The organism is Virgisporangium ochraceum (assembly GCF_016863655.1).
Classification (GTDB): domain Bacteria; phylum Actinomycetota; class Actinomycetes; order Mycobacteriales; family Micromonosporaceae; genus Virgisporangium; species Virgisporangium ochraceum.
The window spans coordinates 57,672-161,260 of record NZ_BOPH01000108.1; the positions used below are offsets into that span (position 1 = coordinate 57,672).

The 103,589-nt window shown below is 73.6% G+C and carries 108 protein-coding genes and 1 tRNA gene (1 of these 109 only partly in view); 50 read left to right on the plus strand and 59 right to left on the minus strand.

The annotated features are described in order from the left end of the window. The 5 genes from Voc01_RS39525 to Voc01_RS39545 form a co-directional block, all read right to left on the minus strand. Window positions 1-562 carry the 5' portion of an LLM class flavin-dependent oxidoreductase gene (locus Voc01_RS39525; protein ID WP_203932823.1) on the minus strand. The gene continues 419 nt to the left of window position 1, outside the view, so only the first 562 of its 981 coding nucleotides appear in the window; it begins with the start codon at window positions 560-562; its stop codon lies beyond the left edge, outside the window. Beyond that, window positions 563-1,615, minus strand: a complete 1,053-nt coding sequence (locus tag Voc01_RS39530; RefSeq protein ID WP_203932824.1) for an LLM class flavin-dependent oxidoreductase — start codon at window positions 1,613-1,615, stop codon at window positions 563-565. It abuts the gene before it with no gap. A 65-nt stretch (window positions 1,616-1,680) separates the two neighbouring features. Further along, window positions 1,681-2,601, minus strand: a complete 921-nt coding sequence (locus tag Voc01_RS39535) for an acyl-CoA dehydrogenase family protein (RefSeq protein ID WP_203932825.1) — start codon at window positions 2,599-2,601, stop codon at window positions 1,681-1,683. Window positions 2,602-2,611: 10 nt separating this feature from the next. Beyond that, the gene (locus Voc01_RS39540; protein ID WP_203932826.1) at window positions 2,612-3,763 is read right to left on the minus strand and encodes an acyl-CoA dehydrogenase family protein; all 1,152 of its coding nucleotides are present in this window, start codon (window positions 3,761-3,763) and stop codon (window positions 2,612-2,614) included. Beyond that, a complete protein-coding gene (locus tag Voc01_RS39545) occupies window positions 3,750-5,270 on the minus strand; it encodes an AMP-binding protein (RefSeq protein WP_203932827.1) in 1,521 nt (506 codons plus the stop codon). The genes Voc01_RS39540 and Voc01_RS39545 overlap by 14 nt, the downstream gene beginning before the upstream one ends. A gap of 71 nt (window positions 5,271-5,341) precedes the next feature. Between Voc01_RS39545 and Voc01_RS39550 the strand changes: the two genes are divergently transcribed. Both Voc01_RS39550 and Voc01_RS39555 read left to right on the plus strand, forming a co-directional pair. After that, the gene (locus tag Voc01_RS39550) at window positions 5,342-6,325 is read left to right on the plus strand and encodes an MBL fold metallo-hydrolase (protein WP_203932828.1); all 984 of its coding nucleotides are present in this window, start codon (window positions 5,342-5,344) and stop codon (window positions 6,323-6,325) included. 22 nt (window positions 6,326-6,347) lie between these two features. Beyond that, a complete protein-coding gene (locus Voc01_RS39555) occupies window positions 6,348-6,980 on the plus strand; it encodes a hypothetical protein (RefSeq protein WP_203932829.1) in 633 nt (210 codons plus the stop codon). Here the strand turns inward: Voc01_RS39555 and Voc01_RS39560 are convergent. From Voc01_RS39560 to Voc01_RS39610, 11 genes are read right to left on the minus strand one after another with little or no spacing between them, the layout of a single operon-like run. After that, on the minus strand, window positions 6,964-8,514 hold the full coding sequence (locus Voc01_RS39560) for a class I adenylate-forming enzyme family protein (RefSeq protein WP_203932830.1): 1,551 nt from the start codon (window positions 8,512-8,514) through the stop codon (window positions 6,964-6,966). The two genes, Voc01_RS39555 and Voc01_RS39560, sit on opposite strands and share 17 nt — an antisense overlap. After that, complete coding sequence (locus Voc01_RS39565; protein ID WP_203932831.1) at window positions 8,511-10,016, minus strand: class I adenylate-forming enzyme family protein; 1,506 nt, start codon at window positions 10,014-10,016, stop codon at window positions 8,511-8,513. Before Voc01_RS39565 ends, Voc01_RS39560 begins: the two co-directional genes overlap by 4 nt. Then, window positions 10,013-10,504: a VOC family protein gene (locus Voc01_RS39570; protein WP_203932832.1), complete on the minus strand. Its 492-nt coding sequence runs from the start codon at window positions 10,502-10,504 to the stop codon at window positions 10,013-10,015. Before Voc01_RS39570 ends, Voc01_RS39565 begins: the two co-directional genes overlap by 4 nt. Next, window positions 10,505-11,410, minus strand: coding sequence for an SDR family NAD(P)-dependent oxidoreductase (locus Voc01_RS39575; RefSeq protein ID WP_203932833.1), 906 nt, complete (start codon window positions 11,408-11,410; stop codon window positions 10,505-10,507). Next, window positions 11,407-12,579, minus strand: coding sequence for an acetyl-CoA acetyltransferase (locus Voc01_RS39580; RefSeq protein WP_203932834.1), 1,173 nt, complete (start codon window positions 12,577-12,579; stop codon window positions 11,407-11,409). The genes Voc01_RS39575 and Voc01_RS39580 overlap by 4 nt, the downstream gene beginning before the upstream one ends. Before the next feature lie 4 nt (window positions 12,580-12,583). Further along, window positions 12,584-13,957, minus strand: a complete 1,374-nt coding sequence (locus tag Voc01_RS39585; RefSeq protein ID WP_203932835.1) for an OB-fold domain-containing protein — start codon at window positions 13,955-13,957, stop codon at window positions 12,584-12,586. A 10-nt stretch (window positions 13,958-13,967) separates the two neighbouring features. Continuing rightward, window positions 13,968-14,759, minus strand: a complete 792-nt coding sequence (locus Voc01_RS39590) for an ABC transporter ATP-binding protein (RefSeq protein ID WP_203932836.1) — start codon at window positions 14,757-14,759, stop codon at window positions 13,968-13,970. Beyond that, window positions 14,756-15,643, minus strand: coding sequence for an ABC transporter permease (locus tag Voc01_RS39595; RefSeq protein ID WP_203932837.1), 888 nt, complete (start codon window positions 15,641-15,643; stop codon window positions 14,756-14,758). The genes Voc01_RS39590 and Voc01_RS39595 overlap by 4 nt, the downstream gene beginning before the upstream one ends. Window positions 15,644-15,647: 4 nt before the next feature. Next, entirely contained in the window at window positions 15,648-16,616 is a 969-nt protein-coding gene (locus Voc01_RS39600) for an ABC transporter permease (RefSeq protein ID WP_203932838.1), read from the minus strand. Beyond that, a complete protein-coding gene (locus Voc01_RS39605) occupies window positions 16,613-17,449 on the minus strand; it encodes an ABC transporter ATP-binding protein (protein WP_203932839.1) in 837 nt (278 codons plus the stop codon). Before Voc01_RS39605 ends, Voc01_RS39600 begins: the two co-directional genes overlap by 4 nt. Next, window positions 17,450-18,982, minus strand: coding sequence for an ABC transporter substrate-binding protein (locus Voc01_RS39610; protein ID WP_203932840.1), 1,533 nt, complete (start codon window positions 18,980-18,982; stop codon window positions 17,450-17,452). It lies immediately after the preceding gene. Between the two features lie 194 nt (window positions 18,983-19,176). On the opposite strand from Voc01_RS39610, the gene Voc01_RS39615 reads away from it, so the two are divergent. The 4 genes from Voc01_RS39615 to Voc01_RS39630 are packed head-to-tail and all read left to right on the plus strand — an operon-like array spanning window position 19,177 to window position 21,764. Further along, on the plus strand, window positions 19,177-19,884 hold the full coding sequence (locus Voc01_RS39615; protein WP_203932841.1) for an enoyl-CoA hydratase/isomerase family protein: 708 nt from the start codon (window positions 19,177-19,179) through the stop codon (window positions 19,882-19,884). Then, window positions 19,884-20,678, plus strand: a complete 795-nt coding sequence (locus Voc01_RS39620; protein ID WP_203932842.1) for a VOC family protein — start codon at window positions 19,884-19,886, stop codon at window positions 20,676-20,678. The genes Voc01_RS39615 and Voc01_RS39620 overlap by 1 nt, the downstream gene beginning before the upstream one ends. Beyond that, complete coding sequence (locus tag Voc01_RS39625; RefSeq protein WP_239160830.1) at window positions 20,678-21,166, plus strand: flavin reductase family protein; 489 nt, start codon at window positions 20,678-20,680, stop codon at window positions 21,164-21,166. Before Voc01_RS39620 ends, Voc01_RS39625 begins: the two co-directional genes overlap by 1 nt. Window positions 21,167-21,173: 7 nt before the next feature. Beyond that, window positions 21,174-21,764, plus strand: a complete 591-nt coding sequence (locus Voc01_RS39630) for a class I SAM-dependent methyltransferase (RefSeq protein WP_203932844.1) — start codon at window positions 21,174-21,176, stop codon at window positions 21,762-21,764. Here the strand turns inward: Voc01_RS39630 and Voc01_RS39635 are convergent. The 6 genes from Voc01_RS39635 to Voc01_RS39660 form a co-directional block, all read right to left on the minus strand. Then, window positions 21,755-22,213 carry a MaoC family dehydratase gene (locus Voc01_RS39635; protein WP_203932845.1) on the minus strand — a complete coding sequence of 153 codons (459 nt, stop codon included), beginning with the start codon at window positions 22,211-22,213 and terminating at the stop codon, window positions 21,755-21,757. The two genes, Voc01_RS39630 and Voc01_RS39635, sit on opposite strands and share 10 nt — an antisense overlap. Next, window positions 22,206-22,922: an enoyl-CoA hydratase/isomerase family protein gene (locus Voc01_RS39640; protein WP_203932846.1), complete on the minus strand. Its 717-nt coding sequence runs from the start codon at window positions 22,920-22,922 to the stop codon at window positions 22,206-22,208. The genes Voc01_RS39635 and Voc01_RS39640 overlap by 8 nt, the downstream gene beginning before the upstream one ends. After that, window positions 22,919-23,614, minus strand: coding sequence for a nitroreductase family protein (locus Voc01_RS39645; protein ID WP_203932847.1), 696 nt, complete (start codon window positions 23,612-23,614; stop codon window positions 22,919-22,921). Before Voc01_RS39645 ends, Voc01_RS39640 begins: the two co-directional genes overlap by 4 nt. Then, window positions 23,602-24,309: a nitroreductase family protein gene (locus Voc01_RS39650; protein ID WP_203932848.1), complete on the minus strand. Its 708-nt coding sequence runs from the start codon at window positions 24,307-24,309 to the stop codon at window positions 23,602-23,604. Before Voc01_RS39650 ends, Voc01_RS39645 begins: the two co-directional genes overlap by 13 nt. Further along, window positions 24,306-25,241 (minus strand): nuclear transport factor 2 family protein, encoded by a 936-nt coding sequence (locus tag Voc01_RS39655; RefSeq protein ID WP_203932849.1) that lies wholly within the window; start codon window positions 25,239-25,241, stop codon window positions 24,306-24,308. The genes Voc01_RS39650 and Voc01_RS39655 overlap by 4 nt, the downstream gene beginning before the upstream one ends. Before the next feature lie 556 nt (window positions 25,242-25,797). Then, the gene (locus tag Voc01_RS39660; protein ID WP_203932850.1) at window positions 25,798-26,436 is read right to left on the minus strand and encodes a TetR/AcrR family transcriptional regulator; all 639 of its coding nucleotides are present in this window, start codon (window positions 26,434-26,436) and stop codon (window positions 25,798-25,800) included. Window positions 26,437-26,596: 160 nt separating this feature from the next. Between Voc01_RS39660 and Voc01_RS39665 the strand changes: the two genes are divergently transcribed. Together Voc01_RS39665 and Voc01_RS39670 are read left to right on the plus strand one after the other, a co-directional pair. Further along, window positions 26,597-26,956, plus strand: coding sequence for a BlaI/MecI/CopY family transcriptional regulator (locus Voc01_RS39665; protein ID WP_203932851.1), 360 nt, complete (start codon window positions 26,597-26,599; stop codon window positions 26,954-26,956). A gap of 98 nt (window positions 26,957-27,054) precedes the next feature. Continuing rightward, complete coding sequence (locus Voc01_RS39670; RefSeq protein WP_203932852.1) at window positions 27,055-27,996, plus strand: cation diffusion facilitator family transporter; 942 nt, start codon at window positions 27,055-27,057, stop codon at window positions 27,994-27,996. Between the two features lie 3 nt (window positions 27,997-27,999). On the opposite strand, the gene Voc01_RS39675 is transcribed toward Voc01_RS39670, so the two are convergent. Then, on the minus strand, window positions 28,000-29,034 hold the full coding sequence (locus Voc01_RS39675; protein WP_203932853.1) for a class I mannose-6-phosphate isomerase: 1,035 nt from the start codon (window positions 29,032-29,034) through the stop codon (window positions 28,000-28,002). Window positions 29,035-29,090: 56 nt separating this feature from the next. On the opposite strand from Voc01_RS39675, the gene Voc01_RS39680 reads away from it, so the two are divergent. After that, complete coding sequence (locus tag Voc01_RS39680; protein ID WP_239160831.1) at window positions 29,091-30,536, plus strand: sensor domain-containing diguanylate cyclase; 1,446 nt, start codon at window positions 29,091-29,093, stop codon at window positions 30,534-30,536. On the opposite strand, the gene Voc01_RS39685 is transcribed toward Voc01_RS39680, so the two are convergent. The 8 genes from Voc01_RS39685 to Voc01_RS39720 all read right to left on the minus strand — a co-directional run bounded on the left by Voc01_RS39685 (window position 30,520) and on the right by Voc01_RS39720 (window position 39,910). Further along, window positions 30,520-32,496 carry an ATP-binding protein gene (locus Voc01_RS39685; RefSeq protein WP_203932854.1) on the minus strand — a complete coding sequence of 659 codons (1,977 nt, stop codon included), beginning with the start codon at window positions 32,494-32,496 and terminating at the stop codon, window positions 30,520-30,522. The genes Voc01_RS39680 and Voc01_RS39685 overlap by 17 nt on opposite strands. Before the next feature lie 50 nt (window positions 32,497-32,546). Beyond that, window positions 32,547-32,726, minus strand: a complete 180-nt coding sequence (locus Voc01_RS39690; RefSeq protein ID WP_203932855.1) for a hypothetical protein — start codon at window positions 32,724-32,726, stop codon at window positions 32,547-32,549. Between the two features lie 15 nt (window positions 32,727-32,741). Continuing rightward, window positions 32,742-33,866, minus strand: a complete 1,125-nt coding sequence (locus Voc01_RS39695; RefSeq protein WP_203932856.1) for an ABC transporter ATP-binding protein — start codon at window positions 33,864-33,866, stop codon at window positions 32,742-32,744. Next, complete coding sequence (locus Voc01_RS39700) at window positions 33,866-35,611, minus strand: ABC transporter permease (protein ID WP_239160836.1); 1,746 nt, start codon at window positions 35,609-35,611, stop codon at window positions 33,866-33,868. Before Voc01_RS39700 ends, Voc01_RS39695 begins: the two co-directional genes overlap by 1 nt. Window positions 35,612-35,674: 63 nt before the next feature. Beyond that, window positions 35,675-36,745 carry an ABC transporter substrate-binding protein gene (locus tag Voc01_RS39705; protein ID WP_203932858.1) on the minus strand — a complete coding sequence of 357 codons (1,071 nt, stop codon included), beginning with the start codon at window positions 36,743-36,745 and terminating at the stop codon, window positions 35,675-35,677. A gap of 93 nt (window positions 36,746-36,838) precedes the next feature. Then, on the minus strand, window positions 36,839-37,552 hold the full coding sequence (locus Voc01_RS39710) for a response regulator transcription factor (protein WP_203932859.1): 714 nt from the start codon (window positions 37,550-37,552) through the stop codon (window positions 36,839-36,841). Further along, on the minus strand, window positions 37,549-38,493 hold the full coding sequence (locus Voc01_RS39715; RefSeq protein ID WP_203932860.1) for a sensor histidine kinase: 945 nt from the start codon (window positions 38,491-38,493) through the stop codon (window positions 37,549-37,551). Before Voc01_RS39715 ends, Voc01_RS39710 begins: the two co-directional genes overlap by 4 nt. Window positions 38,494-38,569: 76 nt before the next feature. Further along, on the minus strand, window positions 38,570-39,910 hold the full coding sequence (locus Voc01_RS39720) for a GDSL-type esterase/lipase family protein (RefSeq protein WP_203932861.1): 1,341 nt from the start codon (window positions 39,908-39,910) through the stop codon (window positions 38,570-38,572). 244 nt (window positions 39,911-40,154) lie between these two features. Here Voc01_RS39720 and Voc01_RS39725 point away from each other — a divergent pair. Further along, a tRNA-Val gene (locus tag Voc01_RS39725) sits at window positions 40,155-40,229 on the plus strand. Window positions 40,230-40,300: 71 nt separating this feature from the next. On the opposite strand, the gene Voc01_RS39730 is transcribed toward Voc01_RS39725, so the two are convergent. Beyond that, window positions 40,301-42,544, minus strand: a complete 2,244-nt coding sequence (locus tag Voc01_RS39730; RefSeq protein WP_203932862.1) for a putative bifunctional diguanylate cyclase/phosphodiesterase — start codon at window positions 42,542-42,544, stop codon at window positions 40,301-40,303. A gap of 140 nt (window positions 42,545-42,684) precedes the next feature. Here Voc01_RS39730 and Voc01_RS39735 point away from each other — a divergent pair, with 140 nt between their 5' ends. From Voc01_RS39735 to Voc01_RS39750, 4 genes are all read left to right on the plus strand, one after another. Beyond that, a complete protein-coding gene (locus tag Voc01_RS39735) occupies window positions 42,685-43,086 on the plus strand; it encodes an ATP-binding protein (RefSeq protein WP_203932863.1) in 402 nt (133 codons plus the stop codon). A 100-nt stretch (window positions 43,087-43,186) separates the two neighbouring features. Further along, on the plus strand, window positions 43,187-43,651 hold the full coding sequence (locus Voc01_RS39740; RefSeq protein ID WP_203932864.1) for an STAS domain-containing protein: 465 nt from the start codon (window positions 43,187-43,189) through the stop codon (window positions 43,649-43,651). Beyond that, window positions 43,648-43,953 (plus strand): sigma-70 family RNA polymerase sigma factor, encoded by a 306-nt coding sequence (locus Voc01_RS39745; RefSeq protein WP_203932865.1) that lies wholly within the window; start codon window positions 43,648-43,650, stop codon window positions 43,951-43,953. Before Voc01_RS39740 ends, Voc01_RS39745 begins: the two co-directional genes overlap by 4 nt. A gap of 55 nt (window positions 43,954-44,008) precedes the next feature. Continuing rightward, a complete protein-coding gene (locus Voc01_RS39750; protein ID WP_203932866.1) occupies window positions 44,009-44,419 on the plus strand; it encodes a hypothetical protein in 411 nt (136 codons plus the stop codon). Window positions 44,420-44,426: 7 nt separating this feature from the next. Here the strand turns inward: Voc01_RS39750 and Voc01_RS39755 are convergent, their stop codons facing one another. Both Voc01_RS39755 and Voc01_RS39760 read right to left on the minus strand, forming a co-directional pair. Then, window positions 44,427-45,245, minus strand: a complete 819-nt coding sequence (locus Voc01_RS39755) for an alpha/beta fold hydrolase (protein WP_239160832.1) — start codon at window positions 45,243-45,245, stop codon at window positions 44,427-44,429. An 80-nt stretch (window positions 45,246-45,325) separates the two neighbouring features. Then, window positions 45,326-45,868 (minus strand): DUF4142 domain-containing protein, encoded by a 543-nt coding sequence (locus Voc01_RS39760; protein ID WP_203932868.1) that lies wholly within the window; start codon window positions 45,866-45,868, stop codon window positions 45,326-45,328. Between the two features lie 95 nt (window positions 45,869-45,963). Here Voc01_RS39760 and Voc01_RS39765 point away from each other — a divergent pair, with 95 nt between their 5' ends. Both Voc01_RS39765 and Voc01_RS39770 read left to right on the plus strand, forming a co-directional pair. Next, a complete protein-coding gene (locus Voc01_RS39765; RefSeq protein ID WP_203932869.1) occupies window positions 45,964-46,209 on the plus strand; it encodes a hypothetical protein in 246 nt (81 codons plus the stop codon). A 12-nt stretch (window positions 46,210-46,221) separates the two neighbouring features. Beyond that, the gene (locus tag Voc01_RS39770; protein ID WP_203932870.1) at window positions 46,222-46,971 is read left to right on the plus strand and encodes an NRDE family protein; all 750 of its coding nucleotides are present in this window, start codon (window positions 46,222-46,224) and stop codon (window positions 46,969-46,971) included. 73 nt (window positions 46,972-47,044) lie between these two features. On the opposite strand, the gene Voc01_RS39775 is transcribed toward Voc01_RS39770, so the two are convergent. Then, window positions 47,045-47,800: an FHA domain-containing protein gene (locus Voc01_RS39775; protein WP_239160833.1), complete on the minus strand. Its 756-nt coding sequence runs from the start codon at window positions 47,798-47,800 to the stop codon at window positions 47,045-47,047. Between the two features lie 63 nt (window positions 47,801-47,863). On the opposite strand from Voc01_RS39775, the gene Voc01_RS39780 reads away from it, so the two are divergent. From Voc01_RS39780 to Voc01_RS39800, 5 genes are all read left to right on the plus strand, one after another. Beyond that, window positions 47,864-49,783, plus strand: a complete 1,920-nt coding sequence (locus tag Voc01_RS39780; RefSeq protein ID WP_203932871.1) for a protein kinase domain-containing protein — start codon at window positions 47,864-47,866, stop codon at window positions 49,781-49,783. 41 nt (window positions 49,784-49,824) lie between these two features. After that, entirely contained in the window at window positions 49,825-52,617 is a 2,793-nt protein-coding gene (locus tag Voc01_RS39785; protein WP_203932872.1) for a hypothetical protein, read from the plus strand. Further along, entirely contained in the window at window positions 52,604-53,431 is an 828-nt protein-coding gene (locus tag Voc01_RS39790) for an ABC transporter ATP-binding protein (RefSeq protein ID WP_203932873.1), read from the plus strand. The genes Voc01_RS39785 and Voc01_RS39790 overlap by 14 nt, the downstream gene beginning before the upstream one ends. Continuing rightward, on the plus strand, window positions 53,428-54,045 hold the full coding sequence (locus Voc01_RS39795; RefSeq protein WP_203932874.1) for an ATP-binding cassette domain-containing protein: 618 nt from the start codon (window positions 53,428-53,430) through the stop codon (window positions 54,043-54,045). The genes Voc01_RS39790 and Voc01_RS39795 overlap by 4 nt, the downstream gene beginning before the upstream one ends. A gap of 243 nt (window positions 54,046-54,288) precedes the next feature. After that, window positions 54,289-54,465: a hypothetical protein gene (locus Voc01_RS39800; RefSeq protein ID WP_203932875.1), complete on the plus strand. Its 177-nt coding sequence runs from the start codon at window positions 54,289-54,291 to the stop codon at window positions 54,463-54,465. Here Voc01_RS39800 and Voc01_RS39805 read toward each other — a convergent pair. The 3 genes from Voc01_RS39805 to Voc01_RS39815 all read right to left on the minus strand — a co-directional run bounded on the left by Voc01_RS39805 (window position 54,417) and on the right by Voc01_RS39815 (window position 58,617). Next, window positions 54,417-55,118, minus strand: coding sequence for a hypothetical protein (locus Voc01_RS39805; RefSeq protein WP_203932876.1), 702 nt, complete (start codon window positions 55,116-55,118; stop codon window positions 54,417-54,419). The two genes, Voc01_RS39800 and Voc01_RS39805, sit on opposite strands and share 49 nt — an antisense overlap. Before the next feature lie 101 nt (window positions 55,119-55,219). Then, complete coding sequence (locus tag Voc01_RS39810; RefSeq protein ID WP_203932877.1) at window positions 55,220-55,411, minus strand: heavy-metal-associated domain-containing protein; 192 nt, start codon at window positions 55,409-55,411, stop codon at window positions 55,220-55,222. 47 nt (window positions 55,412-55,458) lie between these two features. Continuing rightward, window positions 55,459-58,617: an AfsR/SARP family transcriptional regulator gene (locus Voc01_RS39815; RefSeq protein ID WP_203932878.1), complete on the minus strand. Its 3,159-nt coding sequence runs from the start codon at window positions 58,615-58,617 to the stop codon at window positions 55,459-55,461. Between the two features lie 25 nt (window positions 58,618-58,642). Here Voc01_RS39815 and Voc01_RS39820 point away from each other — a divergent pair, with 25 nt between their 5' ends. Then, the gene (locus tag Voc01_RS39820; RefSeq protein ID WP_203932879.1) at window positions 58,643-59,470 is read left to right on the plus strand and encodes an aldo/keto reductase; all 828 of its coding nucleotides are present in this window, start codon (window positions 58,643-58,645) and stop codon (window positions 59,468-59,470) included. 4 nt (window positions 59,471-59,474) lie between these two features. Here the strand turns inward: Voc01_RS39820 and Voc01_RS39825 are convergent, their stop codons facing one another. Both Voc01_RS39825 and Voc01_RS39830 read right to left on the minus strand, forming a co-directional pair. Continuing rightward, complete coding sequence (locus Voc01_RS39825; protein WP_203932880.1) at window positions 59,475-59,870, minus strand: VOC family protein; 396 nt, start codon at window positions 59,868-59,870, stop codon at window positions 59,475-59,477. Further along, a complete protein-coding gene (locus Voc01_RS39830) occupies window positions 59,867-61,348 on the minus strand; it encodes an FAD-dependent monooxygenase (protein ID WP_203932881.1) in 1,482 nt (493 codons plus the stop codon). The genes Voc01_RS39825 and Voc01_RS39830 overlap by 4 nt, the downstream gene beginning before the upstream one ends. 140 nt (window positions 61,349-61,488) lie before the next feature. On the opposite strand from Voc01_RS39830, the gene Voc01_RS39835 reads away from it, so the two are divergent. Continuing rightward, complete coding sequence (locus tag Voc01_RS39835; protein WP_203932882.1) at window positions 61,489-62,055, plus strand: TetR/AcrR family transcriptional regulator; 567 nt, start codon at window positions 61,489-61,491, stop codon at window positions 62,053-62,055. Here Voc01_RS39835 and Voc01_RS39840 read toward each other — a convergent pair. Then, window positions 62,036-63,370, minus strand: coding sequence for a metallophosphoesterase (locus Voc01_RS39840; RefSeq protein WP_203932883.1), 1,335 nt, complete (start codon window positions 63,368-63,370; stop codon window positions 62,036-62,038). The two genes, Voc01_RS39835 and Voc01_RS39840, sit on opposite strands and share 20 nt — an antisense overlap. A 51-nt stretch (window positions 63,371-63,421) precedes the next feature. Between Voc01_RS39840 and Voc01_RS39845 the strand changes: the two genes are divergently transcribed. Both Voc01_RS39845 and Voc01_RS39850 read left to right on the plus strand, forming a co-directional pair. Beyond that, complete coding sequence (locus tag Voc01_RS39845) at window positions 63,422-64,261, plus strand: DUF2785 domain-containing protein (protein WP_203932884.1); 840 nt, start codon at window positions 63,422-63,424, stop codon at window positions 64,259-64,261. Then, on the plus strand, window positions 64,258-65,487 hold the full coding sequence (locus tag Voc01_RS39850; RefSeq protein ID WP_239160834.1) for a sugar efflux transporter: 1,230 nt from the start codon (window positions 64,258-64,260) through the stop codon (window positions 65,485-65,487). The genes Voc01_RS39845 and Voc01_RS39850 overlap by 4 nt, the downstream gene beginning before the upstream one ends. Here Voc01_RS39850 and Voc01_RS39855 read toward each other — a convergent pair. The 3 genes from Voc01_RS39855 to Voc01_RS39865 all read right to left on the minus strand — a co-directional run bounded on the left by Voc01_RS39855 (window position 65,435) and on the right by Voc01_RS39865 (window position 66,746). Next, entirely contained in the window at window positions 65,435-65,929 is a 495-nt protein-coding gene (locus Voc01_RS39855; RefSeq protein WP_203932885.1) for a DUF1707 SHOCT-like domain-containing protein, read from the minus strand. The two genes, Voc01_RS39850 and Voc01_RS39855, sit on opposite strands and share 53 nt — an antisense overlap. A 9-nt stretch (window positions 65,930-65,938) precedes the next feature. Further along, window positions 65,939-66,127: a hypothetical protein gene (locus Voc01_RS39860; protein WP_203932886.1), complete on the minus strand. Its 189-nt coding sequence runs from the start codon at window positions 66,125-66,127 to the stop codon at window positions 65,939-65,941. A 151-nt stretch (window positions 66,128-66,278) separates the two neighbouring features. Then, the gene (locus Voc01_RS39865; protein WP_203932887.1) at window positions 66,279-66,746 is read right to left on the minus strand and encodes a hypothetical protein; all 468 of its coding nucleotides are present in this window, start codon (window positions 66,744-66,746) and stop codon (window positions 66,279-66,281) included. Window positions 66,747-66,881: 135 nt separating this feature from the next. Between Voc01_RS39865 and Voc01_RS39870 the strand changes: the two genes are divergently transcribed. Further along, window positions 66,882-68,189, plus strand: a complete 1,308-nt coding sequence (locus Voc01_RS39870; protein WP_203932888.1) for a M20/M25/M40 family metallo-hydrolase — start codon at window positions 66,882-66,884, stop codon at window positions 68,187-68,189. A gap of 146 nt (window positions 68,190-68,335) precedes the next feature. On the opposite strand, the gene Voc01_RS39875 is transcribed toward Voc01_RS39870, so the two are convergent. Genes Voc01_RS39875 through Voc01_RS39895 form a run of 5 tightly spaced genes read right to left on the minus strand, consistent with a single transcriptional unit; the run spans window position 68,336 to window position 74,069 of the window. Further along, the gene (locus Voc01_RS39875; protein ID WP_203932889.1) at window positions 68,336-69,367 is read right to left on the minus strand and encodes an ABC transporter ATP-binding protein; all 1,032 of its coding nucleotides are present in this window, start codon (window positions 69,365-69,367) and stop codon (window positions 68,336-68,338) included. Next, window positions 69,348-70,358, minus strand: coding sequence for an ABC transporter ATP-binding protein (locus tag Voc01_RS39880; RefSeq protein ID WP_203932890.1), 1,011 nt, complete (start codon window positions 70,356-70,358; stop codon window positions 69,348-69,350). Before Voc01_RS39880 ends, Voc01_RS39875 begins: the two co-directional genes overlap by 20 nt. Continuing rightward, a complete protein-coding gene (locus tag Voc01_RS39885; RefSeq protein ID WP_203932891.1) occupies window positions 70,355-71,233 on the minus strand; it encodes an ABC transporter permease in 879 nt (292 codons plus the stop codon). The genes Voc01_RS39880 and Voc01_RS39885 overlap by 4 nt, the downstream gene beginning before the upstream one ends. Beyond that, the gene (locus tag Voc01_RS39890; RefSeq protein WP_203932892.1) at window positions 71,230-72,267 is read right to left on the minus strand and encodes an ABC transporter permease; all 1,038 of its coding nucleotides are present in this window, start codon (window positions 72,265-72,267) and stop codon (window positions 71,230-71,232) included. Before Voc01_RS39890 ends, Voc01_RS39885 begins: the two co-directional genes overlap by 4 nt. A gap of 5 nt (window positions 72,268-72,272) precedes the next feature. Continuing rightward, the gene (locus Voc01_RS39895; protein ID WP_203932893.1) at window positions 72,273-74,069 is read right to left on the minus strand and encodes an ABC transporter substrate-binding protein; all 1,797 of its coding nucleotides are present in this window, start codon (window positions 74,067-74,069) and stop codon (window positions 72,273-72,275) included. A gap of 121 nt (window positions 74,070-74,190) precedes the next feature. On the opposite strand from Voc01_RS39895, the gene Voc01_RS39900 reads away from it, so the two are divergent. Then, a complete protein-coding gene (locus Voc01_RS39900; RefSeq protein WP_203932894.1) occupies window positions 74,191-75,021 on the plus strand; it encodes a DeoR/GlpR family DNA-binding transcription regulator in 831 nt (276 codons plus the stop codon). Here Voc01_RS39900 and Voc01_RS39905 read toward each other — a convergent pair whose 3' ends face one another. Together Voc01_RS39905 and Voc01_RS39910 are read right to left on the minus strand one after the other, a co-directional pair. Continuing rightward, window positions 75,022-75,819 (minus strand): SAM-dependent methyltransferase, encoded by a 798-nt coding sequence (locus Voc01_RS39905; RefSeq protein ID WP_203932895.1) that lies wholly within the window; start codon window positions 75,817-75,819, stop codon window positions 75,022-75,024. Window positions 75,820-75,875: 56 nt separating this feature from the next. Then, entirely contained in the window at window positions 75,876-76,568 is a 693-nt protein-coding gene (locus Voc01_RS39910) for a hypothetical protein (protein ID WP_203932896.1), read from the minus strand. Between the two features lie 74 nt (window positions 76,569-76,642). On the opposite strand from Voc01_RS39910, the gene Voc01_RS39915 reads away from it, so the two are divergent. From Voc01_RS39915 to Voc01_RS39925, 3 genes are read left to right on the plus strand one after another with little or no spacing between them, the layout of a single operon-like run. Then, window positions 76,643-77,215: a DM13 domain-containing protein gene (locus Voc01_RS39915; RefSeq protein WP_203932897.1), complete on the plus strand. Its 573-nt coding sequence runs from the start codon at window positions 76,643-76,645 to the stop codon at window positions 77,213-77,215. Continuing rightward, window positions 77,212-77,910: a response regulator transcription factor gene (locus tag Voc01_RS39920; protein ID WP_203932898.1), complete on the plus strand. Its 699-nt coding sequence runs from the start codon at window positions 77,212-77,214 to the stop codon at window positions 77,908-77,910. The genes Voc01_RS39915 and Voc01_RS39920 overlap by 4 nt, the downstream gene beginning before the upstream one ends. Beyond that, a complete protein-coding gene (locus Voc01_RS39925; protein ID WP_203932899.1) occupies window positions 77,903-78,928 on the plus strand; it encodes a sensor histidine kinase in 1,026 nt (341 codons plus the stop codon). Before Voc01_RS39920 ends, Voc01_RS39925 begins: the two co-directional genes overlap by 8 nt. Before the next feature lies 1 nt (window position 78,929). Here Voc01_RS39925 and Voc01_RS39930 read toward each other — a convergent pair whose 3' ends face one another. Beyond that, entirely contained in the window at window positions 78,930-80,255 is a 1,326-nt protein-coding gene (locus tag Voc01_RS39930) for a hypothetical protein (protein ID WP_203932900.1), read from the minus strand. Then, window positions 80,252-81,298, minus strand: coding sequence for an NAD-dependent epimerase/dehydratase family protein (locus tag Voc01_RS39935; RefSeq protein ID WP_203932901.1), 1,047 nt, complete (start codon window positions 81,296-81,298; stop codon window positions 80,252-80,254). Before Voc01_RS39935 ends, Voc01_RS39930 begins: the two co-directional genes overlap by 4 nt. 113 nt (window positions 81,299-81,411) lie before the next feature. Here Voc01_RS39935 and Voc01_RS39940 point away from each other — a divergent pair, with 113 nt between their 5' ends. The 7 genes from Voc01_RS39940 (at window position 81,412) to Voc01_RS39970 (ending at window position 87,458) form a co-directional block, all read left to right on the plus strand. Next, entirely contained in the window at window positions 81,412-82,098 is a 687-nt protein-coding gene (locus Voc01_RS39940) for a glycosyltransferase family 2 protein (RefSeq protein WP_203932902.1), read from the plus strand. A gap of 11 nt (window positions 82,099-82,109) precedes the next feature. Then, window positions 82,110-82,712, plus strand: a complete 603-nt coding sequence (locus Voc01_RS39945) for a TIGR04282 family arsenosugar biosynthesis glycosyltransferase (protein WP_203932931.1) — start codon at window positions 82,110-82,112, stop codon at window positions 82,710-82,712. Window positions 82,713-82,714: 2 nt separating this feature from the next. Continuing rightward, a complete protein-coding gene (locus Voc01_RS39950; protein ID WP_373873926.1) occupies window positions 82,715-83,359 on the plus strand; it encodes a class I SAM-dependent methyltransferase in 645 nt (214 codons plus the stop codon). After that, window positions 83,338-84,477, plus strand: a complete 1,140-nt coding sequence (locus tag Voc01_RS39955; RefSeq protein WP_203932904.1) for a molybdopterin-dependent oxidoreductase — start codon at window positions 83,338-83,340, stop codon at window positions 84,475-84,477. The genes Voc01_RS39950 and Voc01_RS39955 overlap by 22 nt, the downstream gene beginning before the upstream one ends. After that, complete coding sequence (locus tag Voc01_RS39960) at window positions 84,474-84,755, plus strand: hypothetical protein (RefSeq protein WP_203932905.1); 282 nt, start codon at window positions 84,474-84,476, stop codon at window positions 84,753-84,755. Before Voc01_RS39955 ends, Voc01_RS39960 begins: the two co-directional genes overlap by 4 nt. Window positions 84,756-84,831: 76 nt before the next feature. Then, window positions 84,832-86,442: a methyl-accepting chemotaxis protein gene (locus Voc01_RS39965; protein WP_203932906.1), complete on the plus strand. Its 1,611-nt coding sequence runs from the start codon at window positions 84,832-84,834 to the stop codon at window positions 86,440-86,442. 92 nt (window positions 86,443-86,534) lie between these two features. Next, complete coding sequence (locus Voc01_RS39970; protein ID WP_203932907.1) at window positions 86,535-87,458, plus strand: GNAT family N-acetyltransferase; 924 nt, start codon at window positions 86,535-86,537, stop codon at window positions 87,456-87,458. On the opposite strand, the gene Voc01_RS39975 is transcribed toward Voc01_RS39970, so the two are convergent. Next, a complete protein-coding gene (locus Voc01_RS39975; RefSeq protein WP_203932908.1) occupies window positions 87,424-87,864 on the minus strand; it encodes a hypothetical protein in 441 nt (146 codons plus the stop codon). The two genes, Voc01_RS39970 and Voc01_RS39975, sit on opposite strands and share 35 nt — an antisense overlap. 84 nt (window positions 87,865-87,948) lie before the next feature. Here Voc01_RS39975 and Voc01_RS39980 point away from each other — a divergent pair, with 84 nt between their 5' ends. The 4 genes from Voc01_RS39980 to Voc01_RS39995 all read left to right on the plus strand — a co-directional run bounded on the left by Voc01_RS39980 (window position 87,949) and on the right by Voc01_RS39995 (window position 90,679). After that, the gene (locus Voc01_RS39980) at window positions 87,949-89,067 is read left to right on the plus strand and encodes an AI-2E family transporter (RefSeq protein WP_203932909.1); all 1,119 of its coding nucleotides are present in this window, start codon (window positions 87,949-87,951) and stop codon (window positions 89,065-89,067) included. Further along, the gene (locus Voc01_RS39985; RefSeq protein ID WP_203932910.1) at window positions 89,064-89,663 is read left to right on the plus strand and encodes an SGNH/GDSL hydrolase family protein; all 600 of its coding nucleotides are present in this window, start codon (window positions 89,064-89,066) and stop codon (window positions 89,661-89,663) included. The genes Voc01_RS39980 and Voc01_RS39985 overlap by 4 nt, the downstream gene beginning before the upstream one ends. 13 nt (window positions 89,664-89,676) lie before the next feature. Continuing rightward, a complete protein-coding gene (locus Voc01_RS39990) occupies window positions 89,677-90,315 on the plus strand; it encodes an HAD family hydrolase (protein WP_275423805.1) in 639 nt (212 codons plus the stop codon). Between the two features lie 70 nt (window positions 90,316-90,385). Further along, the gene (locus tag Voc01_RS39995; RefSeq protein WP_203932911.1) at window positions 90,386-90,679 is read left to right on the plus strand and encodes a hypothetical protein; all 294 of its coding nucleotides are present in this window, start codon (window positions 90,386-90,388) and stop codon (window positions 90,677-90,679) included. Window positions 90,680-91,112: 433 nt separating this feature from the next. On the opposite strand, the gene Voc01_RS40000 is transcribed toward Voc01_RS39995, so the two are convergent. Both Voc01_RS40000 and Voc01_RS40005 read right to left on the minus strand, forming a co-directional pair. Beyond that, a complete protein-coding gene (locus tag Voc01_RS40000; RefSeq protein WP_203932912.1) occupies window positions 91,113-92,447 on the minus strand; it encodes an FAD-binding oxidoreductase in 1,335 nt (444 codons plus the stop codon). 115 nt (window positions 92,448-92,562) lie between these two features. Further along, a complete protein-coding gene (locus Voc01_RS40005) occupies window positions 92,563-93,957 on the minus strand; it encodes a GGDEF domain-containing protein (protein WP_203932913.1) in 1,395 nt (464 codons plus the stop codon). Window positions 93,958-94,085: 128 nt separating this feature from the next. Between Voc01_RS40005 and Voc01_RS40010 the strand changes: the two genes are divergently transcribed. Continuing rightward, entirely contained in the window at window positions 94,086-94,916 is an 831-nt protein-coding gene (locus tag Voc01_RS40010) for a class I SAM-dependent methyltransferase (RefSeq protein WP_203932914.1), read from the plus strand. After that, window positions 94,909-95,355: a hypothetical protein gene (locus Voc01_RS40015; RefSeq protein WP_203932915.1), complete on the plus strand. Its 447-nt coding sequence runs from the start codon at window positions 94,909-94,911 to the stop codon at window positions 95,353-95,355. Before Voc01_RS40010 ends, Voc01_RS40015 begins: the two co-directional genes overlap by 8 nt. Here the strand turns inward: Voc01_RS40015 and Voc01_RS40020 are convergent. Next, window positions 95,318-95,947 (minus strand): hypothetical protein, encoded by a 630-nt coding sequence (locus Voc01_RS40020; protein WP_203932916.1) that lies wholly within the window; start codon window positions 95,945-95,947, stop codon window positions 95,318-95,320. The genes Voc01_RS40015 and Voc01_RS40020 overlap by 38 nt on opposite strands. A gap of 133 nt (window positions 95,948-96,080) precedes the next feature. On the opposite strand from Voc01_RS40020, the gene Voc01_RS40025 reads away from it, so the two are divergent. Continuing rightward, a complete protein-coding gene (locus Voc01_RS40025; protein WP_203932917.1) occupies window positions 96,081-98,003 on the plus strand; it encodes a sensor histidine kinase in 1,923 nt (640 codons plus the stop codon). Then, window positions 97,991-98,632 carry a LuxR C-terminal-related transcriptional regulator gene (locus tag Voc01_RS40030; protein ID WP_203932918.1) on the plus strand — a complete coding sequence of 214 codons (642 nt, stop codon included), beginning with the start codon at window positions 97,991-97,993 and terminating at the stop codon, window positions 98,630-98,632. Before Voc01_RS40025 ends, Voc01_RS40030 begins: the two co-directional genes overlap by 13 nt. A 166-nt stretch (window positions 98,633-98,798) precedes the next feature. Here Voc01_RS40030 and Voc01_RS40035 read toward each other — a convergent pair whose 3' ends face one another. Together Voc01_RS40035 and Voc01_RS40040 are read right to left on the minus strand one after the other, a co-directional pair. Then, window positions 98,799-99,029 carry a hypothetical protein gene (locus Voc01_RS40035; protein WP_203932919.1) on the minus strand — a complete coding sequence of 77 codons (231 nt, stop codon included), beginning with the start codon at window positions 99,027-99,029 and terminating at the stop codon, window positions 98,799-98,801. Window positions 99,030-99,055: 26 nt separating this feature from the next. Further along, window positions 99,056-99,595: a DUF1360 domain-containing protein gene (locus tag Voc01_RS40040; protein ID WP_203932920.1), complete on the minus strand. Its 540-nt coding sequence runs from the start codon at window positions 99,593-99,595 to the stop codon at window positions 99,056-99,058. A 102-nt stretch (window positions 99,596-99,697) separates the two neighbouring features. Here Voc01_RS40040 and Voc01_RS40045 point away from each other — a divergent pair, with 102 nt between their 5' ends. The 5 genes from Voc01_RS40045 to Voc01_RS40065 all read left to right on the plus strand — a co-directional run bounded on the left by Voc01_RS40045 (window position 99,698) and on the right by Voc01_RS40065 (window position 103,563). Then, window positions 99,698-100,429, plus strand: coding sequence for a septum formation family protein (locus Voc01_RS40045; RefSeq protein WP_275423807.1), 732 nt, complete (start codon window positions 99,698-99,700; stop codon window positions 100,427-100,429). A gap of 48 nt (window positions 100,430-100,477) precedes the next feature. Continuing rightward, window positions 100,478-100,990, plus strand: coding sequence for a SigE family RNA polymerase sigma factor (locus Voc01_RS40050; protein WP_203932921.1), 513 nt, complete (start codon window positions 100,478-100,480; stop codon window positions 100,988-100,990). Continuing rightward, window positions 100,987-102,297, plus strand: coding sequence for a WD40 repeat domain-containing protein (locus Voc01_RS40055; protein WP_203932922.1), 1,311 nt, complete (start codon window positions 100,987-100,989; stop codon window positions 102,295-102,297). The genes Voc01_RS40050 and Voc01_RS40055 overlap by 4 nt, the downstream gene beginning before the upstream one ends. A gap of 92 nt (window positions 102,298-102,389) precedes the next feature. Continuing rightward, a complete protein-coding gene (locus tag Voc01_RS40060; protein ID WP_203932923.1) occupies window positions 102,390-103,235 on the plus strand; it encodes an MEDS domain-containing protein in 846 nt (281 codons plus the stop codon). Window position 103,236: 1 nt separating this feature from the next. Next, entirely contained in the window at window positions 103,237-103,563 is a 327-nt protein-coding gene (locus Voc01_RS40065; protein WP_203932924.1) for a hypothetical protein, read from the plus strand. The last annotated feature ends 26 nt before the right edge of the window (window positions 103,564-103,589 follow it).

Here is a 103,589-nt window from a genome sequence, read left to right on the forward strand (position 1 = left end):
GGCAGTCCAGGCGCGCGGCGCGCCGGACCGCGGGCTCGGCGAACGCGCCGATCCACAGTGGAGGGCCGCCGGGCTGCACCGGCCGCAGCGGCAGCGACGCGCCCGGCACCTCGCCCCACGTGCCCGCGAGGTCGAGCGTCGAGCCGCTCCACAGCGCACGCAGGATCGGCACGTACTCGCGCAGCCGGCGCAGCCGGTCGTCCCATCCGACGCCGAACGCGGCGGTCTCGCGCTTGCGGTAGCCCGCGCCGAGGCCGACCGTGAGCCGGCCCCGCGAGAGCACGTCGAGCGACGCGAGGTCCTCGGCGAGCGCGACCGGGTTCAGCAGCGGCGCCAGCAGCACCCCGAACCCGATACGCACCCGGGAGGTGGCCGAGGCCAGGTAGCCGGCCAGCGGCACCGGTTGCACGAACGCCGACTTCGCCAGGTAGTGGTGGCCGAGGTAGACGGCGTGGAAGCCGGCCGCCTCGGCGGCGGCCGCCTGGGTCACCACGGCGTCGATCCCTTCGACCGCCGAGGCCGAGGGGTCGAACTGCGCGCTCAGGAAACAGCTGATCTTCAACTAAGCAGCCTCGGCCTTGAAGTGTGGGATGACCTTCTCGGCGAACTCCTCCATCGACTTCAGCGCCGCCTTCCGGTCGAGCGACGGTATCCGCAGCCAGCCGATGTAGTGGTTGACGCCGAGCTGGTCGCGCAGCATCTCGATGGTTTCGATGACGCGGTCGGCACTGCCGAAGTTGCCGCCGTGGGTCAGCGTCTGCTCCAGGGTCAGCAGCTCGATGTTCTTGGCCACCGCGGCGTAGTAGGCCTTCTCCTTCTCCAACGCCTCCTCGGAGCCGGGGATGACCTTGCCGACGGACTTGTAGTAGTTCAGCGCCGCCTGCGCCGCCTCCTGCAGCCCGTCCTCGCCGTCGCCGACCCAGACCTGCTGCATGAACGGCACGTCGTAGGTGGAGATGTCGAAGCCGTTCTCCTCCATGGCGTCGCGGTACAGGCGGTAGTTCTTCTGCATGATGCCCAACGGCGTGAAGTTGGGTGAGGTGATGATCGACTCGCCGACCGCACCCCGCTCGCGGAAGCTGTCGGGCGACACGGTGCCCTGCAGGATCGGCGGCCCGCCCGCGGTGAACGGACGCGGGTACGTGGTGATGTTGTCGTACGTGAAGTGCTTGCCGTGGTACGAGAAGTTCTCCTGCGACAGCGCGAGCCGCAGGATCTCCAGCGTCTCCTGGTAGCGCTCCTTCGACTCGGCCAGCGGCACGCCCATGCCGGCGAACTCCTGCGGCTGGTAGCCGCGGCCGACGCCGATCGACACGCGGCCGCCGCTGAGCACGTCGAGCGCGGCGATGTCCTCGGCCAGGCGCAGCGGGTGGTGCAGCGGCAGCACCAGCACGGCGGTGCCGATGGTGATGCGCGTGGTGCGTTCGGCGATGGCCATGCCGAAGTTGATCGGGCTGCCGAGGATGCCGTACTTGGAGAAGTGGTGCTCGGCCAGCCACACCGAGTCGAAGCCGAGCTCGTCTGCGAGCTGGATCTCCTCGAGCGTGTCCCGCAGCACCTGGTGGTCCGACGCGCCGTCGGCCACCGGGAACAGGTTCATGATGCCGAACTTCACGGTCTCTCCTCGTTTATTCCGACCAGCCGGTATGTTACTGGCCGAGGGCCGCACGCCGCAACCGATCAGGCGTTCTGACGTGCGGAAATACGCAGCTCGCCGACGCGCCGGCGGTGGTCGGCGCCGGTGCCCAGCAGCGCGTCGAGCACCAGGGCCCGGCGCAGGTACAGGTGCGGGTCGGCCTCCATCGTGATGCCCATGCCGCCGTGCACCTGGATGCACCGCTCGGCCGCGAACACCGCGGCCTTCCCTGCGGCGGCCTTGGCCGCGTGCACCTGGATCTCCGCCTCGGGCATCGCGTTGTCGACTGCCCAGGCCGCGTACAGGGTGAGGTCCCACGCGGCCTTGCGCTGCGTCGCGGCGTCGGCGAGCTGGAACGCGACCCCCTGGAACGACCCGATGACGCGGCCGAACTGGGTCCGGGTGCGGGCCTGGTCGGCGGCGAGGTCGATCGCGCCCTGCGCCACGCCGCACAGCTGCGCCGCGACGACGAGCGTCGCGCGTCGCTGTCCGTCGACACTCGCGGGGGTCGCGGCCTTGGTGGTGACCGAGGACAGCGGCACCGAGGGGTCGAGCGACCGCCGCGGCACGATCTCCGCCGCCTCCTGGATGGCACCGTCGACGAAGCCGTTGGCCGCGGCGGCGTAGGGCACCGGGTTGCCGGCGGGCGTGAGCACCCGGCGCCCCTCGAGCACGTCGGCCGGGATCGCCGTACCGGTCAGCAGCTGCACCGCCGCCGCGTGCCAGGGGAAGCGGCTGGGCACCAGGGTGGCGCCGATCGCCTCCACCGCCACGAGGAGGTCGATCAGGGCGCTCTCGCCCGGAACGCCGAGGAGGCCGAAGTCGCGCAGCAGGGTGATGTCGCACGCCGGCGCGGTCCACTCGCCGGCTGTCAGGACCGTGCGGGCCGTGACCGCCTCGCCCTCGACGAGCGCCCGGACCGTCTTGGCGATCTCCAGCTGTTCCTGGGTGAAGGTTGCGCGCATGTCCCGGCTCTCAACGTGAGCGGGGCAGGTTCAGCACCCGCTCCGCGAGGATCGACTTCTGGACTTCCTCGGTGCCGCCCTCGATGGTGTGGGCGCGGGCCCGCAGGTACCGCCGCATGCGGGCGGCGGCGCCGGGATGGTCGAGCAGCACTCCCCCGGCCTCGTCGAGCTGCACGGCGAGGCGGTTGGCGTTCTGCACGACGCCGGCCCACAGGCTCTTCAACGCCGACGTCTCCGGACCGGGGACGCCGCCGGCCCGGGTCTCGCCGAGCATGCGCATCGAGCCGATCCGCACCGCCTCGGCGTCGCACTGCAGGGCGCCGACGGCGTCGACGAACGCGCTGTCGTGTGCCATCCCGCGTTCGAGGGCCACGTCGACGACCCGGTCGACCGCCTGCCGGGCCCACACCCACAGGTTCAGCGCCATGCTGCCGCGCTCGAACGCGAGCGTGGTGAGCGCGACCTTCCAGCCGTTGCCGACGCCGCCGAGCACATCCCCGTCGGGCACGAACACGTCGTCGAGGAACATCTCGTTGAACTCGGTGTCACCGTTGATCATCGTCAGCGACCGCACCGTGAACTTCTCCATCGGCGCGAGGAAGTACGTGATGCCCTTGTGCTTCGGGGCATCCGGATCGGTGCGGGCGAGCAGGAGGCACGTCGAGGCGTTGTGGGCGTTGGAGGTCCAGATCTTCTGGCCGTTGATGACCCAGCCGCCGTCGACCTTGCGCGCCGCGGTGCGCAGGCTCGCGAGGTCCGACCCGGAGCCCGGCTCGCTGAAGCCCTGGCACCAGTAGACCTCGCCCTTGAGAATCCCCGGCAGGTGCCGCGCCTGCTGCTCGGCCGTGCCGTGGGCGATGATCGTGGGACCGGCGAGCATCATGCCGACGCCGTTGAGCGGGTACGGCGCCCCGCGCTTCGCCGCCTCCTCGTTGAAGATGGCCTGCGCCAACGAGTCCAGGCCCCGGCCGCCGTGCTCCGTCGGCCACGACAGGCCGGCCCAGTTGCCGGCGCACAGCCGCTCCTGCCATACGCGCGACCAGTGTTCGCGCTCGCTCTCGCTCAGGTCGTCCTGGTCGGGGATGTCGCGCAGCGCATCGTCGATCCAGCCGCCGACCTCGGTCCGGAACGCGAGGTCGGCCGCGGTGTCATCGAAGTCCATGCGCGTCCTCTGTCAACTTCGCCTTGTAGAGCTTGCCGTTCGGGTCGCGCGGCAGCGCCTGGTGCACGACGTAGGTGGCGGGCCGTTTGGGTTTGGCGAGCCGCTCGGCGACGTAGGCCCTGATCTCCCCGATCGCCTCGTCCTCGCGCGGTGCGGCCGAAGACAGCGCGATGTGCGCCAGCGGCACCTCGCCGAACTCCGGGTCCTTCGCGCCGACCACGCCGGCGTCGGCCACGTACTCGTGGCTCACCAGCACGCCCTCGATCTCGGCCGGGTACACGTTGACGCCGCCGACCAGGATCAGCTCCGCGGCCCGTCCGGTGATGTAGAGGAAGCCGTCCGCGTCGACGTGGCCGACGTCCCACACGGTCATCAGCCCGCCGCGGCGGGCGCCGTCGGTCTTGCCGGGGTCGTTGTGGTACTCGACGCGGTCCTCGCCCTGTCGCATGTAGACGATCCCGGTCTCGCCGGTCGGCACCTCGTTGCCCTCGGTGTCGAGGATCTTCAGGGTGGAGATGCTCGCGGGACGCCCGACCGTGCCCGGATGGGCCAGCCACTCGTGCGGCCGGGCGATCGTCGTGCCGACCTCGGTGGAGCCGTAGTACTCGTAGACCACGGGGCCGAACCAGTCGAGAATGCGGGCCTTGATGTCGCGCGGGCAGGGCGCGGCGCCGTGCAGCACGTACTCCAGGCTGCTGATGTCGTAGCTCTTCCGCACGTCGTCGGGCAGCTGCAGGAGCCGGTAGAAGTGCGTGGGGACCATGCTGGTGCCGGTCACCGCGTGCTGCTGCACCCGGGAGAGGAAGCCTTCCGGGGTCCAGCCGTCCATCAGCACCATCGTTCCGCCGGCGTGCAGCGAGCCCATCGCGGGCGTGATGTTGGCCGAGTGGTACATCGGCGCGGAGACCAGCCACGACGCGAACGCGGGCCGCTCCATGCCGAACTCCTTGAACAGCCACACGTACGTCAGCGCGCCGGTGTCGGCGTCGATGCCGCTGAGCGGGCGCTTGACGCCCTTCGACCGGCCGGTGGTGCCCGAGGTGTACATCATCAGCGACCCGGCCGGGGTCCGCTCCGGGTCGGTGGCGGGCATGCCGTCGGTGAGGTCGGTCAGGTCCTTCCCGTCGACGTACATTCGCACGCCGTCGGGAACGGCCCGTCGCACCTCGCCTTCGACGCGCTCCGACGCGACGACCACCTTCGCGCCGCTGTCCGTGACGATGTACTCGATCTCGGGCGCGGTGAGGTGGTAGTTGAGGGTCACCAGGTACAGGCCGGACTGCATGGCGGCCAGGTACATCGCCACCATGCCGGGGCTGTTGGTCATCACGATCGCGACCGTGTCGCCGACCTCCAGGCCGGCCTTGTGGCGCAGACCGTGCGAGAGGCGGTTGACCTCGGCGAACAGCTCTCCGTAGGAGATGCGCCGGTCGTCGGCCGTGATGATCGCGGTGAGCTCGGGCTCAGCGGCCGCCCACAGCCGGAATCCGGTTCTCGGCTCGCTCATCAGGCTCCTCGACTAGCATTCCGACCATCCGGTATGTTGTGTTGCCATCACATTAAGGGAGGGTCACGACGATGTCCATACCCGCCGGTCGCGCCGTGGACCCCGCGCACGCCGCGAGCTACCGGGCCCGCGAGGTGCACGCCCCGGCCCCGGTCGTCGACGGGGTGTGGGCGGTTCCGGTGCCCCTGGCGGGCAGCGCGCTGCGCTCGATCATCGTGTACCTCGTCGCGACCTCCGACGGGCTCGTGCTGATCGACGCCGGGTACGACCATCCCAGCTGCTGGCGGTCGTTCCAGCAGTCGGTGGCCGACCTGGGCCTGCGCGTCGGAGACATCACCGCGGTCCTGGTGACCCACAACCACCCCGACCACGTCGGCTTCGCCGACCGCGTCCGCTCGGAGTCGGGCGCCCGGGTGATGATGGCCCACCTCGACGACTTCGCGGTCATGCACGCGACCCGCGGCCCGTTCCTCACCCAGCTCAGCGCCGCCCTGGCCTGGACCGGCGCCCCCGCAGACGTCGTGGCGTGGATGTACGACGACGCCGTCGGCGTGGCCGAGCACCACGAGAACCTGCGCCTCGACCATGCCTTCACCGAGCCCGTGGAGGACCTCCACTTCGGCGACGTCACGATCCGGGCCGTGCACGCGCCCGGTCACACCTACGGCCACACGGTCTTCCACGACACCCGCGGCCTCGTCTTCACCGGCGACACCATGATGGCCGAGGGCCCCACGCAGCTCGCGATCGCCAGCCGCCCCGACGACGACCCGGCCGGCGACCTCTTCGCCACTCTGGCCCGCATCGGCGACCTCGGGGCCACGATCGCCTGCCCCGCACACCAGTTCCCCTACCGCGACGTGGCCGCCCGGGCGGCCGAGCTGGCCGCGTTCCACCGCGCCGAGGTCGAGGCCGTCCGCGAGGTCGCCACCCTGGGAGACACCGCCTGGACCGTCGCCCGCCGCCTGACGTGGAAGAAGCCCTGGGACGAGCTGGGCCGCGGAACGCGGCGCTTCCACCTGGTCCACACGCTGGCCCTGATGCGCGCGGCGTGACCTACCATCGACGTCAGTCTCCGTGAGGGGGTCCGGCGTGCGGTTCCCGGGCAGCGACAGTTGGCAGGTCAGCGTGAAAGCCGAGGAGAACCACACCGTCTTCCCGCTCTGGCTGCGTGACGTCGAGGCGGTCGACGTGCCACCGTCGCCGCTGGTGCCGGGCCCGCTCGACGTGAACGACCTGCCGCCACCGGCCGGCGAGCCCCACGACCCGCGCCTGGGTGCCGAGTGGCTGGCGTGGTGGGAGTCGATCGTGCTGACGCATCCGACGTCACCGGTGCCGCCCGACGACGACGTGGAGCCGGCCTACGACACGCCCGACCCGCTCGGCCTGGCCCGGCTGCCGGCGCTGCGCCCGCACGTGGCCCGGCGCTGGCCGGAGTTCCTGGAGTGGCAGCTCGCCCACCGCCGCGCGCACGGCACGTACACCGACCGGCGGCCGCCCGGCGACGGGCGGATCGGCGAGGTGGTCCGCGAGGTCGAGGCGGAGCTGGGTCGGCGGGCCGCGCCGTTCCACCTGACGTTCACCCTCCTGCAGGTGCGCGACGACCGCATCCTCACCGTGGAGCCGGGCCGTTTCCTGGTTCCCGAGCGCGTTATCCGGAGCGCCGGATGGCCGGACTGGCTGCGCGCCGAGGTCAGGAAGGTGGCGTAGCGGGCTCGTACGTCCAGTCGGGGGTCAGCGTGGGGCGCAGCGTCCGCAGCTCGCGCTTGAGCACCTTGCCCGACGGGTTCGTGGGGAGCTCCGCCACCAGGTAGAGCTCCTTGGGCACCTTGAACTTCCCGAGCCGCTGCCGGGCGTGCTCGATCAACGACTCCGCCGTCAGGCCGGGACGGCCGATCACGAACGCGGCCGGAACCTCCTGCCACCTCGGGTGCGGGGCGGCCACCACCGACGCGGCCAGCACCAGCGGGTGGTCGGCGAGCACGTTCTCGATCTCCGCGCTCGACATGTTCTCGCCGCCGCTACGGATCATGTCCTTGAGCCGGTCGCGGATGTAGAGGTAGCCGTCGGCGTCGAAGGCGCCGATGTCGCCGGTGTGGAACCAGCCGTCGCGGAACGAGAACGCCGTGGCCTCCGGGTCGTCGAGATAGCCCGGGCTGACCTTCGGGCCGCGGGCCACGACCTCGCCGTTCTCCCCCACCGGCACGTCGTTGCCGTCCGGGTCCACGACCCGCACCCGCACCCAGGGCACCGGGATGCCGACCGAGCCCTGCTTCGACTCCATGTGCGCGCGGTCGAGGTAGGTCAGGCCGCTGCACGTCTCGGTCAGGCCGTAGCCCTCGATCAGGCGGGCCCGCGGGAAGAGCCCGCGCGCGACGGCGAACAGCGCCGACGTCACCTGCGAGTAGATGAGCCACCGCACCGACGTCAGGTCGGCCGCGGTGCGCTCGGACTCGCGGCGCACCATGTCGAGCATCGTCGCGGCCATCACCATGCCGACGATGCGCTCGTCCTCGACGGCCCGCAGCACCGCGGCCGGGTCGAACCGGCGTTGCAGCACCATGCACCCGCCGACGTGCCAGATGCCGTAGCCCGGCAGGTCGGTGCCGCCGACGTGGTACAGCGGCGCGAAGTTGAGGATCCGGTCGCCGGCACGCAGTCCCAGCTCGACGATCTGGGCGTGCATGTTCATGTTCGCGTTGCCGTGGGTCAGCATCACGCCCTTGGGCAGGCTCGTGGTGCCGCTCGTGTAGATGATCCGCTGCAACGCGTCGTCGTCGAGGTCCGCGTCACGTACGCGTTCGCCGCGGTGCTCCTCGACCAGCGCGCGCAGATCGGTCCAGCCGTCCATCGGTTCCAGGGCGAACCGGGTGAGGGTCAGGTCGGCGGTCGCGGCCGTCGTCAGGTCGGCGAACTCGGGGACCGTCGCCACCGCGCGGACCCCGGCGTGGCCGATCAGGTAGCCGAGCTCGCCCGGCGTGAGGCGGTAGTTCAACGGGACGAACACCGCGCCGAGCTTCGACAGCGCCAGCGACAGGATGAGGAACTCGGGGACGTTGTTGGCGACGATCGCCACCCGGTCGTCGCGCCCGATCCCGTACGTCACAAGGCCCGCGGCCAACGCGTTGACTTCCTCGTCGAGCTGCCGGTGGGTCCAGCGGCGCTCCTCGAAGACGAGCGCGTCGTCGTCGGCGAACCGCAGCGCGTTGCCGGCGAGCATCGCCGCGATGTTCGCCGTCGTCATAGCTCGCGCAGTCCTCTCTTCAGCACCTTGCCGGAGTCGTTGCGCGGCAACGAGTCCACCACGTCGACGTACTTCGGCACCTTGAACCTGGCCAGGTTCGCCAGGCAGTGCTCGCGGATGTCCTCGCCCGTCGCCGTGCTGCCGGCCCTGAGGATGACGAACGCCTTCGGCACCTCGTCCCACCGCGGGTCGGGCACGCCGATGACGGCGACCTCGGCCACGTCGGGGTGCTGGGCGATGACCCGCTCGATCTCGGCGCCGGTCACGTTCTCCCCGCCCGACTTGATGAGGTCGACCCGGCGGTCGACGAACCAGAGGTAGCCGTCCTCGTCGACGCGGCACACGTCGCCGGTGAGGAACCAGCCGTCGCGCCGGGTGCGCTTGTTGGTCTCGTCGTCGTTCCAGTAGCCGGGCGAGATCTTCGCGCCGCGGACGATCAGCTCGCCCTCGACGTTCGGTGGGACCGGTGCGAAGCTCTCGTCGACGATGCGGATGCTCACCCCGGGGAACGGCGCACCGAGCGCGCCGATCTTCGACTCCTCGTGCGCGGCGTCCATGTACACGATGCCGTTGCACAGCTCGGTCATCCCGAACGTGTCGATCAGCCGCACGTGCGGCAGCGCCGCCTTCACCTGCCGCCGCACCGTCGGCGCGACGCCGGCGAACAGCAGGTACCGCAGCGTCGACAGGTCCGGTGCCGGGTCGAGCGCGAGCATGCCGAACAGGATCTGCGCGGCCAGCACCATCCCGGTGATGCGCTCCTCCCGGGCGATCCGGGCGATGTCGTCGGCCTTGAACGTCGGCGTCAGCACCATCGTGGCGCCGGCGACGAAGATGGCGAGGCCGGGCGCCTCCAGCCCGCTCACGTGGAACAGCGGCGCGGAGACCAGGATCCGGTCGTCCTGCGTCAGCTCCAGCTCCAGCACCTGCGCGAGGTGGTTCGCGGCCAGGTTCCCGCAGGTGTGCACCACCCCCTTCGGGTGCGCGGTGGTGCCGGAGGTGTAGAGCAGCCGGTGGACGTCGTCGGGCCCCTTCAGCACGTCGTCGACGCGCACGCCCGGCGCCTGCACCTCCAGCAGGTCGCGCAGGCCGCGGGCGCCGTTGATCCGCACGGACCCGTTGGCGACGACGATCCGGAGCCCGGTCCTGGCCACGAGCGCGGTGGCGTCGTCGGCGAAGTCGTCGTCGTAGAGCAGGCACGTGATGCCGGCCTGGTCGATGACGTAGGCCTGCTCGTTCGCGTGCAGCCGCCAGTTCAACGGCACCGAGATCGCACCGATGCGGGCCAGCGCCAGCAGTTCCAGGACGTAGGTGGCGGTGTTGCGGCCGAGCACCCCGACCAGCTGTCCCCCGTGGACACCCGCGGCGAGGAGCGCGGCCGCGTGCCGGTCGACGTCGGTGTCGAGTTCGGCGTAGGTCCAGCGGTGCGCGCCGTCGACGAGCGCCTCGCGGTCGGCCCGCCGCAACGCCTGCCGCCGCAGGTGTTCCGAGAAGTTGCTCACGCGTTCTCCCGCCGGTATTTCAGGATCTCCTCCCGCGTCGGCAGCGCCACGAACTCGAGGAGGTTGCCGTCGAGGTCGCGGCACGCGAACGCGGTGATGTAGCCGTAGTTCTCCAGCAGCACCCGGTTGGGCCGGGTCAGGCACTCGGCGCCGAGCGACGAGACCCGGTCGTACAGCTCGTCCATCTCCTCGACGGGCACCTGGAAGCTGAGCAGGAACGTGCCCAGCTCGAGGTGGCCGGCGGTGGCCGTGCGCCGCTTCTGGCCGTTCCACTCGATGAGCTCGAGCTGGCCGATCTGCGTCGGCCCCTGCAGGTACTGCACCTTGCCGGTGGTGCCTTCGGGCAGGCCGAGGGAGACCTCGATGCCGGGACCGGCGACGTCGCTGCGCAGCGTCTTCCGGTAGCCCAGCGCCTTCTCGTAGAAGTCGGCCGCCTTGTCCACATCGGACACCGTCATCGCCACGTGGTGTACTTCGCTGACCGGCATCTACGCGTCTCCTCCGGTGAGGACCTTCTGGATGAGCCCGACCTCGTCCATGCCGCTCTCGGGAACGATGAAGTCGTCGAGGCCGGTGATGTCGCCGATGGCGTCGGCGATCGCGTCGGGCGTGGTCGGCTCGCGCCCGCCGTACCAGCCCGGTGTGACGCCGAGGAAGATGCGACCGACCCGGCCGCCGCCCGCGGTGAGGATGTGCTTGTTCAGCGTGCACCGCTCGCTGGCCAGGAACGTCGCGACCGCCGCAACGTGCCGCGGGTCGAACCGCTCCGCCAGGTCGCCGAGCAGCCCGTCGGTCATGCGGGTCGCGGCCGTCGGCGCGAGCGCGTTGACGAGGATGCCGCGCCGTGCCCCCTCCAGCGCGAGCACGTTCATCAGCCCGATCAACCCGGTCTTCGCCGCGCCGTAGTTCGCCTGACCGAACGTGCCGAACAGCCCCGACGACGAACTGGTGAGCACGATCCGCCCGTAGCCGCGCTCGACCAGGTGCGGCCACGCCGGGCGGAGCACGTTGAACGCGCCGAGCAGGTGCACGTCGACGACCTTCGTCACGTCGTCGTCGGTCATCTTGGCCAGGGTCCGGTCGCGGAGGATGCCGGCATTGTGGATGACCGCGTCCAGTTGTCCGAAGGAGTCGATCGCCTTCTGTACCAACGCGGCGCCACCGGACGCGGTGGCGACCGAGTCGGTGGAGGCGACGGCCGTGCCGCCGGCCGACCCGATCTCGTCGACCACCGCCTGCGCCGCACCACCGGAACCGCTGCCGTCGAGCTCGCCCCCGAGGTCGTTCACCACGACCCGCGCGCCGTGCGCCGCCAGCGACAGGGCGTGCGCGCGCCCGATCCCGTTGCCGGCGCCCGTCACGATGACGACCCGGCCGTCGAAAGAAACACTCATTGCTGTGAGCTCCCCAGTACCGCCACGAACGCCACGCACGAACCCGGTTGGCCGCCGAGGTTCTGGGCCACGGCCAGCGTCGCGTCCGGCACCTGCCGGTCGCCGGCCTCGCCGCGCAGCTGGGTGAAGCACTCGAACATCATGCGCAGCCCGGTGGCGCCGATCGGGTGGCCGAAGGACTTCAGTCCCCCGTCGGTGTTCACCGGCAGCGCGCCGTCGAGGTCGTACCGGCCGTCGAGGATGTCGCGCCAGGCCTTGCCGCGCGCGGAGAACCCGAGGTCCTCCATCAGCACCACCTCGGTCGGGGTGAAGCAGTCGTGCACCTCGGCCAGCGAGATCTGCGTGGCCGGGTCGGTGACGCCGGCCTGCTCGTAGGCCGTCGCCGCGGCGGCGACCACCTCGGGGAACGTCGTGAAGTCGTAGCCGTCGGTCGCGAGCCCCTCCCCGGAGCCGGCGACGAAGCCCATGCCGCGCAGGAACACCGGCTTGTCGGTGTACCTGTACGCGTCCTCGGCCCGCACCAGGATCGCCGCCGCCGCGCCATCGGAGACGCCTGAGCAGTCCATCACGCCCAGCGGTCCCGCGATCTTCGGTGACCGTTCGACGGTCTCGGCCGACACCGCCTTGCGGAACTGGGCCCGGTCGTTGCGGGCGCCGTTCGCGTGGTTCTTCACCGCGACGTGCGTGAGCGCGCTGCGCATCTCGCGCGCGTCGACGCCGTGCGCCTCCTGGTAGGCCGGCGCCAGCAAGGAGAAGCCGGCCGGCGCGGTCCAGTCGACGGCGGTGCCGTCGTCGGGCGGGTACACCGCCGACAGGCCGGAGAACGACGAGTCCTTGAGCTTCTCGACGCCGGTGGCCATCACCATGTCGTAGGCGCCCGACGCGACGGCGTACGCCGCGTTGCGGAACGCCTCCGAGCCGGTGGCGCAGTAGTTCTCCACCCGGGTCACCGGCTTGCCCTTGAGCCGCAACGGACGCGCGAGCGTCTGCCCCGACATGCCCGACCCCTGCGTGCCGACCCAGAACGCGTCGACGTCGTCCAGCGTGATCCCCGGAACCGACGACACGCACTCGGTGACCGCGTCGACGAGCAGGTCGTCGGCGGAGGACGCCCAGTGGTCGCGGAACGGGGTGCAGCCCATCGCGACGATCGCGACGTCGTGGGCCATGCGCCTACTCACCATGCGGATGCCTCTCGGGAACGAGCTTCCAGAAGTAGTTGTGGATGCCCTCGGTGCTCCACAGCCGCCGGAACGTCGGCGTCACCGGCATTCCCACGGTGACGTCGCCCGGCGGGACGTCGGTGGCGTATCCGGCGAGCCGGCCGCCGCCGTCGAAGTCGACGACGACCACCGCCACGTCGGGCTCGGGCATCGTGGTCAGGTGGTCGCGGGTCACGGAGACCACGCGCGCGGACCGGTCGCGCAACGACACCTTCGCGGAGCCGTCCCCGGCGATCCCGCACGACGCGCACACGCGCCCGGGTGGTGTGGTGACCTGTCCGCAGGCGCCGCACTCGCTGCCCTCGAGCCGGTACTTCCACCCGGCGCGGCGGTGCATCGGCGGCGACGCCGGTGCCTGCGCGGCGGGACGGGCCGGCCCCTGCACGTCGAGCAGCCCGCGCCAGCGCAGGTACCGGCCGTAGGTCAGCGGCTGCCGCGCGGCGAGCTGGTCGCGCACCGACGCGCCGCCGCGGGCCCGCCGCACGCCGTCGCCGACCCGGAACACGAACGCGTCGGCGCCCTCGGTGGCCGACACCAGCAGGACCGTCTGTCCGGACGCGGCCTCGTCGAGGGTGGCCGCGAGGAGGAGACCGGGGTGCGCGGCACCGGTGAACCCGGTCGCCCGTTCGACCGCGGCGTCGGTCCCGCTGCCCTTGAGCGCCTTGCGGATCACGGCGGCCGCGCGGGCGTTCGACGACGACACCACCACGTGGTCGACGGCGTCGAGCCCGGCCTCCGTCAGCGCGCGGCGCACCGCGTGCGTGGCCGCCTCGACCAGGATCTCGGCGGTGAACCGCTCGTCCCAGACGCGGTCGTGCCGCTCCCCCGGCAGCCGCCAGCGCTCCAGGAGCTCGGTGGTGTGCGCGGCGCGGGCCAGCAGCACCGCGGCCGTGCCGGAGCCGCCGACGAAGGCCGCGGCGGCGTCGCCCTGTGCCAGCTCGTCGGGCGCGCCGGGGCGCGTGGTGCGGATGTCGGCGAGGACCGCCGTCGCGCCGGTCCTCAGGGCCAGGTCGAGCGCGCTCGCGCCGGAGCGGTGGCCACGCAGATCGACCACCGTATGTTCGGGGGCCAGGCCGAGCGCCTCGTGCACGATGGTCGCCGCGGTCTTGGCCTCGTAGGGGGCGTTCGTCGTGGCGAGCAGCAGCGGTCCGGAGACGGCCAGGTGCCGCAGCGCCGTGACGGACATCGTCACGGTGTCCTCGTCGAAGGCGGCGACGCTCTTCGTCGGGCCGCCCGGTCGCGCCGGTTGTGTGGCGTCGAGGCGGTTGTCGTTCAGCGCGTACGCCGGGAGGTACGCGGCGTACGCGTCGATGCCGAAGGTCATCGGTCTCCTTCTAGGACCAGGACGGGATCGCGGCCAGCAGCCGCTTCGTGTACTCCTGCTCCGGGTGGTCGAGCACCTGCAGGGCATCGCCCTGCTCCACCACCCGGCCGCCGCTCATCACGGCGATGCTGTCGCAGAGGTCGCTGGCGAGCATCAGGTCGTGGGTGACGAACAGCAGCCCGATGCCGAGCTCGTCGACCAGGGTCCGGAACAGGCCCACGACCTTCGTCTGTGTGGTGACGTCGAGCGCTGTGGTGCACTCGTCGGCGATGACGAGCGACGGGCGGGTCACCACGGCCAGTCCGATCGCGACCCGCTGCCGCAGGCCGCCCGACAACTGGTGCGGGTAGCTGTCGAGCACACGCGTCGCGTCGCTGATGCGCATCTGCTCCAGCACCTCGACCGACCGTCGCTCGACGTCGGCCCTGGAGATGTCGGGCACGTGGCGGCGCAGCACCTCGGCGAGGTGGTGGCGCACCTTCATCAGCGGGTTCAGCGACCGTGACGCGTCCTGGAAGACCATCCCGACCTCCGACCCGCGTACCCGCGCGGTGCCGTCGACGCCGGGCGCGACCACCTGCTCGCCGCTCAGCGAGATCGACCCGGCGGTGACGCGGACGTTGCGTTCGAGCAGCCCGATCACCGACCGGGCGAGCGTGGTCTTGCCGCTGCCCGACTCGCCGACGACGCCGACGATCCGACCCTTGCGGATCTCCAGGTCGACGTCGTCCAGAAGGCTGATGTCATCGTGCCCGACCCGGGCCGTGATCGACAGGCCGGTCACCGACAGCAGATCACTCATCGGCGCCTCTTCCGCGGGTCGTGGTGGGTCAGCAGCGCGTCGCCGAGCAGGTTCACCAGCAGCACCAGCACGGTGATCGCCAGGCCCGGGAAGAACGCCATCCACCAGGCGGAGCTGAGCTCGTCCTGGCCGGCGGCGAGCATCGAGCCCCAGCTGACCATCGGCGGCACCACGCCGAGGCCGAGGAAGCTCAGCGCGCTCTCGATGAGGATCGCGGTGCCGACCTGCAGCGTGCCCAGCGCGACGATCGTGCCGGCGAGGTTCGGCAGCACGTGCCGGAACACGATCCGGGCCTCCGAGGCGCCGGCCGCCCGCAGCCCGAGCACGAACTGCCGCTCGCGGATCGCCAGCGTCGCCGACCGCGTGACCCGCGCGCACACCGCCCAGCCGGTCAACGCGAGCACCAGGAACAGCACCGGCAGCGAGCTGCCCCGGTTGGAGATGATCGCCAGCGCGATGAGGATGAACGGCAGGGCCAGCTGGGCGTCGATCAGGATCGAGATGACCCGGTCGACCCAGCCGCGGTAGTAGCCGGCGAGCAGCCCGAGCAGCGTTCCCGGTCCGATCGCGACCACCGCGCCGACGAGCCCGATGAGGATCGTGATCCGCCCGGCCGAGACGAACTGGGTCAGCAGGTCCTGGCCGAGCTTGTCGGTGCCGATCGGGTGCGCCCACGACCCGCCGCTGAGCCACGCGGGCGGCTGGCGGGTCGCGTCGAGGTTCTGCCCCTTCTCCGGCAGCAGCCCGGTGAGCGGCAATACGAACACCAGCACCCCGATGACCGCGATCGGCAGGCCCAGCCAGAACGCCGACGTGCGCCGGCCCCGCCGGACGGGCGCCGGTTTCTCCTCGGCCGCGGCCAGTTCGAGTTCGGGAAGTGCCATCAGGTCACCTCACCCTCGGGTCGACGATCGAGTGCAGCACGTCGACGAGCAGGTTCAGCACGACGAACGTGATGGCGCCGAAGATGACGATCGCCTGCACCAACGGGAAGTCGCGGAACTGGATCGCCTGCAGCGCCAGCTGTCCGAGGCCCGGCCACGAGTACACGTACTCCACCGCCACGGCGCCGGAGAGCAGGATGCCCGTCTGCAGCACGACGATCGTGAGGATCGGCATCATCGCGTTCTTGAACGCGTGCCGCCACACCACCCGCCGCGGCGCGATGCCCCGGGCGTGCGCGGAGTCGATGAACGGCTCGCCCAACGCGTCGCTCATCGACGCTCTCGTGAGCCGCGCGATGTGCGCCATCGGGTACACCGACATCGTCAGCGCCGGCAGGATAAGGTGCCGCACCGTCCCGGACTGGCCGGCCGGCAGCCAGCCGAGCTTCACCGCGAACAGCGCCACGAGCATCATGCCGAACCAGAACACCGGCACCGACTGGCCCAGCAGCGCGACCGTCGACGCGGCCCGGTCCCACCAGGTGCCCTCGCGGGTCGCGGCGAGCACGCCCAGCGGCACGCCGACCAGCACCGCGAGCGCCATGCCGGCGCCGACGAGCTGCAGGGTGAACGGCAGCCGGTCCATGATCAGTTGGGTGTTCGGCTGGTAGAACTGCAGCGAGTTGCCGAGGTCGCCGGTGAACACGCTCTTCAGGTAGTCGAGGTACTGCACGATCAGCGGCCGGTCGAGGCCCAGCTCCTGGCGCAGCGCCTCGCGCTGCTCGGGCGGCGCCATCGGGCCGAGGATCGTCGTGGTCGGGTCGCCGGACAGGCGCCCGAGCAGGAACGCCATGCTCAACGCGATCAGCAGCGACGCGAACAGCGCGCCGACCCGCACCGCGACCCGGCGTACGGTGGCGGTCTTCGGGGTCCGCTTCACGGTGGGCTTCACAGGAGCGACGGCGGTGGTCATCGGCGGGCCCTCCAGCGTGCGCCGGGCATCGCGGCCAGCAGCTCACGCGTGTAGTCGTCCTGGGGATCGGCGAAGACCTTCTCGCAGGGGCCGGACTCGACCACCCGGCCGCGGAACATCACGTGCACCGAGTCGCAGACCGAGCGCACGACCGCCAGGTCGTGGCTGATCATCAGCAGCGCGGCACCCGTGGTCGCGCGGATCTCCCGGAGCAGGTTCAGCACGTCGGCCTGCACCGACACGTCCAGGCCGCTCGTGGGTTCGTCCGCGACGATCAGGCGGGGACGCATCAGCAGCGCCCGCGCGATGCAGACCCGCTGCGCCTGCCCGCCGGAGAGCTGGTGCGGGAACCGGTCCAGCAGCTCGGGTGCCAGCCGGACCCGGGCGAGCAGCTCGGCGTCGGTGATCCACGACGTGCGCTCGCGTTGCAGTCCGCGCAGCTCCGCGAAGCCCGACCGGACCGACTGGCGCGGGTCGAGCGAGCCGTGCGGGTCCTGGAACACCACCTGCGCCTCGGGCCGCAGCCGGCGCAGGTCGCGCCGGCTGACCGTGGCGAGCGAGTGCCCGAGGAGCCGGATGTCGCCCTCGCCCCGGGTGCCGAGCCCGGTGGCGGCCATGGCGAGCGTGGTCTTCCCGGACCCGGACTCGCCGACCACCGCGACGCTCTCGCCTGCGTCGATGCGCAGCGAGACCCGGTCGACGGCCCGGAAGACCTCGCCGGTGGTGCGGTTGCGGTGCTCGACGACGAGGTTGTCGACGACCAGTACGGGGTCACGGCGGTGCCGGGCGGCATCGCTGCTGCCCGGCATCACCTTCTGGACGGAGTCCGGCATCTAGCGCGTCGTCTTCGTGAAGTCGACGGTGTTGAGCGGACCGAACACGACACCCTTCGTGTTGTTCGCGGTGGCGTAGTTGAAGATCTGCCGGTACAGCGGCACGTAGCAGTGCTTGTCGACCACGCCGATCGTGTTCAGCTGCTCGTACATCGGCGCGGCGGCCGCGGCGTCGCTCTGCTCCAGCGCCTTCGCCGTCAGCTCGTCCAGCTGCGGGTCGGGGCAGTTGCCGGTGATCGACTTGGTCTTCAGGAAGCCGCTGGCGAAGAAGTCCGGCACGGCCACGTTCGGCACACCGGCGAAGATCGAGATGCCGGGGACCTGGCGGCCGACGACACGCTTGACCAGCGTGCCGTAGTCGATCGGCACGTAGCTGACCTTGAAGCCGGCCTTCTCCAGCGCGCCACCGACGGCCTGCGAGACCTCTTCGATGTTGGTGTACTGCGCGGCCGGGTAGTGGATCTGCACGGCCGGCGCCGAGGAGCCGACGAGTTCCTTGGCCTTGTTCGGGTCGGCGGTGACGCTCTTGGCCGGCTTCTCGCCCGGCTTCACGTTGAGCAGCCCGGCGTCGGCGACGGCCTGCCCGTCGAAGATGCCCTTGACGATCGCGTCGCGGTCGATGGCCAGGGCCGCCGCCTCACGCAGCTTCGGGTCGTTGAACGGCGCCTTGGTCGAGTCGAGGAACGCGATGATCTTCATCGCGGTCTCGGTGCTGACCACCTCGATGCCGGCCTTCTTCGCGGCGCTGGCCTGCGCCGGCGGGAGGTCGAAGGAGATGTCCACGCTCTTGCTCTGGATCAGCGCCAGCCGCTGCGCGGCCTCGTTGGCCCACGTGAACGTGATGCCGCCGTTCGTTGCCTTGTTCTCGCCCCAGTAGTCGGGGTTCTTCTTCACGGAGATGTCGCGGCCGGCGTTCGAACCGCCCCACACGTAGGGACCGGTGCCGATCGGCGCGGCGGCGAAGCCCTCCGAGCCCTTCTCCTTGTAGTACGCCGGCGGCACCAGGTAGACCGTGGTGAGCAGGTCGGCGATGTTGTACTGCGGGGTCTTGGTCTTCACCGTGACGGTGGTGTCGTCGGTCGCCTCGATCGTGGCCACGTTCGTGAAGTACGACTTCAGCTGCGACGCGGCGGCGTCGCGCGTGAGCGTCAGCGTGTTGGCGACCGCGGCCGCGTCGGCCTTCTCGCCGTTGCTGAAGCTGATGCCCGGGCGCACCTTGAACGTCCAGGTGGTGTTGTCGGTGCGCGACCAGTCGGTGATCAGGCCGTTCTTCGTCGGTGCGAGCTTGTCGTCCGTCGTGATGAGCGGCTCGATGATCGTCGCCCACACGATCTGGGCGGAGCGGGCGCCCACGATCGGGTCGAGGGTGGCGGGTTGGGCGGCGAGCAGCGCGCGGATGGTCGCATTGGGGTCGGACTTGGCAGTGGTGCCCGAGTCGGCGTCGCCACCGCACGCGGCGAGGCCGGTTGCGGCGAGCGCGACCGCGGCAACCAGCGCCAACGGCCGCCGGGAACGCAAGGATTTCAAGATCATTTGTCGATGTCCTTCACCGTGATGGACCCGTCATGCCACCGTGAGTCGGCAGCCCGTGACGCTGGCCACAAAGTACCGACCAGCCGGTATCAAGTCAACAGGTCGAACCGGTGTCGCGAGGATGACGACCGGGTTTCCCGAGCGCTTCCACCTGCACCGTTGTTTTCATACCGACCGGTATGTATGATCCGGCCGTGACCATCACGCTGACCCGCGAGCGCGACGGCCGGGTCGCCCGGGTGCGGTTCGACAACGCCGGGCGCGGCAACTGCTTCTCCACCGCGACGCTCGACGGGCTCGTCGACCTCCTGGAGGCCGCGGCGGCCGACGACGACTGCGCGGTCGTGCGCCTCGAGATGGCCGGCCGCCACTTCTGCACCGGCTGGGACACCTCGTCCTTCGCCGACCTGCGCGACGCCACCGCCGAGTCCGTCGCCGCCGACCTGCGCCACAGCGACGAGGCCGTGTCCCGCATCCGGCGGCTGCCCGTACCGGTGGTCGCCGCGGTCCGCGGCCGGGTGATCGGCTTCGGCGCCGGGCTGCTCGCCGCGGTGCACCTGCCGGTGGCCGCCGACGACGTCCAGCTGTCGCTGCCCGAGGCGCGCTTCGGGTTCGCGCCGGCCGGGGTCGGTCACGCGATCGGCCGCGCTCTCCCGCGTCCACTGGCACTTGATCTTCTCCTGGGCGCGACCACCGCGACCGCCGCGACGCTGCACGCCTGGGGCCTGGTCGCCCGGGTCGTGCCGGCCGACGACGTCGACGCCGAGGTCGACCGCCTCGTCGAGGCCCTGCTCGCCGTGCCCGGCCCGACCGTCCGCGCGGTGGTCGAGGTCGTCGCGTCCGACACGCCCGAGCGGGCCTACGAGATCTCCGCCCGCACCATCGTCTCCCGGGGGGTTTGATGAGTTTCCAGGCAGGAGAGGCCGTCTGGGTGGAGCTGTGCACCCCCGACCCCGAAAAGGCCGAGACGTTCTACGCGTCCCTGCTCGGCTGGACGGTGCGGCACGAGAAGCTCGGCTCCACCACCTACCGCATGTGCAGCCTCGGCGGCCGCGACGTCGCCGGGATCTCCGACGCGGGAGGCCTGCACGGCGGCCGGCCCCGCGGCTGGATCACCTACTTCGCCGTCGACGACATCGGGCACTCGGCCCGCGAGGCGGTACGGCTGGGCGGCGAGCTGGTCACCCCACCGCGGTACCTGCCCGCGGCCGGCACCGGCGCCGCGGTGATCGACCCGTTCGGCGCCGCGTTCGGCCTGTACCAGGGCGAGTCGCGGGCCGGGGTGCAGGTGCTCAACGCGGTCGGCGCGCTGTGCTGGAACGAGCTCGACACCGGCGAGCCCGAACGGTCGGTGGCCTACTACCGGGAGCTGTTCGGCTTCACGGCACGCGATCACGGCGACTCGCCCACGGCCGGGCCGTACACGCTGCTGATGCTCGGTGACGTGCCGGTCGCCGGGGTGCTGGAGCTCGACAACCAGTGGCCCAACATCGTGCCGTCGAAGTGGATCACCTACTTCAGCGTCGCCGACCTCGACGCGGCCGTCGCCCGGGTGGGCGCGCTCGGCGGCATGGCGACGGTCGGACCGGTCGACAGCCCGTACGGGCGGCTGCAGCTGGTGAAGGACGTCGGTGGACACACGTTGTGCCTGATCCAGCTGGAAGGCGGCCTCCGCGGGCCGGTGATGGAGCGATGATGACCGAGCCCCTCTTCGACTCCACGCAGTTCCGCCAGGTCTGCGGCCACTTCCCCACCGGCGTCACGGCCGTCACCGCCGTGACCGCGGGCGGCGACCTCGCCGCGCTGACCGTGAACTCGTTCACCTCGGTGTCGCTCGACCCGCCCAAGGTCCTGTTCTGCGTGGCGACCGCGGCGTCGAGCTTCCCGGTGCTCATGGAGGCCGAGCGCATCGCGGTGCACATCCTCAGCCAGGAACAGGAGGACGTCGCCCGCCGGTTCGCCACCTCGGGCCTGACCGGCGCCGACAAGCTGGCCGGCGTCCCGTGGGTCCCCGGCCCGGACGGCGTACCGCTGCTCCCCCGCACCCCGGCGGTGCTGGCCGGGCGCCGCGACGAGGTCATCACCAGCGGCGACCACGTGATCGTCCTGCTCGACATCGACCACGTCCACCTGAAGCCGACCACGGTGCCCGCGCTCTCCTTCTACCGCGGGCGGTTCGTATAGTCGCGCGGTGGATCACGTCCGGGACGCCTACTCCGCCATCGCCGACCGCTACATCGACCTGTTCGGCACCGTCGGCCAGACCGACCCCGACGACCTGGCGTTCGTCGAACGCCACCTGACGATCCGGCCCGGCACGGTCATCGACCTGGGCTGCGGTCCCGGCCACCTCACCGGCTTCCTGCGGTCGCTGGGCGTCGACGCGGTCGGCGTCGACCCGGTGCCCGAGTTCATCGCCCACGCCCGGGCGGCCCACCCCGACGGCGCCTACCGGCTGGGATCGCTGGAGACCCTCGGCGCGGCCGGGTACGCCGGCATCCTGGCCTGGTTCTCGCTGATCCACCTGCCACCGTCGGAGCTCGACGGCGCGCTCGCCACCCTGCGGAGCGTGACGGCGCCGGGCGGCACCCTGGTGTTGGGCTACTTCGAGTCCGACGAGGTCGGCCCGTTCGACCACAAGGTGACGACGGCGTACCGGTGGCCAACCGACGAGATCTCGCGACGCCTCCAGCGGGCCGGCTTCGCGGAGGTCGACCACCTGCACCGCCCGGCCGACGGCACCCACCGCGACTACGGCGCGATCGCCGCCACCTACGTGTAGTAGCGGAACAGCACCTCGGCGACGCAGCAGGTCGTGCCGGTCTCCGCGAACTCCACCGTCACCGCCGCCTTGGCCTGGACGCCGCCCTCGATCGGCTTCGCCTCCATCAGGGTCGCGCTTCCACGTACAGGCACGCCCGGCGGCAGCGGCCTGACGAACCGGACCCGGTCGAGCCCGTAGTTCACGCCCATCGAGGACCGCTCGACCACCAGGATCTCGGCCAGCAGCCCCGGTACCAGGGCCAGCGTCAGGAACCCGTGGGCGATCGTGGTCCCGAACGGCCCGTCGGCGGCGCGCGCCGCGTCGACGTGGATCCACTGGTGGTCGCCGGTGACGTCGGCGAACAAGTTGATCTGCTCCTGGGTCACCACGTGGGTTCCGCTCGTGCCGAGGTCCGTACCCACCAGGTCGAGCAGGCCGGTCGGAGTGGGAACGGTCGTGCTACGCATCGTGCACCTCGCTCAGGGCGGTCAGGTGGTCGGTGAGGGTCGCCCACTCGCGGTCCCACTCGGGTTCCGGGATCTCGGGACGCGCGACGCGCAGCATCCGGCGCACCGCGCCGGCGTCGAGCGCGGCGATCCGACCGGCCAGCGCGTCGACGTGGCCCTCCAGCAGGTCGTCGGCGACGACCTCGCTCACCAGCCCGTGCCGTGCGGCCTCCACGCCGGTCCAGGTCTCGCCGGCGATCAGCAGGCGACGGGCGAGCGCCGGCCCGACCGCCCGCGGCAGCATGACGCTGGACCCCCAGCCGGGCACCTGCCCGACCGCGATGTGCCGGTCACCGATCCGGGCCGACGACGCCGCGACGGCGACGTCGCACGCGAGCAGCAGCTCCAGCCCGCCGCCGAACGCCGCGCCGTTGACGGCGGCGATCGTCGGCACGCCCGCCGACCGCACGGCCCGGACCAGTTGGCGGCCCCGGTCGAGGAACGCCAGCAGCGCCGGCAGGTCGCCCAGGAGCCCGGTGGCCTCGACGAGGTCGGCGCCGGCGCAGAAGCTGCGGCCCGTGCCGGTCAGCACGAGCACGCGCACGCCGTCCCCACTCTGGAGCCACCCGGAGAGACCGGCCATCACCGACGAGTCGCACGCGTTCCCGGCCGACGGACGGTCGATCCGCGCCCACAGCGCCGGCCCGCGCCGGGTCACGACGACCGTCATGACGCGCGCTCGTGCGGTCCGTTCCAGAACGCGACCTCGCTGAGGTCGGCCCGGGCCGCCGGCCGGAACTCCAGCCCCTTCGTGTACGCGACCGGCAGCAGCGTGATCGGCCGCCAGTCCGCCGGCAGCCCCAGCGCGGCCTGGACCTTCGACGCCTTGTGCGCCAACGCCGTCGCCATCACCGACCCGAGCCCGCGCGAGCGCAGCGCGAGCTGGAACGACCACGCGAACGGGAAGATCGACCCGTAGTACCCCGACGCCGTGCCACCCAGCGGCTGCGCCGGCACCGGTTTGCTGCTGCACAGCACCACCAGCACAGGCACCCGCTCCAGGTGGTCGACCAGGTACTTCACCGCTCGCAGGATGCGCGCCTGCCGGTCCTGCGCCACGGCGTCCGCGCGCACCGACGGCGACAGCCGCGTCGTCGTCGCGGCCTCGCCGGCGGCCAGCGGACCCTCGACGGTCTGGTACCAGACCTCGGTGTACAGCTCGGACAGTTTCGCCTTCAGGGCCGGGTCGTCGACGCAGACGATGCGCCAGTCCTCCAGGTTCGACCCCATCGGCGCCTGCTGGGCGAGCCGCAGGCAGTGCTCGACCACCGCGCGCGGCACCGGCCGGTCGAAGTCCATGCGGTTGCGTACGGCGCGGGTGGTGGTCAGCACCCGGTCGATGTCGGTGATCACCGGCTCCATGACACCTCCTGGTACGGGAACGGCGAACCCCACCGGTCGAGGAACGCGACCTCGCGCACCGGTCTGCGCACCGCCGGCCGGAAGTCGGTGCCGCGCGTGTACGCGACCGGCAGCATCGTGACCTGCACCGCGCCCGGCGGGATCCCCAGCAGCGACGCGACCTCGTCGGCGTGGTGCAGGTGCAGCGTGGTGATGCAGGTGCCCAGCCCGCGGGCGCGCAGCGCCAGGTTGAACTGCCAGATCGCCGGATAGACCGAGCCGTACAGCGCCGAGTTCGTGCCCGGGCCGCCGGTGGCCGGGTTCGGCCGCGTCGCGCAGGGGATCACGAGGTACGGCGCCCGGCCGATGGTGTGCGCCAGGTGCTCGGCACCGCGCAGGATCCGCGCCGTGCGCTCGCTGACGGTCCCGTCGGGCCCGACACCGCCCAGCCGGCCCTTCGCGATGTCGCTGTTCCGGGTCTTCAGCGGCTCGTGCACGTACTCCGTGTACGCGGCGAGGTACAGCCGGGCCAGCTCCGCCTTCAGCGCCGGGTCGCCCACGACGACCCAGCGCCAGTCCTCCGCCGCGCCGCCGGTCGGTGCCTGCAGGGCCAGCTGCAGGCACTCGCCGACGACCTCGATCGGCACCGGCCGGTCGTAGTCCAGCCGCAGCCGCACCGACCGGGTGGTGGTGAGCACGTGGTTCAGCTCGGTCATGTCATCAGCTCCGCGATGTGCAGCGTGTCGCAGTACTCCCGCACCTGGGCGATGCCGTCCGGCCGCACGTCGACCACCCACAGGTAGCGGTTCTGGTACCGGGCGCCGCCGGCGAGCGTCGCGTCGCCGGTCGCCTCGATCGCGACGAGCGTGTCGTCGGCGATCCAGCGGTGCGGCGTCACGGTCACGGCCGCCGACGCGTACGCGCCGCTGTCCATACGCCGGCGCATGGCGGCGAGCTTGTCGGCCATCGGCACCACGCCATGGAGAGGGCCGGCCGCGATGTCGCCGCGGCGGTGCAGGCGTCCGCGGGCGCGGTCGCGGCCGGAGTCGGTCCACCAGGTCGCGTCCGCGCGGAACAGCGCCGCGAACGCGTCGAGGTCCGCGCGTGCGAGGGCTGGCCACAGCGCAAGCGCTGTGGCGGCCGCCGGCGCGGGGTCGCTGTGATCGGTTGGTTTGGGGATACGCACGTTCCGGCGGGCCGGAACTCGTGCGCCCGCCCCGACGACCTCCTGGGCATGCAGCGTGTCGAGGTACTCGCGCACCGACACGATCGCCCCGGCCGCGTCGACGTCGAACCAGAAGCCGTAGCGGTTGGCGTACTCCGACCCGCTGGCGTGGACGCCGTACCCCTCCACCTCGATGACGCAGGAGTCCTCCCCCGCGATGACGCGGCGCGGGATCTGCCGGCAGCCGGTCGGGAACGTGGCGGGTCCCCGCTCGCGCATCAGGGCGAGCTTGTCGTCCATGCGCATCACGCCGTGCAGCGGGAAGCGACCGCTGCCGGTGCCCTCCGGGTCGCCGCCCGCGCGGTCCGGGCCGCCGTCGACCCACCACGTGGCGTCGGCCGAGCACAGCTTCTGGAGTCCCCGGAGGCTGCCCCGATCGAGGGCGGAGACGAAGTCCATCCCGACCCGCACCGCTCGCGTCACGCCACCACCGCCATCCCGCCGCCATCCTCTTCATACCGACTGGAAGGTATTACCACGACTGAGGGCGCCCCGGGAAGGCCCTCGTTCACGTCCGGACGCGGCCGTCCATGGAGACCGGCCGGCGGTGGGGCAGAGCCGGCACCTTGATCGCCGCCCGAGGAACGAACGTGCGGTCACGCTGCAGTTCAGTCCCTCGTAACTGTTCACGTACTTCACACAGGTGAATCACCGCCACTCAGGACGTAGGGTGACAAACCTCCGCCAGTCGAGGATCGACGGGCCGAGATCGCGGCCCTTACTCCCCGCGACAACCCGTCGATACCCGTTTTGACCCGTTTCGCGTCGCCGCCAATCGAGACAAGATCAGCTTCTCAGGAGGGAAAATGAAGCCTGACTTCACTTTCCCTCCTGAAAAGCTGATCTTGTTGGTTCGATCGACCCGGAGCGGATTTCGCGAACGTCACGTAGCGTGAGACGACTCGGCGATGGCTCAAGTCGTTCCTCGAATAACGATCACGAGACCGCGGCCACGCCGCTGTCGGGGGACGCAGCGCCGCTAGGCGTAGAGGCCCTCGAGCACCATGGCGCTGAACTGGCGCGCGACCTCGTCGACGCTCAGCTTCCCGCCGGTGTTCAGCCACTGGTACGCCCAGGCGCACATGCCGACGAGCCCGAACGTCGCGATCTTCGCGTCGATGTCGGAGCGGAACACGCCCCGGGCCACGCCGTCGGCCACCATGCCGGCGAACGCGGCCTCCACGAGGTCGCGCTTGCGGGTCACCTCGGCGAACAGCTCGCCGGTGAAGTAGCGCCGCTCCTGATAGAAGATCGTGACGTGCGCCCGGTACTCGGCCACGCTCGTGAGGCTGAACCGGATGAGCTCGGCCACCCGCACCTTCGGGTCGTCGCTGCCCGCCTCGATCTGCTGGATCGCGACGAGCTGCGCCTCGAGGTACTCCTCCTGGATGTGCCGCAGGAGGTCGTCCTTGCTCTCGAAGTGGTGGTAGAAGGCGCCCTTGGTGAGGCTGGCGTGGTCGGCGATCTCCTGGACCGACGTGCGGTCGAACCCGCGCCGCTCGAACAACGCGAGCGCACTCGTGATGAGGGAGTTGCGCGTGTTCTCCGGGTCGTACCCGTCGGGCCAGCGCTGCCGGCGCCGCGTCGACACCGGCCGGGTCGTCGTCGCACGAGCCATCTACGGTCCCCTATCCTCGCTCACGAACCCCCAGAGCGTACCGTCCAGTCGGAAGGAACGCTGCTACCCGAGTGCGGAATTCACTGCCGCGAATCTACCGGGCACGGGCCACCGGACGCTCCATCCGATCTACTACGCTGCGTAGGAGTCGGGAGGTGCGGTGAGGCAGCTGGGCGAGCTCGAGCGCGCGGTCATGGACGTCGTGTGGACCGCGGCCACCCCGGTCACCGTCCGCGACGTGGTCGACCGGCTCGCCGACCGCCGCCCCGCCTACACCACGGTGATGACGGTCCTCGACCGCCTGGCCGGCAAGGGGGTCGTGACCCGCGAGCTGGCCGGCAAGGCCTGGCACTACTCGGCGGCGCTGACCCGCGAGCAGTTCGTGGCCCAGCTGATGCTCGACGTCCTCGGACAGACCGACAGCCGGTCGGCGACGCTCGTGCACTTCGCCCGCGCGGTCAGCGCCGAGGAGGCGCGCACCCTGCGCCGGGCCCTGGCCGGGGAGGCCGACCCGCACTGACGTGCCGCGACGTCCGATGGGCAGGTGCCCATGGCTCGCAGGTGCGACGTCGCCGCGTACACGGGTCGGCACGTACCGTGCCCCCGAGGGGGTACGCCATGCATCTGCCGCACTCGCACGACACCGCCGAGAAGATCGACTCCGCGCTCGAAGCGTCCCGGGAGGGCATGCGGGCGCTGTGGATCTCGCTGGTCGCGCTCGGTGCCACCGCCGCCGCGCAGCTGGCCGTCGTGGCCGTGTCGGGGTCGGTCGCCCTGCTCGGCGACACGATGCACAACTTCGCCGACGCGCTCACCGCCGTACCGCTCGGCGTCGCCTTCCTGGTGGGACGCCGCGCGGCGACCCGCCGCTACACCTACGGCTTCGGGCGCGCGGAGGACATCGCCGGGATCCTCATCGTCGTGACGATCGCCGCGTCGGCGGCGTACGCCGGCTACGAGGCGGTGCGGCGGCTCCTCGACCCGGCCGACGTCACCCACCTGCCGTGGGTCGCCGCCGCCGGCCTCGTCGGGTTCGTCGGCAACGAGGTCGTCGCGCGGTACCGCATCCGGGTCGGGCGGCGCATCGGGTCGGCCGCCCTCGTCGCCGACGGCCTGCACGCGCGCACCGACGGCTTCACCTCGCTCGCCGTGCTCCTCGGCGCGGGCGGCGTCGCGCTGGGCTGGCGGTGGGCCGACCCGGTGGTGGGCCTGCTCATCACCGCGGCGATTCTGCTGGTGCTCAAGGACGCCGCCCGGGAGGTGTACCGGCGGCTGATGGACGCCGTCGATCCGTCCACAGTGGACACGGCCGAACGGGTCCTCGCGGAGACACCCGGCGTCCTGTCCGTCGGCCGGCTCCGCATGCGCTGGGTTGGCCACCACCTCCACGCCGAGACCGACGTGGTCGTCGACGCGACCCTGTCGCTGGTGCGGGCCCACGAGATCGCGGTCGACGCCGAGCACCGGCTGCTCCACGCTGTTCCCCGCCTGACGGCCGCGACCATCCACACGGACCCCGCGCACACCGCGAGCCACGGACCGCTGGCCCACCACCGGTAGCGCTCAGCGGAGGAGCCGGACAGCCTCGACCCGGCCGCGCAGCGCGCAGGTTCCCGCGCCGAACGGGACCAGCAGCGTCATCCCGGCACGGACGGGGAGAATCTCGTGGCCGGTCGACAGCTCGCCCCCGCCCGCGGTGACGACGACGACCGAGAACGCGGGGTCCAGCACGGCGTCGGGCGCGGGCCGCAGCCGTTCGGCCGTGAAGAACCCGTCGGCCGCGGTGGGCAGGAGCCGTTCCACACCGGGACGTGTCGTGGAGCCCGGCCGGGCGGCGGCCAGTCCCCGGATCCGCGCCTCGCTCCAGGCCGCGCGGTCGACGCAGCGCAGGGCCTCGTCGAACCCCAGGCCGAGGTGACCGACGGCGGCGCCGTCGAGGTCGAAGCCGGTCCACTCGAGCAGCACGGAGAAGTCGGTCGGCTCCTGCACCTCGACCAGGAGGATCCCGGCCCCGATCGCGTGTGGCAGACCGGCGGGGCAGAAGACGGCGTCGCCGCGGCGCACCGGTATCCGGTTCGTGCTGGCCAGCATCTCACCGACGTCCTGGCGCGCGACCCAGCCGGCCAGCTCGTCGGAGCCGACGTCGCGGGAGAAACCGAGGTGCACGACCGCGTCCGGTGCGGCGTCGACGATCACCCAGGCCTCGGCCTTGCCGTACGGCGACGCCAGGTGGCTGGCGGCGAACCGGCCGTCGGGGTGCACGTGCAGTGGCAGCCGCTCCCCCGCATCGAGCAGCTTCACCAGGATCGCCGGGTCGGCGCCGTGCCGCTCGACATGGTCGGCGCCCAGCCACCCGACCGGGTCTGCGGCGATCGCGTCGGTGAGCGGCCGCCCGTCGGGCAGCACGGTCAGGCCCGCCGGCGCCGCCTGGAACCTGGCCGTGGTCGAGGCCACCCAGTCCTCGGGGTGGTAGCCACCGCCGGCGGGGGCGGTGCCGTCTCCGGCGGCGCCGCGGAAGGCGGCGATGCGACCGGCGTCGCGGTAGAACGACCGTGGGGTGTTGGCGGGCAGCACGACGACCTGCGTGGGTGACGTCATACCGGCCAGCCTGCCACGACCTTCAACCCCGACCGGGCGCTGACGATCTCCCCGGCGTGAAGTCACGCATGCTCGCGGCGTACGCCGTCGTGATGGCCGGGATGATCGGGTTCTACCCGGTCGTGGCGGACCACCCCTGGCTCGGTACCGCCTGGCAGGTCGCCGTCGGCTGGGGCGCGGCCGCGACGGCCGTCGTCGGTGTCCGCCGCCACCGACCGGCCGGGCAGGCGGCCTGGCTGCTGTTCGCCGCCGGCGTGTTCCTCAACGCGACCGGCATCGCGGTCGCCGCGGTCGTCGAGTGGGCGAGCGGACCCGTCTACCCCTCGGTCGCCGACGCGTTCTGGCTGGCGCTGTACCCGTGCCTGGTGGCGGGCATGCTCGTGGTCCAGCGCCGGCACCGGCTCGGCGGCAGCTGGACGGCGACGCTCGACAGCGCGACCATCACCGCCGGCCTCGGCCTGCTGTCATGGGTGTACGTGGTGCGCCCGACCGTGCACGACGCGTCGTTGACGCTGGTGGGGCACCTGACGCTCGCTGGCTACCCGATCGGCGACGTGGTCGTCCTGGCGATGACGACCCGGCTCCTGATCCGCGGCGGGTGGCGGCTGCCCGCGCTGCGCGCGGTCGTCGGCGCGGTGGGGCTACTGCTCGTCGGCGACATCCTCTGGGTCGTCTGGTCGCAGCTGGGTCTGGAGGTCACCGGGCTGGCGCTGAGCGGCATGAACATGATCTTCCTGACCTCGTTCGCCATGGTCGGCGCCGCCGCGCTGCACCCGAGCACGCGCCAGGTCGGCGAGCCCTTCGACGATGGCACGGAACAGCAGGTCCGCCCGGCGCTGCTGGTCGCGCTGACCGCCGCCGCGCTCGTGGGCCCCGCCGTCCTCACCACCCAGGCGGTGGCCGGCCGGGTGACCGACGCGTTCGCGATCGCGGCCAGTTCCGCGGTGCTGTTCCTGCTCGTCGTCACCCGGCTCGCGGGCCTCGTGCGTCACATCGAGACGCAGTCGCGGCAGCTCCGCGAGCTGGCCCGCACCGACGCCCTGACCGGGCTGTCGAACCGCCGGGACTGGACCACCCACCTGCCGTACGCCACCGAGCAGGCCCGGCGTACCGGGCGGCCGCTCACGGTCGTCATGATCGATCTGGACCACTTCAAGCGGTTCAACGACGACTTCGGCCACCCGGCCGGCGACCGGCTGCTCAAGAGCGCGGCCGCCGCATGGCAGGAGCAGGTGCGGGCGGTCGACCGGCTGGCCCGCTACGGCGGCGAGGAGTTCATCCTGCTGCTGCCCGACGCCCCACTGGCCGACGCGTTGGCGACGGTGGAACGGCTGCGCGCGGTCACCCCGCTCGGGCAGACGTTCTCGGCGGGCGCCGCCCAGTGGACCGGCGTGGAGACCTCCGACGAACTGGTCGCCCGCGCCGACCGGGCGCTGTACGCGGCCAAGCACGCCGGCCGCGACCGCACCGAGGTCGCCGACGCCGTCACGGCTGTGCCGTAGCCGCCGCCCGGTCGGTGCAGGGCAGCCGGACCGTCGCGGTGGTTCCCGGCTGACCCATCGCGATGGTGAGGGTGCCGCGGTGCCGCTCGACGATGGCGCGGCTGATCGCCAGGCCGAGCCCGACACCCGGGATGCCGTGGTGGCGGGCGTTGCTGCCCCGGTACAGCCGGCGCAGCAGGTGCGGGTGCTCCTCGGCGGGCACGCCCGCCCCGGTGTCGGTGACGGCGAGCTCCGCGACGTCGTCGGCGCCGGTCAGGGTCACCGTGACGGTGGCGCCGTCGGGGCTGTACTTGACCGCGTTGTCGAGCAGGTGGTCGACGACCTGCCGCAGCCGGGGACCGTCGCCGGGCACGGTGAGGCGGCCGGTCCGGTCCCCGTCGACGGCGATCCCGCGGGCACCGGCGGCCGGGCGGGCGGCGGCCACCGCGCCGGCGACCACCTCGGACAGGTCGACGGGCGCGGTGTCGAGCGTGACCTGGCCGGACTCCAGCGCGGCCAGGTCGAGGAGCTGGTCGACCAGCGCGCGCAGCTGGTCGGTGTTGCGCACCACGACGTCGAGCAGCTTGCGCACCTCGCTCAGCGGCGTGGTGTCGGGCGACTCGGTGATCAGCTCGGTGTACGCGGCGATCGACGTCAGCGGCGTGCGCAGCTCGTGTCCGACGAGCGCGATGTACTCCTCGACGCTGGCGGCCAGTTGCAGCGCCAGGTCTTCGGCCCGGCGCCGCTCGAGGTAGGCGCCGATGTGGCCGGTGATGCCGGCCAGGAGCACGGCGATGGCGGGCTCGGGCTCCTGGCGCTCGCACGAGAAGAACGTCAGCACGCCGACGACGGCGGTGCCGCTGCGCACCGGCACGGCGCCGGCCGCCCGGTAGGTGGCGGCGTCGGCGATCTCGGGCACCACCGGCGAGTCGGGCCCGTGGATGTCGGGCACCCACACCGGTTCACCGCGCTCCCAGCACCGGCCCGCCAGCCCGTGGCCGCGTTCGAAGCTCGACGGCACGGGGAGCGGCTGGCTGTCGGGCGCGGTGAAGATCGCCGCCGGCAGGAGCCGGTCGCTCACCGGGTCGACGAGCCACAGCCGCACGTAGGGCCACTCGAGCCGCAGTCCGATCGCCTGCAGCATCTCGGCGGCGGCGGTGCCCGCGTCGGGCGCCCGGGCCAGGACCTCCAGCACGTCGCTCTTGCACTGCTGGTAGCGGTGGGCCCGGTACTCGGCGGTGACGTCGTGCACCGCGGCCACCGCGCCGATCAGGGCGCCGTCGACGTCGTAGATGCCGTGCGCGTTGATGACCAGCCAGTGCGGCCGCTGCTGGAGGTCGTAGGCGAGCATGTCCGCGTGCTCGACCGCCTCGCCCGCCAGCGCCCGCGACAGCGGGAGCTCCGCGGCGGTCAGCCTCGTGCCGTCGTGGTGGCGCAGCACGAAGCGGCTGGGCCACTCCGACAACGGCACCGAGGCGCTGTCGTCGCCGAAGAAGGCGCGCAGGGTCCTGTTGAGCAGCAGCAACCGGCCCTGCGGGTCGCAGACGACCACGCCGACGTCGAGCGTGTGCAGCAACGCGTCGACGAAGCCGGCGGACGCCGCCACCGCCGAGGTCGCGGCACCGTCGAGGCAGCCCTTCACCACGTCGGTGAGCTCCTGCACGCCGAACGGCTTGCGGACCACCACCGTCGCGCCGGCCAGGCGGTGCTCCGGGTCGCTGGCCGGCAGGTAGCCCGTGATCAGGGCCACCGGGGTCGCGGCCGTGTCGGGGTCGGCGCGGATGGTCTGGCACAGCCGGACGCCGTCGAGCTCCGGCATGTCGACGTCGGCGATCACCAGGTCGGGTCGCCGTGACCGGACCGCGTCGAGCGCGGCCATGCCGTTGGACACCGTGACCACCTCGTGATGCAGCCGGCGGACGACCTTCACGATCAGCCGCTGATGCTCGAGGTTGTCCTCCGCCACCACTACCAGTGCCACGGCCGGATGATAACCGACAAAAGTGGCATAAAAGACCAAAAATGACCCGGCTACCGTCGCCTGTCGCGGTTCCGGTTGGCCGGACCGACGGCAGCCGCGGCGAGGAACAGCGGGGCCAGCCCGATCACGTACACGACGACCTTCGGCCACTCGAGGACGATCTCGAGGAACAGGCACAGCGCGAGCGACACGACGGCCGCCGCGAGGATGACGAGGATTCGCCTGAGCATGACTCCCCCTGGGATCTAGCCGCCGTCGAGGACGTAGGACCGGTCCGGGCTCAACGTGATGGCGACATTCGTGCCGATGTCGATCAGGGCGTTCGGGTCGGGGCCCGACTCGGTGACGTGCAGCGTGCCGCTGATCGTCTCGACCTCGTAGTCGACGCTGTGCCCGTGGAACGTGGAGCGGAGGACGGCGCCGATGCCCCCGTCGCCGGCGGGCGCCAGCGAGATCGTCTCCGGACGGATCATCAGGTACGCCGGCGCGTTCGCCCGGACCGCCGGGTGGGCGGCGACGCGCAGCCGCCCACCCAGCGCGTTGACCGTCGCCGACCCCCCGTCGACCTGCTCGGGAACCACCTCGACGAAGTTGGCCCGGCCGATGAAGTCGGCGACGAACACGGTCGCGGGCCGGAAGTAGATCTCGGCCGGCGCGGCGACCTGCTCGACGCGTCCCTTGTTCATGACCACGACGCGGTCGGACATGCTCATCGCCTCGTCCTGGTCGTGCGTGACGTAGAGGCTGGTGATGCCGAGCCGGCGCTGGATCCGGCGGATCTCGGCCCGCATCGCGCCGCGGAGCTTCGCGTCGAGGTTCGACAGCGGCTCGTCGAAGAGCAGCACGGTCGGCTGCATGATCAGCGCGCGGGCCAGGGCGACGCGCTGCTGCTGGCCGCCCGACAGCTCGTGCGGCGACCGGTTCTCCAGGCCGACGAGGTTCATGCTGGTCAGCGCGATCTGCATCGCGGTACGGATGTCGTCGTGTCCGCGGCGGCGCAGCTTCAGCCCGTACGCGATGTTCTCGCCGACCGTCAGGTGCGGGAACAACGCGTAGCTCTGGAAGACCATCGCCATCGTGCGCCGCTGCGGCGGCAGGCGGTCGATGGACGCGCCGTCGAGCCGGATGTGGCCGGCGGTGGCGGTCTCGAACCCGGCCACGATCCGCAGCGTCGTGGTCTTGCCGCAGCCGGAGGGTCCGAGCAGGGTGATGAACTCGCCCGGCCGCACGTCCAGCGTCACGTCGTCGACGGCGGTGACCTCCCCCGACGCCGACGCGAACGTCTTGGTGAGGCCGTCGAGCTCCAGCCGTCCGACGTCGACACGGTCCTTCGACGGCAGGAGCCGGTCGCCGGGGAGGGTGGTCGTCATCAGGAACTCCGTCCGGTCGAGGTGCGGTGCAGAACGGCCGTGCCGCCGATGAGCAGCCGGATGAGGCCGAACCCGGCCAGCACGATGGCCGTCAGGACGGTGCAGTAGGCGAACGCGACGCCGTAGCGTCCGGTGTTGGCCGCGCTGAGGATCTGCGAGGTGATGATCTTAGTGTCCGGGGTGACCAGCAGGATGACCGTGGAGATCGAGGTCATGCTGCGGGCGAAGCTGTAGCTGAGACCGGTGAGCAGGGCCGGCCGGATGAGCGGCACCACGACCCGGCGGAAGGTGCGGAACGTCCCGGCGCCGAGGTTCATCGACGCCTCCTCCAGGCTGGGATGCAGCTGGGTCAGGGCGGCGCCGCCGGTGCGCAGACCGGCCGGCACGCTGCGGGTCACGTAGGCGAGCACGATGGCGAGCGCCCCGCCGGCGATCGCCGTTCCACCGACCAGGCCGGGGAACACCAGCACGTCGCCGATGTAGCGGTCGGGCCGGTAGGCCAGCAGGAAGCCGATGCCGAGCACGGTGCCGGGCACCGCGACGCCGAGGGTGCCGGCGAGGTCGAGCCAGCCGGCCGAGCGGCGCAGGTGGCGGGTCACCAGCCAGGCGATGACCAGTCCGAAGACCCCGGCGACCGGCGTCGCCACGGCGGCCAGCACCGTGGTGTCCCGCAACGCCTCCTGGCCCACACCGAGCACCACCTCCCGGAAGTGCTGCAGCGTCACCGTGTTGTCGACGCCGAAGACCCGGGTGACCGAGCCGAGGAGCACGGTGCCGTACAGGCTCACCACGATCACCGCGACGAACAGGGCCAGCCCGAAGATGGGCCACCGCACCGGGCCGGTGATGAGGTGCACGGTGCCCGACGGCCGGCCGGTGATGGTGGTCCGGATCCTGCGCCCGAGCCAGTAGCGCTGGGCCAGGTAGAGCCCGACCGCCGGCACCAGCAGGATCAGGCTGTAGACGGCGGCGCTGGTCGTGTCGTACTCACCGGTGACCGCGAGGTAGGCGCGGCTGGCCAGCACGGTGTAGTCGCCGCCGAGCGCCAACGGGTTGGCCAGATCGGCGATGGCCTCGACGAACAGCAGGAGGAACGGCGCCGCCAGACCCGGGGCGAGCAGCGGCAGCTGCACGGTCCGGAAGATGTGCCAGCGGCTCGCGCCCAGGTTCATCGCGGCCTCCTCCATCGCCGGGTCCAGGCCGCGCATCATGCCGAGCATGCCCAGGTACGCCACCGGGAACAGCGACAGCGACAGGACGAGCACCAGTCCGTCGAGCCCGTAGATGTCGTACTCGACGCCGAGCAGCCCGCTGGTCACCACGCCCTGCCGCCCGTAGAGGACGATCGCGGCCGTCGCCACCGCGAACGGCGGGCTGACGATCGGCAGCAGCGCCACCACGTGCAGGATCCGCTTGCCCGGCACGGCGAGCCGGGTCTGCACGAACGCGAACAGGAACCCGATGGCGGTGCCGCAGACGCCGACGAGCAGTCCGAGCACCAGCGTGTTCCGCAGGATCCCGAGGTCGGTCGACGAGGTCACGAACTCCGCGTAGCGCGGCAGCGCCGGGCCCGACAGGGCGGTGGACAGCACCGCCGTCAGCGGAACGACGCTGCCCACGGCGACGAGCAGCACGCTCGCGACGACCGCGACCGTCACGCCGACGTCGCGCGAGCGTCGACGGGGCCGGCGTGGCCGGTTCGGCGGGCCGGTGTCGACCGGGGGTGGTGGGGACTCGACGAGCATGCTCACTGGAACTCCTGGCGTCGGGCCGGGCTGGTGTCGATCCGGAACGGTCGGCCGCCCGGGTCAGGACTTCGGGGCCTGGGCCACGTCGGTGTCGAACCGCTTGGTGAGGTCCTTCTTCGCCCGGCCCGCCGCCGCGACGTCGTAGTCGACGAGCTTCACCGTGCCGAGGTCGACCGACTTGCTGGAGACCTTCGCCCGCGGGTTCGTGGGGACCTGGTACGACTTCACCGTCGGGCCGATCTCCTGCGCGGCCGGGGTGAGCGCCCAGTCGATGTACTTGCGGGCGCTCGTCGGGTTGTGCGCGCCCCGCACGAGGGCGACGCCGCCGACCTCGTAGCCGGTGCCCTCCGCCGGGAACGTGACCGTGAGGTCCTTGAACCCCTGCTCCTGCGTCGCCACGCAGTCGTGGGAGAAGATGACCCCGACACCGACCTCGCCCCGGGCGGCCTGCTGTGCCGGCGCGATGCCCGACTTGCTGTACTGCAGCACGTTCGGGTGCAGCCGCCGCATGTAGTCCAGCGCTTTGCCGGTGTCGCCGCCGTGCAGCGCGACCTGCGACCACAGCATCGTGTACGCGGTGCCCGAGGTGGACGGGTGGGCCAGCCCGACGTTCTTGCCGAGCCCCGGGGCGAGCAGGTCCTCCCACGACTGCGGCGCCGGCACCTTCTTCGCCGCGAGAACCCTGCTGTTGTTGCAGAAGCCGAGGACGCCGACGTACACGCCGGTCCAGGTGCCCTCGGGGTCCTTGTACCGGTCGGAGATCACCGCGGCGTTCGGCGAGACGTACGGTTCGAGCAGGCCCTGTTCCTCCGCGGCGACGAAGCCGTCGGCCGGGCCGCCGTGCCAGACGTCGAACTCCGGGTTCGCCTTGCCGGCCTGCAGCCTGGCGACCGTCTCGCCGCTGGACAGGCGCACGAACTCCGCCTCGACGCCGGTCTCCTTGGTGAAGCGGGCGGTCATGGCGGCGCACCACTCCTCGGTCGCGCCGCAGGCGACCACGACCTTGCCCTCGTCCCGGGCGCCGTCCGCGCCGCCGGCCTCGGTGCGCGCGCAGCCCGCCGCGACAGCGAGCACGGCGGCGGTCAGCAGGATCAACCAGCCCCTGACCTGTGGATGTTGCAGCGGTGCCATCGACTCGACCTCCTCCGGCGAGCACCCGCGAACCGGCGGGCTGACGTCAACGTAGGCGGCGGGACGCGGTGCCGCGGTGACAGCCGGGTGGGCTCAGGTGACAGCGGTGTTACCGGGGTCGTCCTCCGGAAACGGTGGCAGGTCGGGCATGACGTACCCGGCGCCGCGGATCGTCCGGACGTACGTGGTGCCGTCACCGTCGCCGGACAGCCGCGACCGCAGCCGGTAGACGGTCGACTTGACCACGTCGCGCCCGCCGATGATCTCGGTGGTGCCCCAGACCGCGCGGAGCAGGTCCTGCCACGACTGCGGGTTGCCGCGGTGCGTGGCGAGGTGGAGCAGCAGCTTGAACTCGGTGTACGGCAGCTCCAGCCGCGCGCCCGCCATCGACGCCGACCGTGCGGTCGGGTCGATCGTCAACTGACCGATCCGCAGCACGGTGCCGGTCTCCCGGCGCCGGACCAGTGCCGCCGCCCGCAGCGCCACCTCCCGGGGGTGGAACGGCTTGGTGACGTAGTCGTCGGCGCCCCGCTCCAGTCCCGCGATCACGTCGTCGTGGTGGGCCAACGCGGTCAGCAGCATGATGGGCACGTCGGACCGGGCCCGGATGCGCTCGCACAGCGTCAGCCCGTCGATCGTCGGCATGAGCACGTCGAGCACGACAAGGTCGACGCCCTTCGACCGCAGCAGGTGCAGGGCGGTGGCGCCGTCGTGCGCGACCAGGACGGTGAACCCCTGCGTCTCCAGCGCGTACCCGATGATCATCGTCATCTGCGGCTCGTCGTCGACCACCAGCGCGGTGCTCATGCCGGGCCCGCCTTTCCGGAGGTACCGGCCGGCAGCGTGAACAGGAACGTCGTGCCGCGCGCCGACGCGGTGTCCACCATGATCGATCCCCCGTGCAGCTCGACGATCGTCTTCGTGATGACCAGCCCCAGCCCGGTGCCGTCCTCCAGCGGCCGGCCGGTGGCGAACCGGTGGAACAGCCGCTGGCGCTGCTCCCGGCTCATCCCGGCCCCGTCGTCGGTCACGTAGATCGCGACGCCGGTGTCGACCGCCATCACCCGGACGTCGATGTTGCCGCCGATCGTGGTGAAGCGGCTGGCATTGGACACCAGGTTCGTCATCGCCTGGGCGATCAGCAACGGGTCGGCCGGGATCCGCGGGGTCACCTGCGGCGTGTCCAGGGTGATGCGTTGCTGGCGCTGGGCGCAGAGGGGGCGCATCGCGGTCACGACGTCGCGGGCCAGCACCGACACGTCGGCCCGTTCGAGCCGCGGCGTGAACAGGCCCGCCTCGATCTTCGCCTGGGTCAGCAGGCTCTCGCAGAGCGCCACCACGTGCGTGCACTGGTGCCCGATCACCTGGAGGAACCGTTCCTGCGCCGCGGTCAGCGGCCCCGGCGTGCGCTCCAGCAGCAGGTCGGCCGCGCCCTTGATCATCGTCAGCGGGGTGCGCAGCTCATGGCCGAGCGCGGCGACCTGCTCCGCCCGCCGGTCGACCTGTGCGGTCAGGTTCTCGAGCTCGGCCCGCTGCGCCCGGGTGACCTGCCGGGTGCCGGTCGCGGCCACCACGACCCCCGCGGCCAGTCCCGCCGACGCCGTCGCCAACGCCCAGAGCCCGGCGGCCCCGAAGCCGACGACGGCGGCGACCCCCACGGCCGCCGCGACCCACCCCAGTCGAAGGCCCCGCGCCGCCACCCAGTGCGCGGGGCCACGCCGTCGGTCCGCGGCCACGTCCGCTGTCACGACACGCACCTCCGGCACAGGACGACATCGGCACCTCACCGCCCATTAGACACGCACCGGGAAGCGGCAGCCGTCGCTAGAGGTGCTGCGCGAGGACCGGAGCCAGCCGCTGGGCGATCTTCGCGTGGCCGGCGTCGTTGGGGTGGACGCTGTCGACGAGGTCGGCGGTGCCGATCCAGCCGGTGGTGTCGACGAAGTGGACCCGACTGTCACCCGACGCCGAGACGGCGTTGCGCGTCTCCGTCACGTAGCGGCCGCGGAACGTGGCCATCGCGAAGATGTGCGCGTTCGGGTAGGCCTGCCGGACCCGCTGGAGCATCACGACGTAGTTCTGCTGGAACCGGGTCGTCGACACGTGGTGGCCGACGTCGTTGGTGCCGAGGTTGATGACCACCGCGGCCGCCTGGTAGGTGGCGAAGTTCCAGTCGTCGGTGGTGGCGTACCCGGACGAGCGGCGGAACCAGTCCATCATCGCGTAGCAGTCCTGGCTCACCAGGCACGCATCGCCCTGGGCCACCTGGGTGTGACCGGCGCCGAGCGCCTCGCCGGTGAGCCACGCGTAGGCGGTGAACGGGCGGTCGGCGTTCGGCTGGCCCACCGTGATCGAGTCGCCGATGAACTCCACCACCCTCTGCGGCCGCGCGATCGGCGCGGTCTGCCCGCCGGCGGCCAGGATCAGGCCGCCGAACACCGGGTCGCCGGTGTAGGAGCCGGCCCGCTCGCGGTACCCGATCCGCACGGTGTGCGCGCCGCCGGACAGGCCGGTGGCGAGCGTGACGGCGCCGGAGACGTTGCGGCGCCACTGCAGCGGGCCGCGGTCGATGGAGTAGTACAGGTCGATGGCGTTGCGCTGCCGCACGCCGATGGAGGCCCCGGTGAACTGGGCGTCGAGGTAGCCACCGGCCCAGCCCATCGAGAAGTACGACGCGTTCGACCGGTCCCACCGGCCGTGGTAGACGATGTTCGCGTCGGTCGGCGACCCGTTGCCGCCCGCGCCGCCGCCGGTCACCTCGACGTCGAGGGCGTCGATGTTGGCCAGGCCGTCGGCGGCCGTCGGGCTGAACGCGACCGTGTTGCCGCCGGCGCCGACCGGCACCGTGAGCGCCTTGACGGCCCAGGTCGCCCAGCCGCCGGTCCCCTCGAACGAGGTCCCCCCGACGCGCGTGCCGTTGACGATGACGTCGGCGGGCCGGACGGTCGCGGTGCCGTTGGCGAACCGCAGCCCCAGCGTCGCGGTGCCGGCCGTCGCGGCGGTGACCGTGAACCGCACCGCCGCGCCGACCGCGTTGGTCCCGTTGCAGAACCCGGTGCCGGAGTACCCCGCGTGGTTGGAGTCGATGGTGCCGGTGCACGACGCGGGCGCGGCCTCCGCCTCGTACCGGGTCGGCGCCGCGACCGCGGGCGAGGCCGCCGACACGAGCCCCGCTCCGGCCGGCGTCCCGCCCTGTCAACGGACGGCACTCCGGCTCCCCGGAGGGTGCGCCGACCGGCGCGGCGTGCCCGGGATCCGGGCCGGCCGGGAAAGCCGGGTGCTCACCGTCGGTCGCGGATGACGAATTGATCGAGGAAGAAAGGGGTGGCTGGAGCCGGCCGGATCTTCCTCGATCAACGGTGTCGACCACTGCCGGTGCGGGCGGGCCGCGGCGCTAGACTCGCGGCGGCACGCCGTAGCGCAGAGGTCGTCGCGCCTTTTCTGACAGAGGGGGAGGACGCCGGTTCGAATCCGGCCGGCGATGCCGACCTGACGGGGAGGAAGGCGATGCCGTTCCCCGCGCGACCGGTCTGAACGGCGCCGGCGGCGCGACCATCACGCGGCGGTCGGCACCGCCACGGTGAAGACCGGGTCGGCGGTCGGCCGGCCGAAGAAGTAGCCCTGGGCATAGCGGTAGCCCATGCGGTACAGCACGTCGGCCTGCTCGGCGGTCTCCACGCCCTCCGCGACCGCGTCGAGGCCCATCCCGCGGCTCACCTCGATCAGTGCGCTCGCGATGACCGACTCGCGGCCGGCGAGGGCGATGTTGTCGACGAACGACTTGTCGACCTTGAGGATGTCGACCGGCACCGTCTGCAGCAGGCCCAGCGACGAGTGGCCGGTACCGAAGTCGTCCAGCGCGATCCGGACCCCGTGCCGGTGCAGCTCGTGCAGCGCGTCGAGGGCGCGCCCACCGGTGAACACGGCCGTCTCGGTGACCTCGATGGCCAGGCACGGCGCGGGCAGCCCGGTCTCGGCCAGGGTCGCCAGGACGGTCTCGGTGAACCCGGGCTCGGTGAGCTGCCGGGGCGACACGTTGACGCTGATCCGCCGCGGCGCGTCCTCGCCCAGCGTCGCCCGCCACCGGGCGGCCTGGACGCAGGCGGCCCGCAGGATCCAGGCACCGAGCTCGACGATCAGCCCGCTGCGCTCGGCGAACGGGATGAACGTCGCGGGACCCACGACGCCGAGGTCGGGGTGGTCCCACCGCATGAGCGTCTCCACGGCCACGGTCCGGCCCTCGGGAAGCTCCACGATCGGCTGGTACACGGGGTGCAGCCGGCCCGTGTCGAGCGCCGCCCGCAGCTGGGCACCCAGGCGGGCGTCCTCGGCGGCGCGCTCGTCGAGCTCCGGCCGGTAGCGCAGAGCCCGCCCGCGCCGCTCCTTCGCCGCGTACATCGCCACGTCGGCCCGGCGCATGATCTCGGCCGGGTCGGTGACCCCCGCACTGCCGACGACGCCGATGCTGGCACCGGCGAGCAGCTCGTCGCCGGCGACCACGGCCGGCTCCTGGAGCGCGTGGACGACCCGGTCGACGAACGCGTCGGCGGTCGCCTCGTCGGTGGCGGGGAACAGGACGGCGAACTCGTCGCCACCCATGCGGGCGACGGTGTCGGTCGGCCGGACGAGCGTGCGCAGCCGCCGGGCGACGATGCCGAGGAACTCGTCGCCGACGGGGTGGCCCAGCCGGTCGTTGATGGTCTTGAACCCGTCGAGGTCGATCAACGCGAACTGGGCGGGACCACCGGACGCCGCGGCCCGCAGCCGCTCCTCCAGCAGCCGCCGGTTCGGCAGCCCGGTCAGGTCGTCGTGCATCGCCAGCCGGTTCAGCTGGTCGGCCTGCCGCCGGACCTGCACCACGAACCCCGCGAGCCGCACCAGCACCAGCCCGAACAGCCCCACCGCGGCGGTACCGATGGCGAGCCAGTCGACCTCGGGCATCAGCGCGCCCTGCACGAACAGCACCGCCGGGGTGAGCAGCAGGCTCGCGGCCACCAGCAGGAGCCGGCCGGGACCCACCGGTGCCGTGCCGCCGTCGACGGCACCCTCGGCGGCCGCCGACATCGACGGGTGCAGGGCGGCGGTCGTCCACAGCACGTAGGAGAGCAGCCAGCCGGCGTCGAGCAGGCCACCCTCGTAGCTGGAGTACAGCGACACCACGGAGAAGCCGATGTCGGCGACGAGCAGGAGGGCACCGGCCCAGCCGAGGAGCCGCAGGCTCGGCACCCGGGTCCCGTTGGCCGCGAACGCCCGGAACAGCATCACCAGGATCAGCACGTCGGCGGCCGGGTAGCTCCAGCCGACGAGCCGCTCGGCCAGCGACGCGGACGTGTCCTCGGCGATGGGGCGGATCACGAACACCCAGAACACCAGGCCGAGCCCGATCGCCACGATCGCGGCGTCGACCAGGCCGGCGACGTCACGCGCGGCGCGGCGACCGGACCGGTGCCGCACGAGCAGCACGAACCCCGCGAGGAACAGCGGGTACGCGGACATGTAGAGCACGTCCGCCACCGACGGGTACGGCTCCTCGTGCAGGACGTAGACGTAGTACGACCAGATCACGTCGCCGGTGACCCAGGTCGCCTGGCCGGCCGCGAACCAGTACCAGACCCACGGCCGGGCTGGCCGGTGCAGCCGGACGCCGACCACGATCCCGGCCGCCGACGCGGCGCCGATCACCTGGTACAGGACGCTCGCGGGCAGCTGGTCCGGGGGCAGCAGCAGGTAGACGGCGACCGCGGTGAGCCCGCACAGGAGCCACCACAGCCACCACCGTCCACCTGCCGCATGCCGCACCCCGACCGGATCGGTCGGGAACGCCCGACGTTGAGGAGTTCGACCCGATGATCACGCTCACAGGATGTTCGTGGGCCCGCCGGTGTAACCGGAGGCCAGCCGGGTAGCGCGCCGGATCACCCATCGGCGGGAAGGCGGAGATGCTGCGGGCTTCCTGGACGATCCTGCCGACGGGCCCCCGGGCGGTGTCCGTGGCCCGGGTGGCGGCCCGCCTGGTCCTGTCCGCCCGGGGCGTGGGTGTCGGCGACCCGGACAGCTTCGCGAGGCTGGAGCCGGTGATCGCCGAGCTCGTGTCGAACGGCGTCCGGCACGCCGGCGGATGTGATCGGCTGGAGCTCGCCTTCGACGGCGCCTGCCTCACCGTCGGCGCGGTCGACCACGGCGCCGACGACCCGGAACTCAAGGCCCACGGGCCGCCCGACGCCGGCCGCGGACTGGCGATCGTCGACGCCATGTCGGCGTCCTGGGGCTGGCACCGGTTCCCGGGCGGCAAGTGCGTCTGGGCCCGGCTCGACTCCGGGCCGACCCGCCACAGGCGGTGACCTTCATCCGGTCGTGGTCGATGCGGGTCGCACCGGCCTACAACGACGTCGTCCGGGTAGGGGCTGGCGGCGACCGGCCGTCGACCCCCTGGAGGGCACCGTGGACCTGGCGACATTCGAGAAATGGCAGGCCGACGGTGTCCACGTCGTCACGGTCACCGGTGCGCTGGACTCCAGCGCGGCCGTGCAGCTGCGCCTGGTGCTGTACGGGTGTGCCGACGCCCGGGCCGACCGGGTGGTGATCGACCTCGCCCGGGTCCGGCTGATCGACGCGAGCTCGATCAACGTGCTCCTGGCGGTACGGGAGCGGATGCACCGCCGCGGTGCGGCGACCCCGGCCGAGCGGGCCCGCCTCCGCGACCGGGTGATCGCCCTGGTCCGGTCCCTCGACCGGTTCGACCCCGGCAACGGCACCGACTTCGCCGCGTACGCCACGCCGACGGTCGTCGGCTCCCTGCGGCGTCACTTCCGCGACCACGGGTGGATGGTGCGGCCGCCGCCCCGCTGGTCGCCGGCATCGCCGCACACCTCGACGCGGACGACGGCCGGGTCCTCGAGGCGATGACCGCCGCGCAGGGCTACCGGCCGGCGTCGCTGGACGCGCCCGTCGGCGTCGGTCCGGACGCCGCCACCCTCCAGGAGCAGTTCGGCACGGACGACCCGGCTTCGACGCGGTCGTGCACCACGAGTCGCTGGCGGCGCATCATCGCCACCCTCCCCGGACGCGACCGGGCGATCCTCGGGACGCGCTTCTTCGACGACCTCTGTCAGCGCGAGATCGCCGACCGCATAGGCGTCTCCCAGATGCACGTCTCGCGGTTGCTGACCCGCATCCTCGGCCGCATCCGGCAGGAGCTGCTCACGTAGCGGCGGGCGCCGATGCCGGTCCGTCCACGATGGCGGCAGTCAGTAGGATTCCGGTATGGACCGCGATGACGATCGCCCGTCCGATCTCGCCGAACGGGAGCGCCGTGCCGACGCGCGCGATGAGTCCCTGTCACAGCGCGAGGTCGTCGCCGACGAGCGTGATACCTACGCCGACCAGCGCGATATCGACCTGGAGCTCCGCTCCACGGTGGCCGACGAACGTGACCTGGTCGCCGACGAACGCGACCGGGCCGCCCAGCGGCGCGCCCGGGCCGCCGACGAGCGCGACCTGGCCGCCTACGAACGCGAGCTCGCCGCCGACGAGCGCGAGCTGGCCGCCCACGAGCGCGACCTGGCCGTCTACGAACGCGAGCTCGCCGCCGACGAGCGCGACCGGGCCGCCAGCGAGCGTGACCGCGCCGCCGCCGGGCGCGACCAGCCCCGCTACGACGTCGGCGACTCCTAGCGGGGTTTCACAGGTGGCCCCGGATGAGGGCGGCCACCCGGGCCGGCGCCTGCTCGGGGATCCAGTGCGACACGTCGTCCAGGGTCTCGATCCGGCAGGGTCCGCTCACCCACCGCCGTGACAGGTCGACGGCCTCGGGGGTGACGAACCGGTCGCGACCGCCGCGCACCAGCAGCGTGGGTACCGGCACCACGCCGGTCCGCACGCGGTCGAACGCGGCCGCCCGGTACCAGTTCAGCGGGCCGGTGAGCGCACCGGGCCGGGAGAACCGGGCCGCGTACCGGCGGGCGTGCTCGCGGTCGAGGCCCGAGCCGACGAGCGAGCGGTACAGGCGCGCGCCGGACCGGGCACCGAGCAGCCGTTCCGGTAACCGCGGCACCTGGAAGAACACCATGTACGCCGACCGCACCGCCTGGCTGCCGCGGGTCAGCGACCGCCGCCAGGCGCCCGGATGCGGGCCCGCGAACGCGGCGACGGTCCGCACCCGGTCCGGGTGGTCGGCGGCGAGGTGCAGCGCCACGACCGCGCCCCAGTCGTGGCCCACGACGTCGAACCGGTCGGCACCCGCGGCGTCGGCGAGGGCCAGCACGTCGGCGGCGAGCAGGCCGAGCCGGTAGTCGCGGCGGCGCGGCGGCCGGGCGCCGGGCGAGTAGCCGCGCTGGTCCGGCGCGAGCACCCGGTGGCCGTCGGCGACCAGGGCGGGCGTCACCGCGTCCCAGGTGGTCCGGTCGGCCGGGAACCCGTGCAGCAGCACGACGGGACGGCCGTCGGGCGGCCCGGAGTCCGACACGTCGAACCGCAGGCCGTCGTGGTCGAATCCCTCCATCCCCGACAGCATCGCAGCTTTCCCGGGCCGGGGCCCGCCCGGTCGGCCCGTCGGGCCGGGGGCCGACCGGGCGCGGCCGGTCAGTCCCCGATGGCGGCGAGCGCGTCGCGGGTCGCCTCCAGGTGCGCCTCGACGGTCTTCTCGGTGGCCGCGGCCAGTGCCCGCACGTCGGCGGCGCACCCGTCAGCGACCTCGCGGTCGATGAAGTCGAGTGTCTGCTCGTGGGCCTTCTCCTGCAGCTTCAGCCACGCCAGGTCGAACTCCGGCCCGGCCAGCGCGGTCACGGCGGCGAGGTCCGCGCGCTGCTGCCGGGTCGGCTTCGGCGGCAGGGTGACGTCGTGACGCCGGGCCGCGGCGACGACGCGCACCTCGGCCCTCGTGTGGTCGACGATGAGCATGCCGGCCAGGTGGTGCACCCGGCGGTCCTTCGACCGCGGCAGGACGGCCGCGCCGGCGGCCAGCTCGGCGAGGTTGCCGCGGTGGGCGCGCACCAGGTACTTCACGTCCTCCAGGCACACCCGTCCGGTGGGCTCCTCCGCCACCGGCGCGGCCCGCACCGGTGCGACCGCCGCACCCGCGGCCAGCACACCGGCCGCAACCGCCCCGATAAGTCGCAGTGACACCATGATTCCCCCGTAGTTGTCGTATTGCGTAGTGGATCAACTACCCACGATCACCTGAACCTAACGGAACGCGATCAGGGCGTAAGCTGCCATCCATGTCCGCCGATGAGCACGCCCCGAACGCGGTCACAGGCGAGTTCCTGGTCTGCCTCGCCGACGAGGTGCCGTGGCGGGACGTGCGGCACACGGTCGACACGCTCGTCGCGACGCACGGCGGCACCGTCATGACGATCCTGGAGACTCTGCCGGGCTTCGGCGTGCGCGCGACCGGCGAGCAGGCCCTCGCCTACGCGGCCGACCCCGCCGTCGGCGCCGTGGAGGAGAGCCGGCGCACCCGGTGACACGATGGGGTGGTGTGCACCGTCCTCCTGCGGTTCGACCCTGACGCCTCGTGGCCGCTGCTCGTCGGCGCCGTCCGCGACGAGTTCGTCGGCCGCCCGTGGCGCCCGCCCGCCACGCACTGGCCCGGCACGCCGTACGTCGGCGGCCTCGACCTGATCGGCGGCGGCACCTGGCTGGCCGTCGACCCGGGTGCGGCGGCGTTCGCCGCGCTGCTCAACGGTCCACCCCTGCCGGCACCGACGGCCGTCCGCCCGACCCGCGGAACGCTCGCGCTGACCGCGCTGTCCACCGGAACCGGACCCGCGGACCCGGCCGCCTACGACGCGTTCCACCTCCTGGTGGGCACGCCGCGCCGGTGCGAGCTGTGGTCCTGGACCGGCGACGCCTACACCCACCACGTCATCGCACCCGGCCCCCACATCGTGGTGAACCTGGGCCTCGACGCGACCGCCGACCCCCTGATCGGCCACTACGCGCCGCTGCTGTCCGCCGCCGGCGACCCCGACCCGAAGCCCGGACAGCCCTCGGCCGACGCCTGGGCCGACTGGCTCCCCCTCCTCGACGGCGACGGCCTCGCCCCCGACGACGACCGTGCCCTGATCGTGGCCCGCACCCACGGCGGCGCGGCGTACGGATCCACGTCGGCCACCCTGCTCGCCCTGCGCGACGGCAACGCGCGCTACGACTTCACCGCGAACCCGGGCCCCGCCGCGGAGTGGACGGAGATCGCCGTCCCGCCGTTCCACCGCCAAGATCCATAGTGGTGGCCGGCCGATCTTGGACACCTCTACATCGAATTCGATGCAGGAGTGTCCAAGATCGGTCAGGGTTGGGTCATCGGCGGGCGGGCAGGAGCGCGAGGTGCTCCTCGCGCACCAGGTCGTAGCGCAGCGCCATCGACACCAGGGCCTCGCGTTTCCACTCCAGCCGGCGGGCCTCCGGGAGGTTCACCCGGTCGCGGATGCGTAGCTTCTCCTCGCACAGGTAGCCGACGTGGTAGCCGACGGCCGCGCGGGTCAGGGTCAGGCGGTCGCCGATGTCGGCCAGGGTGGGCAGGGCGACCGTCGACTCGCCACGCAGGCGGGGCTCGCACAGGGCGACCAGCACCTGGAAGTACCGGGCGGACTCGTCCAGCGGGAACGGCGACACGGTGGTGGCACCGGCACCGGCAGCGCCCGGCACGGCACCGGCGGCACCGGCGGCTCCTGCGTACGTGTGCTGGGGCGCGTACACGATGAGGTCGATGGTGCGGCCGGCGGCCGGGACCGCGAGCCGGCTGATCTCGAACGGGATCGGCGCGGCGACGCGGCGGGGGCGCACCTTCACGTACTCGCCGCCGCCCTCGACGTTCTCCACGACGAGGCTGGACTCGTGCCCGAAGTTGCTCAGCAGCCAGAAGTCGTCGGCCGCCACGATCTCGCCGGCCAGCCGCGACACCTCGGGCGCGTCCAGCGCGACGTCGACCTCGGCGCCGCGGCCGAACGTCAGCCGGTCACCGGGCGCGAGCCGGTGCACGTCGGCTGCCGGGCCGGAAGCGCCCGGGCCGGAAGCGCCCGGCCCGCCCGGAACCTGGACCAGGATCGTCTCCACGGCAGACATCATCGACGACCGCGTTACGGTCGTGCCAGCGATCACCGACCGTGGGACGGGCCGATGCCACAGACTCCGCCGCTCGACGTGCCGACCGGGTACCGCGTCGCCGGCTTCGAGGTCACCCGTCAGCTGGGCGGCGGCGGCTGGGGACGGGTGTACGCCGGCCGGGCGTGCGACGACCACACCCGGGAGGTGGCGCTCAAGTTCGTCCCGGCGGCGTCGGGGCTGCGCGCCGACGTGCTCGCCCGGGAGGTCCGCTTCGGGCTGACCGCCGACCATCCGTGCCTGGTGCGCAGCTTCGGCGCGCACGTGGTCACCGACCGGAGCCGGCCGGAGCTCGACGGCACGGTCGTCCTGATCATGGAGAGGGCGACCGCGAGCCTGGCCGACGTCATGCGCGCCGGTCCGGTGCCCGACCCCGTCCGGGTCCTCACCGACATCTGCCGGGGCCTGGCCCACCTGCACGGGCGGCGGGTGGTGCACGGCGACCTGAAGCCGTCCAACGTCCTGGTCGTCGACGGTCGGGTGGCGCTGGCCGATTTCGGGCTCAGCACCGAGCTCGAGGGGACCCACGGGTACGCGCCACACCTCGGCTCGGTCGACTACGTGCCGCCGGAGTGGTGGTCGGAGCCGCTCGACGACCGGGGTGCCCGGCTGCGTCCCGCGCAGGACATGTGGGCCTTCGGCGTCATCGCGTTCCAGGTGCTCGGCGGTGGCCGCTGGCCGTTTCCCGGCCAGACGCCGCGGGCCCGCGCGCTCAACGCCGCCGCGGCCCCTCCGTCGCTCGACGCCCTGCCGCCGGCGTGGCGCGGCATCGTCCGCGAGTGCCTGTCGCCGCGCCACGCCGCGCGCCCGTCGAGCGCGGCCGTCCTGGCGCGCGTCGAGGCACTCGACGGCACGGCGCCACCGGTGTCCGCGCCGGTCCGGCCGCGGCGGTCGTGGGTCGCGGCGGTCGCGGCGGTCACCGTCGTGGGCACCGTCGTGGGCGCGGCCGCCGTCGTGGTCCGGGCGCAGGGGGACCCGGTGAGCGGCCGGCCGGCGTCGGTCACGGCGACCGGGACCCGCACCGCGGCGCCCCTGCCCGACCCCGACGCCGACCGGGTGGCCGCCGACGGGCTGCTCGTCGACGCCGGTGTCCCCCGCGAGTACTGGGGCACGGTCCGCGCCGACGAGCACGTGGCGGTCACCGACGTCACCGGCGACGGCCGGCGCGACGTCCTCGTGGTCCGCACCGGGAACGACGGCACCGACGTCCGTACGTGGGCGCACGGCGCGGAGGGTGAGCCGGCCGTGCTGCGGATCGCCGGTCCGCTGCGCTCGCTCGGGGTCGCCGCCGGCGACGTCACCGGCGACGGGTTCGGCGACCTCGTCGCCTACCACCGCGACCGGTCCGGGCCGGCCGAGGTCGCGGTGTGGACGGGCGGACCCGGCGGCCTGACCCCGGCGCCGACCGTCGTGTTCACGAACTCCGTCGACCTGGCCAACGCCAAGCTGGCCGTCGGCGACGTCACCGGCGACGGCACCGCCGACATCGTGCTGGCCCGCGCCGCGGGCGACGCGATGACGCTGCACCTCGTCGTCGGCGGCCCCCGGGTGGGCGGCGCCGGCAACAAGGTCGCGCTCGTCGAGCGCCCCCTGGCGGTCAGCGCGATCGCCGCCGCCGACGTCACCGGCGACGGCCACGCCGACCTGCTGGTGCGCAGCCGCGACGCCGCCGGACGCGGGGAGCTGCACATTGCCGAGGGCAACCGGGCCGGCTTCGCCGAGCGGGTCCTCACACCGCTGCGGGTCGCGCCGGAGCACGCCGTGTCGATGCTCGCCGGCACCGACGTCACCGGCGACGGGGCACCCGACGCCGTGCTCGGCCGTCCCCTCCCCGGTGCCGGCGCGGTGCAGCTGCGCCGGCTCGCCGGTGGCGGGCGCACCCTCGGTCCCGACGAGATGCTGCTGACCGTGGGACTCAGCCGCCTCGTGATCTGACCCTGGTGGCGACGAGGGTCCGCCGGCGCCGTCGGTGATGCATGCTGGTGCCCGCCATCCGGGAGGACATCGCTGTGCGTTCGCCGTTGTTGAAGGCCGCCGTCACCGGCTGGGCCCGCCAGGGCGCGTGGACCGTGCTCGTACTCGCGGCGTTCGCCGTGGCCGCGCTCGCCGCGGCGTCGGCGCCCATCCACACCGAGGCCTCGGCCAACGCGGTGTTCGCCGAGCGGCTGGCCGCCGTCCCCGCGACGGCCGCGCAGAGCGAGGCGCCGGTCGTGCGCGTGAGCACGACGGCCTCACCGCGCAGCGCCGACCAGCAGGACGCGGTGCGCGACCTGCGGTCGGTGCCCCACCTCACCGCGCCACGGCTCGGCGGCGGTTCGGTCGGCGCCGAGCTCGCCGGTCCCGCGCCCTGGGCCTCGACCGTGACCGCCGGCGGACCCGCCGCACCGACGCGCCTGTTCGCCGTCGACGACCCGCGCGCCGCGCTGGTGCCGACCGCGACCGCACCGGGCGACGGTGCCTGGCTCCCCCAGCCGCTCGCCGACGAGCTCGGCGCGAAGCCCGGCGCCACGGTGACCTACACGGTGCGCTCCGCCGGCCGGGTACGGACCGCCGACGTGCGCGTCGCCGGCGTCTACGCCACCAGCGGACGGCTGCCGACGGACCCGCCGGGCGGCCGGTCGTGGGCGTCGCAACGCACGAGCCTGCCCGCCGACCCGACCGCGAAGACCCTGTCGGCGTTCCTGCTCGTCGCCGACGTGGCGACCATCGAGCGGCTCGCCGCCGGAACCGACGACCGCATCCTCTGGTGGGCCGACGCCGACCTCGCGCCCGGCACCACGCTCGCCGGCGCCCGGGAGACGGCACGCGCACTCGACCGCCTGCGGGTGCGGATCGCCCAGCAGGAGTCGGCCGCGACCACGGTCGTCACGCCGCGGGTGATCAGCGGCATCGGCCGCGTCGCCGACGAGGCCGCCGAGGTGGCCGACGGCGTCGAGAGCCGCATGCGCACCGTCGAGTGGGCGGCGATCGCGATCGGTCTCCTGTCGGTGCTGGCGGTCGGCCTGCTGTCGGTGCGCCGCCGGGTGGTGGAGCTGCGGCACGACGTCGGAACCGGGGTCACCCCGACGGCTGTGGGCGGGCTGTGGTTCCTGGAGCACCTCGGGCCTGGCCTGGCCGCCGGTGCCGCCGGGTGGGCCGCGGCGTGGGCGCTGCTCGCGCGGTGGGGGCCGCCGGGCGACGTCACGTCGGCGTCCCTGGGTACGGCCGGCGCCGCCGCCGCGGGGGTCGCGGTCATCGGTTCCCTCGCGGCGGCGGGGGTCGCGGCGGCGACCGCGGCCCGCCGGGTGCGACCGGCGCCGCCGGCGGTGCCGGTCCGGCCGCGGCCGTGGGGGCTGCTCGTCGTGGTCGCGGCCGCGGTGGCGGGCGCCGGGCTGTGGGGGTCGACCCGGGCCGGCGGCATCGACCGGGCGGTACCGCTGCTGGTGCTGGCCGCGGCGGGGGTGCTGACGGGCATGCTGATCGTCCGGCTGGCCGGGGTGCGCCGCCGCCGTCCCGCGTCCGCGCGGGTCACCGCGTCACGGCGGGTCGTGCCGTGGCTGGTGCGGCGGCGGGTGGCCGCCGGCGGGGAGCGGGCGCTGACGGTCATGGTGCTGAGCGCCGGACTCGGGATGCTGGCGTTCGCGCTGTGCGCGCTGGACTCCGTCGCGGTGGTCACCGCGGACCGGGTGGCCGTGCAGTCCGGCGCGTCGGCGGTGGCCCAGATCCCCGGTTCGTGGGCGCTGGACCCCGACCCCCCGGAGCTCACCCCCGAGGAGCTGCCCGACGGCGAGGGGCCGGTGCCCGGGCTGCGGACCCCGCCGCTGCCGCCGCACGCCACGTTCGTCTGGCGCATCGACGCCGACACCACCCTCGACTACGGCGCCCGCGACCTGATGGCGATCGACCCCGCCCGCTTCCTCGAGGTGGCGTCGTGGGGCCGCGGCGCCGACCTCGCCGCCGCGCGGCGGGCGGTCGGCCGGCTGGCGGCCGTCGGTGCCGCGGCGGCGGCGCCGGGCCGTCCGCTGCCGGCGATCGTCGTCGGTGACCCGGCCGTCGTGGGCGTCGACGACGTGCCGGTGGACCTGGGACCGTGGAAGGGCCGGCTCGACGTCGTCGCGCACCTGCCGGCGTTTCCCGGACTGGGTGACCGGCCCCTGTTCGTCGTGCCCGACGCCGCGGTGTTCTCCCATCTCGGCCGGTTCGACCCGCGGCTGCGGTCGAGCGGCGACGCGGTGGGCGGCATGCTGGTGCGCACGTACCTGTGGTCGTCGGCCGGCGCCGCCGGGATCGGCGAGGTGCTGTCGGGCCCGGGCGTGCAGCCCGAGCGGCTGACCACGGCGGCGCAGGCCCGGCAGCGTCCCAGCATCATCGCCGCCGACCGCACCCGCGGGTACCAGGTCGCGGTCGCCGTCTACCTCGCGCTGCTCGCGGTCGTGGCGCTGTGCGTGTTCAGCGAGCGGACCGCGTCGGCGGGCCGGGCGGCCGACCTGATGCTCGCCCGGGTCGGCGTGGGCCGCCGGCGGGTGGTGCTGGCGCGGGCGGTGGAGCTGGCGGTGCTCGTGGCGGCCGCGCTGGCCGGGGCGGCGGCCGGGCTCGCGGTGCTGGCGCCGCTGGCCGCCCGTCTCCTCGACGAGGACCCGACGATGGTCCCGGCGTTGAGATTCACCGTGCCACCGTCGGCGGTGCTCGCGCCGCTGGCGGTCGCCGTCGCGGCGACGGGGGCCGCGACGGCGCTGGCGCTGCTGCGTGCCCGCACGCGCGAGGAGGAGGCCTACCGTGCCGGCGACTGACGAGGTCCTGCTGACCGGGGCGGAGCTGCTGCAGCTCTACCCCGCGCCGACCGGCGCCACCCAGGCGCTGCGGGGTGTCGACGTGGCGATCCGGGCCGGCCGCGTCACGGCCATCACCGGGCCGTCGGGCAGCGGCAAGTCGAGCCTGCTGGCGATCCTCGCGCTGCGGGAGCGGCCGGCCGGTGGCGAGCTGCGGTGGCGGGGCCGGCCGGTGGCGACGCTGCGCCGCCGGGACCTGCACCGGATCCGGCAGCGCGAGATCAGCTGGATCGCGCAGCGCCCGACCCACAGCCTGCACCCGCAGCTCGACGCGCGTGACCAGATCGCGCAGGCCGCGTACATGCGCGGCGTGCCGGCCGACCCGCCGGCCGTCCTCGACGCGGTCGACCTCACCGGCCGGGCCGGCGCGCGGCTGTCGACGCTGTCCGGTGGCGAGCAGCAGCGCCTGGCGGTCGCCGCCGCGAGCGTCGGGCCGCCGGCGCTGATCGTGGCCGACGAGCCGACCGCCGAGCTCGACGACGAGACGGCCGACCTCGTGCTGTCGTGCCTGCGCCGGTGCGCCGACGCGGGCAGCGGCGTGGTGATGGCCACCCACGACACCCGCGCGGTCGCCCGCGCCGACACGGTCCTGGACCTGCGGCGCGGCGTGCTGAGCGGCACCCGCGACGCCGGCCGCGCCCGGCAGACCGCGATCGACCCGCTCGGCCGCGTGCAGCTCCCCGACGAGGCTCTGCCGCTGTTCCCCGACGGGCGGGCCGTGTTCGTCATCCGCGACAACCACCTCGAGATGCACCCACCGGGAGACCCGCAGTGACGATCGTCGAGGTGGCCGGCGTGACGCACACCCGCGCCGGTGTGGCGATCCTGCACGACGTCGACCTGCGCCTGGACGCGGGCCGGCTCGTCGTGCTGGCCGGCCGGTCGGGCTCGGGCAAGTCGACGCTGTGCCACCTGGTCGCCGGCGTCATGCGGCCCACGTCCGGCGCGGTGCGGGTCGCCGACCGGCCCGCCGACCGGGTCCGCGACTGGGCGGTCGCCGCGCTCCTGCCGCAGCGGCTGGCCCTGGCCGCCGAGATGACCGTGGCGGAGAACGCCGGGCTGCCGGCGCGCCTGCGCGGGCGTCCCGTCGACCCGGACCTGTTCGGGCGCCTCGGCCTCGACGCCATCGCCGACCGGGCCGCGGGCGCCACCTCGCTCGGCGAGCAGCAACGCACCGCGCTGGCGCGCGCCCTCGTGCTCGGCCCGGCCGTCGCGGTGCTCGACGAGCCCACCGGCCACCAGGACGACGAGCACGTCGACCTGATCCTGGACACGCTGACCACCGCCGCGACGGCCGGGACGCTGGTGCTCGTGGCGACCCACGACCAACGCGTCATCGACATCGCCGACGAGACGGTGCGCCTGCGCTCCGGACGCCTCGTACGCTGACCGCCATGACCGCGGTGCAGTACGACGGCCTCGCCGGCGTGTACGAGTGGCTGGTGCCGGAGCCGCTGCTCACCCCGGAGGGGTCGGTGGCGGCCTTCGCCGACGTGGTCGGCACGCTCGCCGGCGGTCGCCGACCTCGTCGCCGCGACCCGCGCCTGGGAGGACCTCACCGGCGAGGCCGCCCTGGTCGTCCACTCGTGGACGGTCGCCGACGGCTGGGACGACCGGCACGGCCTCGAGGTCGTGGTCGCCCGGTGGGACGGTACCGGCCGGGTGCGCGCCGTGGCGGAACGGCTGTCGTTCTGGCCGTTCCGCCATGAGGAGCTGTCGGAGGAGCTTGCGTCGGTCGGGCTCCGGCCGGAGACCACCACCTACGCCGCGGACGTCGACCGGTACCTGGCCACCGCCCGCCGTCCCTGACCGCTACCCGTCCCGGTGGCGGTCGCGGGCAGCCGCACGGCCAGCGCGGCGGTCGCGGCGGCGAGGGCGAAGCCGGTCCACGGCTGGGCCGGCTGAAACGCGAACCCGGTGACCGCGAACAGCGGCACGAGCACCGCGTACGCGGTCCCGTACGGGCGCAGTGCCGGCGACGTGCGCGCCACGGCGACGCCGAGCACGATGGCCGCGGCGGCGAGGAGGGCGGTCGCGCTCAACGCGGTGGCGAAGAACGCCGGACCGTAGGCCGTGTCGCTGTTGATGTCCGCCATCCCGGGGACACCGGCCAGGTGCGCCCGGCCGATGCCCGGCTGCACGAACGATGCGCTGCCGAACGACGCGGCCATGTAGACGTTGCTGACCACGGTCAGCACCAGGCCGACGACCGCCGCACGGCCGGCGCGACCGCGGGCGATGAACACGGTGACCGCGAGGGCGCCCAGGATCGCCAGCGCCGCTCCCCCGATACTGCCGCCGAGGTGGCTGACGAGGAACACGTCGGTGGTGATGTAGCGGGCGTAGGCGTCGAAGTCCGACACCGGTGGCTGGTGGGTCAGGGTGCCCAGGGCCAGCAGCACGGCGTAGGCGGGAAGGAGCCACAGGCCCAGGCGGGCCGCGCGCTCGACATGGTCTGACATGGGACTCTCCGTTCGGTGGTGGGGTGATGGCCTCACCGTGCCGCGGCGACCTGTCGGAGCGCTGTTCGGCCGCTGACCGCCCTGATCAGGGCTCGACAGCGTCAGGGTTCGACAGCGATGCCCAGCGCGGTGACCGCCGCGCGCACCGCGGCCGGGTCGGCGTCGCCGCTCACGCGGACGGTGCCGGAGGAGAGGTCCACCTCGACGGTCCGCACGCCGGCGACGTCGCTGATGCCCGCGCTGAGCGCGCGCACGCAGCGGCGCGACCGCAGGCCGGACACCCGGAACTCCATCCCGCCAGGGTCGGCGGTGGCGCTGTCGGTGCGCTGTCCGGCCGCTGTCAGCCCATCAGGTCGGGGAGCTCGATGGCGTCGGCTTCGCCGGCGTCCGGTCCGAGCCGGGCCGCCGCCCGGTCGGCGTCGGCCCGTTCGACCGCCGACGCCGGGCGTCCGTGCGTCGCCCGCCAGCGCTCGGCGGCCGCGAGCAGTGCGGCGGCCCGCGACCGGTCGCCCCGCGCGGCCGCGACCCCCGCCAGCCCCTCCGCCGCGGCGGCGGCCGCTCCGGTACCGACCCGGCCGGCGTCCTGGGCGAGCCTCCACGCCCGGCGGTGCAGGCGCTCGGCCCCGTCGGGGTCGCCGGACAGCTCGGCGACGAAGCCCAGGCCCGAGGTGGCGGTCGCGGCCCAGTCGTGGGTCTCCAGCGCGGTGACCCGGTCGAGCGCGTCGCGGTACCCCCGCTCCGCCGCGTCGAGGTCGCCGGCGCCGCGGGCCAGGGTCGCGGCGCACAGCCGGGCGAGCGGGCTCTCGGTCGTGCCGAGCCGGTGGACGATCGCCAGCGACGCGTCGAGGCGCCGGCGCGCGGCGTCGGTGTCGCCCAGCAGCGCGTGCACGTAGCCGAGGTTGGCCAGCACGTACTGGACGGTGTTCGGCTGGTCGATCCGGGCCGCCTCGACGAGCGCCTCCTCGTACACCGGCACCGACTCCGTGTGCCGGCCGGCGCGGTGCAGCGCGAGCCCGTGGTGGTACAGCACCGCCGACACGCCCCAGTGGTCGTCGAGGCGGCGGAACAGCGCCAGCGCCCGCCCGGCGTGGACGGTCGCCTCGTCGAGCTCGCCGAGGGCCGAGTGCAGCTCCAGCCGGACGAACCGCACCAGCGCCCGTCCCCAGTCGTCGCCGTGCCGGGCGAACTCGGCGTCGGTACCGTCCAGAGTGGACAGTGCGTCGGCCACGTCGGCGTCGCCGACCGCCTGCACCGCCACCATCGTGCGCGACATGGCCGCCCGGTGGGTGTCGCCGAGGCGCTCGAACAGCTCCAGGCTCTGCCGCGCCGCCCGGTCGGACGCCTCGCTCGGATGCACCAGGCACGAGCGCGGCCGGGACACCACCGACAACGCCAGCAGCGCCACCGCCCGCGCCGGCGGCGACGCGTGCGGCGCGGCGTCGAGCATCGCGGCGACCGCGTCGGGACCGTCCACATCGGACACCTCGCCGGACCCCGCGGCTGACTCCGTGCCGGTGACCCGCCGCTCGGCGGCGGCGAAGTACCAGAACCAGCCCAGCGACCCGACCAGCCGCAGCCCGAGGTCGCCGTGTCCGGCGGCGTTGCGGTGGCACCACGTCACGGCCGCGCGCAGGTTGCCGGCCTCGGTGGCCAGCCAGTTCAGCCAGCGTGCCTGGTCCGGTCCGCGCAGCCCCGCCTCGCCGCGCACGGCCACGTCGGTGAAGTGCTCCGCGTGCCGCCGCCCGGTCGCGGCGGCCTCGCCGGCCTCGTGCAGGCGCTCGGAGGCGTACTGCCGCAACGTCTCCAGCATCCGGAACCGCGTGCCCGCGGTGTGGTCGGTGACGACCAGCGACCGGTCGACGAGCCGGGTGAGACCGTCCATGACGGGCCGGTCGCAGACCCGTTCCGCCGCGTCGAGCGTGAAGCCGCCGCGGAACACCGACAGCCGGCGGAACAGCACCCGGTCGGGTTCCGCCAGGAGCCGGTGGCTCCAGTCCACCGTCGCCCGCAGCGTCCGCTGCCTCGCCTCCGCGGTGCGCGGCCCGCCGGTCAGCAGCCGGAACCGGTCGTCGAGCCGGGCGGCGATCTCGTCCACCGGCAGGGTGCGCACCCGCGCGGCGGCGAGCTCGATCGCGAGCGGGATGCCGTCGAGCTGCCGGCAGACGCGGGCCACCACGTCCGCCGTGGCCGGGGTGAGGGCGAACGCCGGCAGGGCCGCGGTCGCCCGGTCCACGAACAGCCGGACCGCGTCGTAGCGCGCCACGTCGGCGGCGTCCTCCGGCGGTGTCTCCAGGGGACGGACGGCGAGCTGCACCTCACCCGGCACCGCGAGCGCCTCCCGGCTCGTGGCCAGCAGCCGCAGCCGCGGGCAGGCGAGCAGCAGCCGCTCCGCGAGCGTCGCCGCCGCGTCGACGACGTGCTCGCAGTTGTCCAGCAGTACCAGCGCGGCGCGTCCCCGCAGGTGGGCGGCGATCCGGTCGGTGACGGGCGCGTCGGAGTCGGGCACGCCGAGCGCGTCGGCGACCGCCCCCGCCACCTGCCCGCCGTCGGGAAGGCCGGCCAGCCCGACGAACCAGGTGCCGTCGGTGAACCGGTCGGCCAGCGCACCCGCCGCCTCGACGGCGAGGCTGGTCTTCCCGGAGCCGCCCGGGCCGGTGAGCGTGAGCAGCCGGTGCCGGTCCAGCAGGTCGCGGACCTCGCGGACCTCGGCGGCGCGCCCGACGAACGAGGTGAGCCGGCCGGGGATCGACCGTGTCGGCGGCGGCGCGGTCGTCGCGATCGTCTGCTGGATGATCGACCGCTCCAGGTCACGCAGCTCCAACGACGGGTCCAGGCCCAGCTCGTCGGCGAGCGTGCGCCGCAGCCGCCGGTACACCTCGAGCGCGTCGGCCTGCCGGCCCGCCCCGTACAGGGCCCGCATCAGCTGCCCGTGCACCCGCTCCCGCAGTGGATGGGCGGCGGCCAGCTCCTCCAGCGCCGGAACGGCACCGGTGTACCGGCCGGCGGCCAGGTCCAGCTCGATGCGCTCCTCCCGGGCGCCGAGCCACACCTCGGTCAGGCGGGTCGTCTCGGCGCGGGCCCACTCCCGGTCGGCGAACCCGGCCACCGGGGCGCCGCGCCACAGCGCCAACGCCTCGTCGTAGCTATGGGCGTCCGCGGTGCGCCGGGCCCGCGAGACCAGGGTGACGAAGCGGTGCGCGTCGACCCGGTCGGGGTCGACGTCGACGACGTAGCCGGGGCGGCGGGTGGCGACGAGGTCGTCGGGCAGGCCGGTCCGGGCCAGCGCCCGCCGCAACCGGGAGACCCGTCCCTGCAACGCGTTCGCCGCGTGTGCCGGCGGGTCGTCGCCCCACAGCGCGTCGACGAGCGTGCCGGCCGGCACGACGCGTCCCGCGCTCAGGAGCAGCAGCGCGAACAGCTCGCCCTCGGCGCCCGCCGGAAACGTGTGGACGGCACCGTCGACCACCAGCTCCAGCGGCCCCAGTAACCGGAACTCCACCCCCGTAACGTATAGGTTCTCTCCGGTGACCACATTCAGGATCGGTGGGGAGCTGGAGGTGCGGCGGCTCGGGTTCGGCGCCATGCACCTGTCGACGGACGCGGAGCGGCGCGCGGCGTCGGTGGCGGTGGTGCGGCGGGCGGTCGAGCTCGGCGTCACGCTGGTCGACACGGCGTACCTGTACGGCGGCGGCGCGAACGAGGAGCTGCTGGTCGAGGCGCTGTACCCGTATCCGGAGGGCCTGCTGGTCGCCACGAAGGTCGGTGTCGCGCAGACCGGTCCGGGCGGCACCTGGAAGCTCGACGGGCGGCCCGAGGTGCTCCGCGAGCAGGTCGAGCGCGCCCTGCGCCGGCTGCGCGTGGAGCGCCTGGACCTGCTGCAGCTGCACCGCGTCGACCCGGAGGTGCCGCTCGCCGACCAGGTCGGCACGCTCCGCGACCTCCAGGAAGAGGGCAGGATCCGGCACCTCGGGCTCTCCGAGGTCACCGTGGAGCAGCTCGACGAGGCGCGAACACTGGTGGACGTCGCGAGCGTGCAGAACCGGTACAACCTGCTCGACCGCGAGCACGAACCGGTGCTCGACGCCTGCGCCGCGGCCGGCATCGCGTTCCTCCCGTGGCGCCCCGTCGCGGCCGGCGCCTTCGGCTCGCACGCGGCGATCGCCGGGGTGGCCGCCGAACTGGACGCCACGCCGACCCAGGTGGCGATCGCCTGGCTGCTGGCCCGGGCGCCGGTCGTGCTCCCGATACCCGGCACTGGGAACGTGCGTCATCTCGAAGAGAACCTCGCCGCCGACGGCCTGGACCTGTCCGACGCACAGCGCGCCACCCTCGACGCCGCGCGACCGGCATGACGTCTCAGCCGGTGGTGGCCGCGACCTCGGCCCCGCTGCGGAGGATGCAGAACTCGTTGCCCTCGGGGTCGGCCAGCACGACCCAGCCGGTGCCGTCGGGTCGGCGCAGGTCCTCGACCTCGACGGCGCCGTGCGCGAGGAGCCGGGCGAGCTCCTCGTCGCGCGAGCCCTCCACCGGACGCAGGTCGAAGTGGATCCGGTTGCGCACCCGCTTCGCGTCGGGGACCTCGATGAACAGGATCTCGTGGCGGCCGTCGCGGGACCTGATCGGGCACTCCTCGTGGCCGGGCAGGTTCGGGTCCTCCGGATCCTCGACGTAGTCGAGAACGCCCTGCCACCAGCGCGACAGCGTGTACGGGTCGAGGGAGTTCACGGTCGTGTGGGACACGTAGGAGGTCATCCCGGCATCCTGGCAAACGGGTCGGGCCCGTTCGACCGGTTTCCGGTCGTCTGTGACCCGGGGCGGCGCTCGCGGGTCGGCGGGCCGGCCAGCGCGGCGAGGGTCGGGCGCAGGTCGTCGCCCGGCGCGACCACGGCGGCGACGTAGCCGTCGGGGCGCACCAGCACGGTGCGGCCGGTCGGCCCGGCAGGTGCCACCACCCGCACGCGGTCGGCCCAGCCGTCGACAGCGGCGTCACCGACCAGCGCGAACCGGCCACCGCGCAGGTGTTCGTACAGGCGGGAGCCGTCGGCCAGGTCGAGGTCGGGCATCCGGGTGCCGACGAGCGGGTCGGCGCCGTCGGGAGCGGCGTAGCGGAACCCGACCGCCGTGATGCGGCCGGTGACGCGGCGCCGCACCGCCGGAACCCGGAGCGCCGCGCCACCGACGAGCCCGCGGAGCGTGCGGCCGACACGCGAGCGCAGCATCGCCATCCGGATCATCGTGCCGCTGATCCGCAGCACCTCGGCGCCGACGGGGTGCCGCTCGGCGTGGTAGGTGTCGAGCAGGTCCGCGGGCGCGCCGCGCAGCACGGCGACGAGCTTCCAGCTCAGGTTCGCGGCGTCCTGCAGGCCGGTGTTCATGCCCATGCCGCCGGCCGGCGAGTGGACGTGCGCGGCGTCGCCGGCCAGGAACACCCGCCCGACGCGGTAGCGGTCGACCTGGCGCTCGTCGCTGTGGAAGCGCGACAGCCAGCGGGGGTCGTGCATGCCGTAGTCGGTGCCGAGGGCGGCCTTCGTCACGGTGCGGACCTCGTCGAGGTCGAGCGGGGTGTCGTCGGTGACGTCGCCGCGGCGGTCCCACGCGAAGATCCGGTACCAGCCGTCGCCGAACGGCGCGAGGAACGCGAACTGGGAGCCGTTGCCGTTCACGGTCAGCGTGTCGGGCGGGGCCTGCGCGAGCCGCACGTCGGCCAGCATGATCGACCGGATCACCGCCCGGCCGGGGAACGCCAGGCCGAGCGCCCGCCGCACCGCGCTGTGGTAACCGTCGGCGCCGACCACGTAGTCGGCGCGGTGGGTGCGGCCGTCGGCGGTGTCGACCTCGGCGCCGTCGGCGTCCTGCCGCACGCCGGTCACCTCCGCGCCGTACCCGAGGGTGACCCCGTGCGCACGCGCCCGGTCGAGCAGCACCCGCTCGACGTTGTACTGCGCGGTGACCAGCATGTACGGGAACCGGCTCGGCAGGCGGGAGAGGTCGACGTGCACCCGCTGGAACAGCCGGAGGTCGCTGACGCGTCCGGCGCTGTCGAGCCGGTCGAGCAGGTCGCGGGCGTCGAGCAGTTCGAGGGTCCGCGCGTGCACCGAGAACGCGCGGGACAGGTTGGAGATCCGGCCGTCGCGCCGCTCCAGCAGCGTGACGGTGACGCCGGCCTCGGCGAGGTCGCCGGCGAGCAGCAGTCCGGTGGGGCCGGCTCCGACCACGATCACGTGTGACATCTCTGGGACCTTCCTTCGTCGCCCCACTCGGCGACAGATAGACAATTTTCGGTCAACAACTGTTTGCCAACATCTGTTGGCATAGACGGTACGGCGCGCCCCGTCGACGTGTCAACACTCGTTGGCCTACAGTCGTTGGCATGACAGCACCGCGCCGGTCCGACGCCACCCGCGCCGCGATCCTCACCGCCGCCCGCGAGCGCTTCGCCGCCGACGGCTACGAGCGCGCGACGATCCGCGCGATCGCCGCCGACGCCCACATCGACCCGTCGATGGTCATGCGCTACTACGGCACCAAGGAGAAGCTGTTCGCCGCCGCCGCGGAGTTCGACCTGCGCCTACCGGACCTCACCGCCGTGCCCCGCGACACCGTCGGCGCCCGCCTGGCCGGCCACCTCGTCGACCGCTGGGAGCACGACGAGACGCTGATGGCTCTGCTGCGGGCCGGCGTCACGAACCCGGCCGCCGCCGAGCGCATGCGGGACCTGTTCGCCGCCCAGCTCGGCCCCGCAGTCGCCGCCCTGGCCCCCGACCCGGCCGAGGTGCCGCTCCGGGCCGGCCTGCTGGCGACGCAGGCCCTGGGCTTCGCGCTGACCCGCTACATCCTGCGCCTGCCACCGGTGGTGGCGATGGACCGCGCGACGGTGGTCGCCTGGATCGGGCCCACGTTCCAGCGCTACCTGACCGCTACGCGTCCCGGCGGATGACGATCGGTTCGTCGGTCACGGTGCCGTCGGGCCGCAGCCGCGCGATCGGCGCCGGCTCGGCGCCCGCCGGGGTCGGACCGTAGGGGACCACGACCAGCCGGTCGGGCCACACCTGCACGAGCAGGCAGTGCGGCTCGGCCGCCCACGTCTGCGTGCCGGCCTCGGCGAAGCGGGTCGGCGTGCGCCGCTCCAGCTTGCCGCCGGCGCCGGACACCACGTAGTGCAGATCGTCGACGACGCCGTGCTGGAAGTTGTGCTCGTGCCCGTGCAGCAGCAGCCGCACGCCGGCCTGCCGGTAGAGCGGCACGAGCCGGCCGAGCTGCTCGGCCATCGGCTCGTGGTGCGGGCCGGCGCCCCAGGCGGGGTGGTGCGAGAACGGCACCTGCCACACCGCGTCGCTGCCGGCGAGGGTCCGCTCGAGCCACGCGCGCTGGCCGGGCTCGTCGAACCAGTGCATGCCGCGCTCGACGCCCCAGGTGGTGTCGACGCAGATCAGCTCCAGCAGGGCGCTGACCCGCAGCCGGTAGAACAGGCCGGGGTCGATGGTGGCCCGGCCGTCCTCCTCGCGGGGCTCGAACCGGATGCGCAGGTAGAGGTTGTCCTCCAGCTGCCGGCGGTCGTCGCTGGCCTCGGTGTCGGAGCTGTCGTGGTTGCCGGTCGTCGGGTAGAACGCGAGGTGGTCGAGCAGGTACCGGTACGGCTGGAAGAACGTGAGCCACCAGTCCTCGTCGTGGGCGCCGGTGGCCTCCATGCGGCCCTCGGGTCCGTGGTAGATCGAGTCGCCGAGACCGACGACGAACCGCACGTCGACGGCGTCGGCCAGGCGTTGCATCGTGCGGGCGACGGCGAGCTGCCGTTCGCCGTCGGCGCCGGATCCGATGCCGACGCCGAAGTCGCCGATCGCGAGGAACGTGACGGGATCGGGCATATCGCCGCCGGCGTGGGTCCGCAGCCGCTGGTCGAGCGGCCGCCAGGCCTCGCCGAGGGTGCCGGGGGCCCAGTCGTAGCGGCGGCCGGCGGCCCACGGCTCACCGTCGACGGTCACCCGGTAGCGGTAGGTGGTCCCGGGCCGCAGACCCTCCACCCACGCGTGGTTGGCCTCGTCGGTGACGGTCCGGCCGACGACGGTCCCGTCGCCGTCGAGCACCTCGACGGCCGCCCGCCCGTACGGCTCGGACCGGACCCCGAACGTCTCCCCCGCCCGCTCGGCCCGCCAGCCGCCGCCGTGCTCACCGAGCCGGAACCCGCCCCACGCGACCAGCGCCGACCGGTCGGTGACGTCGACCAGCTGCACGTACGGCTCGAAGTGACCCACCGCCGTGCAATACCCGTTGCCTCCGCCGGAGGAAACGCGAAGATGGGACCGGTGACCGACTGGACGAGCGTGATCAGCACCGACTTCGCCGTGCCCGACGACCGGCCCCTGCCCGACCTGGTCGACGACCTGTGCGCCATGCTCGCCGCCGGGGACCCCGGGGTCCGCGACGACACCGCCTACCCCGTCCTCGCGATGTGGACCGGCCGCGGCGTGCTCGACGGGCACCTCGAACAGCTCGGCGACCGCATGGCCGACCGGCTGCGCCACGACGAGATCCAGGCCCGCACGTTCGCCACGATGATCCTGGGCTGGGTGGTGCTCCGCGACGCCCGCACCGGTGGCCTGCCCGCGGCGTGCGTCCCCCGCTGGCGCGACGCGTTCGCCACCTGGTGGGCGGGCGAGAAGGACCTGCGCGGCTACGACGACCGCCTGGGCTGGCTGCACGCCGCCGCCCACGGCGCCGACACGGTGCGGGCGTTCGCGCGCTCCCCGCGTCTCGGAGCCGTCGAGCTGACAGGCCTGCTGGACCTGACCGTCGACCGGCTGTGCGCCGCCGCCGGATACCTGTACGCCCACGGCGAGGACGACCGGATCGCCTACGCGCTGGCCAGCGTCCTCACCCGCGCCGAACTGACCGCCGACGACGCGACCGCGTGGCTCGGCCGCGTCGGCGCCGCGATCGAGGTCGGTGAGCCGGGACCGGTGCCCGCGTGGGCGTCGAACACGCTGCGTACCCTCGGCGCCCTGTACGTGTTCGCCGACCGGGGCGTGTGCTGGTTCGAGCCGGAGACGGGCTCGCTCGGACCCCCGGTGCGGCTGCCGCACGCCATGCCGGTGAAGGAGCGCCTCGCCGAGGTGCTGCGGCTGGCCTGGCGCGGGCTCGGGTGAGCCCGACCACCACCGCGCCCGCGCGGACCGGGCGGCAGATCATGCTGCCGCTGGGCCTGGTGTTCCTCACCTCCGGCCTGTCGGTCGCCCTGGTGGTGCCGTTCATGACGCTGTTCCTCGACACCGAGGTCGACGCCGGGCCGGTGCGCACCACGGTGTTCCTGGTCGCCTCGCCGGTGGCCGGGGTGGCGGTGGCCTGGGCGATCGGGCGGGTGTCGGACCGGTGGCCGGTCCGGCGTCAGCTGCTCATCGTCGCGTCGGTGGCCGGGGTCGTCAGCACCGCGTCGACCGCCGTCGTGCGCGACTACTGGGTGCTGCTCACGGTGGCGGTCACCGCCTGGGCGGTCGCGGGGTCGCTGTTCCCGCAGACGTTCGCGTTCGCCCGGCAGGTGCTCGACCGGGGTGACCCGAAGCGGGCCGCCCTCGGGATCAGCGCGCTGCGCACGGTGTTCTCGGTCGCGTTCGTGGCCGGTCCGCCACTGGCCGCGGTGCTGCTGGCGGCCGGCGGTTTCCACCTCGTCTTCGGCGCCGCCGCCGTGATGTACGCGGTGGCCGCCGTCGTCGCGCTGTTCCTGCTGCCCGATGTCGGCGCTCCGCCTGCGCCGCCGCCCGCGGACCGGCCGGGCGGCGCGACGGCCGCGCGGCTCGTCATCGTCCTGACGATCGCCGGGTTCGTGCTGCTGCAGACGCCGCTGGTCCTGGGCGGGCAGACCCTGTCGCTGTTCGTCGCCACCGACCTCGGCGGCACCGTCACCGACGCCGGTCTGCTCTTCGGTCTGTGCGCGGCGCTGGAGATCCCGCTGATGCTGGGCCTCGGCGTGCTGTCGACGCGGATGCCGGTGCGGACGCTGATCCTGGTGGGCGCCGTCGCCGGGATCGCCTACCACGCGCTGGCCGCGTCGGCGCACGCCGTGTGGGTGCTGGTCGCGGGCCAGGTCCTCAACGCCCTGTACATCTCCGCGATCTCCGCCCTGGGCATCCCGTACGTCCAGGACCTGATGCCCGGACGCCCCGGCCACGCGACGACGATGATCGCCAACACGTTCCCCATGGGCCAGATCCTGGCGGGGCCGCTGTTCGGGCTGGCCCAGAGCACCGGGTACCGGCTGGCGTACGTGCTGAGCTTCGCGCTGTCGGTCGGCGGGCTGTTGTTCCTGCTGGTCGCGCGGCCGCCTAGCTCACGACGGTCAGGAACACCACACCCAGGGACATCGCGAAGCCGATGATGCCCAGCACCATGCCGATGACGGCCTTCTGCCGGCTCTCGTCGTCGAGCATCCCCTTGCGGGCGAGCGCCACGGCCAGCAGACCGAGGAGGCCGCCGGTGCCGATGCACAGCGAGGTCGGGATCGACACCGCGCCGAGGATCACGCTCATCAGCGCCATCGAGCCGGCGGACTCCCGCTCGCGCTCCTGACGGCTCTTCGGCATCGCCTGGGCGGGGTCCCAGCGGAACTGCGGCGGCAGGTCGCCGACCACCGCGTAGAGGTCGGAGACCGTCCGGCTGACCGTGACCGCGGCGACCCGGCCCTCGTACTCGTCGAGGTCGAGGTACCCCTCCGCGGCCGCCCGGCCGAGCAGGTCGAGCACGGTGGTGCGCTGCGCATGCCCGACGCGCTCCTGGCCGGGCACCGCCGGGTGACGGGGGAAGGCGCCGTACGGGTCCATCCTTCGAGACTAGGCGCGCCGCGCCACTGTGCACACCTCAGCAGGCCTGACCCGGGGGCACTCGACCTCGGTGCCGTGGGGCGCGCGGGCGGCGAGCGGCAGCGCGGTGAGCTGCCGGCCGGTGAGCAGGTCCTGCCGGTGGCTGGCGGGTGCGGCTGCAGAGCGCGCCCCCGCCGACCCCTCTGCACGCCTCCTCATTGATCCACAATAACCCACACTACCCCACACGTAGCGTCGCAGCGGCGGACCACGCCACGAGGTAGACGCACCTCCGCGTGCCGGAGGCCGCCGTCCACGGGCGCCCGGTGCGACATGATCGTGTTGTGAGGAAGAAAAGTGCAGTCTGACTTCACGTTCGTTCCTCAAATGACGATCTTGCGGGATCCGTCAGCCGCAGGCGGCGAGCGGAGGTCGGACCCTCGAACGACGACACCTCGTCGGGCGTGGCGGCGAACGTGTCGCCCAGCAGGCGCACCGGGCGGTCGGCGATCCGGCGGGCGACCCGGTCGCCGGCCTCGGCGGCCGCCGGCACCAGGCCGGCGAAGTGGCGCAGCGCGATCGGCGGCCGGGGGTCGAGCGCCTCCCGGAGCGAGGAAAGCTGGTCCGACGGGGACGGCGGGACACGGTCGCCGCGGCCGTCGAGCGCGCCGGAGACCGCGGTCGCCAGGCGGTCGGCGATCAGGTCCATCGGGTAGGCGGACGGGTTGGCACCGGCCGCCCGGCCGGTACCCAGGATCCGGCCGTCGGGCGACGCTGGCAGGGCGGATACGGTGCTGGCCTCCGCCGCGATCCCCAACACCAGAGAGGTCGGTGCCATCGCATCCCCGTCATGATCGAGCGATGTCCATCAGACAACCACCTGACCGGGCCGGAGGCCAGATGCGTCCTCAATTCCACATGACTGCACATGGAGTATTGACCGATTATCCCGTGATCTGCCACCGTGGCGGTCATGGCTGACCCGGGCGCGGGGTCCGGCGTCGTCCGCTACACGTCCGACCTGATCCGACTCGACACGACCAACCGCGGAGGCGGCGCCGGCCACGAGCGCCCGGCCGCCGAGTATGTCGCGGCGCGTCTGTCGGCGGCCGGCATCGAGCCGCTCCTTCTCGAAAAGGCCCCGGGACGCACGAACGTGGTCGCCCGCGTGCCCGGCACCGAGCCGCACCGGGGCGCGCTGCTGGTGCACGCGCACCTGGACGTGGTCCCCGCCGACCCGGCGCGGTGGCAGCGGCCGCCGTTCTCCGGCGACGTCCACGACGGGATGGTCTGGGGACGCGGCGCGATCGACATGAAGGGCACCGTCGCGATGATCCTCGCGGCCGTCACGCGGCTGTCGACGCGGCCGCGACGCGACCTCGTGCTCGCGTTCACCGCCGACGAGGAGGACACCGCCGAGTACGGCGCCGGCTGGCTGGTGAAGGAGCACCCGCACCTGTTCGACGGTTGCACCGAGGCGATCGGCGAGTCGGGCGGCTACACGGTGCACGCCGCGCCCGGCGTCAGGGTATACCCGATCGGCGCCGGCGAGCGCGGCTCCGCGTGGATGCGGCTCACCGCGCTGGGACGCGCCGGGCACGGTTCGCGGGTGAACCCCGACAACGCGGTCACGAAGATCGCCGCGGCGGTCACCCGGATCGGCGCCCACCGCTGGCCGGTGCGGCTCACGCCCGTCGTGCGCGCGGCGATCGAGGGACTCGCCCACGCGCTCGGCAGGAGCGTGGGGGACCTCGACGATCCGTCCACCATGGACGGTCTGGCCGACCTGCTGGGCGCGGCCGCGCCGCTGGTGATGCACACGGTGCGCAACAGCGCCAACCCCACGGGGCTGCAGGCCGGCGGCAAGGTGAACGTGGTGCCGGGCGAGGCGACGGCGCTCGTCGACGGGCGGGTGCTGCCCGGAACGCTCGCCGAGTTCGAGCGGACCATCGACGAACTGGTCGGCGACGACGTCTCGTGGGAGTACACCCACAACGAGGTCCCGTTGGCGGCGCCGATCGACTCGCCGACGTTCGCCGCGATGAAGGCGGCCCTGCAGGACGCCGACCCGGGCGCGCACGTGGTGCCGTACTGCATGGCCGGCGGCACCGACGCCAAACAGTTCTCCCGGCTGGGTATCGTCGGCTACGGCTTCGCGCCGCTGCGGCTGCCGCCCGGGTTCGAGTACCACGCCATGTACCACGGGGTGGACGAACGCGTTCCGGTCGACGGGCTGGAGTTCGGCACCCGGGTGCTCGACCGGTTCCTGTCCACCTGCTGATAGTGCGCTCGACGCTCGGCGCGGAGTCGACCCGCCGCTGCGCCCGGCCGGCGTTCGCGGCCGCGCTGCCGAGCGTCCTCGACCGGGTTCGGGTACACGATCGCCCACGTGCGCGGCGGCGGCGGGCGCCTCCCGGTGGGCAACGCCTACACGTTCCACCCGGAGAAGCGGGCGGTGTTCGCGTAGTTGCTCTCGATGGCGCTGGCACCGGCCGGGGCCGCCGCGACGTAGTGGCAGGCGACGCCGTCGTCGCGCACCACGGGCAGGTCGCGCGTGCGGCAGGCGCCGTCGACGCCGGCGCCCGCGGCGGCACCCGACCGCAGCACCGGGCAGCGCGGGTGGAACCGGCAGCCGGACGGGATCCGGGTCGGGTCGGGCGGCTCGTCGGCGAGCACCACCGCTTCGTCCAGGGTCGACTCCGGCAGGACCGAGAGCAGCGCCCGCGTGTACGGGTGCCGCGGCTCGCCGAGGAGCTCCTCCACCGGCCCGGCCTCCACGATCCGGCCGAGGTACATCACCGCCACTCGGTCGGCGATGTTCCACGCCAGCCCGAGGTCGTGGGTCACGACGAGCGCCGACAGGCCCTCGTCGGCACGCAACCGGAGCAGGAGCTTGAGGATCTCGCCGCGCACCGACGCGTCGAGCGAGGCCACCGGTTCGTCGGCGACCAGCAGCCGCGGTTCGAGCACCAGCGCGCCGGCGATGACCACCCGCTGCCGCTGCCCACCCGACAGCTCGTGCGGGTAGCGCGGAAAGAACCGGTCCGGCGGGCGGAGTCCGGCCCGGGACAACGCCTCCGCCACGAGCGCGCGCTCATCGCGTCCCCGCAGCGCCGCCTTCCCGTGGATGCGCAGCCCTTCCGCGACGGCCTCGTACACCGTGTGCCGCGGGTTGAGCGCGCCCGTGGGGTCCTGCAGCACGAGCTGCACCTGACGCCGGTAGGCCTTCAGGTCCCGGGCGCGCACGGGTGCGTTCTCGAACAGCACCTCGCCGCGGGACGGCTTCTCCAGGCCGAGCAGCGTGCGCACGAGCGTCGACTTGCCGCACCCGGACTCACCGACGAGCGCGACGATCGACCCGGCCGGCACGTCGAGGTCGACCCCGTCCACGGCCCGCGCCGGCGCGCCGCCCCACCGGCCGGGGAACTCGACGTGGAGGTCACGGGCCGACAGCAGCATGGCTCTCCCTGACGTGCACGCAGGCTGCGTCGATGGCGCCCGCCTCCGCGGGCGCGGGCCCGGGGGCCGGGTGCCACCGTCTCAACGGCGGGTCGACCGTCGGGCAGATCGGCAGCGCGACCGGACACCGCGGGTGGAACGCGCATCCCGGCGGCAGGTCGGACGGGTCGGGCGGGTCGCCGGGCAGCCCCTGCGGGTTGTGCCGGGCCGACGGGTCGCCGACGCGCGGGAACGCCGCCGCCAGCGCGCGGCTGTACGGATGGCGGCCGTCGGCGAACACCCGGGCCGCCGGGCCCTGCTCGACCACGCGGCCCGCGTACATCACCGCGAGCCGGTCGCAGGTGCCGGCGAGCACCGACAGGTCGTGGCTGATCATCACCAGGCTGATCCCGCGGTCGGCGACCAGTCCACCGACGAGCCGCAGGATCTGGGCCTGGATCATCACGTCGAGTGCGGTGGTGGGCTCGTCGGCGACGATGAGCTTCGGCGTGCAGGCGAGCGCCATCGCGATCATCACGCGTTGCCGCTGCCCGCCGGAGAGCTCGTGCGGGTAGGCGCGGCCGCGGGCGGCGCCGAGGCCGACGTCGTCGAGCAGTTCGGCCGCGCGGATCCGGGCCGACCGCCGGTCGCCGCCGTGCACGAGGATCGGCTCGGCGATCTGCTCCTCGACGCGGCGCACCGGGTTCAGCGCGTGCATCGCGCCCTGGAACACCACCGACGCGCCGGCCCACCGCACCGCGCGCAGCCGGCCGAACGACATCGTCAGCACGTCCTCGCCGTCGAACAGGATCTCACCGTCCACAGTGGCGGTGCGGGGTAGCAACCGCAGCAGGGCCAACGCCAACGACGACTTCCCGCACCCCGACTCCCCCGCGATGCCGACCTTCTCGCCGCCGGCGACGCTCAGGTCGACGCCGCGCACGGCGGGGATGTCGCCGTGGGAAGAGCCATAGGTGACCGTGAGGCCGCGCACCTCCAGCAACGGGTTCACCGGACACGCAGCTTCGGGTTGAGGACGCCCTCGATGGCGCGCCCGCACAGCGTGAACGCCAACGAGACCACCGCGATCGCCAGCCCCGGCGGCAGCAGGATCCACCAGTTGCCCGCGCTGACCGCGCCGATCTGCCGGGCCAGTTGCAGCGTCGTGCCCCACGACACCTTCGTGGGGTCGCTGAGGCCGAGGAACGCGAGCGTCGCCTCGGCGAGGATCGCGCCGGCGACGCACAACGTCGTCTGCGCCAGCACGAGCGGCATGACGTTCGGCAGCACGTGCCGGCCCATCACGTGCCCGTCCCCGCCGCCGAGCGCGCGGGCGCGTTCGATGTACGGCCGCCCCTCCACGGCGAGCGTCTGCGCCCGCACCAGCCGCGCGGTGCCGGGCCACGCCGTCGCGCCGATCGCCACGACGACCGTCGTCGTCCCCGGCTTCAGCACGCTCGCGAGCGCCGTGGCGAGCACGAGCGTCGGCAGGACGAGGAACCAGTCGGTCACCCGCAGCACCACCGCCTCGGCCCATCCGCGGAAGTGCCCGGCGACGATGCCGAGCACCGCGCCCACCGCGACCGACATGAACGTCGCGAGGAACCCGACGGCCAACGAGATCCGGGCGCCCCAGATGGTGACGTCCACCATGGACCGTCCGTACCCGTCGGCGCCGAGCCAGTAGTCGGCTCCCGGTGCCTGGCGCGGGCGCGCGGGCGCGTTCGTCGCCGACAGGTCGGCCTCGCTGATGAACAGCGGGGCGGCGAGCGCCAGCCCGCCGAACACGACGAGGACCGCGAGCCCGACGAGCCCCGCCCTGTCGCGCCGGTACTCCCGCCAGAAGCCCGCCAACGACCGGCCGCGGCGCTGCCATACGAGGTTCATCGTGGACGCACCCTCGGGTCGAGCACCGGGTAGAGCAGGTCCGCGGCGAGGTTCATCAGGATCACGGCCGCGGCGAAGAAGATGAACAGCCCCTCCAGCAGCGGCGCGTCGGGCACGGTGAGCGCCTCGTAGAACAGCGATCCGAGGCCGGGCCAGGAGAAGACCGTCTCCACGAGGATCGCGCCGGAGACCACTCCGCCGAGGTTGAGGAAGATCAGGGTGACGGTGGGAAGCAGCGCGTTCGGTACGGCGTGCCGGCGCCGCACCACCGCGTCACGAAGGCCCTTGGCGCGCGCGGTCACCAGGTAGTCGCTGCCCATCTCGTCCAGGAGCGCCGCCCGCATGATGAGGAGGTACTGGGCGTAGATGACCGCGACGAGCGTGAGGCACGGCAGCACGAGGTGGTGCAGCTGGTCGAGCAGCGTCGGCAGGAAGCCGTCGACGCCGGCCGAGTTCATGCCGCCGGTCGGGAACAGCCCGGGCAGCGGGCCGATGCCGACCGCCAGCACCGTGATGAGCAGCAGGCCCAGCCAGAACGTCGGCACCGACCACAGCGTCAACGCGACGCCGGTGTTGAGCCGGTCGGCGAACCCGCCGCGGTGCCACGCGCCCGAGATGCCCAGCCGCAGCCCGAGCGCGGCCGAGACGACCGTCGCGGAGCCGACCAGGAGCACCGTCGCCCACAGGTCGTGGGCGATCAGCTCCGTGACGGGCGCGTTGTACTGGTAGGACGTTCCGAGGTCGCCGCTGAACACCCGCACCAGGTAGTCGCCGAACTGCTCGATCAGCGGCTGGTCGAGGCCGTACTGGCGGCGCAGGTCCGCCATCTGCTCGGGGGTGACGGGACGGTCGCGGGTCAGCGCGCATACCGGGTCACCGGGCAGGATCCGGAACACGAAGAAGCCGCTGAACACCACCGCGACCATGCTCACCAGCGCACCGCCGGCCTTCGCCAGGACGTAGCGGGCCCACCCCGTCCAGGGTCGGTGTGGCGCCGGGGGCGGCGCCACCTCGGCCACGGTCTCGAGGGACACCCGCGCTACTCGCGCTCGTCGGCGGTGCTCCGGCGCCGACGCACGACGAGGAACCCGACGACGGCCGCACCGAGGAGCACCGCCGCACCGACCACCAGCGGAACGGTGGCGCCACCGCCGTCGTCGTCGCTGCCCGTGGCGGCGGTCGGCATGGCCGACCACCAGGCCCAGTACCCGTCCTGGCCCATGTAGGTGCCGTTGTCGCCGGGCATGCGCTGCATCGAGGAGACCGTCTCCTTGCGGAAGGCCTCGAGCACGTTCGGGTAGTACAGGACGTTGATATAGGCGTCGGTGTAGAGCTGCCGCTGCGCCTGCTTGATCAGCGTGGTGCGGGCGTTCGCGTCGTACTCGGCGAGCTGCTTCTGGTAGAGCTCGTCGTAGGCCGCCACGCACACGAAGTTGTCGCCGGGATACGACGAGCCGGGCGTCGCCGGCCGCGCGCCGCAGGTGTGCAGCGCCAGCACGTAGTCCGGGTCGGGGTTGGTCGACCAGCTCGTGAACGCGAGGTCGTAGTTGCCGGCCTGCAGGGTCGCGCTCTGGGTCCCGGACTCCACGATGGACGGGACCAGCTCGACCCCGATCTGCTTGAACCACTCCTTCATGAACGTGGAGTTCTGCGTGTCGGGTGCCCGGCTGGTGACCCCGAGGATCCGCAACGAGAACGGCTTCCCGTCGGGGGTGGTGCGCATGCCGTTGCCGCCCTTGGCGTAGCCGGCCCCGTCGAGGAGCCGGTTCGCCGCCGCCAGGTCGAACGACAGCCGCGTCGCGTCGTCGGGCTCCCAGTGGTTGATGGTCCAGATCGGCGGAAGGTAGCCGCCGCCGGGCGTGCCGTGGCCGCCGAGCGTCTTGTCCACCAATGCCTTCGTGTCGATCGCGCGGGCCAGCGCGTGCCGCACCTTCCGGTCCTTCAGCGCCGGGTTGGCGTCGCCGAACGCCTGCCCGCCCGTGGTGGTCGGACCGGGGTTGACCGCCAGCGCGTAGAAGCGCTTGCCCTGCCCCTTGTTCAGCGTGAGGTCGGCGTTGCCCCGCAGCGACTCGTACTGCGCCGGGGTCAGCTCGGAGACGAAGTCGATCTCGCCCTTCTTGAGCGCCTCGACCTCGGCGTCGATGTCCTTGAAGTAGCGGTAGACGACCTTGTCGAACTTCGGCGCGCCGCGCCAGTAGTCCTTGTTCGCGGTCAGCTCGATGTACTCGCTCTTCCGGTAGTCGGTGAGCACGAACGGCCCGTTGCCGACGACGGGGAACCGGGTGTCGTTGTTGAACTTGCCGATCTCCGGGACCCTGGCGGCCCAGACGTGCTCGGGCACGATCGGCACGTCGAGGGCGAGCATCGTCGACTGCGGCCTGTTCAGCACGATGACGAGCGTGCGGTCGTCGGTCGCGGTGACCGTCCTGAAGTTCTTGACGTAGCTGCCGCTGCCCTTGCCCGCGTCCTTGTTGCTCTTGATGAGGTTGAACGTCCAGGCGGCGTCCTTCGCGGTGACCGGCCTGCCGTCGCTCCAGGTGGCGCCGGACCGGATCCGGTACGTCCAGGTGAGCTTGTCGTCGCTGGCCGACCACGACTCGGCGAGCGCCGGGATGACCTTGCCGTCCTTCGGGTCGTAGTTGGTGAGGAAGTCGTACATGTGCCGGAACACCGCGGTCGGCAGGGCCCGGATCGCGAGGAACGGGCTCATCGAGTCGACGGCGCTGAGGGTCCCGACGGTCAGGGTCCTCGGTGGCGCGGGCTCGGCCGCGCGGGCCGGCACGGCCGCGAACGGCACCAGCAGCAGACAAACCACGAGACGTCGCACTATCCCCATGAGTACTCCCCGCTCCCACCTGGATCGACGTGTGGCGTGTTTACCATGGTGCCAGAAAACCAGTCAACATCTCACAAAATTCCACAATCGTGTCGATGCCGGGAGCGCATAAAGTGAACCGATGACGGATGAGGCGGTTTCGGAGGAGTCCGCGCTGCCCGAGGAGCGGCGGCTGCTCATCGCCGCCCGCGTGCGGCGCGACGCACGGGTACGGGTCGACGACCTGGCCCGCCGGTTCGGCGTCTCCGGCGAGACGGTGCGGCGCGACCTGCAGGTCCTCGAGGAGCGCGGCCTGGTGCGCCGGGTATACGGGGGCGCGGTCGTCGCCGGGTCCGACCCGGCGCAGGTGCGCACCGACCCGCCGTCCGCCGACGGGTCGCCCGTCCACCGGCGCATCGCGGCGCTGGCGGCGACGCTCGTCGAGCCCGACGACACCGTCGCCGTGCACGGCGGGAGCGTCGTCGGGCTGGTACAGCAGTTCGCGGCGGCGCTGCCGGCGTCGTTCACCGGGCGGGTGCTGTGCGCCAGCCTGCCCGTCGCCGCCGAACTCGCCGGCCGCGCCGGGGTCGACGTGCTGATCGCCGGCGGCCAGGTGCGCCAGGCTGACCTGGCCTGCTCCGGCCCGGTCACCGAGCATTTCTTCCGCCAGTACTACGCCGACAAGGTCTTCCTGTCTGCCGGCGGCATCCACCACCGCACGGGCCTGACGCAGCGCTCACTCGACGACATCGCCGTGCAGCAGGTGATGGTCGACCACGCCCGCGAGTGCTACGTGCTCGCCGACCCGGCCAGTCTCGGGCGCACGGCCGTCGGCAGGGTCGCGGCCGTCGGCGCGGTGACCGCCGTGGTGACCGACGGGAGCGCCGACCCGGCCGAGATCCGCGCCCTGGAACAGGCCGGACTCAAGGTCCTGGTAGCCCAGATCGCACAGCCCGACCCCGACGCCGACTGATCAGAGCCTGCGACCGAGACCGGCGGCGACCTTCAACGCGGTCGGCTTCTCCGTCTCGTCGGGCCACCAGTCCTGCACGTCGACGAGGCCGGGCGGGAGCAGGTCGAACCCGTCGAAGAACGGGCGGATCTCCGCGCGGGTGCGGAAGCACATCGGCTGCGGCGAGTTCGCCGAGATCTCCTCCAGCTTGGCCCGGGCGGCGGGGTCGCTGCCGTCGGCGCAGAACTGGGACAGGCACATGTAGCTGCCGGGCACCATGCGGTCGCGGTAGCGGGCGATGATCCCGGCCGGGTCGTCGGCGTCGGAGACCAGGTGGAACAGCCCGATGAACAGCACCAGCACCGGCCGGTCGAAGTCGATGAGCTCGCCGACCTGCGGGTTGTCGAGGATCGACGCCGGCTCCCGCACGTCCTCCCGCAGCGAGATCACCCGGTCGTCGCCGGCGAGCAGGGCGTTGTTGTGCACGTAGACCAGCGGGTCGATGTCGACGTAGACGACGCGGGAGGCGGAGTTGACCGCGCGGGCGGTCTCGTGGACGTTGGGCGCGGTCGGGATGCCGGTGCCGACGTCGAGGAACTGGTCGATGCCCTCGTTGGCGGCCTTCTGCACCACCCGCAGCAGGAACCGCCGCTGCGCCCGGCCCAGCGCCGGCAGGTCGGGGGCCAGATCGATCACCGCCTGGGCGGCGATGCGGTCGACCTCGAAGTTGTCCTTGCCGCCGAGCACGTAGTCGTAGGCCCGGGCGTGGCTGAGGACGGTCGGGTCGAGGGCGCTGGGAACGGTCTCGTCCGCGGTCACGACGACACTCCTCACGGATCGACGACGATCGCGGGTGGATCGTATCCCCCGCGGCGTCACCGCGTGCGGAAGGTGCCCCACAGGGCGACGGCCGGCAGGCCGGTGAAGACGGCCAGGATCCCCAGGAGGAGGGCCAGTTCGCCACCGGTCGGCAGCCCGTAGAGCACGGTGGCCATCGCCATCACCATCGGCATGACGCCCGTGAACGACCAGAAGAACAGCCGGAACGCGAACATGAACAGGTCGTCCCACCAGGAGACCAGCAGGCCCCACAGCACCAGACCCAGACCCGCCCAGGCCAGGACCAGCCAGCCCATCAGGTGCCAGCCGGTGCGCGGCGTGAACCACTGCTCGACGCCCTCGACCTCGATCCCGACGACCTCGCCGCGCCAGGTCCGCAGGTCGGCCGGCCGGCCCCGCGCGACCACCGAGAAGATCTTCTTCGACACCCTGCGGACGGTGCGGTCGCCGCCCGGACGCTCCCAGGTGATCTCGTAGACCCGCTCCCGGCTCTCGCCGTCCTCGTTCCTCGTCACCGTGACGAACGTGCGCAGGTCGACGATCGTGACCCGCTCGCGGCCGAAGCACCCACCGCCGGTCCGCTCGCAGTCGTAGGCCCGGCGGTAGTCCAGGCCCGCCCGGAACGGAGCGGCGGCGGCCACGGCGCCCGTCACGATCGCGGCCAGACCGAGCGCGACGAACGCCCATCGCAGGACCGGCCGGGCGGGCGTCCGGTCGAGGAACCGCACCGTGACCTCCTTCTCCGGGTTTCGTAAGGGCTTCGCAAGGATCTGGCGGGTCCCACGACCGTAGCCTGTGTGGTGTGTTGACGAGAGCGCTGCGTTCGCCGCTTGCCTGGGTATCGATCGTGGTCGTCGGCGTGCTCGCCGTGGCCGGTCTCTACTGGTTCCAGCCGTGGAAGCTGGTCACCGACGAGGTCGTCGACGAGGCGCTGCCCGCCGTGGTCACCTCCTCCGGAGCCGCGACCGCGACCCCGACCGCCTCCGCGACAGCGGCACCGACCACGACGGCACCCGCCGCGAACCGGGTGCTCGCCGCGGGCGACTTCATCAGCCACGAGCACGAGACCCGCGGCAGCGCCGAGATCGTGCGCCTCGCCAACGGTGGTCACCAGCTCGTGCTGCGCGGCCTCGACACCTCGAACGGACCCGACCTGAGGGTGTGGCTCACCGACCAGCCGGTGATCGACGGCACGGCGGGCTGGCGCGTGTTCGACGACGGCCGCTGGGTCGAGGTGGCGAAGCTCAAGGGCAACAAGGGCGACCAGGTGTACGACCTGCCGGCGTCGGTGGACCTCGCCACCACCCGCAGCGTGACCATCTGGTGCAAGCGGTTCTCGGTGTCGTTCGGGGCGGCCGAGCTGAAGTCCGCATGACGCAGCGGGTGCTCGTCGTCGACGACGACCCGACGGTGAGCGACGTGGTCTGCCGGTACCTCGAACGCGCCGGGTACGAGGTGAGCCACGCCGCCGACGGGCGCAGCGCGCTGACCCTGTACAGCCGCGAGCGTCCCGCGCTCGTCGTGCTCGACCTGATGCTGCCGGGCATCGACGGGCTGGAGGTGTGCCGGCGGCTGCAGGAGCACGGCGACGGCGTACCGGTCATCATGCTGACCGCGCTCGGCGACGAGGCCGATCGGGTGCTCGGGCTGCAGCTGGGCGCCGACGACTACATCACCAAGCCGTTCTCCCCGCGCGAGCTGGTGCTGCGGGTGCAGTCGGTGCTGCGGCGCTCGAGCGGCCCGGCGCCGGCCGGTACGGAGGTGCTCGTCGACGGCGACCTCGTGGTCGACGCGTCGCGGCGCACCGCCCGCCTGCGCGGGGAGGAGCTGGCGCTCACCGTGCGCGAGTTCGACCTGCTCGTGTACCTGATGCGGCACCCGGCGACGGCCTTCCGCCGGTCGCAGCTGCTGGCGGCGGTCTGGGGCTGGGACTTCGGCGACCAGTCCACGGTGACCGTCCACGTGCGACGGTTGCGGGAGAAGGTGGAGGTCGACCCGGCCCGCCCGCTGCGCATCGTGACCGTGTGGGGCGTCGGCTACCGCTACGAGACCGGCTCGGCCGGTGCCTGAGCTCCCGTGGCCTGACGTCGGGCTGATCCTGGCGACGTCGTTGACCGGTGCCGTGCTCGTGGGCGTACCGGGCGCGCTGGTGCTGCGCCGGTTGCGCGGCCGGTCGATCACCGCGAGCGTCTTCGTGCTGCTGACGATCACCGTGCTCGCGGTGCTGGCCGGGGTGATCGGGATCGCCCAGGCGATGTTCATCTCGCCGCACGACCGCGACGTCCTGCTCGTCGTCGTGGCCGGGTCGGCCGCGGTCAGCCTGCCGATCGGGTGGTGGCTGGGCCGGCGCCTCGCGGCCGACGCGGTGTGGGCCGACCAGATGCGCGCGCAGGAGCGCCGGGCGGAGGCTCGGCGGCGCGAGCTGGTCGCGTGGATCTCGCACGACCTGCGGACGCCGCTCGCCGGCCTGCGGGCGATGGCCGAGGCGCTCGAGGACGGCGTGGTGTCCGACCCCTACACGACGCACGAGTACTACGGGCGGATGCGCACGGAGACCGACCGGATGGCCGAACTCGTCGACGACCTGTTCGAGATGGCCCGCATCAACGCCGGCGCGCTGCGGCTGTCGAGGTCGACGGTGCCGCTGGCCGAGGTGGTCTCCGACGTGCTCTCCTCGGCCGAGCCGGTGGCCCGGGCCCGCGGCGTGCGGCTCGTCGCGGCCGAGACCGGGTGGCCGGCCGTGTCCGGGAGCGAACCGGAGCTGGCCCGGATCGTGGCGAACCTGCTGCGCAACGCGATCCGGTACACCCCGTACGACGGCACGGTGCAGGTCAGCGGCGGCCGCGACGGCGACGGCGCGTGGCTGGCCGTCGCCGACACGTGCGGCGGCATTCCGGAGGCCGACCTGCCCCGCGTGTTCGAGGTCGCGTTCCGCGGCGAACGGGCCCGCACCCCGCACGTCGGCGAGACCGGTGGCGGGCTGGGCCTGGCGATCGTACGCGGGCTGGTCGAGGCGCACGGCGGCCATGTCGACGTGGCGAACACGCACGTCGGGTGCCGGTTCGTGGTGCACCTGCCCGTGGGGTGAGTCACCACGCGGTCAGCACCAGGTGGTTGACCGCGAGCGCCGTGGCCGCCTGCACCGCGAGCCAGCGCCGCCGGTCACCCGCCGGCAGCACCGCCGCGGCGGACATCAGCCACACCGTGAACGGCAGCCAGATCCGCTCGACCTCCGCCTTGCTGAGGCCGGACACGTCCGCCAGCACCAGCGCCACCACCGCCGACGCCGGCAGCAGCAGCCAACGCGGGCCGCCGCCGACGAGGCGGCGCAGGAACACCGCCGCGACCGGACCGGCGGCCGCGACCACGCACGCGAGGTTCGCCCACACCCAGTACGCGTACGGCCGGTCGTCGGCGATGCCCTGGTGGTACCGCTCGACGACGAGGTGGTAGCCGTCGAGCCACCAGAACCCGGCCACGGCGAACGCGCCGGCCACGGCGAGCGCGCCGGCCACGGCGGCCGGCAGCAGCACCCACCGGCGCGCCACCACGAGCACGGCGAGCGCGACCGGCGCCATCAGCACCAGCCCGTACGACAGGAAACAGCCCGCTCCGAGGACCACGCCCGCGCCGGCGGCCAGGCCGTGGCGCCCCCGGACGGCCGCGACCGCGAGCACCGCGACGCCGGCCGCGGTGACCCCCGTGAACAGCCCGTCGGCGGACGCGCCGACCCACACCGCGCCCGGGAACAGCACCACGAACGGCACCGCCGCCCGCGCCGCCGCGTCGCCGGCCAGCACCCGGACGGTCGACGGCACGGTGACCGCGACGCTCGCGCCGACCAGCACGCAGACCGTCGCCGCCCAGCCACCGCCGCCCAGCCCGATCCGGTCGAGCCCGGCGAACACGAGCAGCGCGCCCGGTGGATGGCCGGCCACGTGGGTGGTCCACGCGTCGGGCTGGCCGTCGAGGATGCGGTCGGCGAAGCCGCGCACGGTCACGCGGTACACCTCGGTGAGGTACTCGTGCCGGGTGGTGAGGCGCCCGGCCAGGCCGCGGTGCCAGCCGTCGACGAGGGCGAGGGAGAACGTCCAGGCGAGCGCGGCGGCGTAGCCTGCCCCGAGCAGGCGCGGCCAGCTCAGGCGGTCGGCCAGTGTCGGTCCACAGAGGACGGTGAGGCCGGCGACCACCAGCGCCAGCGGCGTACCGGGCCCGACGTGGGGCAGCACGTGGCCGAACAGCGGCGCGGCCGGCGCCCGCACCGGATGCCCGGCGAGCCCGAGCACCGCCCCGACGACGGCCGCGAGGGCGAACAACGCCACCGCCGCCGCGCCGGCCAGGAGATCGGCCCGCCGGGTGCCGGCCGCGCCGGCCAGGAGATCGGCCCGCCGCTCGCCGGCGTCGGACGGCCTCATGCCCGCAGGGGTGCGCTCGCGAACTCGGCCAGCCCGGTCGCCAGGTCGATGCCGGCGCGGAAGCCGAGCTCGGCGGCGGCGCGGCCGGGCGAGGCGACGATGTGCCGCACGTCGCCGGCGCGGAACCCGCCGGTCACCACCGGCGCGGGGCCGCCCATCGCGTCGGCGAGCGCGGTCGCGACCTCGCCGATCGTCGCCGGAGCCCCCGAGGCCACGTTGTAGGCGCGGAACCCGGGCGCGCCGTCCACAGTGGAGTCCAGCGCGGCGGCGTTGGCCCGCGCCACGTCGCGCACGTGGACGAAGTCGCGCCGCTGCGCGCCGTCCTCGAACACCCGCGGCGGGCGCCGCGCCTCCAGCGCGGACCGGAAGATGGCCGCGACCCCGCTGTACGGGGTGTCGCGCGGCATTCCGGGTCCGTAGACGTTGTGGTAGCGCAGGGCGACGACCGAGCCGCCGCACTCGCGGGCCCAGGCCGCCGCGAGGTGCTCCTGCGCGACCTTCGTGGCCGCGTAGACGCTGCGCGGCTCGAGCCGGGCGTCCTCGTCGACGAGGCCCGGGACGAGCGGCGCCGCGCAGCGCGGGCAGCCCGGCTCGAACCGGCCGGCGGCGAGGTCGGCGGTGGCGCGCGGGTCGGGGCGCACCGCGCCGTGCTCCGCGCACGAATAGGCGCCCTCGCCGTAGACGACCATCGAGCTGGCCAGGACGAGCCGGGTGACGCCGGCGGCGGCCAGCTCCGCCAGCAGCACGGCGGTGCCGAGGTCGTTGCAGCCGACGTAGTCGGGCAGGTCGGCCAGGTCCACCCCCATGCCCACCATCGCGGCCTGGTGCACCACCGCGTCGACCCCGTGCAGCGCCGCGCGCACGGCCGCGGCGTCGCGGACGTCGTCGACCAGCAGCCGCGCACCCGGCGGTGCGGCCGGCGGCGACCGGTGCGCCGCCGGCAGCAGCGCGTCGAACGCGACGACGTCGTGGCCGGCCCCGGCCAGCACCTGACAGACCTGACTTCCGATGAAACCGGCGCCGCCGGTGACCAGTACCCGCACCCGACCGACGCTAGGCCGCCCACGCCCCGCCGGTGCCGGCCCGTAAGCGTTTCGTAAGACCGGTTCCCCGCTTCGTAAGCCTTCGCGCGCCGGTCGGGGGCGAGGGTGGACCCATGACCGACGTCGTACTGCCGTGCCTCGACGAGGCCGCGGCACTCCCCTGGCTCCTGGCCCGGATCCCCGCGGGGTTCCGCGCCATCGTGGTCGACAACGGGTCGACCGACGGTTCGCCGGAGATCGCGGCCGAGCACGGTGCGGTCGTCGTGCGGGAGCCGCGGCGCGGCTTCGGCGCCGCGGTCCACAGTGGACTCCTCGCCGCCGACCGGCTCGCCGCGGCGTCCGGTCCCTCCGACGACGACGACCTGGTGTGCGTGGTCGACGCCGACGGCTCGTTCGACCCGGAACAGCTGCACCGCGTGGTCGACCCGGTCCGCGCCGGCACGGCCGACCTGATGCTGGGCCGGCGCCGCCCCACCGCCCGCGGCGCGTGGCCGCCGCACGCCCGGCTGGGCAACGCTTTCCTGGCCTGGCGGCTGGGCCGCACGGCCGGCGTGCGGATCCACGACCTGGGGCCGATGCGCGCCGCCCGCCGGTCGGCGCTGCTCGGCCTGGGGCTGCGGGACCGGCGCTTCGGCTACCCGCTGGAGATGGTCGTGCGGGCCGCCCGCGCCGGGTGGCGGATCGGCGAGGTCGACGTCGACTACGCTCCCCGCGCCGACGGCACCCGCTCCAAGGTGACCGGTACCGTCCGAGGCACCGTGCGCACCGTGCGCGACATGGCGAAGGTGCTCTCCTCGTGAACGTGCTCGTCATGGCGAAGGCACCGGTGCCCGGCCGGGTCAAGACGCGGCTCTGTCCACCGTGCACACCGGAGCAGGCGGCATCGGTGGCGGCCGCCGCGCTCGCCGACACGCTCGCCGCCGTGGGCACCGGCACGCTCGTCCTCAGTGGACGGTACGACGCCCCGGCCGGTTGGGGGGTGGTGCCGCAGCGCGGCGACGGGCTCGGCGAACGGCTCCGCCACGCGTTCGTCGACGCCGGCACCACCAGCCTGCTTGTCGGGATGGACACTCCGCAGGTCACCTCCGCTCTGCTCGACGAGGCGGCGGCGACACTGCGCACCGACGGCGTCGACGCGGTGCTCGGGCCGGCCGCCGACGGCGGCTGGTGGACGCTCGGCCTGCGCGACCCGTACCACGCCGACGTGCTCGTCGACGTGCCCATGTCGACCGACCGCACCGGCGAGCTGACGCTGGCCGCGCTGCTGCACCGCGAGCTGCGGGTGGTGGTTCTGCCGACGCTGCGCGACGTCGACACCGCCGACGACGCGCACGCGGTCGCCCGCGAGTGCGCCGCCGGAAGCGCCTTCGCCCGCGCGGTCGCCGCGCACGTGCCCACCGGGGTGCGCGCATGACGCTGGCCACGCTCGCCGCGCCGTCGCCGGTCGCGGTCTTCGAGTCGGCGCTGTCGACCGGCGCAGCGGTGACCCTGACCCCCACCGATCCCGTCGGCAGCCGGACCGTTCGCCCCGTCGACTGGTGCCGCGACACGCTCCCCGGCGACGAAACGCTGCTGGACCGGTGCGCCGGGCCGACCCTCGACGTCGGCTGCGGCCCGGGCCGCCTGACCCGCGCGCTGGCGGAGCGGGGACAGCACGCCCTCGGCGTCGACATCAGCGCCGGCGCCGTGCGGCTGGCCCGGCGGCGCGGCGCCCGGGCGCTGCGGCGTGACGTGTTCGGCCCGCTGCCCGCCGAGGGCCGCTGGGCCCGGGTCCTGCTCGCCGACGGAAACATCGGCATCGACGGCGACCCGGTGCGGCTGCTGCGGCGCTGCCGGGAACTGTCCACACCGGACGGTCGGATCCTCGTGGAGGTCGACCCGCCCGGCGCACCGGCCTGGGCCGGCGAGGTCCGCATCGCCGCCGACGGTGGTGCGCCGAGTGCCCCGTTCCGCTGGGCGTACGTCGGCGCCGACCACCTCGCCGGGCTCGCCCGGGCCGCCGGTGTGCGGGTTCTCGACCAGTGGACGGAGGCGGGACGATGGTTCGCCGACCTGTCCTGACGTTCACCTCGCCGCTGCGCTCGGCCCGGCTGACCACGCACCTCGGGATCGCGCTCGCGGTGGCGTTCGGCGTCTGCTTCCTCACCGGGGTGCTGAGCCACCTCGTCCAGCACCCGCCGGGGTGGTTCTGGTGGCCGTCGCGGCCGGTGTGGCTGTACCGGGTCACGCAGGGGCTGCACGTCGCGACCGGGCTCGCCACCGTGCCGCTGCTGGCCGCCAAGCTGTGGTCGGTGTTCCCGCACCTGTTCCGCTGGCCGCCGGTGCGCGACGCGGCGCACGCGGTCGAACGGCTGAGCGTCGCGGCGCTCGTCGGGTCGGCGCTGTTCGAGGTCGTCACCGGCGTGCTGAACGTCTCGCGGTGGTACGGGATCATGCCGTTCTTCTTCCCGTCGGCCCACTACTGGACGGCGTTCGTGGCCATCGGCGCGCTGCTGACCCACATCGGGGTCAAGCTACCGGTGGTCCGGGAGGCGCTGAACCGTTCCGTCGAAACGCCACCCGAGCCGTCCGACGGGCTCACCCGGCGGGGCCTGTTCGCCGCCGTCGGCGCGGCCGCCGGGCTGATCACGGTCGCGACCGTCGGGCAGACCGTCCGGCCGCTGGCCCGGGTGTCGGTGCTCGCTCCGCCGCACACGCGCACCGGCCCGCAGGGGCTGCCGGTCAACCGGACCGCCGACGCGGCCGGCGTCGTCGAGACGGCGCGGGATCCCGCGTTCCGGTTGGAGGTCGTCGGCCCGGCGGGCACCGTCCGGTTGTCGCTGGCCGACCTGGAGGCGATGCCGCAGCACACCGCCCGGCTGCCGATCACCTGCGTCGAGGGGTGGAGCGCCGACGCCACCTGGACCGGCGTGCGGCTGCGCGACCTCGCCGCACTGTCCACCGTGGAGGGTCGCGACGTCGAGGCCCACGTGGAGTCGTTGCAGCGGGGCGGGCGCTGGCGCGCGTCCACGGTCGCGCCGCCGCACGTGCGTGACCCGCTCACGCTGGTCGCCCTGCGCCTGGACGGCGAGCCGCTGCACCCCGACCACGGCTACCCGTGCCGGCTGATCGCACCCAACCGTCCCGGTGTGCTGCAGACCAAGTGGGTGGCGCGGATCGCGTTCCGGGAGGCGTCATGAGGTGGTGGCGGCGCGGGCTCGTCGGGCTGGGCGTGGCCGTGATGGTGTTCGCGGTCGTCGGCGCGCTCACCGACCCCGACGTGCGGCCGGTCGGGCACGTCCTGTTCCTCGCCGGCGTCCTGGTGACGCACGACGCGGTGCTGCTCCCGCTCGCCATCGGCGCCGGGGTCCTCATCGGACGGTGGGTGCCGCGGCGGCTGCGGGTGCCGGTGCGGGTGGCCGGCGTCGTCACGGCGACGGTCCTGGTCGTCGCCGTGCCGCTGCTGCTCGGTCGGTGAGCGCGCTCAGGTCGTGGCGTCGGGTGCCGATGGGGACCATGACGACCGGACCGGATCGACACTGGGGGTACGAGCGTTGCTGCTGAGTCGGGTGCGGGTGGGCGTACGGCTGTCGACCGGAGTGGCGGCGCTGCTCGCGTTGCTGGTCCTGTGCTCCGTCGTCGGCTTCGACCGGTTGGGTGTGCTGCGCGACGGCGCCACCGACCTGGCCGACGCGCAGGTCACCACGCGGCTGGCCATGCAGGTGAAGTTCCGCTCCGCGGACTTCAACGGATGGCAGACCGCCTACGCGTTCGACGTGCTGCGGGGTGTTCCCGGCGCGACAGAAGACACGACCGGCAGCCGCAGGGACTTCCTCGCCTCGGCCGCCCGGTTCGACGCCGAGCTCACCGCCCTGTCCGCGCGGGAGCTGTCCGCCGACGAGAAGGCCACCCTGGCCTCCGTGCGCGACCTGTTCAGGCAGTTCATGGAGCTGGACAAGCAGGTGGTCGCCGGATACGCCGCCGGAGCGGCCGGCCGGGAGACGGCCAACCGGCTCGTCGCGGTCGACGAGATCGAGATCTTCAACCGGATCGCCGCCGCCGTCGACGAGCTCGTGACCGGCGTCGACGCCGCCGCGACCGCGCGGGCCGACCGGGCACGGTCCGACGCCGGCACCGCGCGCACCGGCCTGCTCCTCGTCTCGCTGCTGGCCCTGCTCGCCGGTATCGCCCTGGCGTGGCTGCTGACCCGGTCGATCACGACGCCGTTGGCGTCGATCCGCCAGAGCCTGTCGGAGATCGCCGACGGTGACGGCGACCTGACCCGGCGGGTCGACGACACCCGGCGCGACGAGTTCGGCCAGGTCGCCGCCGCGTTCAACCGGTTCGCCGAACGGATCCAGAACCTGCTCCGGCAGGTGTCCGGTACCGCCTCGACCCTGTCCGGCGCCGCGACCCGGCTCGGCGAGGTCAGTGGCAGCCTCGCCGCCGCCGCCGACACCACCAGCAGCCAGGCCGTCGCCGTGTCGAGCGCCGCCGGGGAGGTCTCGCACAACGTGCAGACGGTCTCGGCGGGCGCGGAGCAGATGGGCGTGTCGATCCGCGAGATCGCCACCTCCGCGTCGACCGCCGCCGACGTGGTGAACAGCGCCGTCGGCCTCGCCGACCAGGCCAACCGGACCGTGGCCAGCCTCGGCGAGTCCAGCTCGGAGATCGGCAACGTGCTCAAGCTCATCACGACGATCGCGGAGCAGACGAACCTGCTGGCGCTGAACGCCACGATCGAGGCGGCGCGGGCCGGCGACTACGGCAAGGGCTTCGCCGTCGTCGCGACCGAGGTCAAGGAGCTGGCCCAGAACACGGCGAAGGCCACCGAGGACATCTCCGACCGCATCGCGGTCATCCAGGCCGACAGCGCCGCGGCGGCCACCGACATCGCCCGGATCGCCAACGTGATCGCGCAGATCAGCGACCACTCGACGACGATCGCCTCCGCGGTCGAGGAGCAGACCGCGACGGTCGCCGAGATCGCCCGCAGCATCTCGCAGGCGGCCACGGGATCGGCGGACATCGCGACCAGCGTCACCGGGATCGCCAGTTCCGCCGAGAACAGCACCGCCAACGCGACCTCCACCCGCGCCGGCGCCGACGAGGTCACCCGGTCGTCGAACGAGCTGCAGGCCCTGGTCGGCTCCTTCCGGTTCTGACAAACCCGGGCGCGTCGCCGACCTGATAGCGTGGGTCGCGGTGCCGCACGGGTAGCGGATCGTCCACCGGTATGTGCGTGGAAGGTCCGTCCATGTCGATTCAGGTTCGTGCGTTCGCCCGGTCCGACCGGGATCAGGTCACCGCTCTCGTCAACGCCCACGTGGCAGCCGTCGTGCCCGGGGTCTCCGTGTCGGTGCAGGGGTTGCTCGGCCAGCTCGAGCGGGAGCCCGGGGAGTTCATCGTCGACCGGTGGGTGCGGCAGCGCCTGACGCTCGTCGCCGAGCAGCGGCAACGGGTGGTCGCCGCCGCGCATCTGTTGCGGTACGACACCGAGGAGAGCGAGGGGTACCGCGACGCCGGCGAGATCCGGTGGTTGGCGTACTGGCCGCCCACGCCCAACTGGCCCGACTCCGCCGCGGGTGGCGAGGCGTTGATGCTGGCCTGCCACGCCCAGTTCCAGCGGTGGGGTGTCGCGCGCCGGTACGCCGACGGGACCCTGCCGGTGCCCGGCGTGTACGGGGTACCGGAGCAGTGGCCGCACGTCCGGGTGCTCTACGAGCGGCACGGGTTCCGCCACGACGGGCACACCGAGGTCGTGTACCTGGCCGCCGTCGACCGGCTCCGGCGGCCCGCGGCGCCGGTCGCGGGGCTCACGGTCCGTCGCACGGTCGGATCCAGCGGGACCCGCATCAGCGCGGCCCTCGACGCGACCGCCGTCGGCTACGTCGAGGTCGACACGAATCTGGACGGCGGACCGCGCGTCTCGCGGCTGGGCGCCTGGGCCGACGTCGGCAACCTGTGGGTGGAGCCGGACCACCGCCGCCGCGGCATCGGAACCTGGCTCCTCGGGCAGGCGGCCGACTGGCTCGACCTCGGCGGCGTGACCCGCGTCCTCGACTACGCCGACGCCGGCGACGACGGGTACGCGGCGTTCCTCGCCGCGGCCGGGTTCACCGTGCTGACCCGCACCGCCCGCGGCTTCACCACCGGGGCGGGCGGATCCCCAGCCCGGTGAGCACCCGGCCGACCCGCCGGCGGTCGCGGTTGCGGACCCGGATCCCCGGGCGGCTCCCGACCTCGACCTCGACCTCGAGACCCGCGCGGCGCAGCTCGTCGGCCACCAGTCGGGTCGCCTCCGGGGTGGCGTCCCACGAGAAGCCGGTCCACGACCGGCGCCACCGGCGGCGGTCCACCGCCACGACCGCGAGAGCGACGGCGAGCGCCCCGGCCACAGCCGCCGCGGCCGGGTACGCCGTCACCGACCCGGCGGCGTACCCGAGGGCGCCACCGGCGAGGCAGACCGCTCCGAAGGCGGCCCATCCGACACCGTTCAGCCGGGCGCCGCGCAACAGCCGGAGCCGCCGCCCGAACCGTCGCCGGTACCACGGGGCCGGCCGGTACTCCGCATGTCGACGCCGCACCGCACCTCCCGCCCCATCCTCACACGGCGCGGCGGAGGTCGCGGCTCGCTGTTTGCCGGGCAGGCGCCCGGGTAGTGGCCGATCGTGGGTGAATCGGACAGCAGGGCGGTCGCGCGGCGGACCCTCATCGTCATCGGGCTGGTGCTGGCGACGGTCGCCGTGCTGTTCCTCGCCTACGAGACGCGACGCGTGCTGACCTGGATCGTCATCTCGGTGTTCTTCGCCGTCGCGCTGCATCCGCTGGTCACGTGGGCGACGCGGCGGGTGGCGTTCGGCCGCCGGTGGCTCGCGACGCTCCTGGTGTTCGTCGTCGTGTTCGCCGTGCTGGCCGGGCTCATCGCGCTGTTCGTGGTGCCGCTCGTCAACGAGGGCAGCCAGGCCATCCGGGACATCCCGAAGATCGTCGAGGACGCGCGCAACGGCCGCGGACCGGTCGGCGGGCTCATGGAACGCTTCCACGTGATCCAGTACGCCCAGGACAACGCCGACCGGATCCGGGAGTACGCCTCCGGGCTCGGCGCACCCACGATCGCGTTCCTCACCGGCGTCGCCACCACCATCGCCGGGATCGTGACCATCTTCGTCCTGTCGTACCTGATGGTGCTCGAAGGCCCGCGCGCGGTCGACGCGGCCCTGTCGCTGTTCGACGACCGCCGCGCCGAGCGCATCCGTCGCGTCGGCCACGACTGCGCGAAGACCGTGACCGGGTACATCAGCGGCAACCTCATCATCAGCGTCGTCTGCGGGCTGCTCACCTACGCGGTGCTGGCGCTGCTCGGTATTCCGTACGCGGGGCTCATCGCGCTGTTCGTCGCGCTGGCCGACCTCATCCCGCTCGTCGGCGCGACACTGGGCGCGGTGATCGCGTCGCTGGCGGCCTTCACCCAGTCGGTGACCGCGGGAGTCGTGACCGTCGTGTTCTTCATCGTGTACCAGCAGCTCGAGAACCATCTGCTGCAGCCGGTGGTGTTCGCGCGGACGGTGAAGCTGAACCCGTTGACGGTGCTCGTCGCGATCCTCATCGCGGTGGAGCTGGCCGGGATCCTCGGCGCGCTGCTGGCCATCCCGGTCGCTGGCATCCTGCAGATCCTGGTGCGCGACACCTGGGACGCGCGGCGGGGCCGGCCCAAGGAGGAACCGACCGTCGGCGAGAGCGAGACCCCCGTGGACTCCCCCGCGCTCGACCGCTCGACCGTCGCGTGACGACGGTGCGGCTGGCGGTTCTCGGCGACTCCATCGGGTACGGCATCGGCGCGACCCGCCCGGCCGACACCCTCGGACCCGGCCTGGTCCGCGACCTCGAAGGCGTTGGCCGGCCCGCAGAGTGCCGCGTCTTCGCCGTGTCCGGCGCGCGCAGCGCCGACCTCGCCCGTCAGGTGACCGCCGCGGTCCCGTGGCGGCCGCACGTCGCGGTCGTCGTGGTCGGCGCCAACGACCTGACCCGGTTCGTACCGCCCGAGGTGGCCGCCGGACTGCTCGGCGACGCGGTGCGGCGGCTGCGGGACGCCGGAGCGGAGGTCGTCGTGGCACCGGCGCCCGACCTCAGCGTCGTGCCGCACGTGCCGCCCGCGGTGCGGCCGGTGGTGCTGTCGGCCAGCACCCGGATGCGCGCCGCCCAGATCCGGGCGACGCTCGCCGAGGGCGGCCACGTCGCCGACGCCGACGGCGCCACGACCGCGGCGTTCGCCGCCGACGCCGCGCTGTTCTCCCGTGACCTGTTCCACCCGTCGAGCGCCGGGTACGCCGTGATCCTGCGCACCCTGGCCCCCGCCGTCCGCGCGGCGGCCTCCCGGCACTGAGCATGATGGGGCCGTGACCTCATCTCCGGCGCCGGGCCCGCGGGTCGGCTTCGACCTGGACATGACGCTCATCGACAGCCGGCCCGGCATCGCCGCCACCTACCGGGCGCTGAGTGCCCGTACCGGCGTCGCCATCGACGCCGACGCGGCCGCTTCCCGGCTCGGGCCTCCGCTGGTCCACGAGATGGTCCGCTGGTTCCCCGAGGCCGACGTGCCCGCGGCCGTCGCGACCTACCGCGCCCTCTACCCCGACCACGCGATCGCGCCCACCCGCCTCCTGCCCGGCGCCGCCGCGGCCGTCGCCGCGGTGCGCGCGCTGGGCGGGCAGGCCCTCGTGGTGACCGCGAAGAACGAACCGATGGCCCGCCTGCACCTGAACCACCTGGGTCTGGCCGTCGACGCCGTGGCCGGCGACCTGTGGGCCGAGGGCAAGGGGGCGGCGCTCCGGGGAGCGCTGGCGTACGTCGGCGACCACGTGGGGGACGTCCGGGCCGCGCGCAGCGCGGGATGCGTGGCGATCGCCGTGGCCACCGGCCCCTGCACGCCCGCCGAGCTGGGCGCCGCCGACCACGTGCTGGCCGACCTGACCGGGTTTCCGCCCCTGCTGTCGGCGCTCTGGCGGGCGGCGGAAAATGTCGTACCCGGGGGCTAGCGTCACCGATGAGTCTTCGAGCGTTGCCCGGTCCTACGACCGAGAGCGTGACGCGAAGGAGGAGATCACGATGACCGGTACCACGTCCACGGTGTTGACGGCAGCCCGGGCCGAGGCCCTGTTCACCAGCCAGCTGCCCACCGGCAGCCGCCCGTCGCTCGCCCTGCTGGAAACGGCGATCCGCGTCGCGGTCCGTGCCCACGGCGTGCGCGGCTGCGCCGGCCGGGTCGCCACCGAGTACGGCGACCACCCCGAGCTGGCGATGCCCCGCATGCGCTGGGCGAGAGACGTGGTCGAGCAGGTGTACCTGGCACACCGGTCCCGCCCGGTGCGGCCCACGGGCGGCTGGGCCCTCGTCGCCTGACCTGCCCGCCGTACCGCCCAGTCCCGCGCACCGGCCGCTCGGACAGCCCGAGCGCGGGCCCTGGTGGCGCGACCTCCCGCGATGCCCCTCCGGGGAGCACCTCCACCGGTCGTCGTGCCGCGTGTCGACCCGGCACCGGGAGACGTCCGCGCCCCGTACGCGCCGCGGCACCCACCGGGCACGTATGAACATCATCTTCGGGAGTTGATGTTCATACGTGCCAGGTCGACGGGGCAGGTCGACGGGGACGGGTGGTGCCGCGGACGGCCGGAAGCGCCGGTGCGGTCGGGTCGGCGGCACGCCAGCACGGCATTCGCGGGCACGGCACCACCAAGGCACGGCACCACCAAGGCACAGCACCACCAAGGCACGGCACCACCCGGGTACTCGCGGGTTGCCGTGTGCGTCGGGCCCGAGGGCTGCGTCGGAGGGGTCAGGTCAGGGCTGGCACCGCGGAGAAGACGCCGTCGGGGTCGTAGTGGTGCTTGGCCGCCAGCAGGCGGCCCAGGTTCGGGCCGTACGAGTCCCGGGCGCGGGCGTCCTCAGCGGGGCCCAGGAGGTTCGGGTAGGCGCCGGGCAGGGAGACCGGGTCCAGGGCGTGCACCACGTCGTCGGCCCAGGCTCGGTGGCGGTCGGGAGCCACGTCGTCGGGGCGCCAGGCGGCTATCACCTCGGCCACCTGGTGCGGGGTGCGTTGGGCGAAGGCGGTGTCGGTCGGGGCGACCCGGGAGGCGGCGCCGTGGAAGCGGTTCACCACGAGCACGGCGTACGGCGAGGTCACGGCTGCGGCGCCGGAGGTCAGGGCGGCGGCGGCCGGCGGCGACAGCTCGGGGAACCAGCGGCTGCGGAGCAGGTAGTGGTTGCCCTCCACGATGTTGCGGTCGAACATCCGCAACGCGGCCGCGTACGGCATCGGGCCGACCTGGTCGACGACCGGGCGTCCGAACGAGCGCATCCGGTCGACGAAGGGTGCGCCGGCGTCGACGGGGCCGCACCAGAACGGGCACAGGAAGACCATCGGGCCGTCCGGGCCGGGAAGGAAACCGGTCATCACGGTCAGGTCGTCCGGGGCCCCGGCGACCAGGTCGGCGTAGCCGGCCAGCACCGACCGGGCCTCCGCCACCGGGAACATCAGCATCCCGGTGAGGATCAGGGGCAGGTGGTGCACCTGGTACCGCAGGCGGGTCACCACACCGAAGTTGCCGCCGCCGCCCCGCAGCGCCCACCACAGTTCGGGGTCGTCGTCGGGGCCGGCCAGCACCGTGGAGCCGTCGGCGAGCACCACCTCGGCGCCGACCAGGTTGTCCAGGGCCAGGCCGTACCGGCCCACCAGCGGACCGTAGCCGCCCACCGTCGACAGGCCGGCCATCCCGACGCTCGCCACCACGCCGGTCGGGGTCACCAGGTCGTGCGGGGTGGTCGCGGCCAGCAGGTCGGCGGCGCTCGCGCCGCCCTCCACCTCGACGACATCCCGGGTCAGCGTGGCCCCGCGCATCGCGGTCAGGTCGATGACCAGGCCGCCCTCGCGTAGCGCCCGGCCGGCCCAGTCGTGGCCACCGGACCGCACCGACAGGGGCAGACCGGCGTCGCGGGCAGCCTTGACCGCCAGGGCCACCTCCTCCGTGGTCCGGCAGCGGGCGACCGCGGCCGGCCGGGCCGTGACCGCGGCGTTCCAGAGACGGGTCGCGGCGGCGAAGCTGTCGTCGTCGGGGGTCAGCAGGCGGTCGCCGAGGATGGGTCCCAGGATCGGGTGCAGCGCGGTGGTCATGACCGGAGAACACCAGGACCACGAGGAGACGGCCATACGCAGTTCTCCGTACTCCGGCGTATGCACGAAGTTGCCCGTACCCGGACGTGGTGCGCGCCCGTCTCCTCAAAGGTCTTCACACGGCCGCGACCACCGCGCGGTCGCGACCATCGGCTTTGGCCTGGTAGAGGGCCTGGTCGGCGCGGTGGAGCAGGCGGTGCGGCTCCTCGTAGCGGTCCCACGTGGCGATGCCGGCGGAAAAGCTCTGGCCGCGCGGCGTCACGGCGCGGAGGCGGTCGAGGACGCGGACGGCCTCGCCGGCGTCGGCGTCGACCATGAGCACGACGAACTCCTCGCCGCCGTAGCGGGCGAGCAGGTCGCCGGCGCGCAGCTCGGCGCGCCAGACGCGGGCGGTGTCGGCGAGGAGGTCGTCGCCGGCCTGGTGGCCGCGGGTGTCGTTGTACTCCTTGAAGCGGTCGAGGTCGAGGAGGGCGACCGACACGGTGGCGCCGGTGCGCAGGCAGTCCTGCAGCATCCAGGGGAAGCGCTCGTTCCAGGCGCGGCGGTTCGGCAGCTCGGTGAGGGCGTCGTGGCGGGCCATGTCGCGCAGGCGGTCGGCGGTGCGGGTCAGCTCGCGCAGCGTCACCGCGATCCGCGCGGCGGCCAGCACGAACAGCAGGCCGCAGCCGACCGCGATGGCGCGGCCGTGGTCGACCCGGCCGTCGGACGCCTCGCCCCACAGCACGAGCGGCGCGACGAGCGTCGACGCGGTGGTCAGCAGCAGGCCCTGCCACGCGCCGCGGCCGGCCTGGGTCTCGACGCGCTGCACGGACGGCCCGGCGACCGGGTACCGCGAGCCGACCGCCATGCAGCAGTAGGCGACCAGGAACAGCTGCTGCACGGCCCGGTACACGGGCTGGCTGTCGGCCAGCTGGATCCCGACCATGCCCGAGACCACCCAGCACAGGTCGCAGACCAGCACGAACCCCAGCGCGGCGGTGATCCACCGGACCGCCGGGTCGCGGTCGTGCTGGCCGAGCAGGCGCGTCACCAGCGCGATGAGCAGGATGTCGGCGACCGGGTAGGCCATCAGCACCAGGCGGTGCCCGGGGCTCATCGACTCGTCGCCCACCGCCGGCGCGATCACCGCGACCCAGCACAGCACACCGGTGCCGGTCGCCACGATGACCGAGTCGACGACCGCGGCCAGGTCGCGTTGCCGCCGGTGCCGGCGCAGCACCCCGAGGGCGCCGGCGGCCACCAACGGGTAGAGCAGGAGCCACCAGAGATCCAGGCCGCTGCCGCCGGTGAGGGTCACGCTGACCGCGAACGCCACGTGCCCGGACGCGTGGAGCAGGATCCCGACCGCGAAGCACACCCAGGTCCAGCGCATTCCCCGGGGCTGGCGCCGTACCGAGGCGAACACCACGACCGCGGCCGCGAGCCCGACGGAGAACTGGCCGGCGGTCTCCCACCAGAGGCCGTCGGGGAGCAGCTGGTACGCGGCGACGGCGACCACACAGATGCCCATGAACCGTCGCGCCGTCACTCGCTGCCTATCGGCGCCCGGGTTCCGTTCCTGTGCTGTCGGGTGGCGGACGTTGACGAATACTCCCTTGGGGAGCATCGTTGATCCTCCCCAAGGGAGTGTGATGCGAGATGAACGTCGACCCGACGAACGCCGGACAGGCCCAGGCCTGGGACGGTGACGAGGGCGGGTACTGGGCCACCCACGCCGACCGGTTCGACCGGTCGCTCGCCCGGTACCAGCCGGAGTTCATGGCGGCCGCCGGGATCCGGCCGGGCTCGGCGGTGCTCGACATCGGCTGCGGCACCGGCGAGACGACCCGGGCGGCCGTCCGGGCGGGCGCCGCGTCGGCGGTCGGCATCGACCTGTCCGCCGACATGATCGCGGTCGCCTCGTCCCGCGCGCTGCCCGGCACCACGTTCGTCCAGGGTGACGCCCAGATCCACCCGTTCCCCGACGCCGCCTTCGACGGCGCGATCAGCCGCACCGGCGCGATGTTCTTCGGTGACCCCGGTCGAGCGTTCGCCAACATCGCCCGGGCGTTGGCGCCCGGTTCGCCGCTGACGCTGCTCGTGTGGCAGCCGCCCGACCGCAACGAGTGGATCGGCGCGCTGGCCGGTGCGCTGGCCGGCGGCCCGCCGCCCGCGCCGCCGCCGGGTGCGCCCGGTCCGTTCTCGCTGAGCGACCCGTCGGTGGTCCGTGCCGTCCTCGCGGAGGCCGGCTTCGGCAGGATCGAGGTGACCGGCGTGAGCGCGCCCATGCACTTCGGGTCCGACGTCGACGACGCCCACCGGTTCGTCCTCGGGCTGCTGGGCTGGATGCTCGAGGGCCGCGACGAGGCGGGCCGGCGCGCGGCCGGCGACCGCCTCCGCGACACGCTCGCCGACCACCTGACACCGGAGGGTGTGGCGTTCGCGTCGGCGACGTGGCTGGTCACCGCGGTAGGTTCGGGGGGTGGCTGAGACCTGGGTGACCGACGACGACCTGCGTGCCGCGCAGCAGCGGTTCGCCGCGCGCATACCGGGGTTCGTGCTGCCGGCCGCGTACACCGTCGCCAGGAGCGACCCGTCGGGGCTGACGTTCGGCCACGTCAACGGGTTCGGCGCGGTGCGGCCGCTGCCGGCCACCGTGCTGGCGGCCGTCGCCGGGTACGTCGCCACCACCGGGGTGTTCCGGCTCGGCCGCGACCGGATGGCCACGGTGGTCGAGCGGCTGGCACCGGCGGAGGCGGCGACGCACAAGCCGCACCCGAACCTGTGGTCGTGGCGCGACCTCCTCGACGGGGTCGGCGACGACAGCGAGTTCCTCGCGTTCTTCGTCGCCGACCCCGCCGACCCGCCCGTCGACGGCGACGACGCCCGGTTCAGGCGGCTGCTCGCGGCGCCGGAGCCGCGGTCCTGACCGGTCCGGTCGCGACGGCGACCCCGAGCGCGGTGAGCAGCAGTCCGTAGACCGCGACCCCCACGGGCAGCAGCGGGGTCATCGCCAGGAACACGAGCGCCGTCAGCCAGACGCCGGTGGCCAGCGGGGTGTACCGGCGCCAGCCGTCCCAGTGCGCCGCCCGCACCGTGGCGACGCCCGCGACGACGAACCCGACCGCCGACAGCAGCGTGCCGAGCCCGAAGCACGCGCCGACGAGCGCCGCACCGGTGTCGTCGACGCGCTGGTCGGCCATCGGGATCGACAGGAGCTCGGAGACGAACAGCACGGCGGTGCCGGCCAGCGCCGTCGCGGTGCCGGTCCGGGCCGCGCGGCCGGTACCGGCGGCGCCGCCGCGGGCGAACCCGAGGACGCCGTAGTAGACCAGCGCGTGGAACACCGCGTAGACGACGCACACCGCGACGAACGCGCCACCCGACCACGGGTAGCTCCACCGGTCGTCGGGGACGTCGCTGGCCGGTTTGACGACAGTCTCGACCAGCAGCCCCGAGAGGGCGGTCAGCGCGCCGCCGAGGGCGCCGACGATTCCGGCCGTGCGGACGGGGTTGCTCATGACACACCTGCTTTCCGTAAGGGTGAGCCGACGCTAGGTCCGGCCCGGGCCCGCGGTCATCGGTGTCAACGCGGCGGGTGGATGAGTGCCAGCACTGTTTCCCCGGCGGCGGTGGCGCCGCCACACTGTGCGGGTGCGCAGGGTTCCGGGGCTGCTCCTCGGCGTGGTGGTCGCGGCGGAGGTCGTCGCGACGCTGCTGGCGTGGGACCTGGAGCCGCGCTGGGACACGGTGCTGTACGCGGTGTTCTCGGTCGTCACCGCCGGCGCCGGCGCGCTCATCGCGTCGCGCCATCCGCGTAACCCGATCGGGTGGCTGTTCTGCGCCGGGGCCCTCGTCACCGCGCTCGGTTCCGAGCTGGCCCAGGCGTGGGCGCTGCGCGGCCTGCCCGGCGTCACGGTCGCCGAGCTGCTGATGGCGACGAGCTGGCTGCCCAGCGGCTACGGCTGGATCCTCACGTTCGTGCTCTTCCCCGACGGTCACCTGCCCGGCCGGCGGTGGCAGGTGGTCCCGTGGGCCGGCGGGGTGGGGCTGCTGCTGGCCGTGGCCGGCTGGGCGCTGAGCCCCGACCGCACGGTCGAGTTCCGCGGCGGCCGCAACCCGTACGCGGTCGACGCCGTGCCGACCGACGAGCTGCTCGCCGTCGGCATGACGCTGTTCGTCGGTGCGATGCTCGCGTCGGCGGTCGCGCTGGCGGTGCGGTTGCGGCGGTCGAGCGGTGACGAGCGTCAGCAGCTCAGGTGGTTCGCGCTGGCCGCGATGGCGGCCTGCGTCGCGCTGCCGGCCTCGTTCGCGTTGTGGTACGTCGTGCCGGTGGTCGCCGGTCCGCTCGCGGCGGTGGCGTTGACCGCGCTGCCGGTGGTGGCGTGCCTGGCGATCCTGCGGTACCGGCTCTACGACATCGACGTCATCATCGACCGCACCGTCGTCTACGGCACCGTCACCGGGTTGCTGGCGGCCGTGTACGGGGTCACCACGCTTGTGCTCGGTACGGGTCTCGGCGGCGGGTCCGTCTGGGTCACGGCCGCGGCGACGCTCGCCGTCGCGGCCGCGTTCCGGCCGTTGCGGGACCGCGTGCAGGACCTCGTCGACCGGCGGTTCCACCGCGACCGCTACGAGGCGGTGCGCCGGATGACCGGGTTCCTGGAGGCGCTGCGCGCCGGTCAGGCCGCGCCGGAGCAGGTTCGCGACCTGCTGCGGGAGCTCACCGGCGACGCCGGTCTCGACCTGCTGGTCTTCCTTCCGGAGAGCCGGCTCTACGTGCGTCCCGACGGCTCGCCCGCCCCCGACGACGGCCGCGACCGCCTCGACGTGGAGCGCGCCGGGCAGCCGCTGGGCCGGGTGTCGTACACCGACGCGGACCCGGCCCTGCTCCGGCGGCTGCTCGAGGCCGGCGGGCTCGCCATCGAGATCACCCGGCTGCACGTGGAGCTGCGGCGCCAGCTCGACGAGGTGCGCGCATCGCGGGCGCGGATCGTCGACGCCGCCGGCGAGGAGCGGCGCCGGCTCGAACGCGACCTCCACGACGGCGCGCAGCAGCGCCTCGTGTCGATCGGGCTGGCGCTGCGGCACGCACAGCACCAGTCCACAGTGGAGGATGCGCGCCCCGTGCTCGAGGAGGCGCTGTCGGAGGTGCGGCTGGCGATCGACGAGCTGCGCGAGCTGGCCCGCGGGCTGCCCCCGGCCCAGCTCGACGCCGGGCTGGCCCCGGCGTTCCGGGAGCTCGCCCGCCGCAGCGCCGTACCGGTCGAGGTGTCGGCGCCCCGCGAACGCTTCGACCGCGGGATCGAGGGCGCCGCCTACTTCATCGGCTGCGAGGCGGTGACCAACGCGGTCAAGCACGCGCACGCCACCCGGATCACGCTGCGCGCCGCCCGCGCCGACGGGCGCCTCGTGGTCACCGTGACCGACGACGGTGTCGGCGGCGCCGCGCCGGCGCGCGGATCCGGCCTCGACGGCCTCGCCGACCGGGTCGCCGCCCTCGGCGGCGTGCTGCGCGTCGACAGCCGGCCCGGTACCGGCACCCGGGTCACCGCGGAGCTGCCGTGCGGGTCGTGATCGCGGAGGACCAGGTGCTCCTGCGGGCCGGGTTGGCCCGCCTGTTCGCCGACGGGGGTCACGAGGTCGTGGCCGCGCTCGGCGACGCCTCCGGCCTGGTCGCGTCGGTGGCCGCGGAGCGGCCCGACCTCGTGGTGGTCGACATCCGGATGCCACCGACGTTCACCGACGAGGGGGCGCGGGCCGCCCGTGACCTGAAGCAGCGGCACCCGGCCCTGGGCGTCCTCGTGCTCTCGCAGCACGTCGAGACCACCCACACGGTCGACCTCATCCCGGTCGCCGGGTTCGGGTATCTGCTGAAGGACCGCGTCCTCGACGTCGACGACTTCCTGTCGGCGGCCGAACGCGTGGCCCGGGGCGGCTCGGCCCTCGACCCGCACGTGGTGGCGACGCTGCTGGCCGGCCGCGGTACCGACGACCCGCTCGCCGTCCTCACCGAACGGGAACGCACGGTGCTGGCCCTGATGGCCGAGGGGCTGACCAACACCGGCGTCGCGAAGCGGCTGCACCTCAGCGAACGCACGGTGGAGGCGCACGTGCGGCACATCCTCATCAAGCTCGACCTGCCCGAGGGCGAGGACGACCACCGCCGGGTGCGGGCGGTGCTGGCGCACCTGAACGCGGGTTAGACGATCTACTCCAAGTGCCCGGATCATCAGCGGGTGGGAGGTTATCAACATCAACAAGCGTTTTTGATGTTGATAACCGCCCACCCATCAGCACTGGTGGTCGGGGCGGGCTCGCCTCGCGCGGGCGGCCCCTGGTCCGGGCGGGCCCGCACCGCGTGGCGCGTGCCTACTCCGGGCGGGGCTCGCCCTCGCCCGACGCGTCGACGCCGTCGGCGCCGCCCGAGGTCGGGTCGCCCGGGTCGCGGGCGCCGCCGCTCATGTCACCGGCTCCGGTGTCGAGGCCGCCGGTGCTGCCGGCGCCGCCGGTCACCGCGCCGTCGGTGAGACTGCCGGTGCCGAAGATGTCGCGCAGCTTCTCCGAGAGCGTGGGCTTCGCGGTGTCGTCGTCGTTCGTCATGGTGGACCTCCCGTTCGGGTCTTACGTCAGCCGCGCTCCGGAGGGGCCGCCCGTTCGACGCCGCGGGCGCGCTGCTTCACGATCTCGTAGGTGAGGTGCAGGAAGTCCGCGCCGGTGACGGCGGTCGCGGCGGCCGCCACCAGCCGGGTCAGCCGCGGGGCGAGCACGAGGCCGGCGGTGAGGCCGGTGGCCGTCCAGACGGCGGCGCAGAACGGGCAGGTCACCATCTCGCCGGCGGCGTGCCGGAACCCGCCGTGGTGGCGGACCGTCTCGTTGACCTCGCCGGTGCCGGCCGGCTCGGTGTAGCGGGTCAGCGGCGCCCGCAGCGGGCTGGTCACGGCGTCCTTGGTGAGCAGCCGCGAGATCCGGTGGGTCGCGACCGTCACCGTGGCCAGGTCCTGCAGGCGCACCCGGTCGGGCAGCGACCGCCCCGAGAGCCGGACGGCGGCCGCCACGGCGGCGAGCCCCGTACCGTACGTCGCGAGCAGCGCCAGGTAGCCCGTCAGGGGGCGCGGCTCGTTCGCACCCTCGTAGGTCGCGGCCACCTCGCGGGCCTTGTCGGTCACCTTCGCCACGCCGGCTCCCTTCGGTCCATCCGTCCCTGTCGACTACCCACTGCCGCGCCGGCATACGCAGGACTCGGGATCCCGCTGTCCTACGGCTCCGAGATCACGGCGACGGCGCCGGCGGACGGATCGGCGTGGGAGCCGCCGCCCGGCGCGGGACCCTACCGCCCCGGCGCCTGCGTCGAGACCGGCACCGGCGCCGTCACCTGCGACCGCCCGCACCACTTCGAGATCATGGCCTCCGGCGACCTGCCGGCCGACCTCCGCGCGGCCTACCCGCCGCCGGTGGGGCCGCTGCGGCCCGGCTGCACCGTCGCCCTCACCCGCTATCTCGGCAGCGTCGACGCCGAAGCCTCCCGGCTGGAGGCCCTGATCATGTTTCCGACCCGCGACGGCTGGACCGCCGGCGAGCGCTGGTACGCCTGCCTGGTCGCCGATCGCGGACCGGACAGCGGCTGGGTGCACCGCACCGGCAACCTCGGCGGCGCGCTGGTCGGCGGCCTCGGCGCGTTCCAGCGCTGCCTCGTCGGCGAGCCGATCACCGACCCGGAGGGGGTCGTCGACTGCGACCAGCCGCACCGCAGCGAGGCGGTGCCGGGCGTCCTCGTGCTCGGCGGGCCCACCGACCCACCACCGCCGGACTTCCAGCGCCTGCTCATCGACCGCGTCCTCCCCCACTGCGACGCCGCCGTCGCCACCTACCTCGGCGGCGGGCGCCCCGGTGTGCGGTCGGGCGGTCTCGGCCCGCTGGCCGGCAACTGGGCCGCCGGTGTGCGCACCGCGGTCTGCTACGCCGTCGCCGACACGCCGACGAGCGGCGTGATGGGTCGCTGACCGCGGGGGGTTCCCTCCGAAACCCACCCCGACGGCGTCTATACCACCATGAGCGAGGACTCGTTCGACGAGTTCGTGCGGGTCCGGGCCGGTGCGCTGGCCCGGACCGCGTTCCTGCTCACCGGCGACCCGCACCACGCGGAGGACCTGGTGCAGAACGCGCTCGCGCGGGCCGCCGTCCACTGGGCGCGGCTGGACGACCCGGAGGCGTACGTGCGCCGGGTGCTGTACACGCAGGCGGTCTCGTGGTGGCGGGTGCAGCGCCGCCGGCGCCGGGAGGTCCTGGTCGACGCCCCACCCGAGCGGGCCGCCGCCGTCCGCGACCCCGACCTGGGGATCCTGCTCGGCCGCGCCCTCGCGCGCCTGACCCGGCGGCAGCGCGCGGTGCTGGTCCTGCGCTTCTACGAGGACCGCAGCGAGAGCGAGACCGCGGCGATCCTGTCCGTCGGCCTCGGCACGGTCAAGAGCCAGACCCGGCACGCGCTGCGCCGCCTGCGTGAGCTCGCCCCGGAACTCGGCACCCTGATGTCCGACCGCGTCGACCGGGAGGCCGCACCATGACCAGGTTGCACGACGCGTTCGAACGCCTCGCCGAACGGGCACCTGAGGTCCGCGTCCCCGCGGGCTTCTACCGGCGGTCGCGGCGGCGGCACCGGTGGCGGCAGGTCGCGGCGGCCGTCGCCGTGGTCGCGGTCGTCGCGCTGGGCGCGCCGGTCGCGTTGTCGATGGGACGCACGGGCCGCGAGATCGGTGACAGCGGCACACCGGGCATTCCCAGCCGGGTCACGATGCCGCCGTGGTACACGTCGGCCGGGGCACCGGGCCCGACGTCGGTGATGTTCACCGGATACGGCGGCGTGCCGCAGGCCGACCACGAGGATGTCGACTGGGCCTGGTGGCGCGCCGACTACACGGTCTACCCGAGCGTGGCCGTGGGGCTGAGTGCCGACACGTACCGCATCGTCCGCGGTCCCTACACCGTCGGTACGGAGCTGTCGCCCGACGGCCGGTACCTGCTGATCCCGGACCGGCGGGTGCTCGACCTGACCACCGGCCGCACCCGGCAGGTGCTTCCGGCGCGCCCGCGGGCGCAGGCGGCGGGCGCCTGGTCGGCCGACGGCCGGCGGATCGTCTACGTCGAGGACCGGCGGACGACGGTTGTGTCGTGGCCGTCGCTGGCGTTCGAGGCGTCGTTCCCGCACCCGGAGCACGTGCCCGTCGAGCAGGACGTCGCCCTGTCGGCCGACGGGAGGATGCTGGCCGTCGACAGCAACGGCGCGATGACCGTCCGGCGCTCCGACGGCCTGCGCCTGTGGACCCGGGCCGAGGACGCCGAGCCCGCCCTGGGCCGGGCGAGGATCGGTGGCAGCGCCGCGTGGCGCGCCGACGGGAGGCTGACCGTCTTCGCCCGCACCGACCTCACCTGCGACGGCTGCGGCCTGCATCCCGCCACCTGGCGGCTGACGTCGGTGGACGGTGCCACCGGCACGCCGGTGCCCGGTCCGGACTACCCGCCCGTCCGGTCGGCCCTGTCGGTGGAGGTCGTCGCCTGGCGGGGCGAGGTCGCCTACGCCGTGGTGGCCTACTCCCTCGGCGCCACCCCGGACGTCGGGCGGGTCGAACTGGTCCGCCTGCGTCCCGGCGCGGCCACGCCCGAGCGGCTCCTCGCCGCCCCCGCGGGCATGACCGGCCTCCGGGTGGCCACCGACTTCGTCGACGTCCAGCGCCCGACCGGCGACCCCGAACCCGGCGTCAACGCGGCCGAGATCGTGGGCCAGGCCTCCGTGGCGCTGCTGTGCCTGTCGCCGTTCGCCCTGCTGGCACTCGTGATGCTGCGCGTGCGCCGCCGGGCCCGCCGCTCGCGGTGACGACGGCCCGTGCCGGTGGTGCCGGTACCCGGTCCGGTGTGACGCATCGGTTCAATCTGGTGCCTGACCTGGGGCGCAGGTACGGTCGCCGCATGACTACCGGCGGCTTCACCGCCTGGTCGGCACTGGGTCGCGCGGTCGGCTCGCTCCGGCTGGGTGACCACGTGTGCTGCTGGTACCGCGACGACGAGGTCCGTACGCGGGCGGTGGCCGCCTATGTCGCCGCCGGTCTGCGGCACGGGGACCGGACCGTGTACTTCACCGACACCGTGCCGGTGGCCGACGTGCTCGCCGGGTTGCGTCGGTTCGGCGTGCCCGCCACCGCCTGGGAGTCCGGGCAGGTGCGCGTCGTCACGGCCGCGGAGACGTATCTCGCCGGCGGCGGGTTCGACCCGGTCGCCACGATCGAGGGGTGGGCCGGCGAGACCGCCCGGGCCCGCGCCGACGGCTACCGCGGGCTGCGGGCGATCGGCGACATGGCGTGGGCCGCGCGTCCCGTGCCGGGTGTCGACCGGCTGCCCTGGTACGAGGCGGCGGTCAACCGGGTCTTCGCCGAGGGGCACTCGGGCGCGATGTGCCTGTACGACGAGCGGACGCTCGGTCCGGAACAACGGCGCGCGCTCACCGCGGCCCACCCGGCCAACGTCGAGGCGGCCGAACACTGGGCGCCGGCGCTGCGCATGTCGCGGGGGCCGGGCCGCATGACGCTCGCCGGGGAGGTCGACGTCGCCAACCGGGACGCCGTGGCGGCACTGCTGGAGCACGTCTGCGCGGAGACCGACGGGCCGGTCACCGTCGACGTCACCGGGCTGCGGTTCGTCGACGCGGTGACGGCGCGGCTGCTGGCCCGGGCCGCGGCCGGCCGTCCCGGCGGGGTGCGGGTCGTGGGCGCGTCGCCGCTGCTGACCCGGCTGATCGAAGCGGGCACCGCGGGGTGAGGTGTCCACGGCCCTGCTGACCGCGATCACCGGTGCTCCCGCCGACGCCGTGGCCGCCGCTGTCGCCGAGCACTGCGGCCACCTGCCGCTGGCCCTGCGGATCGCCGGAAACCGCCTGACCGCCCGCCCCGGCTGGACGATGGCCCACCTCGCCGACCGCCTCGCCGACGAGGACCGCCGACTACCGACCCTGTCGGCCGGTGACCTGTCCGTCGAGGCAGCCCTGGCGACGTCGTACGACCGCCTCTCCCGCCCGGCCCGGGCCCTGTGCCGCGACGACCGCCGCAATGGAGCGCGATCGTGCCGAGGACCGCGGATCGGCTGGTGATCGAAAGTGGTGGCGACTTTTCGCGG

Excerpts from the sequence above, each read along its gene's own strand:
- Voc01_RS39945 (WP_203932931.1), top strand. The coding sequence starts at position 82,110 with ATGGCGAAGGCACCGGTGCCCGGCCGGGTCAAGACGCGGCTCTGTCCA.
- Voc01_RS39865 (WP_203932887.1), bottom strand. The coding sequence starts at position 66,746 with ATGGCACCGACCTCTCTGGTGTTGGGGATCGCGGCGGAGGCCAGCACC.
- Voc01_RS39805 (WP_203932876.1), bottom strand. The coding sequence starts at position 55,118 with ATGTCAGACCATGTCGAGCGCGCGGCCCGCCTGGGCCTGTGGCTCCTT.
- Voc01_RS39640 (WP_203932846.1), bottom strand. The coding sequence starts at position 22,922 with ATGACGGTCGTCGTGACCCGGCGCGGGCCGGCGCTGTGGGCGCGGATC.
- Voc01_RS39920 (WP_203932898.1), top strand. The coding sequence starts at position 77,212 with ATGACGCAGCGGGTGCTCGTCGTCGACGACGACCCGACGGTGAGCGAC.
- Voc01_RS39870 (WP_203932888.1), top strand. The coding sequence starts at position 66,882 with ATGGCTGACCCGGGCGCGGGGTCCGGCGTCGTCCGCTACACGTCCGAC.
- Voc01_RS39930 (WP_203932900.1), bottom strand. The coding sequence starts at position 80,255 with ATGAGGCCGTCCGACGCCGGCGAGCGGCGGGCCGATCTCCTGGCCGGC.
- Voc01_RS40010 (WP_203932914.1), top strand. The coding sequence starts at position 94,086 with ATGAACGTCGACCCGACGAACGCCGGACAGGCCCAGGCCTGGGACGGT.
- Voc01_RS39590 (WP_203932836.1), bottom strand. The coding sequence starts at position 14,759 with ATGAGTGATCTGCTGTCGGTGACCGGCCTGTCGATCACGGCCCGGGTC.
- Voc01_RS39585 (WP_203932835.1), bottom strand. The coding sequence starts at position 13,957 with ATGACCTTCGGCATCGACGCGTACGCCGCGTACCTCCCGGCGTACGCG.
- Voc01_RS39885 (WP_203932891.1), bottom strand. The coding sequence starts at position 71,233 with ATGAACCTCGTATGGCAGCGCCGCGGCCGGTCGTTGGCGGGCTTCTGG.
- Voc01_RS39660 (WP_203932850.1), bottom strand. The coding sequence starts at position 26,436 with ATGGCTCGTGCGACGACGACCCGGCCGGTGTCGACGCGGCGCCGGCAG.
- Voc01_RS39810 (WP_203932877.1), bottom strand. The coding sequence starts at position 55,411 with ATGGAGTTCCGGGTGTCCGGCCTGCGGTCGCGCCGCTGCGTGCGCGCG.
- Voc01_RS39595 (WP_203932837.1), bottom strand. The coding sequence starts at position 15,643 with ATGGCACTTCCCGAACTCGAACTGGCCGCGGCCGAGGAGAAACCGGCG.
- Voc01_RS39575 (WP_203932833.1), bottom strand. The coding sequence starts at position 11,410 with ATGAGTGTTTCTTTCGACGGCCGGGTCGTCATCGTGACGGGCGCCGGC.
- Voc01_RS40005 (WP_203932913.1), bottom strand. The coding sequence starts at position 93,957 with ATGGGCATCTGTGTGGTCGCCGTCGCCGCGTACCAGCTGCTCCCCGAC.
- Voc01_RS39695 (WP_203932856.1), bottom strand. The coding sequence starts at position 33,866 with ATGACGACCACCCTCCCCGGCGACCGGCTCCTGCCGTCGAAGGACCGT.
- Voc01_RS39735 (WP_203932863.1), top strand. The coding sequence starts at position 42,685 with ATGCTGCGGGCTTCCTGGACGATCCTGCCGACGGGCCCCCGGGCGGTG.
- Voc01_RS40035 (WP_203932919.1), bottom strand. The coding sequence starts at position 99,029 with ATGACGAACGACGACGACACCGCGAAGCCCACGCTCTCGGAGAAGCTG.
- Voc01_RS39855 (WP_203932885.1), bottom strand. The coding sequence starts at position 65,929 with ATGGACCCGTACGGCGCCTTCCCCCGTCACCCGGCGGTGCCCGGCCAG.
- Voc01_RS40000 (WP_203932912.1), bottom strand. The coding sequence starts at position 92,447 with ATGACCACCGCGCTGCACCCGATCCTGGGACCCATCCTCGGCGACCGC.
- Voc01_RS39670 (WP_203932852.1), top strand. The coding sequence starts at position 27,055 with ATGCATCTGCCGCACTCGCACGACACCGCCGAGAAGATCGACTCCGCG.
- Voc01_RS39960 (WP_203932905.1), top strand. The coding sequence starts at position 84,474 with ATGAGGTGGTGGCGGCGCGGGCTCGTCGGGCTGGGCGTGGCCGTGATG.
- Voc01_RS39570 (WP_203932832.1), bottom strand. The coding sequence starts at position 10,504 with ATGCCGGTCAGCGAAGTACACCACGTGGCGATGACGGTGTCCGATGTG.
- Voc01_RS39600 (WP_203932838.1), bottom strand. The coding sequence starts at position 16,616 with ATGACCACCGCCGTCGCTCCTGTGAAGCCCACCGTGAAGCGGACCCCG.
- Voc01_RS39710 (WP_203932859.1), bottom strand. The coding sequence starts at position 37,552 with ATGAGCACCGCGCTGGTGGTCGACGACGAGCCGCAGATGACGATGATC.
- Voc01_RS39635 (WP_203932845.1), bottom strand. The coding sequence starts at position 22,213 with ATGCGTAGCACGACCGTTCCCACTCCGACCGGCCTGCTCGACCTGGTG.
- Voc01_RS39970 (WP_203932907.1), top strand. The coding sequence starts at position 86,535 with ATGTCGATTCAGGTTCGTGCGTTCGCCCGGTCCGACCGGGATCAGGTC.
- Voc01_RS39675 (WP_203932853.1), bottom strand. The coding sequence starts at position 29,034 with ATGACGTCACCCACGCAGGTCGTCGTGCTGCCCGCCAACACCCCACGG.
- Voc01_RS39650 (WP_203932848.1), bottom strand. The coding sequence starts at position 24,309 with ATGACCGAGCTGAACCACGTGCTCACCACCACCCGGTCGGTGCGGCTG.
- Voc01_RS39835 (WP_203932882.1), top strand. The coding sequence starts at position 61,489 with ATGACAGCACCGCGCCGGTCCGACGCCACCCGCGCCGCGATCCTCACC.
- Voc01_RS40060 (WP_203932923.1), top strand. The coding sequence starts at position 102,390 with ATGACTACCGGCGGCTTCACCGCCTGGTCGGCACTGGGTCGCGCGGTC.
- Voc01_RS39535 (WP_203932825.1), bottom strand. The coding sequence starts at position 2,601 with ATGCGCGCAACCTTCACCCAGGAACAGCTGGAGATCGCCAAGACGGTC.
- Voc01_RS39620 (WP_203932842.1), top strand. The coding sequence starts at position 19,884 with ATGAGTTTCCAGGCAGGAGAGGCCGTCTGGGTGGAGCTGTGCACCCCC.
- Voc01_RS39550 (WP_203932828.1), top strand. The coding sequence starts at position 5,342 with ATGTCCATACCCGCCGGTCGCGCCGTGGACCCCGCGCACGCCGCGAGC.
- Voc01_RS39605 (WP_203932839.1), bottom strand. The coding sequence starts at position 17,449 with ATGCCGGACTCCGTCCAGAAGGTGATGCCGGGCAGCAGCGATGCCGCC.
- Voc01_RS39780 (WP_203932871.1), top strand. The coding sequence starts at position 47,864 with ATGCCACAGACTCCGCCGCTCGACGTGCCGACCGGGTACCGCGTCGCC.
- Voc01_RS39690 (WP_203932855.1), bottom strand. The coding sequence starts at position 32,726 with ATGCTCAGGCGAATCCTCGTCATCCTCGCGGCGGCCGTCGTGTCGCTC.
- Voc01_RS39540 (WP_203932826.1), bottom strand. The coding sequence starts at position 3,763 with ATGGACTTCGATGACACCGCGGCCGACCTCGCGTTCCGGACCGAGGTC.
- Voc01_RS39610 (WP_203932840.1), bottom strand. The coding sequence starts at position 18,982 with ATGATCTTGAAATCCTTGCGTTCCCGGCGGCCGTTGGCGCTGGTTGCC.
- Voc01_RS39900 (WP_203932894.1), top strand. The coding sequence starts at position 74,191 with ATGACGGATGAGGCGGTTTCGGAGGAGTCCGCGCTGCCCGAGGAGCGG.
- Voc01_RS39785 (WP_203932872.1), top strand. The coding sequence starts at position 49,825 with ATGCTGGTGCCCGCCATCCGGGAGGACATCGCTGTGCGTTCGCCGTTG.
- Voc01_RS40050 (WP_203932921.1), top strand. The coding sequence starts at position 100,478 with ATGAGCGAGGACTCGTTCGACGAGTTCGTGCGGGTCCGGGCCGGTGCG.
- Voc01_RS39875 (WP_203932889.1), bottom strand. The coding sequence starts at position 69,367 with ATGCTGCTGTCGGCCCGTGACCTCCACGTCGAGTTCCCCGGCCGGTGG.
- Voc01_RS39860 (WP_203932886.1), bottom strand. The coding sequence starts at position 66,127 with ATGAGGAGGCGTGCAGAGGGGTCGGCGGGGGCGCGCTCTGCAGCCGCA.
- Voc01_RS39995 (WP_203932911.1), top strand. The coding sequence starts at position 90,386 with ATGACCGGTACCACGTCCACGGTGTTGACGGCAGCCCGGGCCGAGGCC.
- Voc01_RS39750 (WP_203932866.1), top strand. The coding sequence starts at position 44,009 with ATGGACCGCGATGACGATCGCCCGTCCGATCTCGCCGAACGGGAGCGC.
- Voc01_RS39825 (WP_203932880.1), bottom strand. The coding sequence starts at position 59,870 with ATGACCTCCTACGTGTCCCACACGACCGTGAACTCCCTCGACCCGTAC.
- Voc01_RS39700 (WP_239160836.1), bottom strand. The coding sequence starts at position 35,611 with ATGCTCGTCGAGTCCCCACCACCCCCGGTCGACACCGGCCCGCCGAAC.
- Voc01_RS39645 (WP_203932847.1), bottom strand. The coding sequence starts at position 23,614 with ATGGAGCCGGTGATCACCGACATCGACCGGGTGCTGACCACCACCCGC.
- Voc01_RS39940 (WP_203932902.1), top strand. The coding sequence starts at position 81,412 with ATGACCGACGTCGTACTGCCGTGCCTCGACGAGGCCGCGGCACTCCCC.
- Voc01_RS39545 (WP_203932827.1), bottom strand. The coding sequence starts at position 5,270 with ATGAGCGAGCCGAGAACCGGATTCCGGCTGTGGGCGGCCGCTGAGCCC.
- Voc01_RS39705 (WP_203932858.1), bottom strand. The coding sequence starts at position 36,745 with ATGGCACCGCTGCAACATCCACAGGTCAGGGGCTGGTTGATCCTGCTG.
- Voc01_RS40020 (WP_203932916.1), bottom strand. The coding sequence starts at position 95,947 with ATGAGCAACCCCGTCCGCACGGCCGGAATCGTCGGCGCCCTCGGCGGC.
- Voc01_RS39755 (WP_239160832.1), bottom strand. The coding sequence starts at position 45,245 with ATGGAGGGATTCGACCACGACGGCCTGCGGTTCGACGTGTCGGACTCC.
- Voc01_RS39625 (WP_239160830.1), top strand. The coding sequence starts at position 20,678 with ATGACCGAGCCCCTCTTCGACTCCACGCAGTTCCGCCAGGTCTGCGGC.
- Voc01_RS39765 (WP_203932869.1), top strand. The coding sequence starts at position 45,964 with ATGTCCGCCGATGAGCACGCCCCGAACGCGGTCACAGGCGAGTTCCTG.
- Voc01_RS39830 (WP_203932881.1), bottom strand. The coding sequence starts at position 61,348 with ATGTCACACGTGATCGTGGTCGGAGCCGGCCCCACCGGACTGCTGCTC.
- Voc01_RS39580 (WP_203932834.1), bottom strand. The coding sequence starts at position 12,579 with ATGGCCCACGACGTCGCGATCGTCGCGATGGGCTGCACCCCGTTCCGC.
- Voc01_RS40055 (WP_203932922.1), top strand. The coding sequence starts at position 100,987 with ATGACCAGGTTGCACGACGCGTTCGAACGCCTCGCCGAACGGGCACCT.
- Voc01_RS39895 (WP_203932893.1), bottom strand. The coding sequence starts at position 74,069 with ATGGGGATAGTGCGACGTCTCGTGGTTTGTCTGCTGCTGGTGCCGTTC.
- Voc01_RS39560 (WP_203932830.1), bottom strand. The coding sequence starts at position 8,514 with ATGACGACGGCGAACATCGCGGCGATGCTCGCCGGCAACGCGCTGCGG.
- Voc01_RS39745 (WP_203932865.1), top strand. The coding sequence starts at position 43,648 with ATGACCGCCGCGCAGGGCTACCGGCCGGCGTCGCTGGACGCGCCCGTC.
- Voc01_RS39955 (WP_203932904.1), top strand. The coding sequence starts at position 83,338 with ATGGTTCGCCGACCTGTCCTGACGTTCACCTCGCCGCTGCGCTCGGCC.